This window comes from Sphingomonas sandaracina (assembly GCF_036663695.1).
Taxonomy (GTDB): Bacteria; Pseudomonadota; Alphaproteobacteria; order Sphingomonadales; family Sphingomonadaceae; genus Sphingomonas.
Genome location: NZ_JAXOJK010000004.1, coordinates 1 through 115,343, shown reverse-complemented (window position 1 = coordinate 115,343; position 115,343 = coordinate 1). Strand labels below are relative to the sequence as shown.

Here is a 115,343-nt window from a genome sequence, read left to right as displayed (position 1 = left end):
GCGGGCAACGTCGTGCTGTCGAACGCACCCGGCTCGGCCGTGTTGGAAGCACCGGCGTTCTCGGCGTTCCTGCCGCAGCTCGCGCGGTCGCTGCTCGGCGAAGAGTTGCTGCTGCCTAACATCGCGACGTGGTGGTGCGGGCAAACCGGAGCGCAGGCCGAAGTCGAAGCGAATTTCGACCGGCTGCTGATCGGCCCGGCGTTCCATGCGCGCCCGCTCGGCATGACCGGCGGCCCGACCGCAGGGGCAGACATCACCGGCAAGGCGCGCGCGACGCTTCTCGCCGACATGGCGCACAGGCCGCAGGATTATGTCGGGCAGGAGATCGTCCGCCTCTCGACCATGCCAGTCGTCGTCGGCGATGCGCTCGTGCCCCGCCCCTTCACCCTGCGCGTCTTCGCGGCGCGTGATGGCAACGGGGAATGGACCGTACTGCCCGGCGGGTTCGCGCGGATCGGCGAACATCCCGACGCGCGCGCCGCGGTGATGGGCGAAGGCATCTGGTCCGCCGACGTCTGCGTCTATGGCGCCGAGCCGGTCGCGCCGGTCTCGCTGCTGACCGCGCCGGATTCGCTCCACGTCCGCCGCAATCCGGGGACGTTGCCGAGCCGGGTGGCGGACAATTTCTACTGGCTGGGGCGGTATCTGGAGCGTGGCGAAGCATTGCTCGGCGCGATCCGAGTGATGCTGGGCAATTCGATCGACGTCGATGGCGGTGCGGTGCTGTCGCCGACGACGGTCGGCAAGCTGGTCGGGCTGATCGTCGGTGCGGGCAGCGCACCGCATCCGCCGTCGCTGCGTCGCGCCGACCTGACCGCGCTCGCGCGCACCGCGATGGAAGACGAACGCTGGCAGTCGATCCTGACGCTCAACCGCCATGCGCGCGAGATCGGCGAAGGCTCGCGCGATCGGTTGTCGGCGGACATGGTGCGGTTGCTCGAAGCGCCCTTCCCCACGCATCGTGGCATGCTGGAACGCGCCGGCTCGCTGCAACGGCGCTATGCCGCGATCGCCGGGCTCTCGGCGGAGCATATGGTGCGGACGTCGGCGTGGCGGTTCCACGATCTCGGGCGGCGGATCGAGCGGGCGATGGCGATGGCGCGCGCGATCCGGCTGTTCGGGATGCCGGGCGCGTCGTCGGACGACCTGTCGGTGCTGCTCGATCTGTCCGACAGCCAGATCAGCTATCGCCAGCGCTATCCGACCGGGATCGCGCGCGTGCCGGTAATGGACCTGGTGGCGCTCGACCCGGGCAATCCGCGGTCGCTGGCTTTCTCGGCCGAGCGCATCGCTGCGCGGCTGGCGGAACTGCCGGTGCTCAGCGACGACGAGATGGCGGAGCCGCAACAGGCGGAGGCGACGGCGCTGAACGCGATCGTGATGACCGCAAATGCCGCCGCCCTGAACGCCGAGACGCTCGGGGATATCGAACGCCGTCTGGGCGCAGTGTCGGACGCGCTCGCCCACCGTTACTTCCTGCAAGGTGCCGAGCCGTTGCGGACAAGCGGGCTGACCTTGGCGTGAGGGTAGGTGTGACCGTGCACAACCGGCTCCCTCTCCCCTACGGGGAGAGGGTCGGGGTGACGGGCTGTTCCGGGCGCCGCACTGCTTGGCTACCCCTCACCCCAGCCCTCTCCCCGGAGGGGAGCGGGAGCAGATCATGATCTACGACATTCGCCACGTCACGACGTTCGATTACGGCGCGAGCGTGAAGTTCGCGCGGTGCAACCTCCGCCTGAAACCGATCGACTGGCCCGGCCAGCGGCTCGACACCTATGCGCTGTCGGTCCATCCGGCGGGACGCACCAGCCCGGCGCGCGCGGAGGCGGGGCTCGCCAACGTCACGCGGCTGGTGGTCGACAGCCCGGTGCGGCATCTGACGATCGAGAGCCGATCGCGCATGACCGTCGATCGGTTGGTGCCGGTGCCCGACGCCAGCGATCCCACACTAAGCGAGATCGCAGCGCTGGCGCGGGCCAGCACCGATCTCTCCGCGGCGAGCCCGGCGAACTATATCTACCCCTCCCCCCTGATCCCGCTCGACCGGACGATCGCGGACTATTGCGCGCTCGATCTCGATCCGTCGCGCGGCGCGCTGGAGGCCGGGATCGCGCTCGCGCGGCGGATCCAGGAAGAGTTCGTGTTCGATGCCGACGCGACCCTGGTCGATACGCCGCCGCACGAGGCGTTCCTGCAACGCAAAGGCGTGTGCCAGGATTTCGCGCAGATCATGATCACGGGGCTACGGGCGGCGGGTCTGCCGGCGGCCTATGCGTCGGGGTATATCCGGACGATCCCACCAGAGGGTCAGCCTCGGCTGGTGGGCGCGGACGCGACGCACGCCTGGGTGCTGCTGTGGTGCGGACCGGTGCGCGGCTGGGTCGGGGTTGATCCGACCAACGGGATCTGGATGGCGAGCGATCACATCGTGATGGCGGTCGGGCGGGATTACGCGGAGATCGCGCCGGTGGACGGCGTGGTCCTCGGGTCGGGCGCGCAGAACATGGACGTCAGCGTCGATGTCGCGCCGTTGGATGAGGCAATACAGGCCTGAACCTCCTGACCCTGTTCTCCCGCGAAAGCGGGAGTCCAGGAGCCACGAACGCCATCCTTTGTTACCCTGGGCTCCCGCTTTCGCGGGAGAACACAGTGGTGCTGGAAGGCGTTAGTCTCACTTCTCGTCGTGCGGGTTCGGATACGCACCGCCGCCGCTCTCACCACTCTTGTCCTTCGCCGGCGCATCGTTGACGCCGTCCGTCTCCTTCGCGCCGTCATCCTTCGGCACGCCCTGCATCGGTTGCTTGTCGGTCATGGTCGTTCCTCTCACGCAACCAAACACCCCGCGTGCAATTGCGTTGCGCGCGCGCTCGCCCCACATAGGCGCGCAAGTAAGAATGGGGACGTAAGTGGCCGATCCGTACAAGACTCTGGGTGTAGCGCGCGACGCGACCGAAGCCGACATCAAGAAGGCGTACCGCAAGCTCGCAAAAGAGCTTCACCCCGATCGCAACAAGGACAATCCGAAGGCATCGGAGCGATTCAGCACGGTTACCAACGCGTACGACCTGCTGAACGACAAGGACAAGCGCGCGCGCTTCGACCGCGGCGAGATCGACGGCGACGGCAACCCGGCGTCGCCGTTCGGCTTCGGCGGCGGCGGTGGCGGGCGGCCCCAGCCCGGCGGCGGCTTCCGCAGCGAAGGCTATGAGAGCGGCGCCGGCGGGGCCGACATGAGCGACATCTTCGAAGGGCTGTTCGGTGGCGCGCAGCGTGGCGGCGGCGGCGGGTTCTCCGGCGGCTTTGGTCGGCGCCCGCAGCCCAAGGGCGAGAATGCCGCGTATCGCCTGCAGGTCCCGTTCGTCGAGGCGGCGACGCTGGAGCCGCAGCGCGTGACGCTCGCAGATGGCAAGACGCTCGATCTCAAGCTGCCCGCGGGCGTCGAGACGGGCACGCAGATGAAGCTCGCCGGCAAGGGCGAACAGGGTCCGGGCGGCGCAGGCGATGCGATCCTGACGATCGAGATCCAGCCGCACAAATTCTTCACGCGCGATGGCGACGATGTCCGCCTCGACCTACCGATCACGCTGGCCGAGGCTGTCCTGGGTGGTTCGATCAAGGCGCCAACGGTCGACAAGCCGGTGATGCTGACGATTCCCAAGGGCACCACGTCGGGCAAGACGCTGCGTCTGAAGGGCAAGGGATTCCACAAGAAGGGCGGCACCCGCGGCGATCAGTTGGTGACACTGATGATCGACATTCCCGCGAATGACGCTGCCCTGACGGCGTTCGTCGAAAGCTGGGACGGGCGCGAGACGGGGAACCCGCGGGGGTCCATGGGCGTCTGGACGCGTTGTGAACGATAATACTCTTACTCCCGAGGCGCGTGCCCACGATCATGGTGCCACGCGCGCCCGTCTCACACGTGGCATGGCGAAGGTCAGGCCGGGCAGCTACGCATTCGAAGTGACCAAGCGCGCGGCGGTCGGCGTCTTCCACGACGGCTTCATCCACGCGGGGAACCTCGCCTACCTCGCTTTGATGACGGTGTTTCCGTTCTTCATCGTCGCCGCCGCGATCCTGTCGATCTTCGGACAGAGCGTCGAGACGCTGCGCGCGGTCGAGTCGTTCCTCAATGTGCTCCCGCCCAATGTCGGCGACCTGTTGCGCAAGCCGATCGCCGACGTGCTCGCCGCGCGGACGGGGTCGCTGCTGTGGCTCGGGGCACTCGTCGGACTGTGGACGGTCGGCAGTTTCGTCGAGACGATCCGCGATATCTTCCACCGCGCCTACGGGATCAAGGCGACCGCGCCGTTTTGGAAATCGCGGCTGGGGTCGTCCGCGGTGATCATCTTGTCGGTGGTGATCGCGCTGCTCTCGTTCCTGGTGCAGGGCATCCTGACCGCGGCCGAACAGTTCATCTACCGCCTCGTGCCCTTCGCGCAGAACGCGGCGGGCTGGGTCGGCCTGTCGCGACTGATCCCCGGCGTGCTGATGTTCGGCGCGCTGTACCTGCTATTCTACTCGGTCACGCCGTCGCGCTATCGCTATTCGAAGTGTCGGAAATGGCCGGGTGCGCTGTTCACCACCGCCTGGTGGGTCAGCGCGACCGCGTTGCTGCCGCTAATCCTCTCGCGGCTCGGCGGCTACGACCTTACGTATGGCAGCCTCGCCGGTGTCGTCATCATGCTGTTGTTTTTCTATGTCATCGGGCTCGGGCTGGTATTCGGCGCGCATCTGAACGCGGCGCTGGCGGAACCACCCGAAACCACGCTAGAGCAGCCTGCTACGGATATGCAGGAATAGGCGGGGACGGCGTGAACGGTTTGATGGCGGGCAAGCGTGGGCTGATCATGGGCTTGGCGAACGACAAGTCGCTAGCCTGGGGGATCGCCAAGAAGCTGTCCGAAGCGGGCGCGGAACTGGCGTTCAGCTACCAGGGCGAGACCATGGAGAAGCGCGTCCGCCCGCTCGCCGAGCAACTGGGCGTCGCACGACTGTTCGACTGCGACGTTGCCGACATGGGCGCACTCGATGCGACCTTTGCCAAGCTGGCCGAAGAATGGCCGACGATCGACTTCGTCGTTCACGCGATCGGTTTTTCGGACAAGAACGAGCTGCGCGGGCGGTTCGTCGACACCAGCCTCGACAATTTCCTGATGACGATGAACATCTCGGTCTATTCGTTCGTCGCGGTGGCGCAGCGCGCGGCGAAGATGATGACCGAGGGCGGCGCGATGCTGACGCTCAGCTATTACGGCGCCGAGAAGGTCATCCCGCATTACAACGTGATGGGCGTCGCCAAGGCCGCGCTCGAAAGCAGCGTACAGTATCTCGCGGTCGATCTGGGCCGCGACAACATCCGCGTCAACGCGATCTCGGCAGGGCCGATCAAGACGCTGGCGGCCAGCGGCATCGGTGATTTCCGCCTGATCCTGAAGTGGAACGAGCTGAACTCCCCGATGAAGCGTAACGTGACGATCGACGACGTCGGCGGCGCGGGGCTGTACCTGTTGAGCGACTTGGCTTCGGGCGTGACCGGCGAGACGCACCACGTCGACGCAGGCTACAACGTGATCGGCATGAAGGCCGAAGACGCCCCCGATATCGCGCTGGCATAAACCCCTCTCCCCCTCCGGGGAGAGGGAGGGGCCCATGCAAAGCATGGGAGGGTGAGGGCAAGGTGAGGCAACACGACGGCACAGATGCGCTGGACCGAGCCCGAGGGCTACGGCGCAACGCGACTGAAGCGGAGGACCGGTTATGGTACCAACTCCGCAGCCGGCGCCTCAAAAATTTCAAATTTCGCCGCCAAGTCTGGATCGGTCCCTTCATCGCCGACTTCCTGTGCATGGACGCCATGCTGGTCGTCGAGGTAGACGGCAGCCAACACATCGATGAAGCCGCGTACGACAATAGTCGGACCGTTTTTCTCGCGACCAAGGGATATCGTGTGATCCGTGTCTGGAATAACGACGTGATGCAGCGGATGGACGGGGTGCTTGCCGCGATCCTCGATGGACTGACTCGCGTGCCCTCACCCTCCCATGCTTCGCACGGGCCCCTCCCTCTCCCCGTTGGGGAGAGGGGCAAGTGAGCTTCAACACGTTCGGGCGGATGTTCCGCTTCACCACTTGGGGCGAGTCGCATGGGCCAGCGCTTGGCGCGATAGTCGACGGGTGCCCTCCCGGCATCCCGCTGACCGAAGCCGACATCCAGCCCTGGCTCGACAAGCGTCGTCCCGGCACGTCGCGCTTCACCACGCAGCGCCGCGAGCCCGACACGGTGCGCATCCTCTCGGGCGTGTTCGGGGGGCGCACGACCGGCACACCGATCAGCCTGATGATCGAGAATGTCGACCAGCGCTCGAAGGACTATTCCGACGTCGCCAAAGCCTATCGCCCCGGTCACGCCGACTATGCCTATGACGCGAAATACGGTTTCCGCGATTACCGCGGCGGCGGACGATCGTCGGCGCGCGAGACCGCCGCGCGCGTCGCGGCAGGTGCCGTCGCGCGGCTTGTCATACCGCAGGTTCGCGTCCGCGCCTGGGTCGAGGCGATCGGCGGCGATGCGATCGACCGTGCGAACTTCGACGATGCGCAGGTCGACCAGAACCCGTTCTTCTGCCCCGATGCCGAAGCCGCGCTCCGCTGGGAAGCGCTCGTCGATGAGGCGCGGAAGTCGGGCTCGTCGCTGGGCGCGGTGATCGCGTGCGAGGCGACCGGCGTCCCTGCAGGCTGGGGCGCGCCGCTCTACGCCAAGCTTGATTCCGAACTCGCCTCCGCCTGCATGAGCATCAACGCGGTGAAGGGTATCGAAATCGGCGACGGGTTCGCCGCCGCCGCGCTGTCGGGCGAGGCGAATGCCGATCCGATGCGCCCCGGCGTCGACGGTCCGGAATTCCTCGCCAACCACGCCGGCGGCATTGCCGGCGGAATCGCCACCGGCCAGCCGATCACCTTGCGCGTCGCGTTCAAGCCGACCAGTTCGATCCTAACCCCGGTCGAGACGATCAGCCCGACCGGCGAAGCCGCGACGATCGCCACCAAGGGCCGCCACGATCCCTGTGTCGGCATTCGCGGCGTTCCGGTGGTCGAGGCGATGGTGGCACTGGTCCTGGCGGATCAGGCGCTGCTGCACCGCGGCCAGTGCGGCTGAAGACGGAACCTATACAGGATTGAGACGCTTGCTCTTCAATAACTTAGGAGAGCACCATGCGTATTTTGACTTCGATAGCAGCCGCCGCCCTGATCATTCCGGGCATGGCGATGGCCCAGACCGGCACCAGCGGCTCGATGGGTGGCACCACGGGCGGCACGATGAGCGGCGGCACCATGGGTGGGTCGACCTCGGGTAGCATGAATGGCGGTATGTCGACCGGCACGATGAGCCAGGCGAACCCGTCCACGACCACCCGCTCCACCTCCACGACGCGAACGCAGCGCGGTACCAAGGCACGCAGCCGTACGCGCGGCACGACGTCGGGTAGCACGAGCGGCTCGACCGATACCACGGGCAGCACCACGTCCGGTACGACCGGTGGCACGATGGGTACCGACACGACGGGCGGCACGACCGGTACCACGACGGGTACGATGGGCGGAACCACTGGCACCACGACCGGAACCATGGGTGGCACGACCACTGGCGGTACGATGGGCGGGACCACGGGTGGTACGACTACCGGTGGGACGATGGGCACGACCACGGGTGGTACGACTACCGGTGGGACGATGGGCACGACCACGGGTGGAACGACCGGCACGACCACGCCGCGCTGATCCTGCCTAAAGATGAAAAGCCGGGCGAGTGATCGCCCGGCTTTTTCGTGTCCGCCTCAGTCCGAAAACGGATCGCGCACAAGGATCGTGTCGGCACGCTGCGGGCTGGTCGATACCAGCGTCACCGGACAGCGGATAAGCTCCTCGATACGGCGGATATACTTGATCGCCTGCGCTGGCAGGTCGGCCCAGCTGCGGGCGCCGGCGGTCGTCTCCTGCCAACCTTCCATCGTCTCGTAGATCGGCTCGACCAGCGCCTGGTCCGCTGCATGCGCCGGGAAATAATCCAGCGTCTCGCCGCGCAGTTTGTAGCCGGTGCAGATCGACACGGTCTCGAACCCGTCGAGCACGTCGATCTTGGTCAGCGCGATCCCGGTGATGCCACCAACCGCCGCCGCCTGGCGCACCAGCACCGCGTCGAACCAGCCGCAGCGCCGCTTGCGCCCTGTGACGGTACCGAACTCATGCCCGCGCACGCCGAGCCGCTCGCCGGTCTCGTTCTCCAGCTCGGTCGGAAACGGTCCCGAACCGACGCGCGTCGTGTACGCCTTGGCGATCCCGAGTACGAAACCGACCGCCGACGGCCCGAGGCCCGACCCACCGGCGGCGGCGCCCGCGATCGTGTTCGACGAGGTGACGAACGGATACGTGCCGTGGTCGACGTCGAGCAGCACACCCTGCGCGCCCTCGAACAGGATTCGCTTGCCGGCCGAGCGCGCGGCGTTGAGATCGCGCCATACAGGCTTGGCGAACGGCAGCACGAAGCCGGCGATCTCGCGCAATTCGGCAATCAGGCGGGCGCGGTCGATCGGCGGCTCGCCGAACCCAGCGCGGAGTGCATCGTGATGCGCAGTGAGGCGATCGAGCTGCGGCCCGAGGTCGTCGAGATGCGCGAGATCGCAGACTCGTATCGCGCGGCGGCCGACTTTGTCCTCATACGCAGGCCCGATGCCCCGACGCGTGGTGCCGATCTTGCCGGCGCCGCTGGCATCCTCGCGCAGACCGTCGAGATCGCGGTGGAACGGCAGGATCAGCGCGCAGGTGTCGGCGATCCGCAGCGTCTCCGGCGTTGCGACAACGCCCTGTGCGCCGAGCCGCGCGATCTCGTCCTTCAACGCCCAGGGATCGAGCACCACGCCGTTGCCGATGAACGACGGCGTCCCGCGCACGATACCTGACGGCAGCAGCGACAATTTATAGACGTTCTCGCCGACGACCAAAGTGTGGCCGGCATTGTGGCCGCCCTGGAACCGCACGACCATGTCGGCGCGCTCGGCGAGCCAGTCGACGATCTTGCCCTTGCCTTCGTCGCCCCATTGCGCGCCGATGACTGCTACGTTGGCCAAACTCTATCTCCTGAGGATTACGCGCAGCGCCTACAGCGCGCGGGGCTCGCCCGCTACCCAAAGATGGGTGCAGACCTGTGCTTCGGGGGTGTCGCCGGCCTCTAGTGCCGCAACGGTCACCCAGCCTTGCGCGCGCATCGTGGCGCCTTCGCTGGCGGGGGTGCCGTGCGGAAGGAACAGGCGGCGGCGGTCGACGGTGGCGACGCGCTCGACCAGAGCGTCGGCGAACAGCGAGAAACCGGTTGCGGCCTCCTCGGCGCCGTTCTCGTGAACGACGGTGTAGGTGCCGCCACGACCCACTTCGCGCGCACTGCCATCGGCGAACAGCGAGAAGCCGAGCCAGGTCTGGTATTCAAAGCCGTGCCGCTCGGTCGGATCGAGCGTGAGCGCCACGCGGCCGTCGAGCGCTTCGGCGATCCGTGCGAGGCCGTCGAGGCGGGAGGCTAGTGCGCCAGTGGTATCGAAGGCGCGGAGTCGGTCCATCGCTTGCTCAAACGGACCTGCGGCTTCGATCAACGGGAGGTAGGCGGGCGCGAGCGCGGCGACGGCACCGGCGTCCTTGGCGTCGAGCCGATCGCGCAAGGTTGCGACCAGATCATCCGCGACCGGAAACGGTCCGGCAGCCAGCGTCGGCACCAGATCGGGCAGCGTGAAGTCGATCGACGCGCCGGTAACGTCGGCGGCGGCGATCATGTCGACGGCGACCGCAACGAGTTCCTGCGCGGCGGCAACAGAGTCGAGCCCGATCAGCTCGCACCCGATCTGCCGCGTCTCACGCGCGGGCGCGAGCTGCGAGGCGCGTAGCTTGAGCACCGAACCAGCATAGCTCAGCCGGACCGGACGCGGGTGGTGGCCCATCCGCGTGGCGGCAATTCGCGCGACCTGAGCGGTTATGTCGGGGCGGATCGCCAGCGTCCGCTGCGACACCGGATCGACGAAGCGCACCGCGTCGTGAAGCCCGCCCGCCTTAAGCCGCATTTCCAGGCCATCGGCGAATTCGGCGAGCGGTGGATCGACGCGTTCGTACCCGTGGAGACGCGCTGCTTCGAGCACGCGAGCTTCCAGCGCCGCTGCCGAATCGGCGAACGGGGGGAGGCGATCTCGGAAACCTTCGGGGAGGAGTGCGGTCACTGCTCCCTCTCCCCTGCGGGGAGAGGGCCGGGGTGAGGGGCTGCCACGAGCGCTGCCGATATGACCTGCCAGACCCCGTCCATCTCGGACATGATGTCGGCGTTGCTGAACCGTATCACGCGATATCCCTGTCGTTGCAGCCAATCCGTTCGGCTTTCGTCGCGCGCTTGGTCACTATGCGTATCGCCGTCAACCTCGATGACGAGTTTCGCGTCGCGCGCGGCGAAGTCGGCGATGTAGGGGCCGATGACGAACTGGCGGGTGAATTTGGTGTTGGCGATCTGCCGGTCGCGAAGGTGGCGCCACAACTTGGCCTCCGCAGGGGTCGGCTCCCGCCGCATCCGCTTCGCGCGATCGAGGAGTAGGTCGTCGACCTTCACTGCTCCCTCTCCCCCTTCCGGGGAGAGGGTCGGGGTGAGGGGCGCCGCGAGCGATGCCCTTCCCAACTACCCCTCACCCAACCCTCTCCCCGGAGGGGAGAGGGCTTAAGCAAGAAGCGTAGCAGGGTTAGAAGTTGAGGCCCATTGCGGTCTTTACGCCGGGGAGTGCGCGGACCTTGGTGAGCAGGTCGGGCGTCACGGCTTCGTCAACCGACAGCAGCAACACGGCCTCGCCGCCAGCCGAACGACGACCAAGATGGAACGTCCCGATATTCACCCCAGCCTCGCCCAGCGCAGTCCCAAGACGACCAATGAACCCCGGCGCATCCTCGTTGACGACATACAGCATCGGCCCCGCGAGATCGGCCTCGATCTTGATCCCGAGCAGTTCGACCAACCGCGGTGCCGAATCCCCGAACAACGTGCCGGCCACCGAGCGCTCGCCATCCTTGGTCTTCACCGAAACGCGCAGCAACGTGTGGTAATCCGCCTCACGCTCGGTGCGGACTTCGCGGACCTCGAGGCCACGCTCGCGCGCCAGCACGGGAGCGTTGACCATATTCACGGTCGCCGTCTGCGTCTGGAGATACCCCGCCAGCACCGCACTCACGATGGGCTTCGCGTTCAGATCGGCCGCCGCGCCTTCGGTATGCACCGAAATCCGCGACACCGCGCCGGTCGTCAGCTGCCCGACCAGCGACCCGAGCTTCTCCGCCAGCGCCATGTAAGGTTTCAGCTTCGGCGCTTCCTCAGCCGATAGCGACGGCATGTTGAGCGCATTCGTAACGCCGCCCGACATCAGGAAATCGGCCATCTGCTCGGCGACCTGGATTGCGACGTTGACCTGCGCCTCGGTGGTCGACGCGCCGAGATGCGGCGTGCTGACGAAGTTCGGCGTGTTGAACAGCGGCGACGCCTTGGCAGGCTCCTCGACGAACACGTCGAGCGCGGCGCCGCCGACCTGGCCTGAATCGAGCGCCGCCTTCAGCGCGACCTCGTCGATCAGGCCGCCGCGTGCGCAGTTGATGATGCGAACCCCCTTCTTGGTCTTGGCGAGCGCCTCGGCCGAGAGGATGTTGCGCGTCTGGTCGGTGAGCGGCGTGTGCAGCGTGATGAAATCGGCGCGCGCGAGCAGTTCGTCGAGCGTGACCTTCTCGACGCCGATCTCGATCGCGCGCTCGGGCGTGAGGAACGGATCGAACGCCACGACCTTCATCTTCAGGCCGCGCGCACGGTCGGCGACGATCGAGCCGATATTGCCCGCCCCGATCAGGCCGAGCGTCTTCGACGTCAGCTCGACGCCCATGAAGCGGTTCTTCTCCCACTTGCCGGCCTGGGTCGAGGCGTCGGCCTCTGGCAGCTGGCGGGCGAGCGCGAACATCAGCGCGATCGCGTGCTCGGCGGTGGTGATCGAGTTGCCGAACGGCGTGTTCATCACGACCACGCCCTTGGCCGAGGCGGCGGGGATATCGACGTTGTCGACGCCGATCCCGGCGCGGCCGACGACCTTAAGGTTGGTGGCGTGCTCGAGGATTTCCTTGGTCACCTTGGTCGAGCTGCGGATCGCGAGGCCGTCATACTCGCCGATGATCGCGATCAGCTCGGCAGGCGTCTTGCCGGTGATCTCGTCGACCTCGACGCCGCGCTCGCGGAAGATCTGCGCGGCGCGGGGATCCATTTTGTCGGAGATAAGGACTTTTGGCATGGGATTGCTCCTGAAAATTTCGGTGAATTGGGGTGCCGCCTTCCGTTCCGATCCTGACCCCCATTCCGTCATCCCGGCGGAAGCCGGGACCCACGGTTGCGGTCCGCATCATGAGCGGGCGCTCCGTGTCCATGGGTCCCGGCGTGCGCCGGGATGACGGAATGGGGGGTGTTGGAGGGACGATTTAAGAGGCGTGGTAGCTAGTTAGGCCGCCTTAGCGGTCGCGTAGGCCCAGTCGAGCCAAGGGCCGAGCGCTTCGATATCCGCGGTGTCGACGGTCGCGCCACACCATATCCGCAAGCCCGGAGGCGCATCGCGGTAGCCGGCGACGTCAAAGGCCGCGCCCGCCTTCTCGAGCGCCGAGGCCATCGCCTTGATCACCGCCTCGTCCGCGCCCTCGACCGTGAGACACACGCTGGTCTTCGACCGCGTCGCCGGATCGGCCGCGAGATGCCCGAGCCAATCGCGCTCCGCCACGATCTTGTCCAACGCAGCCGCATTCGCATCCGACCGCTTGATCAGGCCGTCCTCGCCAAGCGACCTCGCCCATTCGAGGCTGAAGATCGCATCCTCGACGGCCAGCATCGACGGCGTGTTGATCGTCTCGCCCTTGAACACGCCCTCGGCGAGCTTGCCCTTCGAGACGAGGCGGAACACCTTCGGCAGCGGCCACGCCGGCGTATAGCTCTCAAGCCGCTCGACCGCACGCGGCCCGAGGATCAGCACGCCGTGCGCGCCTTCCCCGCCGAGCACCTTCTGCCACGAGAAGGTCGCGACATCGATCTTGGTCCAGTCGATATCGTAAGCGAAAACGCCCGACGTCGCATCGGCGAACGAGAGACCTTCCCGGTCGTCCGAAATCCAGTCCGCATTCGGCACGCGCACGCCGCTGGTGGTGCCGTTCCAGGTGAACAGCACGTCGTTCGACCAGTCGACCGCGTCCAGGTCGGGCAGCTGGCCGTAATCGGCGCGTACGACGGTCGGATCGATCTTGAGCTGCTTCACGGCATCCGTGACCCAGCCCTCGCCGAAGCTTTCCCACGCGAGCGCGGTGACGGGCTTCGCGCCCAGCATCGTCCACATCGCCATCTCGTACGCGCCGGTGTCGGAGCCGGGGACTATGCCGATGCGGTGCGTATCGGGGAGCTTCAGCAGTTCGCGCATCAGGTCGATGCTGTACTGGAGACGCGTCTTGCCGATCTTCGAGCGATGCGAGCGACCGAGCGAGGCGGTGGCAAGCTTGTCCGCGGACCAGCCCGGAGGCTTCGCGCAGGGACCGGAGCTGAAAAAGGGACGTGCCGGCTTGGTAGCGGGCAGCGCAGGCGCATTTGTAGCGGGTGCGTAGGTCGTATCAGTCATGTATCTCTCCTCACAGAGAGCACGCGCGGCGTTGGGACCGCGTGGCCCGTCGCCGGCCCTAGCGGCGTTCGCGGAGGTGTCAAGCCGTTGGACCAAGCGCATGTGGCGACGGGACTCGCCCTACCGTGCGCCAAACTCACTCCGTCACCCCGGGCTTGTTCCGGGGTCCACGGTGCCACATCACCTACGAGTGCGGGAAAAGGTCACACGTGGATGCCGGAACAAGGCTCTCCTGAGCTCGGCCGAAGGGCCCGGCATGACGGAGTGGGTGGGGGTCTTTTTCCTGGCCCTGACTCTTGCCGCCTGTGGGCGCGCCGATCGGCCGAGCGCCCCGCAGCAGACCCGCCCCAACATCTCCGTCCCGAGCAACCGCGAGACCGCGCAGTGCCTCGCCGACCTGCGCGCACTCCACGTCTCGTTCCAGGTACTCCCCGACCGCGAGACCGGGCCGGGGTGCGGCCTCAACGGCACCGTTAAACTCGTCGATATCGGCGTCCCCGTCGCCAACCTCACCGCGGTACGCTGCGGCGCGGCGCGGGCGCTCATCGGCTGGACGCGCAACGCGGTCGCACCGGCCGCGTACCAGATGCTCGGCAGCGAACTCGCGCGAGTCGACAGCATGGGGAGCTACGCGTGTCGCAACGTCGTCGGCTCCGCGCGCAACGTCAGCCGCCGCTCGGGCCACGCGATCGCCAACGCGATCGACATTGGCGGGTTCGTGCTGAAGGACGGGCGGCGGATCACGGTGCTGGGCGACTGGAACTCGCCCGACCCGCAGGTCCGCCAATTCCTCCAGACGATCCGCGCATCGGCCTGCAGGCGGTTCGGCACGGTGCTCAGCCCCGATTACAACGCCGCGCACCGCAACCACCTTCACCTCGAGGACGATCACGCTGGGTTCTGCCGCTGACCCCCACCCGTCATCCTGGGCTCGACCCAGGATCCAGAGCCAAAAGCGTCGCGGGCCGTAACCCTGGATCCCAGCTTTCGCTGGGATGACGAATGGTTGGAATGACGGCTGCCCGGATGAGGGGACTTTGGGCGGCTCGGTCTAGCCCTGCCGCCGCGTTTCCTCTAATTGCGCCTGAATGACCGATACACGAGTACCATCGCGCGTTTTCGCGAACGCCAGCCAAGACGCTGAAACCGCCCGCGAAATCGTTTCCACCCCGCAAACCCAGCATCCGCATTACCGGCTCGCCTTCCAGGACATGGATTTCCTGTTGCGCGAAGACCTGCGGCCGGTGCGCTTCCAGCTCGAATTGCTGAAGACCGAACTCGTCCTCGACGAGGCGAAGATCGGCTCGACGTTCGTGTTCTACGGCTCCGCCCGCATTCCCGAACCGTCGAAGGCGCAGGCGCTGCTGGCGCTGGCGACCGACGAGAAGTCCAAGAAGATCGCCGAGCGGCTGGTCGAGAAGTCCAAATATTACGACGTCGCGCGCGAACTCGCGGCCAAGGTCAGCGTGCTGCCGCGCGACGAGCGTGGCTGGCGGCAGTTCGTGGTGTGCTCGGGCGGCGGTCCGTCGATCATGGAAGCCGCCAACCGCGGCGCGGACGACGTCGGCGCCGAGTCGATCGGCCTGAACATCGTCCTGCCGCACGAGCAGGCACCCAATCCCTACGTTACCCCGTCGCTATCGGTGCAGTTCCACTATTTCGCGCTCCGGAAAATGCACTTCCTGCTGCATGCGCGTGCGCTCGCGGCGTTTCCGGGCGGCTTCGGGACGTTCGACGAACTCTTCGAGCTGTTGACGCTGATCCAGACGGGCAAGATCCAGCCGATCCCGGTGCTGCTGTTCGGGCGCGCGTTCTGGGAGCGGGTCGTGAATTTCGACGCGCTGGTCGAGGAAGGCGTCGTCAGCGAGAAGGATCTCGGGATCTTCCGCTACGTCGAGACGGCCGACGAGGCCTGGGACGCGGTGCAGTCGTTCTATCGTGAACGCGCCGAGGAGGACGCCGCCGAGAGCTGAGCCGGCCCGGTAGGGAGCGGCGTCCCACCTGCTCCCTCTCCCCCTTCCGGGGAGAGGGCTGGGGTGAGGGGCTGTTCCAGGCGGCGCACTGCTTGGCAGCCCCTCACCCCGACCCTCTCCCCGCAGGGGAGAGGGAGTAGCAAGATTACTTTTCCGAACGAGCGCCCTTGCGCGCCGCTTCCGGATCGACCGACGGCGCACCCGAAGCAGGCGTACCGGTGTTGGCGATGTCCGCCGTATCGGCCCCGTTGGTCGCCGCAGCCTCGGCCGCATCCGCCGTCGCCGGCTGGTCCTTTGCCGCCGCCGGTGCCGCACCCGCGGCAGGTGCCGCCGGCAGCGGCACGTTCGAACCCTGCTGGTTGAGATATAGGATCACGTTCGCGCGATCCTGCGCATTGCCCAGCCCGGCGAACGTCATCTTGGTGCCCGGCGCGAATTTGCGCGGCGACGTCAGCCACGCGTTCATCTTGTCGAAGTCCCAGGTTCCGCCGACGCCGGCCAGCGCCGCGGAAAACGCGAACCCGCCCTTGCCCTTGGCGATCGCCTCGCCGACGGTGCCGTACAGGTTGGGGCCGATACCGTTCGCACCACCCTGGTTGATGGTGTGGCAGGCGGCGCACTTCTTGAACACTTCGGCGCCCTTGGCGGCGTCGGCGGTCGGCAGCAGCGATGCGATCGGAACCTCGGCGGCGCCGCCCTCCGCGCCCTCGGCGGCGACACCCTCGATCGCATAGCCCATCTTCTCGGGACGCTCGCCGTGGAAGATCATCCCACCGACGATCGACAGCCCGAGTGCCGCACCACAGCCTGCGAGCACCCAGCCGGCGATCGTATTGGTCCGATTGTCCATCTTGTGCATCCGCCCTGTTCTGTTTGGGATAGCCATAGAAAACGCAGGCGCGCACCGCAAGCCGCGCTGGAATGGCACGCGGCTGTCTAATCGGCTTGAACAGACAGGCAGCGCGCTTTAGGCGCTAGGCGCATGGAAAACTTCGCCGCCCCCGCCCGCCCCATCGTCGCGCGGATGACAGATGCCGCCGCCGCAGAGCCGGCACGCGCGGTTGCGTTCCAGGGTGCGCCCGGCGCCAACAGCCATGTCGCCGCGGTGGAGGCATTCCCCGACGGCCTGCCGCTGCCCTGTTTCGATTTCTCCGACGCGATCGACGCGGTGAAGGACGGCCGCGCCGACTGCGCGATCATCCCGATCGAGAATTCGCTGCACGGCCGCGTCGCCGACATCCACTTCCTGCTCCCCGAATCGGGGCTGGTCATCACCGGCGAACACTTCCTGCCGATCCGCCACGCGCTGATGGGGGTTGGCCCCAGAACCGACGGACACGACGGCATACGCCAGGCGATGAGCCATCCGCAGGCGCTCGGCCAATGCCGCCACTGGCTGAAGGCGCACGGGATCGAGCCGGTGAGCTACCCCGATACTGCGGGCGCAGCGGCGGTCGTGGCCGAACTCGGCAACCCGTCGATCGCCGCGCTCGCACCACCCGCCGCGGCCAGCCTGTACGGGCTGGAACTGCTCGCGACGGACATCGCCGATGCGGATCACAACACGACGCGGTTCGTGGTGCTGGCACGCGGCGGTAAGCCCCCCGCGGCGCAGGAGTCGGCCGGCGGCGCGTGGATGACGACGCTGATCTTCGAAGTCAGAAACGTGCCCGCCGCGCTCTACAAGGCGGTCGGCGGGTTCGCGACCAACGGGGTGAACATCACCAAGCTGGAAAGCTATCAGCGCAACGGGAGTTTCTCGGCGACGGAATTCTATGCGGACGTGGTCGGCAAGCCCGGCGATGCGAACCTCGACCATGCGCTGGAGGAACTGGGGTTCCATTCGAAATGGTTGCGGGTGCTAGGGACGTATCGGCAGGCAAGGTCGCGGGGCTGACCGTCTGCTTTCGCCCCTCCCTGGAAGGGAGGGGTTGGGGGTGGGTCGGGTTCCGCATGGCCGAACCGTTGGGGCTCAAGCTGGCCTACCCACCCCCAGCCCCTCCCTTTCAGGGAGGGGGGAAGATTAGTTCGCCGCAGGCAACCGCAGCCGCACGAGCAACCCACCGAGGTCCTCGCTCTCCTCCAGCGCGACCGTCCCCTCATAAATCTCTGCCACATCACGCACGATCGCCAACCCAAGCCCAGTCCCCGGCTTCCCCGTATCCAGCCGCACGCCGCGATCGAAGATGCGCACCCGCTCCTCCGCCGGAATGCCGACACCGTCGTCCTCGACCAGGAACTCGACGAACCCCGACTGCGCACCGACCGTCACGAACACGCTGCCGCCACCGTATTTCGCCGCGTTCTCGATCAGATTGCCGAGCATCTCGTCCAGATCCTGCCGTTCGACATGGACCTGCAACCCACGCGGCCCGGTCACGTCGATCCGCACATGGCGGTACAAACGCCCAACCGCACGCTCGACCGATTCGAGGCTCGGCCAAACATCCGCACGACTATGCGCAGACCCACGCCGCCCGACCGCCCGCGCCCGCGCGAGATGATGGTCGACCTGCCGCCGCATCGTCCGCGCCTCGCGGATCACCGTGTCGGCCAGGTCGTCGGACTGCGCGGTGGCGGCGTTCATGATCACCGTAAGCGGCGTCTTGAGCGCATGCGCCAGGTTGCCGGCATGCCGCCGCGCTTCCTCCGCCTGGCGCTCGTTATGCTCGATCAGCGCGTTCAGTTCCTCGACCATCGGCGCGACCTCGACCGGCATCGCGCTCGACACGCGGTTCGACTGCCCCGCCCGCATCCGGGCGATCTCCTCGCGCACGCGGCGCAGCGGCCACAGCCCGTAGAACGTCTGGAGTGCCGCCATCACGATCAGCCCCAGGGCGAGCAACGCAAAGCTGCGCACCAGCGTGCGCCGGAGCGTCGTGATCTGCGCATCCAGCCCATCGCGGCTTTGCGCCACCTGGAATCGCCAATGCACCTTGGATCCGGGGATCACCGCGTCGCGCTCGACGACCCGCAGCTTTTCGTCGGGAAACTGCGCACTGTCGTAGAAATGCGCGTTGCGGTCGTCATGCGGTCCGCCGAACGCGAGCCGTCGATCCCATAACGAACGCGACGGGAAATCCTCGCGCCCCTTGCCCGACACCTGCCAGTACAGCCCCGAATAAGGCTCGACGAAGCGCTGGTCCGCCGCGGCCTCGCGCGAGAAGATCACCTCGCCGTCAGGGCCGATCTCGGACGAATTGAGCAACGATCGCAGCACATATTCGAGCTGGTCGTCGAAATTGCGCGTCACCGCCGCCGACAGCACCCGGTCGAGCGCGAACCCGCCGCCGCTGAGCAGCACGCCGATCCACACCGCCGCGATCAGGATCATGCGTCGCGACAGCGATCCCTTGACCGCAGCGGGCACGCGGATCGGCCCGTCCGCTATCGGCGTTTCTATGACCGGCGCGCTGTCCATGACCGAACCGTCAGGCGTCCGGATCTTCAAGGCTGTAGCCGAGGCCGCGGATCGTCGTGATCACGTCCTGGCCCAGCTTCTTGCGGATGCGCGTCACGAACACTTCGATCGTGTTCGAGTCGCGATCGAAATCCTGGTCGTAGATGTGCTCGATCAACTCGGTGCGGCTGACGACCTTGCCCTTGTGATGCAACAGGTAGCTCAGCAGCTTGTATTCCTGCGCGGTCAGCTTCACCGGCTCGCCGGCGCGCGTCACCTTGCCGCTGCGCGTGTCGAGGCGGATATCGCCCGCGGTCAGCTCGGACGAGGCGTTGCCCGACGCACGGCGGATCAGCGCACGCAGGCGAGCGATCAGCTCCTCGCTCTGGAACGGCTTGGCGACGTAATCGTCCGCACCCGCATCGAGGCCGGCGACCTTGTCCGACCAGCTGTCGCGCGCGGTCAGCACCAGGACGGGCATCGTCTTGCCCTCTTTCCGCCAGCGATCGAGCACCGTCAGCCCGTCGATCTCCGGCAAGCCGAGATCGAGCACGACCGCGTCGTAATTCTCGGTCGAGCCGAGGAAATGCCCCTCCTCGCCATCGACCGCGAGATCGATCGCATAGCCGGCCCCTTCCAGGGTGTTCTTCAATTGCTGGCCGAGATTCGGCTCGTCCTCGACGATCAGAACGCGCATGATACTCCTCTCGATTGGGGTTTTCAGCGACCCGTGCGGCCGACGATCTGGCCATTGCGGCCATCGACGTCGACCCAGATGACGGTTCCATCGCGCAGGAATTTCAACGTGTAAATGGCGCTGCCCGAATCATAGTCCGAGCCGAGATACTGTGCGCCCCGCATCGTCGGGATGACGCGCGACTCGATCTCGCGCAACGACGGCGCACCCGTCCTGCGCGCCTGCAACGCCGACATCTGGTCGCTGCGGCGTTGATCCGCGCCCACCAGCATGGGTGCGGCACCCATCAGGAACGGCGCAGCGGCCAGGGTTGCAAGGAAAAGCAGCATCTTCATGGCGGTGGCATAGCCCTCCCGCATTGAACAGCCTGTGAATGATCGCAACAGGCCGCCGACAGCACGAAGTCGGCGCGGTGTAACTTGCCTGCATCACTTCGCACCCCTACGTGGCGCGAACATGGCAGCACCAATCTTAGCATTCGAAGGCCTCGGGCTCGTCCAGGGCTCGGGATGGCTCTTTCGCAATCTCGACATCCATATCGGACCACGCGACCGGCTCGCGCTGATCGGCCGCAACGGCGCGGGCAAGACGACCTTGCTCAAGCTGCTCGGCGGCAGCGTCGTCGCGGACGAGGGTCGCCGGACGATCGTCCCGGGCACCCGCGTCGTGATCCTGGAACAGGAGCCCGACCTGCGCGGCTTCGCGACCTTGCGCGATTACGTGATGGCCGGCGACGATGCGCCGGTGAATTACGAGGCGGATTCGATCGCCGACCAGCTCGGCATCGACCTGTCGCGTGAGGCGGCATCGGCGTCGGGCGGCGAGCGGCGCCGCGCGGCGATCGTCCGCGCACTGTCGCAGGACCCCGACGTGTTGCTGCTCGACGAGCCGACCAACCATCTCGACATCGGCGCGATCGAATGGATCGAGGACTGGCTCAAGCGCTTCCGCGGCGCGTTCGTCGTCATCAGCCATGACCGTACGTTCCTGACGCGCCTGACCAAGCAGACGCTGTGGCTCGATCGCGGTGCGATCCGACGGGCGGAGATCGGCTTCGGCGGGTTCGAGGCGTGGACCGAGCAGGTCTATGCCGAGGAACAGCGCCAGGCCGAGAAGCTCGATGCACGGCTGAAGCTGGAGGAGCATTGGCTGCTCCGTGGTGTCACCGGGCGGCGCAAGCGCAACCAGGGCCGCTTGACCAAGCTGCACGAGATGCGCGCCGAACGCGCGTCGATGATCGGGCCGCAGGGGTCGGCGAACCTGACCACCAGCAGCGACGACACCAAGTCGAAGGTCGTGATCGACGCCAAGAACGTCACCAAGGTGTACGGCGACCGCACGATCATCGGCGACTTGACGTTGAGGGTGACTCGCGGCGACCGCATCGGCATCGTCGGCCGCAACGGCGCGGGTAAGTCAACGCTGTTGAAGCTGCTGACCGGCGAGATCCAGCCCGATAGCGGCTCGATCAAGCTGGCACAGACGCTGGACGCCGTGGTGATCGACCAGCAGCGCAGCCTGATGGCACCCGAGAAGACGGTTCGTGAAGTCGTCGTCGACGGAGGCGAATGGATCGACGTGCTCGGCGTTCGCAAGCACATCCACGGCTATCTGAAGGACTTCCTGTTCGATCCGAACATGGTCGACGCGAAGATCGGCTCGCTGTCGGGTGGCGAACGGTCACGGCTGTTGCTGGCGCGTGAATTCGCCAAACCGTCCAACCTGTTGGTGTTGGACGAGCCGACCAACGATCTCGATCTCGAGACGCTCGACCTGTTGCAGGAGGTGATCGGCGATTACGACGGCACCGTGCTGATCGTCAGCCACGATCGCGACTTCCTCGACCGCACCGTGACGATCACGCTAGGGCTCGACGGCTCGGGTACGGTCGACGTCGTCGCCGGCGGGTACGAGGATTGGGAAAAGCGTCGCGTCTCGACGACCACCGGCAAGCGCGCCTCGAAGAAGGTCGCGGCCACCGCTCCCGTCGCCGCGGCTCCCCGTGCGAAGCTGACCTACAAGGACCAGCGCGATTACGAGTTGCTGCCCAGGCGGATCGAGGAACTCGACAAGCAGATGGCGGCCGATGCGGTGAAGCTCGCCAAGCCCGACCTGTACATGCGCGACAATGCGACGTTCGCAAAGCTGACCAAGGCAATCGAAGCCGCGCGGGCGGAGAAGGAAGCGGCCGAATTACGCTGGCTAGAACTGGCTGAGATGGTCGAGGGCGGCAGCTAGGGCGCGACGGGCAGCTCGCCCTCGCCCGGCCGGATCTAGACACTCCGGCCGGCCCTGCCGGCGAGGTCCACGACGAACTGCCACGCGACGCGACCGGATCGGCTGCCGCGACGCGTGGCCCAACCGATCGCCTCGGCGGGATCGAACGCCAGACCATAGGTCGCGGCGTAGCTGGCGACGATCGACAGATATCCGTCCTGGTCGAGCGCATGGAACCCTAGGCTCAGCCCAAAGCGGTCCGACAACGCGAGATGATCGTCCGCCGAGTCGCGCGGATTGATCGCGCTTTCCTGTTCGGCGATGTCGCGGGGTGCCAGATGCCGCCGGTTCGCGGTGACGAGCAGGCGGACGTTATGCGGCCGCGGTTCGCTTCCCCCTTCGAGCATCGAGCGCAGCGCACGCGCCTCGGCGGGCACGTCGAATCCGAGATCGTCGACGAACACCGCAAACGCCCGATCCACCGCGGCAAGCGTGGCGAACAACATTGGCAGGCCGGTCAGGTCGGAGACTTCGACGAGCGCAAGATCGCCCGCTTCCGCCTGGATCGCGGCAACCGCGCTCTTGACCAGCGCCGACTTGCCGGTGCCGCGCGCACCCCATAGCAGGACGTCCTGCGCGGCATATCCGCTGGCAAGGCGTCGCAGATTGGCGAGCAAGGCCGCCTTCTGGCGATCGATCCCGATCAGTCTCTCGATCGGCAGCGGCGCAAAGCCGCGCACCGGCACCAGGGCGCCACCGCGCCACACATAGGCAGGATGCGCCCGCGGATCGGCAGTGGGCGGCGGCGGTGGCGACAGCCGTTCCAACGCGGCGGCGATACGGTCCAACGGGTCGATCATGCGCCGCTATTGGCCGGGCGAACCGCAGGAGACAAGTATTGAGCCGCGCGAGTAGTCAGCCAAGCTGGTATTCAGCCGAGCTGGTATTCAGCCGAGCTGGCGAAGATGGTCGGCGATCGCCGCATCGGCGGGCGCCAGTTGCGTCGCCTTGACCAGCAACTGCCGGGCACCGACCAGATCCCCGTCCGCCGCCAGCGCTACACCGTACGCATCGGCGGCCGTCGCGCGCATCGGCGACAGCGCATAGGCAGCGCGAGCATAGCGAACCGCGACCGCACCGTCGTCCCTGCCCGCATAGGCCAGCGCAAGGTCGGCGAGGACGCCGCCATCGCGGTTGCCGACGCGAGCCCGGACGTTCTCAAGCGTGTCGATCGCCCGGTCCCATTCGCCCGACGCCACCTGGAGATGACCGAGCATCCGCGCGCCTGTCAGGCTCTGCGGATTCTGCGACAGGTACAGGACGAGCGTCGCCGCCGAGTCCTGCGCCCGGCCCACACGGGCAAGCGCATCGACCAGGCGCACCATCGTGGGCTCGTCGAACGACAGATCCGCGGCCTGGGCGTACGGCCCGACCGCGTCGCCATAGCGTCCTGCCGCTGCAAACGTGTCCCCGAGCGCGACCTGCGCCGCCGGCGAACCGGGCATCGCCCCGACGAGCGCCCGCGCACGAGCGATGGCGCCCGGATAGTCACCGGCGGCGATCTGGGCGCGGATAGGACCGATGACGTCATTGGCATTGCCGTCGGCGAAGGCAGCGATCGGCGATAGCGGCCCCGCCCCCGCTGCACGATCGAGGAACGCCGCCGCCCCCGGCCGGTCGCCGACCGCCTCCAGTGCACCCGCGACGAGGGTGAGTGTGTAGCTATCGGCATCGGTACGCGAACCGACCGGTCGCAGCACGTCCAACGCGCCACGGGCATTCCCCGAGCGGAGCAGCGCGGCACCAAGCAGCTGACGCGCGACACTGTTGACGGGCTGAAGCCGGACGAGTTTGCGCCAATATCCGGCCGCTTGCCCGAACCGGCCCTGCGAAAATGCGAGGTTCCCGGCCAGCATCAGCGTGCCCGGCAACGCGTCGATCGCGCCACCCGTCTTCCGCAACAGTGTCTCGGCAAGCTGTATCCGGCCGGCGCGTGCGGCGAGCACCGCCTGGAGATACAGTGCCGTCGGGCTACCGGGGCGAGCGAGCAGCGCGCGCCTGGTGGCGGCGAGCATGTCGGCGTTGCGCCCCGCATCGCCCAGCGTCGCGGCATATTCGTTCAGCGCCGGCGGATAATAGGCATCGCGCCGTAACGCCGCCTCGAACCAGGGAAGCGCCGCCACGAGACCGTAGCGGCTGCGAACGACTTCGCCCTGCAAGGTTAGCGCGTCCGGCCGGCGCGGATCCAGCGACACCGCCCGCGCCGCCGCGATCGTCGCACCGCCGACATCGCCACCCGCCAGCGTCAGGCGACCGAGATCGGTCCAGCCCGCAGCATCGCGCGGCGTAACGGTGAGCAGCGCCCGGAGGATCGCCACCGCCCCATTGACGTTCCCCTGCGCCGCCAGTGCCCGTGCCCGGACCCGCGCCGCATAACCGGCGTAGCGCGGTTGCGCGGCGGCCGCTTCGGCGATGGCGCCGCTGGTATCGCCACGCAAGAGACGCGCATGGGCCGACAGCTGATGCAGCCGGCTCGCCGGGAACCCCGCCGCGATCGCCGCTGCGAGTTCGGTTTCGGCGGCGATCCCGTCGTCCAACTCTAGGAACGCCCGCGCCAGAACCGCGTGCGCGATCCCCAACGTCCGGTCCGCAGCGATCGCCCGTTGTGCATTAGTCCGCGCGGCGCTGTAGTTGCCGGCGTCAAGCGTCTTCAGGCTGTCGGCAAGCAACCGAGCGGCGCTTGGCTGCGTCGATCGCATCGCCACCGCGACGGCGACCAGGACTACGAAGAGACACAGCAGGCAGATCGCCACCACGCGGGCCCGATTGCCCGCAAACGCCTTGGCCGGCCAAAGCCGACGTTTGCGCCGACGCCGACGCAGCAGCGGGTAGATCGCCTCAGCCATGCAGGTCGTAGCTTTTCAGCAGATCGTACAGCGTCGGCCGACTGATCCCCAGCAACCGCGATGCGCTCGAGATATTGCCATCGGCGCGCGCGAGCGCCTGACGGATCGACTTGCGGTCGGCCAGTTCCCGCGCGGTACGCAGATTGAGCGCGGCCACGTCGTCGCCCTTGCCGTCGAGATCGAGGTCGGCCGCGGTCACCAGTTTGCCGTCGGCCATGATGACCGCGCGCTTGATCCGGTTTTCGAGTTCGCGGACATTGCCGGGCCAGCCCCAGGCGTCGATCGCAGCACGCGCGTCGGGAGCGAGGCCGGTGACGACGGGGTTCATCGTCTTGGCATAGCGCGTGGCGAAATGCCGCGCGAGCAACACCGCATCGCCGGTCCGTTCAGCCAATGGCGGTATCCGCACGACGATCTCGGCAAGGCGGTAGTACAGGTCCTCGCGAAACCGCCCCGCGGCGACCATCGCGTCGACGTTCTGGTGCGTCGCGCAAACGATGCGGGTGTCCACCGGGATCGCCTTGCGCCCGCCGACCCGCTCGATCACGCGCTCCTGCAGGAACCGCAGCAGCTTCACCTGGAGCGCGAGCGGCACATCGCCGATCTCGTCGAGGAACAGCGTGCCGCCGGCGGCCTGTTCGATCTTGCCTTCGGTGGTCTTTATGGCGCCGGTGAATGCACCCTTTTCGTGACCGAACAATTCGCTTTCGAGCAGCGTCTCGGGAATCGCCGCGCAGTTGATCGCGACGAAATTACCCCGCGACCGCGGCGACGCATTGTGCAGCCCGCGGGCAAGCAGTTCCTTGCCGGTACCGCTCGCGCCGAGCAGCATCACCGAGACGTTGGCGGGTGCGACACGCTCCAGCGTCCGGGTGACGACCGCCATCTCAGGCGATGCGGTGATCAGGCCGCCAAAGCCGCCGGGACCGATCCGCGCGGCAAGCCGACGGTTTTCGGCTTCCAGCGCATGGACATGAAACGCGCGGCTGACGATCAGGCCCAGCGCGTCGATATCGATCGGCTTCGCATAGAAATCCCAGGCGCCGTCGGCGATCGCCTGCAGCGCACTTTCACGCGCGCCATGCCCCGACGCGACGATGACCTTGGTATCGGGCTTCATTGCCAGGATGTCGCGCAGCGTCGCAAAGCCTTCGGAAACGCCATCGGGGTCGGGCGGCAGGCCCAGGTCGAGCGTTACGACCGCGGGCTCATATGCGCGGATCGCATCGAGCGCCTGCGCACGATCGCTGGCGACGACGATCTCATATCCCTCGTACGCCCAGCGAAGCTGACGTTGCAGGCCGGCGTCGTCCTCGACGATCAACAGCACGGGCAAGGGCGTGGTCCCCCGCGAAGTCGGCTCGTCGCTCATGCCGCTGCCTCAAGCCTGTCGGCGATACGAAGCAGGATGCGGAACCGGGTCCCCTCGCCTTCGCGGCTGGTGACCTCAAGCGTGCCGCCCATCGCATTGACGAGTTGGCGCGCCTCGAACGCGCCGATCCCGAAACCGGTCGGCTTGGACGAGACGAACGGGCGAAAAAGGTGCTCGCGAACGAAGCCGGGTGCCATGCCACAGCCTTGATCGACTACGTCGATCGCGATGTGGTCGCCGATGGCTTCGACCGACAGCAGGATGGTATCCTCCGAGCCACTAGCCTCGATCGCATTCTGGACGAGGTGGCCAAGCACCTGTTCGAGCCGTGCCGCATGACCGCGTGCGAACGCCGACGACGTTTGCGCCGCGATCGGATGTTGGGCGCGTCGGCTCGCAACGACTCGATCGACGATCGACCCGACGTCGATCGGCCGGAGCGGCTCGTTACGGCCCGGGCCATGCTGCGAGAGGCGTGCGAGCAGCGCGTTCATGCGATCGGACGAGTCCTTGAGCGTGGCGACCATATCGACCCGGAACGCGGGATTGTCGGCATGGCGCTCGGCGTTGCGCGCGACCAGCGTCAACTGGCTGACGAGGTTCTTGATATCGTGGAGAATGAAGGCGAAACGGCGGTTGAACTCGTCGAACCGCGCCGCGTCCGCCAGCGCCGCATGCGCGCGATCCTCGGCAAGATAGCTCGCCGCCTGCCGCCCGGCGACCCGCAACAGATCGAAATCTTCCCAGTCGAGCGCCCGGTCGACGGGAGGACGCGCGAGAATGATCGCGCCGATCAGCGCATCGCCGTGGAGCAGCGGCACGATCGCCCAGGCCTCCGGACATGCGCGGAGCCAGTCGGGGACACTCGCCGTTTCGTCCATGGAACAGGTACCCGCGCGCACGCCGTCCAGTTCAACGATCCGCGCGGTGCCGGCGAGATACCGCGCCAGCGCATTATCCGGCGGCCCCTCGGCGACGGCGGTCCAGTTCCATCCCGCGCCCATGACGAGCGTACCGGCGTCGGGAACGAGAAGCAGGCCGCCGGGCGAGTCGGTCAGGTCGGCGATCGATTTCACGACGCGTGTCTCGAGCAAATCCGCTCCGGCGCCGGGTCTTCCCAGCGTATCGGTGAAGCGTTGCCATTCCGCGCGATAATCGTAGCGGTGTCGAAAGAGATGCTTGGCGACCTTTACCTTGGCCCAGGCCCGCAGCCACGGCGTCGAGAGCAAGGCCAACAGCGCGGCGGTCGCGCCGAAGACGATCGCGGTCTGTACGATCCGTATCGAGCCGCCGGCATAGCTCGCGGCCAGACTGGTCGCCATCGCCGTGGCACCCGCGTACAGGACGAGCGCGATCGCGAACAACGCCCTGACAGCGATCGGTCGCGACACGGCGAGCGTCCAGTCGCCGCTCCGATGCACCGCGATCGCCAGAAGCACCGCCACGCCTGCCATCGCTGCACCGCGCAGGATCACGAGGCCGATCGACCAGTCGCCCTGAACATAGCGCGCGCCGAACAACAGCAGATCGACGCTCCACATCGATGCGAGCGCGAGCACCACGAGCCGGACGCCGCCGCGCGAGATCGGCGCGGCCTGATACAAATGATGCACCAGCACCAGCGCGCTGACCGCCGCCATCATTCGGAATACGAGCCGCGCCGACTCCAGCGCGGCCAGGGCATCGACCTCGACCGGCGCCAATTGAACCACGGCGAGCATCGCGCTGGCGCTGGCGATGATGATCACCACGCAGTAGACCGCGCCGAGCGATACGCTGCCGGCGCGATCGTGCCGGACCAGCGTCATCATGAAAAACAGCCAGGCGACGTTGCGGACGCTTTCGGCGATCCGCGTGGCGACATCGCCCGCATCGATCCCGGCCACTGCCAAGGCCCAAAGGCTCGTCGCGAACAACGCAACGACGAACGCGCGATGCGCCCAGCGCCCCAGCCCCCAACTCGCGCCCTGCCCGCCGCGCAGTTGCGCAAGGCCAAGCGTACCGAACAGCAGCGCCGTCAGCGCGTGCGCCCACAGGATCAAGGTACCGCTCACGACCTGCTCATCCGGTGCTCATCGCGCACCGGCTGGCCACAATACCACCCGCAGCGTCTGCAGCAGGATCAGCATGTCGAGGAACGGCGAATAGTTCTTCGCGTAATACAGGTCGTATTCGAGCTTGTGCCGGGCATCCTCGATCGACGCCCCATACGGGTAGTTGATCTGTGCCCAGCCGGTGATGCCGGGCTTCACCATGTGGCGCTCGGCGTAGAAGGGCAGATGCTCTTCGAGTTGCTCTACGAACTGCGGACGTTCGGGACGCGGACCGACGAAGCTCATCTCGCCTTTCAACACGGTCCAGGTTTGCGGCAATTCGTCGATCCGTACCTTGCGGATGAATCGGCCGATCCGTGTGATGCGGGGATCGTCCTCCGCGGCCCAGACCGCCGTACCGGGAATCTCGGCATCCTGCCGCATCGACCGCAGCTTCAGAATGTCGAAACCCTCGTTGTAAAGCCCGATACGGCGCTGGCGGTAAAATGCAGGGCCCTTCGACTCCAGCTTGATCGCCGCCGCAGTCAGCAGGATCACGGGTAGCGTCAGGACGAGCAACAACCCGCTCGCGAAAATATCGAACGCGCGCTTGAAGACGCTCGACAGCATCCGGCTCGAGGCGAATCCGTCGGAGAAGATCAGCCAGGACGGATTGACACTTTTCAGGTCGATCCGTCCCGTCTCGCGCTCGAGAAAGGTCGAGATCTCGCTGACCTGGACGCCGGTCGTGCGGACTCGCAGCAGGTCCTTCATCGGCAGCGCGTTGCGGCGCTCGTCGAGCGCCAGCACGACCTCGCTTGCGTTGCGGTCGACGATATGCGCCGACAGATTGGGAATTTCCGCGCGCGGCATGGCATCGTCGACCACCTGGTTCGGCTCGCCCATCGCCACGAAACCCGCCACCACAAAGTTGATACCGGGCTGTTCGGACAGCTCGAGTATCCGGGCGGCACGGGCCCCCGCGCCCAGCACGACAATCCGGCGCTTGAACGTATCGCCGCCCAGGATCTTGCCGAGCAGCGCCCGGACCGTGACGAGCAACACCGACGCGATGACCGACGAATATAAGAGGTTCGACCGCCAGAATGTCAGCGCGGGGACGAGGAAGAAGACCAGCGACAGCACGATCACGCCAAGCGCCAGCGCCACCGCGAGCCGCGCGGCGGCGAACCGCAGCGACAGGAACGACGCCACCCCGTACGCACCGACCGCCACCAGCGACACCTGAAGCGCGATCGCGAACGTCAGCAACTGCGCGATGCGCGTCTGGATCGGCGCGACCGCCATGCCGATCTGATGCGCGCGAACGACCCAGCCGATTTCCGCGGACGCGATCAGCAGCGCCAGATCGACCAGTCCGAGCAGGAGCACGGCATGCGGCACATAGTGTTTGAAGAGCCGTATCATCCCACGCTATCCCGACGCATCATCCGTACGTGCAACCGCACCTGCCCTTGCGTTTCGCAGTTAAATACCAAAAAACTCTGAAGAGCGTGCACGCAATTGATCGAATAGACGATTGGCAGGGGCGGACCCGTCGTTATAGCTCGGCGAAATCTGGAGGACTCATGACCGTACGTAAGATCGTTCCCGTTATCCTGTCCGGCGGTTCGGGAACGCGCCTCTGGCCGATGTCGCGTCCCGAAATGCCCAAGCAGATGCTGGCACTGACGGCGGACGAGACCATGCTGCAACTGACCGCAGGGCGGGCGCTGGGCGAGCGGTTCGCCGCGCCGATCGTCGTCGCCAATGCGCGCCACGCCGATCTGGTCGAGCAGCAACTCGCCGAAGCCGGTGCGACGCCGCAGGCGCTGATCCTCGAACCCGCCGGCCGCAACACCGCGCCGGCGATCGCGCTGGCCGCGCTCGCGGCGAAGGCCGCCTCGGCGGGTGGCGGTAGCGACGCGCTGCTGGTGATGCCGTCCGATCACGTCATCGGCGACGTCGCCGCCTTCCATGCCGCGATCGAGGCGGCGATGCCGCTCGTGTCACAGGGTTGGCTCGTCACCTTCGGGATCGCGCCCGATGCGCCCGAGACCGGCTATGGCTGGATCCAGATCGGCGAGGAACTCCAGCCCGGCATCAACCGCGTCGCGCGCTTCGTTGAGAAGCCGCCGCTCGACAAGGCGCAGTCGATGCTGGCGAGCGGCGATCACGCCTGGAACGGCGGGATCTTCCTGTTTCTCGCCGATGCCTATCTCGAGGCGCTGGCCCAGTTCCATCCGGGCATCCTGGTCGCGACGCGCGAAGCGATGGACACGGCCCGGACCGAGGGCACGCGGATCTATCCCGATGCGGCTGCCTTTGCCGCGTCGCCCGACGATTCGATCGATTATGCGGTCATGGAAAAGGCCGACCGCGTTGCGGTCGTACCGGTCGCGATGGGCTGGAACGACGTCGGCAGCTGGGACGCGCTGCATGCGATCAGCAACCTCGACGCCAGCGGCAACGCGCATCGCAGCGACAAGGACGGCCATGTTCTGGCGATCGATACGCAGAACTGCTTCGTGCGCAGCGACGGCATCCGCGTATCGCTGGTCGGCGTCGAGGACCTTATCGTGGTCGCCAGCGGTAACGACGTCCTGATCATGCCGCGCGGCCGCAGTCAGGAGGTCAAGAAACTGATCGAGGCGATGAAGGCCAAGGCCTGAGCGGATCGGGTCCGGGGTGGGACATGTGTCCCGCCCACGGTTATCGAACGACAGCTCAATGACGTTTGCGGGGTTTCGGTACCTTGGACAGCAGCGTCAGCAACGTCGGCAGATCTTCGGTGATCATCGTATCCGTCGGTGTCTGCCAAGAGGTTCGCAAGGCTTCGCCGATCTCGTGCAATCGCACGTCGCTCGACGGCTTGGATGATCTTTCTCGCACGGCTAATCTCGATACGCACACGGGTGACCCGCGGTCGTCATGGGGTGGATCAACCACACCGCCGGTCTCCCTGGTTGAACCGCCAGCGCCAGCTGTGGTTCCCGTGATTGCGACGATACCCGACTGGCAAAGCCGTGGCATGTACGCCTAGGATGCGGAGCATATCACGGGGAGAGTTCGTCATGGATCGTCGCCAGTTTCTCGCATCGGGGGGAGTCGCAGCACTTGCGACCACCTTGCTTCCCTCGGCTGCCTTTTCGCAACCTGTCCGCGACACCGCGCTAAACGCGGAGTTCGAACGGATATTCCAGCAAAGCGTCGCCCGCTCGCCCGAGCTCGCAACGTCGCTAGGCCTCGACAAGGGACCGTTGGCATCGCTCAAAAGCCAGCTGTCGCCGCGGACCCCCGACAAGCGCGCGCGCGACGTGGCGGAGACCAAGGCGTCGATCGCGAGCCTCGCGCGCTATGACGGCACCGGTCTGTCGCCGACCGCCAAACTGAACCTCGAAGTGGTGCGCTATTCGCTCGAAACGCAGATCGCCGCGCCTGAAAAATTCGGCATGGACAGCCCGATCCGTCCCTATCGGATCTTCCAGCAAGGCGGGGCCTATTTCCAGGTGCCCGACTTCCTCAACACAGCGCACACGATCACTGCGTCGCCCGACGCCGAGGCGTATCTGGCGCGGCTCGACCAGTTCGGCACGGTGCTCGACCAGGAAAGCGCGATGCAGCAGGCGGAGGCTGCGCGTGGCCTGCTCGCGCCCGGCTGGTCGCTCGACCTCACGCTCGGCCAGATGCGGAAGCTGCGGGGCCAGCCGGCGGCGACGTCGAGCATCGTCCAGTCGCTCGTCAAGCGCGCCGCCGCCAAGGGCATTGCCGGCGATTGGCAAGCGCGTGCGGCGAAGATCGTCGACGAGAAGGTCTATCCCGCACTCGACCGCCAGATCGCGCTGATCGAGCGACTGAAGCCGACCACCAAGCCCGGCGACGGCATCTGGCGCGTACCGAACGGCGACGCGATCTATGCGATGGCGCTGAACCAGGCGACCACCACGACCATGAGCCCGGACGAGGTCCACCGCATCGGCCTGTCACAGGTCGCCGAGATCACCGCGCAGCTCGACACGATCCTGAAGTCGCAGGGCTACATGACCGGCACCGTCGGCGAACGGCTCGCCAAGCTGAACGTCATGCCCGACCAGCTCTACGCAAACACCGCAGAAGGCCGCACCGAGCTGATCGCCGGGCTGAACGACAGCGTGAAGGCGATGTACGCCAAGCTGCCCCAGGCCTTCTCCAAGGTGCCGACGCAGCCGCTCGAAATCCGCGCGGTGCCGGTCGAGATCCAGGACGGCGCCTCGAACGGCTATTACAACCGCGCCTCGCTCGACGGCAGCCGCCCGGCGATCTACTTCGTCAATCTGAAAGACGTCGGCGACTGGCCAAAATACACGCTGCCGTCGCTTACCTATCACGAGGGCGTACCCGGGCATCACCTCCAGATCAGCCTGGCACAGGAATCGAAAGACATTCCGACCTTGCGTAAGATCGGGTTCTTCTCCGCCTATTCAGAAGGCTGGGCGCTGTATGCCGAGCAGCTTGCCGACGAGTTGGGCGCCTATGCCTCGCCACTGGAGCGCGCCGGGTATCTCCAGTCGTTCCTGTTTCGCGCGACGCGACTGGTGGTCGATACCGGCATCCACGCGAAACGCTGGAGCCGCGAGAAGGCGACTGCCTATATGGTCGCGACGACCGGTTTCGCGCGGCCGCGGACGCTGCGCGAGGTCGAACGCTATTGCACGCAGGCCGGACAGGCGTGCAGCTACAAGGTCGGCCACATGGCCTGGACGCGCGCGCGCGTGAAGGCAAAGGCGGCGCTGGGTGACCGGTTCGACCTGAAGCAGTTCCACGACATCCTGCTCGAGGGCGCGATGCCGCTGACCATCCTCGAACGCCGCGTCGACGAACGCATCGCGGCGATTCGCGGGCGGACGTAATCCGCGTGAAGGCGGCGATCATCGGTCTGGCAGCGATGCTGTCGGGGGCTGGCGCTCCCGAAAATGCCCCGCAGTCATCCGCATCGGATGCCCTCCTCAAGGCCGAACTGATCGACGCGCATGCGCCCTACCCGCAGGCGCACGCGTCGACGATCGTGCAACTCGGCGACGGAAGCCTGATGGCCGCCTGGTTCGGCGGATCGGGCGAAGGCAATGCCGATGTCCGCATCTGGACCTCGCGCAACGCCGGCGGCGTGGGCGACGGTTGGACTGCGCCCAAGCCGGTTGCGAACGGAATCGGCCCGGATGGTCGCCGCTTTCCCACCTGGAACCCCGTCCTGTTCCAGCCCGCTCCTGGCGACCTGCGCCTATTCTACAAGGTCGGGCCGAACCCGCGCGACTGGTGGGGCATGATGATCCGCTCGGCCGACAACGGCCGCAGTTGGAGCAAGCCGGAGCGCCTGCCCGACGGCGTTCTGGGGCCGATCAAGAACAAGCCCGTCGTCCTGCGCGACGGCAGCTGGCTCGCGCCGTCCAGTCGCGAGGAGGGCTCGGCCAAGTCCAATCGCTGGTCGCTCCACATGGAATTGAGCACCGATCGCGGCGCGCATTGGACGGTCGAGCCGCCGATCCCCTCGCCGATGCATATCGAGGCTATCCAGCCCAGCGTGCTGTCCTATCCCGATGGCCGGCTCGAACTCATCGCCCGCACGCGCCAGGGTGCGCTGGCGATGAGCTGGTCGAAGGATACCGGTCGCACCTGGTCGCCGCTGGCCGCGATCGATCTGCCCAACCCGAACGCCGGCACCGATGCGGTGACGCTGCGCGATGGGCGCCAGTTGATCGTGTACAATCACAGCGGTCATTGGCCCGACCGTCCCGGCGACGGACCGCGCTGGCCACTCAACCTCGCTGTGTCGGACGACGGCGTACGCTGGCATCAGGTGCTGACGCTTGAGAGCAAGCCGCTCCCCGACGGCTATGCCTATCCCGCCGTGATCCAGACGCGCGACGGCCTGGTCCGCATCACCTACACCTATGACCGCAAACGCATAAAATACGTGGTGGTCGACCCACGCCGGCTCCGCTGACCCCGACCGAAAGCGGTGTCCAGAACGTCTCGAGGTTCAGCTCTGGGCTAACCATCGTACGGCACCATGCCCTTGTTCTCCCGCGAAGGCGGGAGCCCAGTCTGGATCCCCGCTCTCGCGGGGAAACAAGGCTTGCTGCGGGCGGATCGACATTCAGCATTTTAGCCCACTGCTTTGGGCGCGCGTCCCAACATGGGCTCCGTCACCCCGGACTGGTTCCGGGGTCCACCGTTCCGCGAACCAAACTGTCTCGATTGTGCGGCACCGTGGATGCCGGAACGAGCCCGGCATGACGGAGGAGAAGAGCTGATCTGGCGCCTAAAACCGAATGGCGATTCCCCAACGGGATAACCGCCGAACCCGTTTAGCGGCCCTTGGCGTCGAGCGTCTGCGAGGCCACGCGGACCATCGCGGTCTGGACGATATCCGCGGCCGAGGTGGCGAGCATCACCTTGTAGTCGCCGCCCGCGATCTTCCACCCGCCGCTGGCAACGTCGAACGTCGCGAGCAGGCGCGGGTCGATCGTCACAGACACCGCCTGGCTCTTGCCGGGGGCGAGGTCGACCTTGCGGAATGCGCCGAGCCGCTTGGGGGCTTCCCAGCCGGCGCCCGACACATAGACCTGCGCGACCGCCTTCCCTTGCACCGCGCCGGTGTTCTGGACGGTGAAGTCCGCCTCGATGCCCTTGCCGGCAGGCGCCGCGGTCAGGCCGGTCATTGCGAAGTTCGTGTAGGACAGGCCGTAGCCGAACGGGAACAGCGGTTTGGCGCCGGTCTTGTCGAACCACTTATAACCGACCGCGGCGCCCTCGATGTCGTAATTGCCCATCGGATGCGAATCGCGGTCGAGCTTGGGATCACCCTCGAGCTTGGGCCGCGGGGTCTGCGCGAGCGACGCGGGGAAGGTCGCGGGGAGATGCCCCGACGGATTGACCTCGCCGGTCAGCACGCGCACAATCGCCTCGCCGCCTGCGGTGCCGGGGTACCACGCCTCCAGCACCGCGCCGACCTTGCCGAGCCACGGCATCACCACCGGCCCGCCGGTTTCGAGCACCACGACGGTCTTCGCGTTCGCGCGCGCGACCGCGTCGATCAACGCGTTCTGCTTGTCGGGCAAGTTCAGGTCGGGGACGTCGAACGACTCGCCCGTCCACTGCTCGCCGAACACGACGACCACGTCCGCCTTGCGCGCCGCCGCGGCAGCCGCCTTGACGTCCTTGCCGTCGAGATAGGTCACGCTCGCCCCAGTCCGCGCCTGCAACGCCTTCATGGGTGAGGACGCGTGATAGGTCTTGGGGCCGGGGAAGCCGCTCGGAAATTCGTCGGGCACGATCAGGCCGTTGGTCGGCGCGTTGTGCGAATAGACCTGGCTCGAACCGCCACCCGACAGCACGCCGACATCGGCATGCGCGCCTATCAGCAGGATGGACTTCGCGGTCTTGACGAGCGGCAGCAGCCCGGCGGTGTTTTTGAGGAGGACGATGCCCTCTTCCGCATCGGCACGCGTCACCGCGGCATGCGCGGCGTAGTCGATCTTCGTCGCCTGGTCGCCGTTCACGACGGTGTCGAATGCACCGACCGAGACCATTCCCCACAGCACGCGTCGCGCCATGTCGGTCGCGCGCGCCTCGGTTACGTGGCCGTTGTTGACTGCCTCGCGCAGGGCATCCGCAAAGTAGGCCGAGCGATCGAACGCCCAGCCCGATTGCTGGTCGAGCCCGGCATTGGCGGCCTCGCTGGTCGAATGCGTCGCGCCCCAGTCGGACATGACATAGCCCTTGAAGCCCCAGTCGCGCTTCAAGACTTTGTTGAGCAGCCAGTCGTTCTCGCACGCATAATGGCCGTTCACGCGGTTGTACGCGCACATCACCGAGCCGGGCTTGCCGACCTCGTTGGCGATCTCGAACGCGAGCAGGTCGGACTGGCGCGCAGCCTGTTCGCCAATCCTGTGATCGATGTTGTTCCGGTTCGTCTCCTGTCCGTTGAAGGCGTAATGCTTCATCGTCGAGACGACGTGCTGCGACTGGATCCCCTTGATCTCGTGGCCGGTGATGATACCCGCCAGCAACGGATCCTCGCCGCCATATTCGAAATTGCGCCCGTTGCGCGGCTCGCGCGTCAGGTTCATGCCGCCCGCCAGTTGCACGTTGAAGCCCGACAGGAACGCCTCCCTGCCGATCATCGCGCCACCGGCCTGCGCCAGTTCGGGGTTCCAGGTCGCCGCGGTCGCGATTCCCGACGGCAACGAGGTGCGCAGGCGCGGCGTCGGCCCGCGCTGGCTGGCGACGCCGACGCCGGCATCGGTCTGCCACTGGTTGGGGATGCCGAGCCGCGGGATGCCGGGCACGATCCCCGCGGACGCGGGCAGGCCGTCCTTCGGATAGACCCAGTTCTTGACCGGCGTCTTGAGCCAGTCTGCATTGGTCGCGAAATAGCCGAAGGTGAGCTGGAGCTTCTCGTCGAGCGTCATTTCCTTGAGGAGCAGGTCGACGCGCGCATCCGCGCTGAGTTTGGTGTTCATCCACGGCCGCGTCTTGGGGGCCGCGGTCTTCGCCGCCGCCGCGCCAGGCGCGTTGTTGGTCGTCTGCGCGGTCGCCGGCGCGGCAATCGCGAGCACCGATCCCGCAAGCAATCGGACGAACAGGGCGCGGGAACGGGATGCGGTCATGGGCTCACTTTCACGATGGTCTTGTGCGGCCCGTGTGTGACGCGTCTGTCACGTTGCTGCAACCGGTCGTCGCATCAGGAGGCTCCGAAACCGCCGCCGCCGGGCGTCTCGATCACGAACACGTCGCCCGGCCGCATGTCGACGCGCGCGGTCGAGCCGAGGCGCTCCACGCTGCCATCCGCCCGCTCGACGGTCGCCGAGCCCAGCCCACCGCTGTCGCCGCCCGCCATCCCGAACGGCGCCACGCGACGGCGGTTGGCGAGGATGCAGGCGGTCATCTCTTCGAGGAACCGCACGCGCCGTGTCGCCCCGTTGCCGCCTTGGTGTGCACCTGCCCCGCCCGAGCCGCGGCGGATCGAGAATTCCTCCAGCAGTACCGGGAAGCGCGTCTCGAAGATCTCGGGGTCGGTCAGCCGGCTGTTGGTCATGTGCGTCTGGATCACCGACGCGCCGTCGAAGCCGGGACCCGCACCTGCTCCCCCCGCGATCGTCTCGTAATATTGGTGCACGGCGTTGCCGAAGGTGAAGTTGTTCATCGTCCCCTGGCTCGCGGCCATCGCGCCGAGCGCGCCGAACAGCGCGTCGGTGACGACCTGGCTCGTCTCGACGTTGCCGGCGACGACCGCGGCCGGATAGCGCGGGTTGAGCATCGAGCCTTCGGGCACGCGGATCGTCACGCCGCGCAAGCAGCCGTCGTTGAGCGGAACCGCCTCGTCGATCAGCGCTCGGACGACGTAGAGCACAGCCGCGCGGACGATCGAGACGGGGGCGTTGAAGTTGGTCGGACGTTGCTCGCTGGTACCGGCAAAGTCGACCTCCATCGTCGCGGTCGCGCGGTCGACGCGGACCGCCACGCGCACGACCGCGCCGTCGTCCATCTCGTAGGCGAACGCGCCGTCGTCGAGCGTCGCGATCAGGCGGCGGACGGCGGCGTCGGCATTGGCCTGGACGTGCTCCATGTATGCCGCGACGACGTCGGTGCCGTACTCGTCGGCCAGTCGCGTGAGGCCGGTTGCACCGCGCGTGCAGGCCGCCAACTGCGCGGCGAGATCGGCGATGTTCTGGTCGATGTTGCGGGCGGGATAGGGGCCGCCCGCGAACACTGCGCGCAGTTCGGTTTCGAGGAAGCGACCTTCGTCGACCACCAGCACGTTGTCGAGCAGCACGCCTTCTTCCTCGACCGAGCGGCTTTCGGGCGGCATCGATCCTGGGGTGATCCCGCCGACGTCTGCGTGATGGCCACGCGCTGCGACGAAGAACGCGGGCGCATCGCCGTCATCCGCGAAAACCGGCATGATGACGGTGATGTCGGGGAGGTGCGTGCCGCCGCGATACGGCGCGTTGAGCGCGTAGGCATCGCCGCGGCGGATACCGCGGCCGTCTGCGCCGCCGCCGCGTGCGTTGATGATCGTGCGGATGCTTTCGCCCATCGAGCCGAGGTGCACCGGAATGTGCGGTGCGTTCGCGACGAGGTTGCCATGCGCATCGAACAGCGCGCAGCTGAAGTCGAGGCGTTCGCGGATGTTGACCGATGCGGCGGAGCGCTGGAGCGCGGCTCCCATCTCCTCGGCAATGCTCATGAACAGGCCGGCAAAGATCGCCAACCGTACCGGATCGGACTCGGTGCCGATGCTGGCGCCGATGCGGGGTGCGATCCGGTCTAGGATCAGGTTGCCGATCGGATCGACGCGCGCGCGCCAGCCGGGCTCGACGATGGTGGTCGAGACGCTGTCGAGGATCAGCGCGGGGCCATCGATGGCGTGTCCGGCGGGGAGGCCTTCGCGCGCCAGGACGGGCGTGTCGTGCCATGCGCCTGCCATGTAGACCGGGGCGACGGACAGGGGCGCGGCTGGCTCTTCGGGGAAGGCGACGAGTGCGGCGTTGATCGGCGGGCTCTCGGCGATCGCCTCGGCGACGATCCGGTCGGCGATCAGCGGCGCTTCGCTGGCGAAACCGAACTGCGCGATGCGTGCCGCGTCGAACGCGGCGATCATCGCGGCCGGGTCGTGCAAATCGAGTTCGATGGTGTGGTCGGTCTGGCCTCGGCGCAGATGCACGCGGCGTTCGATCCGAACGTCGTCCGCCGTGACACCCTGCGCTACCAGTGCTTCGCGCGCAGCCTCCGCTAGCCCGTCCAACGCTTTGACGATCTCAGCGTAATTCGCGAACGTTGCGCCCGAGGTCGCCTCCCGAAGGACCCGGCGATCGGCCAGCCCCATGCCGTACGCCGACAGCACGCCGGCCAGCGGGTGGATCATCACGCGGTCCATCGCCAACGCATCCGCGACGAGGCACGCATGCTGCCCCCCGGCTCCACCAAAGCAGGCGAGCGTGTAGCGCGTCACGTCATGCCCGCGCGCGACGGATATCGTCCGGATCGCATTCGCCATGTTCGCCACCGCCACCGCCACGAACCCTTCCGCCGCGACCTGCGGATCGAGCGGCAATTCCGCGAACCGCGCCGCCACCGCCTCGGCATCGAGCGGCTGGTCGCCCGCCGGTCCGAACAGCGCCGGGAAGAATTCGGGGCGAACCTTGCCGAGCATCACGTTGCAGTCGGTCACGGTCAGCGGCCCACCGCGGCGGTAGCACGCCGGCCCCGGCACCGCGCCTGCGCTCTCGGGGCCGACGATCAGCCGCTCGCCATCGAACCGACAGATCGAACCGCCGCCCGCCGCGACGGTGTGGATCCGCAGCATCGGCGCGCGGATACGGGCGCCGGCGATCAGCGTCTCGGTGTCGCGTTCGTACGTGCCGGCGTAGTGCGACACGTCGGTCGAGGTGCCGCCCATGTCGAAGCCGATGATGTGTTCGAACCCGGCCTCGCGCGCGGTTGCGGCCATGCCGACGATGCCGCCCGCCGGCCCCGACAGGATCGCGTCCTTGCCGCGAAAGCCTGCGCCATCGACCAGTCCGCCCGACGACTGCATGAACAGCGCGCCCTGCCCCAGCGCGTCGCTCAGGCCCGCGACATAGCGATCGACGACCGGCGACAGATACGCGTCGACGACGGTCGTATCACCGCGCCCGATCAGCTTGATCAGCGGCGCGACGCGGTGGCTGACCGAGATTTGGGTGAAGCCGATCTCGGCGGCGATTGCCGCCAGCGCCTCCTCGTGCGCGGTGAAGCGATAGCCGTGCACAAGAACAATTGCGACCGCGCGCAGACCGCTATCGAATGCCGCCTGCAATCCTGCGCGCGCCGCGTCGACTTCGAGCCGCCGTAGCACATCGCCGTCCGCCCCGACCCGCTCGTCGATCTCCACCACCTGCGCGAACAAGGGCGGCGGACGGTTCACGTCGCGCGCAAAAATGTCGGACCGTTCCTGGTGGCCGATCAGCAGCGCATCGCCGAACCCGCGGGTGATCGCGAGACACGTCGGCTCGCCCTTGCGCTCGAGCAGCGCGTTGGTCGCGACCGTCGTGCCGATGCGCAGTTCGAGCGGCACATCCGCGCCATCCGTCAGTCGCCGGATCGCCTCGACCGCGGCGTCACCGTAGCGCTCGGGATCTTCCGACAGCAGCTTGGCGGTGACGATCCGCCCATCCGGTTGCCGCGCGACGACGTCAGTGAACGTGCCGCCGCGATCGATCCAGAACTGCCATGTGGTCATTGGTTACTCAGCCCAGAAATTGCGTCATCCGCGCCGCCGCCCCGGTCCACGCGACCCCGCGATCGTCGAGCCATGCATCGTCGTAATAGGTGCAGCCATAGCGGTCGCCGCCATCGCACAACAAGGTGACGATGCTCCCCGTCTCACCCACCGCCGCCATCTCTTCGATTAGCTGCGCGCAGGCCCAGAGGTTGGTCCCGGTAGAGCCGCCGACGCGCCGGCCGAGCCGGTCGGACAGCGCGCGCATCGCACCGATGCTGTCGGCATCCTCGACCGCGATCATACGGTCGATGACGCTCGGCACGAAGCTGGGCTCGACCCGCGGGCGGCCAATGCCTTCTATCCGCGACGCGCACCCTTCGGGTAACGCGACCACCGAGCGGTCCTCGAAATGGCGGTGAAACACCGAGTGCACCGGGTCCGCGACGCACAATTTGGTGTCGTGGCGGCAATAGCGGATGAACCGCCCGATCGTCGCCGACGTGCCGCCGGTCCCCGCGCCGCAGACGATCCAGGACGGGCACGGATGCTCCTCCTCGGCCATCTGCGCGAAGATGCTCTCGGCGATGTTGTTGTTGCCGCGCCAGTCGGTCGCGCGCTCGGCATAGGTGAACTGGTCGAGATAATGCCCGCCGGTCTCGGCTGCCAAACGGTGCGAGACGGCGTAGACGGTGCGCGGATCGTCGACCATGTGGATCTCGCCGCCGTGGAAGCGGATCGCGTCGAGCTTTGGCTTGGCGGTCGTCGCAGGGACCACGGCGATGAAGCGAAGCCCCAGCATTTTCGCGAAATACGCCTCCGATACCGCGGTCGACCCCGACGAGGATTCGATCACCGTCGTCTCGGGACCGATCCATTCGTTGCACAGCGCATACAGGAACAGCGACCGCGCGAGCCGGTGCTTGAGGCTGCCGGTCGGGTGCGAACTCTCGTCCTTCAGATACAGCACGATACCGGGGTACCGCGGCAGGTCGACGCGGATCAGATGCGTGTCGGCGGACCGGTTATAGTCCGCCTCGATCCGCCGCACCGCCTCCGACAACCAGCGCCGGTCGACACGTCTCGTCACCCTTGCAGCCCGTGACGGACCAGCATCGCGGTCGGCTCGGGATCACGCCCGCGGAACGCGCGGAAGCTTTCAGCCGCCGGTCGGGTAGCGCCGCGCGCGAGCACTTCCTCGCGGAACCGGTCGCCGGTCTTGCGATCGACCAGCCCCGCCTCCGCGAACGCCTCGAAGCCATCCGCCGCGAGCAATTCGGCATAGAGATAGCTGTAATAGCCCGACGCATAGCCGCCCGCAAAAATGTGACTGAACGCATGTGGGAAGCGGTGCCATGCGGGCGGACGGATCACCGCCACCTCGTCGCGCACCGCCTCGATCACCTCGATCGGATCGCTGCCCATCGTGCCGAGATGCAGCAACAGGTCGAACAGCGCGAACTCGACCTGACGCAGGATGAACATCCCCGCCTGGAAATGCCGCGCCTTCACCATCCGCTCGAACAGGTCGGCGGGCAGCGTCTCACCGGTCTTGTAGTGGCCCGACATGCCGGTCAGCACGTCCTTGTCCCAGGCGAAATCCTCCATCAGCTGGCTCGGCAGTTCGATCGCGTCCCATTCGAAACCATTGGTGCCGGCGATGCTCGGCCGGTTCACCTTGGTGAAGAGCAGGTGGATGCAATGCCCGGTCTCGTGTAGCAGCGTCGTCACGTCGTTGTGGCTCAGCAGCGACGGCGTCTCGCCACCATCCGGCGCAAAATTGCAGACGAGATACGCGACCGGCACCGTGACGGTATTGCCGTCATGCAACCGCGGCCGCGCCTGCGCCATCCATGCGCCGCCCCGCTTGCCGGCGCGCGCGTGGAGATCGAGATACAGCCCGGCGAACACCGTCCCGCTCTCGTCCACCACGTCGAAGAACCGCGCGTCGTCGTGATACAGCGACACATCGTCACGCTCGACCAACTTGATGCCGAACAGCCGCTGCATCAGCGTCTGCCAGCCCTCCATCACCCGCTCGACCGGGAAATACGCCTTCACCACCTGCGCATCGACCGCATAGCGATCCTGCCGCAACCGGTTCGACACGAAGCCCGCATCCCAGGGCTCGAAATCGGCGATCCCGAGCTGTTCGGCCGCAAACGTCTTCAGTTCGGCCAAATCACGCTCCGCCGCCGGCTTCGCGCGCCGCGCCAGATCGCGCAGGAACGCGATCACTTCGGCGCCGTTGGGGGCCATCTTGGTCTCCAGCGACCACGCGACCGGATCGGTGAAGCCGAGCAGCTTGGCGCCCTCATGCCGCAGCTCGAGGATACGCGCGATCCGGGCGCTGTTGTCGAACTCGCCTGCGTTCGGCCCCTGGTCCGACGCGCGCGTCGCGAATGCGCGGTACATGCGCGCGCGTAGCTCACGGTTCTCGGCGAAGGTCAGCACCGCGTTGACGCTCGGCTGTTGCAGGGTGACCAGCCAGCCGGCCTGCCCCTTCGCCTTGGCGGCATCCGCGAACATCGCCTTGTCCGCGTCCGAAATGCCCGCGAGATCTGCCTCGTCCGTCACCAGTTCCGACCACGCATCAGTCGCATCCAGCACCGCGCTGCCGAACTCGTTCGACAACCCCGACAGTTCGACCGAAATCTCGCTGAACCGGTCGCGCGCCTCTGGCTCAAGCGCCACACCCGACAGCGTGAAGTCGCGGATCGCCTGCTCGACGGCGACCCGGTCCTCGGTCCGCAAGTCGGCGAACTCCGGCGAAACGCTCAGCGCCACGAACACCTCGTACAAATCGCGGTTCTGCCCGACCTTCATATCGTTCTCGACGAGCCGCTTCTGCCCCTCCGAATACGCCGCGCGCAGTTCGGGCGTGTCCGCCACGCCGTGCAGGTGCGACACCGCCGACCAGATCGCGCCGATCTCGGTATTCGCCCGCTCGTACGGCAGCCACGCGCCCGCGAAATCGGTAGGCCGCGCGGTCGTCAGCGCCTCGACCATCGCCTCATGCCGAGCGATCGCCTCGTCCAGCGCAGGCGCGATCTGGTCGGGCGCCAACTCGGCGAAACGGGGCAACGACAGCGTATCGAGAAACGGGTTCGTCGGAGCAGTCATGGGAAATCCTTCAGCATTCGACGACGTTGACGGCCAGGCCACCAAGCGACGTCTCCTTATATTGCGAGCGCATGTCCTCACCGGTCTGGCGCATCGTCTCGATCACCGCATCGAGGCTGACGATATGGCGACCGTCCCCCCGCAGCGCCAGATACGCCGCGTTGATCGCCTTGATCGCACCCATCGTGTTACGCTCGATGCATGGAATCTGGACCAGCCCGCCGATCGGGTCGCAGGTCAGGCCGAGGTTGTGCTCCATGCCGATCTCGGCCGCATTTTCGATCTGCGCGTTGGTCCCGCCGAGCGCCGCGACCAGCGCGCCCGCCGCCATCGAGCACGCAACGCCGACCTCGCCCTGGCACCCCATCTCCGCCGCCGAGATCGACGCGCGCTTCTTGTAGAGGAAGCCGATCGCCGCCGCGGTCAGCAGGAAATCGTGCGCGCCCTTCGCCGTCGGGTCCTTCGTGAACGTCTCGTAGAAGCGCAGGACCGCCGGCAACACGCCCGCCGCGCCATTGGTCGGCGCAGTGACGACGCGACCGCCCGCCGCATTTTCCTCGTTCACCGCCAGCGCATACAGGCTCACCCATTCGAACACCGCGGAAGGATCCGCCGCGGTATCGCGCGCCTGCAACCCCTCGAACAACGCCTTCGCCCGACGCGGCACCTTCAACCCGCCCGGCAAAATGCCACCCTGCCGACACCCGCGATCGATCGATGCGAACATGGCACCACGGACGGCATCGAGGAACGCATCGGTCTCGCTCTCCGGCCGCCAGGCGATCTCGTTCTCGCGGACGATCTCGGCGATCGTCATCCCCGTCGCGTCGCCGGTCGCAAGCAGTTCCGCCCCCGACGAGAACGGCCTTGGCAAAAGGATGTTCGCCTTGACGGGCCCAGACCCCGCCTCGACGATCGCGCCGCCACCGATCGAGAAATAGGTCCGCTCGACGCTGCGCCCGTCACCGAACGAGGCGGTGAAGGTCACCGCGTTGGGATGCCCCGGCAGGAAGGTCTTCGAATGAAACAGGAGGTGCTGGCTCTCCTCGAACCCGATCTCCACCCGTTCGGCGAGCATCAGCCGCCCGCTCGATCGGATCGCCGCCAGCCGCACTGGGATCAGGTCCGGATCAATCATCTCGGGCTGCGCGCCACTCAAGCCGAGCATAACCGCGCTATCGGTCGCATGCCCCCGCCCGGTCAGAGCGAGCGAACCGTACAGATCGACGCGCACCGCAACCGGCTGCTCGTCCGCCACCAGATCCGCGAACAGCCACGCCGCGCGCATCGGCCCGACGGTATGCGAGCTCGAAGGCCCAATACCGATCGTGAACAGGTCGAGGATGCTGATCGCCTGGTGGCAATCGGGCCGCGCGCGCGTGCGCTCGTCGGGGCGGTCGAAGGTCAGCGGATCCATGCCTTGCGCCATGCACCGCCGACGCGACGATGTCAGCCAGATTTCAGCCACTGGCGGAGCACCGCGGTGACCTCGCCGGGACGTTCGAGCGGGGAAAGGTGGCCGCAACCGCGCAGCAGGTGGAAGTGCGCCCCCGGAATCCGCAACGAAAGCGCAAGCGCGTCGTCTGGGGTGCAGATCCGGTCGCGATCGCCGACCGCGACCAGCGTGGGCACGTGGATTGCGGCGATCGCCTCGCTGATATCGGGGCGGGCGAGCAGCGCGCGTTGCTGGCGCTCGAACACGACCGGGCCGACGCGGTCAGCCATCGCCTGCGCGGGACCGCTGACATTTGCGGACAGATGCGGGTCGGCGTGCGGCGCGGTCGCGAGCAGGCCCTGCCCCGCGACGGTGCGCGGGCGAACGTCCATCGATCCGCGCGTGCCGAATAGCGCGATCCGCTCGACCCGGTCGGGGGCTTGCCGCACCATCTCCATCGCGACGTAGCCGCCGAGGCTGACGCCGGCGACCGCGAACCGTGGCGGTGCGCTGGCAAGCACCCGCGCCGCCATCGCCGACAGCGTATCGTCCTGCGACAGGTCGCCGAACTCGACCTGCGCGATGCCGGCGAGGTCGACGATCTGGCGAGCCCAGAGCTGCCCGTCGCAGCCCATCGCTGGAAGCAGCATCAACAGTGTACGCGGTCGAACCATGCGAAATCTCCGGTAGCGGCGGGTTGCGGGGATGCCCACGTCAGGCGACGAACGGAAAGGCGAGTGCGATCATGCCCACCAGCGTCATCACGACGCAGACGGCGATCGCGGGGACGAGCGTGAAGCGCTGGTGATCGGCGAGGTCGATGCCGACCAGGCTGACCAGCAAATAGGTTGAGGGCACCAGCGGGCTGAGCAGATGGACCGGCTGGCCCATTAGTGAGGCGCGGGCGATCGCCTCGGGCGCGACGCCGTAATGCGCGCCGGCTTCTGCTAGGATCGGCAGCATCCCGAAATAGAACGCGTCGTTGGAGATGAAGAAGGTGAAGGGCATGCTCAGCAACGCGGTGATCGGTGCCATGTAAGGTCCGAGCGCGGGCGGGATCACGCCGACCACCGCCTTGCTCATCGCCTCGACCATGCCGGTGCCGCCAAGGATTCCGGTGAAGATGCCCGCCGCGAAGATCAGCGACACCACCGCCAGCACGTTGCCGGCATGTGCCGAGATCCGCTCCTTCTGGTCGGCGACGCCCGGGTAATTGACGATCATCGCGATCGCGAACGCCAGCATCATCAGCACCGACAACGGGAGTATGCCCCATACCAGCAACGTCAGCAGCGTGATGACGAGGGCGGCGTTGAACCAGATCAGCTTGGGGCGACGTGCCTCGGGATATTGCGAAACGGCCATGCCGGTGAACTCGGTATCGGCGGTGATCCCGGCTTCACCCATCCGGACGCGCTCCTTGCGGCCGAAATACACGGCGAGACCGATAAGGAAGGCGAGACCCGCGATCATGCCGGGGATCAGCGGCAGGAACAACGTCGCCGGATCGATCTTCAGCGCGCTCGCCGCGCGAGCCGTCGGCCCGCCCCACGGCGTCAGGTTCATGATGCCGCTCGTCGTCATCAACAGGCAGACGAGGTACAACCGGTTCATGTTGAAGCGCTTGTAGAGCGGCAGCAGCGCGGCGATCGTGATGATGTACGTGGTCGACCCGTCGCCATCGAGGCTGACGAGCGCGCACAGCACGACCGTCCCGATCAGGATCCGCATCGGATCGCCGTGGACCAACCGGATCAGCCGCCCGACCAGCGGATCGAACAGGCCGGTGTCGGTCATGGTCGAGAAGAACAGGATCGCGAACAGCAGCATGACGCCGGTCGGCGCAAGGTTCTTGATGCCGTCGATCATCATCGGGCCGAGACCCGCGGCGTCGCCCGCGAACACGCCGAAGATCGACGGAATCACGATGAGCGCGACGAGCGGCGTCATCTTCTTGGTCATGATCAACGTCATGAACGTGGCGACCATCAGGAAGCCGAGCAGGGCAAGGGTCATCGCATCGTCCTAGGAAAGGGCGTGAATAGGGGGATGGGGGCAGACGTCGCCGCAATTACCGTCGCGGCGGCCGCCCCACGGGCGGCCGCAAGCACCCCGTCATCCTGACGAAAGTCAGGATCCAGGGTTACGGAGCGTGGCCCTTCGTGGCTCTGGATCCTGACTTTCGTCAGCATGACGGAGGAGTGGGGCCGGGCCATCGTGGCAGATCGCATGCCAGCCAGCATCAGAAAGTAACCCCGACGCGGGCGCTGAGCGTCTGGCCGCTGTCGTTGCCGACATAGTCGCCGGCGCGGTTGTCGGTGTTCCACTGGATCGCGTTCACCTGGAAGCGGGTGAAGGAGTTCAAATACCAGTTGACCCCGAGCGTCGCCGCCCAGCCGTCGCCGCCGGTCAGCAGATTGTCGAAATCGAGGCTTTCGTAGCGCGCGGTGAGTTCGATCGCGCCGACCCCGCCGTCGAACGTCGGCTTCAGCACCTTGGGCTGGCCGAAGCTGCCGAGGCGCGGATTGTACGGCGGCAGATCGCCGGTCAGGAACAGCCCAGCCGAGACGCTCCAGGCCTTGCTGACGAAATCGGGACGGCCGCCGTCGAGACGCGCGTTGCGGCGGCCCGCTTCACCCATCACCCACAACGGCCCGCGATACCCGCCGAGCTCGACCCCGTAGCCGGTCGTACCCGTACCGCCGATCAGCGGCCCGGTCGATACGCGGAGCGCCCCGTTGAAGCGGCCGCCGATCACCGTGTTGCGGGTCAGCGTGCCGGCGACCGACGACAGCGATTCGTCGAAGCCCCAAACGCCAAGATGGAGCACGCCGGTATCGGACTTGATCGGGTTCCAGTGCGCGCGGCCCAGCACCGTGCGGCTGTCGCCAACGTTCTGCGTGCCGTCGATCCGGTCGCCGGTGACCGTGACCGAGGCGTGGCCGGTCTTCCAGAAGATGCGCGGCATCACGCCGATGCCGTAGAAGCCACGCTGTGGGATGATCGCGGTCGAGACCGTGCTGCGCTCGAGGAACGGCGTTGAATCCGATCCCGTGGAGCCCTCGAAGCTGCGGTCGTTGAACAGATGGCCGGCGCGGACATCGTAATCGAGGCCCGGCTTGATCTTGTTGCGCCAGCCGACGAACGCGGTGACGACGTCGACCTCGTTCTCCGAAAAGTCGCTTTCGAACTGGTAGAAGAAATGCGTGCCGACGCCGCCCTCGAGGCCGAGACGTAACGCGCGCATGCCGGTCGTCGTGATGTTGCGGCCGTCGTATTTCGAGCCGAAGCTGGAACTGACGTCGGTCAGGATGCGACCGCGCGGTTTGAACGTGTAGACGCCGTCCGCCGAGTGGAAGACGGGCAGCCCGGCACCCCATTCGGTGGTCACGCCCGAGGGATTGTCGCGCGCGGCGATCGCCTGCGTCACGTCGCGGTCGGCAGGGCCTGGGGGCGCGAGCTGCGGTGCGAACGGCACGGTCCGACGCGGTTCGTTGTTCTGCGCGACGGCCTGCGGTGCAGTCGCAGGCGCTACCGGAGCGGGCGCCTGCGCAACGGCGGCGACATTCTCCAACCGGTCGAGCCGCGATTTCAGCGCCGCAATCTCGGCGGCCTGCGCGCGAACCAGCGCGGCAAGGTCGGCGTCGGTCGGGGTCTGCGCGAGTGCCGGGGTTGCTGCAATCAAGGCGAGTGCGGCGCACCCGGTACGGAAGAGGGTCATTGGGCTTTGGCTCCGGTGGCGAGAAGTGCGGTCCAGTCGCGCAGGAAACGCTGGCGCTTGACGCGGTCGAGGTTGACGAGGAGTTGCGGGCCGACGCGGATCGGCCGCGCCTGGCTTGACGGAAGGCGACGCGCGGCCACGTCGGTGCGGACCGGCCAAAGGCTGCGCTTAGCGAGCAGCGACTGGCCCTCGCGCGACAGCAGGAAATCGAGGAACAGCTTCGCCGCCGCCGGATGCGCGGCCTCGCGCGCGATGAACGCGATCCGCGACGTGACGATCGTATAGTCCTGGAGGAACGCGACGCCGATCCGCGGGTCGGTCCGCGCGCGTTCCAGCGCGTACGAGCCGATGACGTTGTACGCGATCGCCTGCCGCCCCTCGGCGACGCCGCGTAGCATCGGCTCGGTGGTTTGCGACAGCACGGGCTTCGTCGCCGCGATCGCCTCCAGCAACGACCGCGTATCGCGCGTGATCGCCAGGTCCTCGGTCAGATACAGATAGCCGACATTGGACCGCGCCGGGTCGAACGTCGTGACGCGTCCGGTCAGCATGCGTGCGTTCCGCCGCAGCCACGTCTCTAACGCGGCATGCGTGCGCGGCACCTGCGCAGGCGGCACGAGACGCTTGTTATAGACGATCCCGATCGGCTCCGCGGTGACGCCGAAGCCCATGTTCTTCCACACAGACACCGGCGGCAGCGCGGGCTTTTCCGGGCTCGCATAGCCTTGCGCGAAGCCGTCGTTGATCAGCTTAACCTGCAGATCCATCGCCGACGACCAGACGATGTCGGCGGACAATTTTCTGGCGCGCGTCTCGGTGACGAAGCGACGGTACATCTCAGTCGAGCCGAGATCGGCGTATAGAACGGTGATGCCGGGATAGCGCTTCCGGAACGCGGCGACGACCGGCAGCAATTCGGCGCGATCGGCATTGCCGTAGATCCGCACCTGCCGCTCGGCACGCGCGTCGGAAATCAGCTGGTCGTAGGATCGCGGATAGTTCGCCGGACGCTGCGCCACGACAGCGGTCGCGGCGAACGTCGTGGTCAGCAATGCGATCTTCAGAAAAATTCGTGCCATCGTCACTCTCCTCGCCTTCCGTCTCTGTGTTCGGATAGACTGCAGCGGTGGACTACGAAGCGAACCTGTCACCAACCTTTCACGCCGATCATGCGAAGGACGAGCCGTTGTGCGCATCCTGCTGATCGAGGACGACGCGGCATTGGCGCGCAGCATTGCGGCGTTGCTGCGCGCGGGCGGCAACGCGGTCGATCACGTCGCGACCGGCGAGGAGGCGTTGTCGGTGGTTGCCGGCGAACCCTATGCGCTCGTCATCCTCGACGTCGGGCTGCCGGGTATCGACGGCTTTTCGGTACTCGAAACCTTGCGCCGGCGCGGCGAGCGGGTACCCGTGCTGATGCTGACCGCGCGCGATGCGCTCGACGACCGGGTGCGCGGGCTCGATCTGGGGGCCGACGATTATCTGCGCAAACCGTTCGAGCCCGAGGAACTGGAGGCGCGTGTCCGAGCGCTGGGGCGGCGGCGAGGCGGCGATCCGCTACCGGTGCTCGTCGTCGGTACGCTTACGATCAATCGCTCGACCGGAGATGCGGACATCGCCGGTCGGGCGCTCGACCTGCGTCGGCGCGAGCGCGCCGTGCTCGAGACGCTCGCCACTCGAGCCGGCCGCGTGGTGCCCCGCGCGCTGCTGATCGGCGAGGTGTTCGGGTTCGACGAGCCGGTCGGCGACAATGCGATCGAGGTCCACGTCACCCGCCTGAGGACCAAGCTCGCGCCCGATGGCCCCGGTATCCGCACCGTCCGCGGGGTCGGCTACATGCTCGATGCCGGCTGAGACGCGGACTCCTGCGCTACGCACCCGCCTGCTGGTCGCGGTGCTCGGGCCGTTGCTGGCGGCGGCGATCCTGATCGGCGTGGTCGGTGCGACGCTGATCGCCGACGTCGTCCGTCGCACCAACGACCGCGTGCTCGGCGGTGCGCTCGGCGCGATCGCCGAGACGGTGCAGGTCGAACGCGGCGAGGTGACGCTCGATCTGCCGTCCGCAGCGTTCGGGATGCTGGAGAATACCGAACGCGACAACGTCTATTACCGCGTCGCCGTGGGGCCAGACCTGCTCACCGGTTATGCGGACTTGCCAGCCCCCGATCCCGCCACGCTCGACATCGACGTCCCGCGCTATCGCTTCGCGCGCTACCGCGGCCAGCAAATCCGCATCGCCGAAGTCCGCCGCTCGCTCCCCCGGATCGACCAGCCCGTGATCGTCCAGATCGCCGAAACGCTCGACAACCGCGGCGCGCTCACCCGCCGGCTGATGCTCGCGCTGCTGATCGGCGAATGCGTCCTCGTCGGTGCCGCCGCGCTGTTGCTGCGCCCGGCGCTAGGTTGGAGTCTCCGCCCGCTCGCCCGCCTCCGGGGCGCGATCGAGGCACGCGACGAGCGGGCGCGCCCCGATTTCTCCCCGCTCGACACGGGCCCCCTTCCCCGCGAGCTTCGCCCGCTCGCCGGCGCATTCGACCGCTTGCTGGCGCAGCTCGACGCCGCGACCGTCGGCGTCCGCCGCTTTACCGCCGACGCCTCGCACCAGATGCGCACGCCGCTGTCGGTGCTGAAAGTCCAGGTCGCGCTCGCTAGGCGCGGCTCCGACGCCGAACGCCGCGAAGCGCTTAACGAGATCGCCGATGCGGTCACGCGACTCGAGCGCCTGGTAACGCAGCTTCTCGCGCTGGCCCGCGCCGAGGAGGCGGGCGTGTCCGCGCCACTCGAGGCGGTCGACCTGCACGAGGTCGCCGCCGCGGTCATCACCCGCCGGATCAACCAGGCGATCGAGGCCGGCGTCGACCTGACGCTCGATACCGAAGGCGACGCGCGTCACGTCGTGTCGGGTCACCGCACGCTGATCTTCGAGATCCTGTCGAACCTGATCGACAACGGAATCCGCTACAACGCGGTCGGCGGCACGGTATCGGTCAAGTTGGTGACGTCAGCCTCCGACACTGCGGTGGTTGTCGCGGACGACGGCCCCGGTATCCCGCCCGCCTCCCGCGACACGGTGTTCGGCCGGTTCGTCCGCCTCGGCGGTATCGCGAGTCCGGAGGGAAGCGGGCTCGGCCTAGCGATCGTCCGATCGGCCGCGGCCCGGTTGAACGCGACGATCGGCTTCGGCGACGCGGAGCGCGGCACCACACTCATCCTGCGGTTCCCCCGCGTGCCGTCAGAGTGACACGCCGTACAGCGCGTGGTGCGCGAGGATGAACAGCGTGCGCCCGTCACTACCGCCGATCACCAGCTGGAGCGGCCGTTCGGGAACGTCGATCCTGCGCAGCAACGTGCCGGCCGGATCGTAGACGAACACCTGCCCGTTCGCGACGTAGAGATTGCCCGCCGCATCGCGCGCGACGCTCTCGCCGCCACGATCGGCGGCGACCTTGAGATCGGTGACGCGACCCTGATCGCCGACGAGGCCCGAATAGGTGCGGCCTTCCGACGCGTTGGTCAGCACGACCCGCTCGCCGCGCTTCGCCGCGACGAACCCGTTCGCATCGAGCGTGTCCGACCAGCGCCACCCCTGATGATCGTCCGACCCCTGGTTCCACACGCGGAAAGCAGGCAGCGACAGCGACCCGTCGGGCGAGACATATTCCTGCGGCTTGGCCTCGCCCATCTTCTTCGTGAAGAAATCCGTCATGGTCGGGAATTGATAGGTCGTCGGATCGATCCGGTCGGCAAACTCGCCGTTCGCCCAGACGTTGACGGGCAGCACGGTCATCGTGCCGGCCGCGGCGCTAACCGGCGTCGGCGCGATCACCTTAACCTCCGCCGGCTTGGCGGGATCGATGCTATAGACGGTGCCGTCGCGCCCGGCCGAGGACAGCACGAGCAGGTCGCCGGAGCGATCGACCGCCAGATTGACCGCGTCGAGCGGTGCTTCCGCGACGATCGACAGGCCCTCGCTCTTCGACCAGCCGTGGATTCGCTGGAACTGGCGATCGATGAAGTACAATTTGCCCTTCACATCGACCGCGCCGCCGGCGATCGAATAGAATCCGTCGGCGAGCTTCTCGACGCCCGGCGATACCGGCACCGCCGATGCCGTCGCGGCGGCAGTCGGCGCAGGCGGAACGTCGAGCTTGGCGAATTCGAGTTCGCGGACCTCCTGCTGGCGGGTCATGTCCTTGATGCTGTTTTCGAACGGAAATTTGCTCGCGCGCAGATACGTGCCGCAGCCCTTCGCATCGCAGCTCGCAAACCCGCTTTCGGCGTTCACATGGACGTTGCGGAAGCGGATATCGCCCGAATTGTAGAGCTTCACCGCCGCGTCCATCGGCTTGATCGAGCGCGTGACGCGATAGCCGTGATAATTGGCGAACACGATGTTGCGCGAGTTGCGGATCTCGGTCGAGATCGCGTTGACGCCGTCGCGCACCTCCTGCTCGGTCTGCGGCGCGAGGAACTCCCAGTTCTCGACATGATCGAGGACGATTTCCGCACGGTAGTGATGCTCAGCCGACAGTTCGTAGACATGGCCCGGCGTCTTGGTGTTCGACACATAGAACCCGGCAGACGCGAGCGTGCTCGGCGACCACAATGCCGCAAAGGTGCCGCCGCCGCCATCGGTGACCCAGATGCTCGGATACTGGCCGTCGAAGCGCGCCCGCGGATCGCCGAAGCCGATCGGACTGCCCTTGGTCAGCACTGTCCCGCCGCCGCCCTGGATCTTCACGTCGTTGACCATCGACGCTTCGCCCGCCTTCCAGAGCAGCGCGGTGGCACGCGGGTTCACGCCGCCGGTCCACAAACCCAGACCCGAGACGATCGCATTGCCGCCCTTCGCGCTCTGTAGCAGCGCCTTCGGACCGCCGACGCCCATGTAGGCGGGCGTCTCGTCGGGCAAGTACAGATGCGTTAGGCTTGGATGGAGTGCGATCAGCACGCTGTCGGGCCGCAGCCTGATCGTATCGGTGACGCGGTAGCGACCGACCGGGAGATACACCACGCGGTGCGTGTCGATTGCGCGCTGCAACGCCGCGGTGTCGTCGGTCGTGTCGTCGCCCTTGACGCCCAGATCGTGGACGTTCGCCCAGTCGCGCACCGGCGGCAGTGCGGCGATCGCCGGCTTGCGCCGCGCCGGCAGGCGGGCGAGCGGTGCCACGACGATGTCGGTCGCATAGGCACCGATCGTGCCAAGTCCGGCCAGCTTCAGCCCGTAGGAGAAATCGCTGACCCGGTAGCGCGGTCCCGCCCCGGCCACGGTCTTGCCGCTGTCGCGAAACCGCGCGAAGGTCGGCGTGTTCACGGCGACCGCATTGTCGAACCCGATCTGCGTGAAGACGCTGGTTTCGTTCGACACGACGACGCCGGCCTTCGCGACGTTCTCGAAGCGGACGTCCTTGCCGTACAGCGAATCCGAATAGCCGCGGTCAATCTCGATCCCGACCGGCGTGTCGCGGATCACGACGTTGACCAGAGTCAGGTCGACCTCGTGCTCGCGGATCGCGGCATCGCGCTGGCCCTGGAAGTCGGAGTCGATCAACGTGAACTGCCAGGCGGGCGATGTCTTCTCCGACAGGATGCCGTATCGGCCGCCGAAGAACTTCAGATCCTCGAACTCGTTGCCCGCCTGATAGACGCCGGCGAGGCCCGAGCCGATGTGAAAATCGACGTGCCGCAGATACCCATGCTGCGCGACGCGGAACCGCACCGCGACCGCGCCGGCATTGCCCGCGCCGATCCGGAAATCGACGTTCGACAATGCGGAATAGAAGGTGCTAGAGGTCGCATCGAAGATCGCGGGATCGAACGGTACGCTGGTGCGGGGCGGGACCGGCGCCTTGCCGACGCGGTACTGGTCCTCGCCGGTGAACGCGATCATCGCCGCGACGCCCGATCCGAAGCCCGCGCTGTTGTCGCCGAGCACGATCTCCGGCCGGGTCGGACCGACGCCGAATATCCGGACGGCGGAGCGCACGAAGATCGTGCGACTGATCCGGTAGCGCCCCGACGGCAGGAACACGACCCCGCCATGCCCGCCTGCCGCAGCCGCATCGATAGCCTGCTGAATAGCGACGCTGTCATCGGCGCGACCATCGCCGACCGCCTTGACGGTGATCGCGCGCGGATCGGCGGGCGCGGTAAGATAGACCGAGGTCGTCTTTGCCGAGGCCGGCGTCGAAAGCAGTAGCACCGCGGCGCCAAGCAGCCATCTCGCGTCCATCGTCCGTCTCCCGTGAATGTGGTAGCCCCGTCCTATCGCCCGCAACGCTATCGTTCAGGCGCGACGAAGGTCGTATTCGATCAGCCGGGAACGATCAGGCCGCCTGCAAGACCAGGCTGTGCGCGACGATCGCGACCTGAGTCCGGTTGCGGACGTTCAGCTTGCGCATCAGCGCGGTCATGTGTGCCTTCACGGTCGCCTCGGCGATGCCGAGGTCGTACGCGATCTGTTTGTTGAGTAATCCGGAATGGACGCCGTGCAGCACTTTGATCTGCGTCGGCGTGAGCTGTGCCGCGATCGGGCCGGCTGGCACGATCGAGGCGCGCGTCTGACGGGTTTGCGCGACGGTCTGGGTGGTCCCCTGCATGGTCATCCTCCTCCTGTTTCGGCCCGTGGGTGCGATCCATTTACTGGATTCGGTTGGACAGGTTTGCTGTATGCGCCCCAGATTTATGCCCAATCAAGCCTTTTCTGTTGGCAGTGCGCAAAAACCTGTCCTACAGCTAGGACAATATCGGCAGGCGAGAAACGTCGCCGGATCGAACGGGGAGCGATGATGAAGGCGCAAGCACCGGACCGACAGGCATCGTGTCGCGACCCCGCCCCGATCGGTGCGGCCCGATGATCGGCGCCGATCTGAGGCTGGTGATCGCCGCGCTGTCCGGCATCCTGCTTGCCGTGCTGATGATCGTCAAAGGACGCCTTCACCCGTTTATCGGCCTGTTGTGCGGCGCGTTCACGGTAGGCTTGCTGGCCGGACTTCCCCTCCCCGACGTTGCCAAGGCGGTGCAGAAGGGCGTCGGCGACATCATCGGCGGCACCGGGCTGGTCGTCGCACTCGGCCTGTCGCTGGGCGCGATGCTGCACCTGTCCGGCGCGGCCGCATCACTAGCGAAAGGCGCGCTGCAACTGACGGGCGTGCGCGCCGCGCCCTGGGCGACGCTAGGGATCGCGATCGTCGTCGGCCTGCCGTTGTTCTTCGAAACCGGCCTCGTCCTGCTGCTGCCGATCGTCGTCGCCGCCGCGGAGGAGATGTCCGGCAAGGACGGTGCCGACCGCGATGCCGCCAAGCTGCGGCTGATCATGCCCGCGCTCGCCGGCCTGGGCGTAGTGCATGCCCTGGTCCCGCCACATCCAGGGCCATTGCTCGCGGTCGAGGCGCTCGGCGCCAATCTCGGCCGGACAATGCTGTACGGCATCCTGATCGCGATCCCGACCGCGGTGATCGCCGGCCCGCTGCTGGCGAAGTTCACGACGCGGGGTGTGCGGCTCGTGTCGCCGGTTCTGCGAGACACCGGTCTTGCGATCGCGCCGCCGCCGCGGATGCTGTCGCTGCTGATCGTCCTGCTCCCCGTCCTGATGATCGCGACCGGTGAACTCGGCCAGATGATACCGTCGCTGAAGGGCGCAGCCGGGCTGGTCGCCGCGAGCAATCCGGTTGTCGCGTTGCTGCTGACCAACCTGATCGCACTGCCCCTGCTGTTCGGCCGGCGCCTGCGCGAGGTCGCGATCCAGGATGCGGTGTGGCACGAGACGATGGGCGCGGCGGGCGCGATCCTGCTCGCGATCGGCGCGGGCGGCGCGTTGAAGCAGGTGCTGGTGACGGCCGGCCTGTCCGACCTGCTCGCACGGACCGTCCTGATGTACGCGATCTCGCCGCTGCTACTGGGCTGGCTGGTCGCCGTCGCGATCCGGCTCGCGGCAGGCTCGGCGACGGTCGCGACGATCACCGCAGTCGGCATCATGCCGGGCGTGGTCGCGAGTTCGGGCGTGTCGCCGGAACTGGTCGTACTGGCGATCGGCGCCGGCTCGGTGTTCTTCAGCCACGTCAACGACCCGGGCTTCTGGTTGGTGAAGAGCTATGTCGGCACCAGCACCGCCGATACGTTCCGGACCTGGTCGTTGCTCGAAACCGCGATCTCGGTGGTCGGTCTCGTCCTCGTGATGGCACTCAGCTATGTCGTGTGACCGTCCGCGACCGACGCTCGGAACGGTTTCGGACCGACGATCGTGACCGAGGAACGGCTGGCCGATCGCGCCTATACGGCGATCGTTCGGATCATCACCGACGACGACCTCGCGATCGGCGACCGGCTGCCGTCGGAATCGCATCTCGCGGCGACGTTCGGCATGTCGCGGACGATCGTGCGCGAGGCGCTGGCACGGCTGGCGTCCGACGGCATCACCCAGGCGCGCCGCGGCGCGGGCTCCTACGTCAAGCGGCGGCCGTCCGAGCGGCTGGGCTCGCACATGCCGATGGATGCGCTCGCGACGACGCTCGGCACCTACGAGGTGCGGTTCGTGCTGGAGGCGGAGGCGGCACGGCTGGCGGCGATGCGGCGATCGCATCACCAGCTCGACGCGATTGAGCGCGCGCTGGAGGCGTTGCGGAGCGCGCTGCTGTCGAACGCGTCGGCGCATGACGAGGACTGGCAGCTCCACCGCGCGATCGCCGAGGCAACCGGCAATGCGGCGTTCCTGCCGGTGTTCGATCACCTTCAGGACGAAGTGATGCGGATCCTGCGCGCGGGCGTCGACATCTCCCGGTCGCGACCCCCGGAAGTGATCGGCGCGATGATGGAAGAACATGATGCGATCGTCGAGGCGATCCGCGCGCAGGACGCCGATGGTGCTGCCTTGGCGATGCGCTGGCATCTGTCGCAGGGCCGCAAGCGACTGATGCCGTGACCAGTTCCCCTTTTGGGAACTTATCGCGACGGAAACTGCGTCTCCAGCCAGGCCAGCGCCTCCCGGCTCAACGTCTCGGGGGTATGTGCGGCGTCCAGCGTGATCGCGCGCTCACAGGCGGACGGTCGCTCGAGCGTGGCCAACTGGCTGTCGAGCAGCGTAGCCGGCATGTAATGGCCGGTGCGGGTGGCAAGACGGCGGGCGATCTCCTCTGGTGCCGTGTCGAGCAACACGAAGGCGAGCGGCACCGCGGAAGCCTGCGACAATCGCTCGCGGTAACTGCGCTTGAGCGCGGAACAGGCCGAAACCGCGATTCCGTCCCGTGCGGTCTCATTTTGGGCAGCCACCCCAAGCGCAGCGCCGAGCCGGTCGAGCCACGGCCAACGATCGGCATCGTCGAGCGGATGTCCGGATTGCATCTTGGCAACGTTCGCCGCGGAATGGAAATCGTCGCCTTCGAGCAACGGGCTGTGCAGGTGCCGTGCGAGCAGCGCCGCGAGCGTCGACTTGCCGCTGCCGCTGACGCCCATGACGACGATTCCGTACGGGCTTCTGGGGTTCACGCGATCAGCCACCGGCGGTCGATTTCCTCTGCAACGACCAAGTGGCCGCGTGTCGATACGCCGCTATCGATCAGATGTTCCGGATTGGCCATTACGACCTTTGTCGCAATCGTCGTCGCCAACGCGGCGGACTATCGCTTCCCGTACAGCGGGAACCGGCCCTCATCGAAGGACGCACAGTCATGACCGCCAGATTCACGACCGGTTTCGCAGCGATACTGCTGGTCGGAACGTCCGCCCCGGCCCTCGCCTCGACCTCGGTATTCGCCACCGCGCCCGTCGATCCGCGCGCGATCACCGTGTCCGCACGCGGCGACGGTATCACCGACGACAGCATGGCGATCCAGCGTGCGATCGATGCGGCCGCCGCCGCGTCGAAGAACACCGGCGCGGGCGGCATCGTCTTCCTCCCCGCCGGTCGCTACCGGATCACGCGCACGCTCTACATGCGGCCGGGCGTCCGGATGTTCGGGGTCGGCAGGACCCGCCCGGTAATCTTGCTCGCGCCTTCGACTCCCGGCTTCCAGCGCGGCGTCGGCAGCATGGTCTTCTTCACCGGCACCCCCGCCGCGACTGCGGGAGCACCACCGCCGCCCCCCGTACCCGTGCCGCCGCCGACCAGCGTGCCCTTCGACCCGGCGATCGCGGATGCCAATTCGGGCACCTTCTACACCGCGCTGTCGAACGTCGATTTCGAGATCGGCGAGGGCAATCCCGCGGCGACCGCAGTCCGCTTCCACGCGGCGCAGCATGCCTATCTCAGCCATATCGACTTTCGCCTGGGATCGGCGCTGGCGGGAATCTACCAGGTCGGCAACCTCGGCCAGGACCTGAAGTTCTTCGGCGGCCGCTACGGGATCCTGACCGAGAAGACCTCGCCGGCGTGGCAGTTCACGTTGCTCGATTCGGTCTTCGAGGGTCAGCGCGACGCGGCGATCCGCGAGCACGAGGCCGGGCTGACGCTGGTCAACACCGTGATCCGCAACGTGCCGGTCGGGATCGAGATCGATCGCGGCTATGGCGACTGGCTGTGGGGCAAGGACGTCCGGTTCGAAAACGTCGCCAAGGCCGGCATCGTCATCAGCAACGAGGGCAATGCCTATACGCAGATCGGCTTCGACAACGCAGTCGGGCAGAATACGCCGACCTTCGCGCGCTTCCGCGACAGCGGCCGGGCGGTCGCCGGCCCCGCAGCACGCTACCGCGTCCGCGCCTTCACCTACGGCCTGACCCTTCCCGCGCTCGGCACCACGGGCAGCTTCGCGACGCGGATGGATGCGACGCCGCTGTCCAAGCTCGACCGTCCGCGCGACGCCGCGATCCGCCCGCTGCCGCCTGTATCGGCCTGGGCCAACGTCCGCGATCTCGGTGTACGCGGCGACGATGCGACCGACGACTCCGCCGCGATTCAGCGGGCGATCGACGGCCACCGCGTGCTGTATTTCCCCGCCGGGTTCTACCGAGTCACCGACACGCTGAAGCTGCGCGCGGACAGCGTCCTGATCGGCCTCCACCCGAGCCTGACGCAGATCGTCCTCGCCGAGAACAGCCCGGCGTATCGTGGTGTCGGTAGCCCGCGCGCGCTGATCGAAAGCGCGAAGGGCGGCGCCGCGATCGTCTCGGGGCTCGGGCTGTTCACCGGCGGTAGCAACCCGCGCGCGACCGCGCTGCTGTGGCGCGCGGGCGAGCATTCGCTGGTCGACGACGTGAAGTTCCAGGGCGGCCACGGTACCTTTGCCGCCGATGGCAGCCGCTTCGATCCCTACAACGCGACGCACACCGCCGACATCGATCCGGCCAAGCGCTGGGACGGGCAATATGCGAGCCTGTGGGTGACGGACGGCGGCGGCGGGACGTTCAACGGACTATGGACGCCCAACACCTACGCCGCGTCCGGGCTCCACGTGTCGAACACCAGCACGCCGGGGTATGTCTACCAGATGTCGGCGGAGCATCACCGCCGCGCGGAAATCGTCCTGGACGGCGTGCGCAACTGGCAGTTCCTCGCGCCGCAGACCGAAGAGGAAGCCGGTGAGAGCCGGGCGACCGTCGCGCTAGAAGTCCGCAATTCGCGCGATATCCTGTTCGCCAATCTCCACGCCTACCGGGTGACGCGGTCGCTGGAGGCGGCACGCGCGGCGGTGACGCTGTACGGCTCGACCGACATCCGGTTCCGCAACGTCCACGTCAACGCCGAAAGCGGCTTTTCGACCTGCGACGCAAACGGCTGCGGCACGTATCTGCGCGCCAGCAAATATCCGTACGAAAATGCCATTCTCGACCGAACGCGCGGCACCGAAATGCGCGAGCGCGAGTTCGCGGTCCTGGACGTCACCGACACGCCGAATCCTTCCCCTGCCACCCCCGCTACCGACGCCCCCCCCGCCCCCGCCTCGCTCGCGCCGGTGAAGCAGGTTGCGGACGGCTTCTACTCGCTCGGCGGCGGCGCGGTGGACGCCGCGGGAAAACTGTATTTCGTCGACCGTCAGTTCCAGCGGATTCACGGCTGGTCGGAGAAGGACGGGCTGTCGATCGTCGCCGATGCGCCGCTCGATCCCGTCAACCTGGCGGTCGACCGGTCGGGCACGCTGATGGTGCTGTCGTCCGCAGGGCCGGCAGGCACGGTCTATGCGATCAAGCCGGACGCACCGCAGGACGCCCGGGTCATCGCGCCGACGCCGGGCGCCGCGCGTACCGGTAACGCGGTCGCCCTGCCCGGCAGCATCTGGAACAACGGCGAATTTCGCGACCAATATGATGCAGCGACCGACCATTTCACGACTCTGGCCGAAATGTTCGCGCGCGACTCCGCGGTCGCCAAGCCGATGGAATATGTCTCGCCCGACGGCAGCCTGGTACTCCCGGCATACCGCGTGTGGCAGCAGGGCCCGGCGAACCATCTCGGCTGGCGCTTCTCCGACACCCTCGACACGTACGGTTTTGTAAAGGGCCGCGTCGGCGAACGCGTCCACATCGTCAACGGATCCGAGGATACGACATATAGCGGGATGCTGGGCCGCGGCGGTGCGATCACCGACCTGAAGCGGTTCGCATCGCGCGGCGGCGAGAGCGTGGCGACCGGCCCGGACGGGCGCGTCTACGTCGCCAACGGCCAAGTGTTCGTCTACGCGGGCGATGGTCGCGAACTGGGTCGCATCGACATCCCCGAACGGCCGCTGCAGCTCCTGTTCGGCGGCGTCGACGGACGGACGCTGTTCATCCTCACGCACCACGCGCTCTACACCGCCCGCCCCTGATCCGGGTTCGGGCGGAGTGCGACGATGGTCGTAGATGCCCCGCGGATAGGCATGCGGTAGAACAAGGCGACGGATCGAGATCCGCCCGAGCCGAAACACGGCCGGTGCGATGCGCAAGAAAAGGGGATGGATGATGGAATTGGTCACGCACGACCGCCGCTCCGGCAAAGGCCTGTTCGGTAACGCCGCCAGCATGGCGGTTCTTGCAACCGCGCTGCTGTGTGCGCCGGCGATCGCGCAGGTCGCGCCGCCTGCTTCGAGCGCGACCGATACTCCCGCCGCTACGCCTCAATCGCCGCCCCAGTCACTGGCGCCGTCGCTGCCGGCCGATGCCGCGGATTCCGATCGGTCAGCCGCACCGGCGGGCGACATCGTCGTCACCGGCACCCGCATCACCTCCAGCGGGTTCAATGCCCCTACCCCGACCACGGTGATCGGCGAGGAACAGATCCTCAAGAACGCGCAACCGAACATCTTCACCACGGTCGCGCAGCTGCCGTCGCTTCAGGGCTCGACCGGGGCCACCACGGGCACGTTCAGCACGTCGAGCGGATCGCAGGGCCTGAGTTCGTTCTCGCTCCGCGGGCTCGGCACGATCCGCACGCTGACGCTGCTCGACGGCCAGCGCGTGGTCGGCGCGAACGTCACCGGCGTGCCGGACATCAGCCAGTTCCCGCAATTGCTGATCAAGCGCGTCGACATCGTCACCGGCGGTGCCTCCGCGTCCTACGGATCGGACGCGGTCGGCGGCGTCATCAACTTCATCACCGATACGCGCTTCACCGGGTTCAAGGGCAATATCCAGACCGGCGTCACCACCTATGGCGACGACGGCCAGGTGCTGGTCCAGGCCGCGGTCGGCAAGAGCTTCGCGGACGACAAGCTCCACGTCATCCTCAGCGGCGAATATTCGAATGAAGAGGGCGTCGGCCCCGGCAATTTCGGCGAGGACCTCGCCGGCAGCCGCGACTGGTACCGCGCCACCACGCTGGTCGACACCGGCATCCGTAACAACGGCTCGCCGCAGTTCCTCTACCGCGATCACGGCCAGGCGTATCAATACACCAAATACGGATTGATCAGCGCCGGCCCTCTGCAGGGCACCGCGTTCGACGCCAACGGCCAGCCCTTCCAGTTCAATTATGGCTCGAACGGCGTCCCCGCAAAGAACGCGGCCGGCAACGTCAACGGCTGTTATGTCGGGTTCTGCGTCGGCGGTGACCAGTCGGGGCATGTCGGATCGGGCACGTCGCTGCAATCCGGGCTGCAACGCCTCAACGGCTACACGCGGATCGGCTACGACTTCGCACCCGACAACGAGGTCTATTTCACCGCCAACATCGCGCAGGTGAAATCCGACAACCAGCCCAACCCCGGCGCATCGAAGACCGGGCTGACCATCCAGTGCGCCAACCCGTATCTGCCCGCTTCGATCGCCGCCGCGTGCGGCGCCAACGGCATCACCAATTTCCAATACGGCCTGAGCAACGCGATCCTGCCGAACATCCAGGTCAACACCGACCGGCGGCAGTACCGCTTCGTCGGCGGGGTGAAGGGCAAGGCGAAGATCCTGGGGACACAATGGACCTATGATGCCTCGTACGAGCATGGCATCAACACCACCGACATCCGCGTCGACAACATGAGCCTTACCGGACGCTACAACCAAGCGATCAACGCGGTCCGCCTGAACGGCGAGATCGTCTGCGCCAACGCGGCCGCGCGCGCCAGCGGATGCCAGCCGATCAACATCTTCGGCGGTGCGACGCCCTCGGCCGCGGCACTGGCCTACATCGTTCCGGCGACAGGGCCGTTCCAGCACACCAAGCAGACTCAGGACGCCGCCGCCGTCAGCATCTCGGGCGAGCCGCTGACGCTGTGGGCAGGTCCGCTCGCGATCGCGGCGGGTGCCGAATACCGCCGCGAATTCTACCGCGTAAATGCCGATCCCTATGGCGCGGGCGTGTCCGACATCAGCCCGAACTCGACTTTGTACCCAGCCGATCCGTCGCTGCTACCCGCCGGCAACAACTGGTATGCGGGCAATTACAAGAACGGCTCGGGCAAGTACAACGTGGTCGAGGGTTTCCTCGAGCTGAACCTGCCGATCCTCAATTCGGATACGCTGGGCCGTGCGAACGTGAACGCGGCCGGACGCGCGACGCGTTATTCGACGTCGGGCAACGTGTATGCATGGAAGGTCGGCGGCACCTGGGAAACCCCGCTTGACGGCTTCCGCCTGCGCGGCGTCACGTCGCGCGACGTTCGCGCACCGAACCTGTCGGAACTGTTCGCCGCGCCGACGACCACGACCGTGCCGAACTTCACCGACCCGTTCCGCAATACGCAGGTTCTGATCATCCAGAACACGATCGGCAATTCGGCGCTACGCCCGGAAATCGCGCGCAGCACAGAGGCCGGCATCGTGCTCGCGCGGCCGAAATGGGCGCCAGGGCTCAGCCTGTCATTCGACTATTACACGATCAAGCTGAACGACGTCGTCTCCAGCCTGACCGCGGCGCAGATCGTCAACCTGTGTTTCCAGGGCAATACGGAAACCTGCGACAGCTTCAATCTGCAGAACACGGCAGGGCCCAATTTCGTCAACGTCCAGTCGTTCAATCTCGCATCGATCAAGACCAACGGCTTCGATATCGAGGCCAGTTATCAGTGGCGCCGGCCGCTCGGCATGGCGGGCAATCTGACCATGCGTGCGCTCGCCACGCACGTCATCAAGTTCGTCACCGATCCGGGCCTGCCCGGCACCATCCCGGTCGACACTGCCGGTGCGAATTCCGGTGCGACCCCCAACTGGAAATGGCTCGCGACGCAGAGCTACGACACTGACCAGTTCAGCCTCACGCTGCAACAGCGTTGGTTCAGCGACGGGGTGATCGGCAATCAGTATGTCGTCTGCTCGGCGGGCAATTGCCCGACATCGACCGCTAACAATCCGACGATCGACTACAACAAGATGAAGGGCGCGTTCTACTTCGATGTCGGGGGCGCGGTGAACGTCACCAAGCAGGTCAGCATGTTCTTCAAGGTCGACAACCTGTTCGACCATGATCCCGAGCCCTCGCCGCAGACCAACACCGGGCTCGACGTGAACCCGGCACTCTACGACACGCTCGGCCGCTTCTACCGCATCGGCGTCCGCGCACGGTTCTGAAGACGGGACTAGGCCGCAGTCGGCGTAATTGGCGCCGACTGCGGCACCGCGTCACGAACGCGCCGTATCCGAGGAAATGCCGAGAAATAGGCTCGAGACCGCACTCGATGTCATCGATCCGACCTTGCCGCGTCATCAAACTGTACCCGCACCACCATAGCGGGTGGGTGGATGACGACGTCCAACCTCACGACGACCGATGCCGGAGCAAGTCGCCTGTGGGCGGGCTGGTCGCGGTTGAGGGCGCAGGTCGAGCGAATGACGCGACGGGCGGATGGCGAGGACCTGCTGCACGATGCCTATGTCAGCATGGCGGGGCTGGCGAACGCACCGCGCAACGACGAGGCGTTCCTGGTCCACGCCGCGGTCAACCGGGGTCGCGATGCGTTCCGGCGGGAGGCGGTGCGCGGGGCGTGCGAACCGGCCGAGGCGATCGACTGGCTGCGCGATCCCGCACCGATCCAGGACGAGGTGATGATCGCCAAGGCGCGATTGGCGCGGGTCCGCGAGGGTATCGACCGGCTGACTCCCCGGACCCGCGAGATTTTTCTGATGCAGCGGCTCGACGGGTATAAATACCGCGAGATTGCCGAGCGGCTGGACATCAGCCAGGGCGCGGTCGAGAAGCACATGGCCAAGGCGATGACCTTCTTGGCCGATTGGACGGAGGGTTGGTGAGTTTCGCGATGCCCGGCCGCCGTTCGCCAGAGAGTTTGAAAACTAACAGAACGGCTGCCGAGTGGATCGCGCGGCTCAATGCCGACGACGCGACGCCGCGCGACGCGGCGGACTTCCGGCGCTGGCTCGCCGCGAACCCCGATCATGCGGAACGGTTCGAGCACGCCACCGATCTGTGGGACATGGTGCCGGGGACTGCGCCGTCGCGGGCGCCGGTGACGCGGCGCCGGGCGATCGCCGGGCTCGTGGCGCTGACCGCGACGACGGCGGCGGGCACGTTTGCGTTCCAGGCGGCCTATGCGGCAACGCCCTACGAGACGGGGATCGGCGAACAGCGGCGGATCGGGTTGCAGGACGGCTCGTCGCTGCTGCTCGATGCGGCGACCCGCGTCCGCGTGATCGCAACGCCCGAGCGGCGGCGGCTCTGGCTCGCGCGCGGTCGGGTCGACCTGACCGTGGCGCCGCTGACGACCCCGTTCACGATCGACGCAGGCGGCGGTGACATGACCGCGGCGGCAGGCCGGTTCGACCTGCGCCGCGACCGCGACGACCGGGTGGCGGTGACCGCGATCGAGGGCAGCGCGGCGGTGACGACGACCGGCGCAGCGCGGCGGCTGACCGGTGGCGAGCGCTTGGCCAATGGCCGGATCGATCGTCCCGACCTTGCCGCGACGCAGGCCTGGACCAGCGGGCGTGCGGCGTTCCATGACGATACGCTGGCGACGGTCGCCGAGGAGGCGAACCGCTACAGCGCGACGCGGCTGGTGATCGCCGACCCGGCGGCGGCCGAATTGCGCGTCAGTGGGATGTACCGGATGGGCGACAATGTCGCGCTGGGCCGGTCGCTCGCGAGCCTACTCGCGTTGCGGGTGCGGACGATGGAGGGCGCGGTCTTGCTCGGCGGATAAATTTCGCCGCAGTTCGCCGCAATTCGCCGTGGGGTGGGGGTGGGGTAGATCGATCCTCGCCCGTCGGGGAGGTGCGGCATCATCGCCGCCTTCCTTGGGGGGATGAACACCGTGATCACCAATCGCCGGCGCCTGCGCCGATCGCTCGTGCTGGGCGCCGCCTTTGCCGCGCTGTCGACCGCCTTTCTCGCCACCGCCGCGACCGCGCAGGCGCGCGTAACCGTGCATCTCGCCGCGCAGCCGCTCGGCAAGGCGCTCGAAGCCCTCGCCCGCCAGAGCGGCACCGACATCCTGTTCACGCCCACCGCTGTCGCCGGCATCACCGCCCCCGCGCTCAACGGCACGATGGCCCCGCAGGCTGCGGTCGAGCGCCTGATTAGCGGCACGCGGCTCACCGTGCGTCGCGAAGCCAATGGCGCGCTGCTCGTCTCGGGTGCGATCATCAGTTCCGCGCCGCAAGCCGCCGTACCCGACGCACCGCAGGATGATGCCGCCGAGATCGTCGTCACCGGCTATGCCAGCAGCCTGACCACCGCGCTCGCGCAGAAGCGCAAGGCGACCAACGTCATCGACGTCGTCAAGGCCGAGGACATCGGCAAGTTCCCCGCGCAGAACATCGCCGAGGCGCTCCAGCGCGTCCCCGGTGTCTCGATCGTCCGCGATCGCGGCGAGGGCGTGTTCGTCCGCATCCGCGGGCTCGGCGCGAATTTCCAGGTGGTGACGCTCAACGATCGCTCGGTCGCGGTGAACGAGAACGTCCGCGACAGCGGCCAGAGCGGCCGCCAGTTCCGCTTCGACACGCTGCCGTCCGAACTCATGTCCGCGGTCGAGGTGATCAAGAGCCCGCGCGCTAGCCTGGACGAAGGCGGCATCGGCGGGACGATCAACCTGCGCACCTTCCGCCCGCTCGACCTGAAGAAGCCGGTACTGTCGCTGTCCGCCACCGCCAGTTCGCCGCGGCTTGCCGATACGGTCGACCCGCGCCTCTCGGGGATGGCGAGCTGGGCGAGCCTGGACGGTAAATTCGGCGCTCTGATCGCGGGCGTGTATGACGAGCGGACCACGCGTCAGGACCGCATCACCGGCGTCGGCTGGGCCGACGGCAAGATCGATACCGACGGCAACGGCTCGCTCGACAGCGACACGATCCTGATCCCCACCGCGATCCGCCCCACGCTCGAACGCGAGAAGCGCGATCGTATCGGTATCAACGGCGCGGTGCAGTGGAAGCCCGACGACCGGTTCGAGCTGAACGTCGACGGGCTGTGGAGCCGGCTGAACGTCGCCTATGACGAGCTGACCTATTCGGCGGCGGACGGATCGGGCCTGCCGCGCGGGATCGTGCCGGGTAGCGCGGTGATCGAGAACGGCGTGCTGACCGGCGCGACGACGACCGCCTCGACCACGCAGATCGGTCGCGAGACGTCCGTGCTGCAATATAAGAACTGGCTGGTCGGCACGAACGCCCGGTGGCAGGCGGACGGCTGGACGATCGCCGCGGATGGCAGCATCGGCCAGGCCTATTCGAACACGCCGGAGCCGATCTATCGCACCCGCCTGCTCGGTACGGTCGGCGCAACGACGTTCGACTTCGCCAAGGCGGGTGACCGGCTGCCCAACGTGACGCTGCTGAACGCAGACCTGTCGAACCCGGCGCTGCTGCCGGGGCGGCGGATCGAATACCGCGTCAACGACTCCAAGGACCGCGAGCGCGCCGCCAAGCTCGACATCACGCGCGACCTAAGCGGCGTCTTCAGCGCGCTGCATGCGGGTGCGAAATATCAGAAGCGGACGCGCGCCTATAATCGCCGCGATATCAACTTCACGAGCGGCATCGCGGGCAAGTATTTCGACGCGAGCTATTTCGTGCCGTTCCCGGTCGACGACTTCTTGGGTGGTGCCAAGGGCGACCTGCCCACGACCTGGGCGATACCCGATCCCGCCAAGTTCCTCGCCGCCGCCACCGGCAAGGAGGCCTTGCTCGCCGCCCCGCTCGCGCGCGGCGATCTGCGCAACAGCTATGCGATCGGCGAGGAGATCCTCGCGGGCTACGGTATGGCCGACTTCGCGTTCCCGATCGGCGGCATCGCCGTGCGCGGTGACATCGGCGTGCGCTATGCCCGGACGCGCCAGACCTCGTCGGGCTATGCCGACGACGGCAAGGTCGCGTTGCCGGTCAGCTACGAGAAGACCTACGACAATTTCCTCCCCTCGCTCAATCTGGTCGCCGAGTTCACCCCCAAATTGCAGGCGCGCTTCGCCGCCTCCAAGGTGATCACCCGGCCGTCGCTCGCCGATCTGGCGCCGCGCCTGACGATCAATTCGAGCCCGACCGTCCTCACCGCGGTCGGCGGCAATCCCGAATTGAAGCCGTTCGAGGCGTGGCAATATGACGGCACGGTCGAATGGTATTTCGCACCCGGCAGCGCCTTGGTCGGCGGCGTATTCTACAAGGACATCACGACCTTCGTGTTCCAGCAGACGCGCGACTTCGTCCTCGACGGGCAGACCTATCGCCTGACCGCGCCTAAGAACGGCGGCGACGCCTATGTCGCGGGCGTGGAGATCGCCTATCAGCAGCTCTTCAAGATGCTGCCAGCGCCGTTCGATGGGCTGGGTGCGCAGGCGAACTACACGCACACCACCAGCGGCGGCACCTATGCGCTGGCGACCGGCGGCACGTTCCGCGACGCGCTGGTCGACGTCGCCAAGGACAGCTTCAACCTGACCGCCTTCTACGAGAAGAACCGCGTGGGTGCCCGCGCAAGCTACAGCTGGCGCGGCAAGGTGCTGCGCGACGTCGGCGGGGCGGGGCTTGCCGCCAACAACGACAGCGCGTTCGGCAGCCTCGATTTCGACATGTCGTACAAGGTCACGCCGAACGTCACCTTCGTCGTGCAGGGGATGAACGTCGCCGGCGGCGTCCAGTGGCAGTATGTCCGCGACAACCAGTTCGCGGGCTACACCGATTACGGGCGGACGTTCACGGCGGGCGTCAGGGCTAAGTTCTGATGCGGGTCGCACCGCTCGCAGCCGGCTTCGCTTTGGTCGTCTCGACCATCGCGGGGCCGGTTGCCGCGCAGACCCCGCCACCTCAAGCGCAAGACAAGCTCGAACGCGTGGTCATCGTCATGCGGCATGGCGTTCGCAGCGCGATGTCGAGCCCCGAAGACCTCGGCCGCTACAGCCGCCGCGCATGGCCGCGGTTCGCGGTGCCGCCGGGCTATCTGACCGCCAACGGCGCGACACTCGTGACGATGCTCGGCGGCTGGTATCGCGCGCATTACCGACGGCTGGGGCTGCTCGGCGCAAACGACTGCGCGGTGTATTACTGGGCGAACCATACGCAGCGGACCGAGGCAACCGCGACCGCCCTCGCCGCCGGCCTGACGCCGGGATGCAGCGCGACGATCCACCAGTCCGCCGCGGCCCCCGATCCGCTGTTCGAGGCACCGCAGACACCGCTCGCCCCGCTAGATCCGCAACGGATGCTGGCGGCGCTATCGGCCCGCGTAGACGGCAACCTTGCCGCATGGGACGCGCGGCAGGGGCCCGATCGCGACCGGTTCGAGGCGCTGTTGCTGCAATGTCGCCGCATCCCCTGCTCGTCGATCGAGCGAACGAAAGTGCAGCGCCGACTCGGCGACACGCCTGTCGCGATGCGGATCGACGCCAGCGGCAAGCCCGACCTGACGTCCCCCAGCCTGCAGGTCGCCGGGATCGCCGAGAGCCTTGTGATGGCCTATACCGACGGGCTCGCCTTCCCCGGATGGAGCGGGATCGACGCGGCGACGATCGGCAAGGCGCTCGTCGTGCACGGTGCCGGCATCGACCTGCGCACCCGCACCCCAGAGGTCGGACGCCAGACCAGCAGCTATCTTGCGATGCGGTTGCTCGCCACGCTCCAGCGCGGGGCCGGCACGACCGCGCTTGCCGACCCAATCGGTGACGCGGAGAAGATCGTCGTCCTCAGCGGCCACGACGGCACGGTGACGATGCTCGCGGGGCTGATGGGACTAAACTGGAAACTGCGCGACTATGGCGCGGGCGAAGCCGCACCCGGTGGTGGGCTGGTATTCGAGGTCTGGCGTCTCGCCACGACCGGTCAGTCGATCGTCCGTGTTCGCTATGTGGCACAAGGGCTGGACCAGATGCGCTACCACGTTCCCCTGACGGCGGACGCACCGCCCGAAAGCGTCGCCATCCCAGTTCCCGGCTGCGGCGACGCCTGTCCGCTATCCGCGTTCGCTGCGGACTTCGTGCACAGAGTAACGGCGGTCACGCCGCGCTGACAGAGCGCCGATCAGTCGGCTCATCTTCGTTTTAAACAAGGTAAGGCGGACGCGACTACATCAGGATCAATGTCGGCGACTGGATCGATACGCCGGGTCGACGATTGTCTTTCCATGAGCACCGGGTCCACACATACGCCATCATCCGCTCTCGAACACGACGAGATCGAACTGAAACTAGAAATTGATCCTGAGAGCATGGATCGGTTCGCCGCAACCGAGATGCTTTCGGGGCTTACCCCCAAGATCATCCATCAGGTATCGACCTATTTCGACACGCCCGATCAGGATCTCCGCGCGGCAGGGCTGTCACTGCGCGTCCGGACCGCTGGCGGACGACATGTCCAGACGATCAAGGCCGGCGGCGGCGCGGCGGCCGGTCTGTTTGCCCGACCGGAATGGGAACATGACGTAGCCGGCCTCGAGCCGGACATACGGCTCGGTTCGCCGATCTATGCGCTGGTCGGGCATGAAACGCTCGCGAAGATCAAGCCGGCGTTCACCGTCACGATCACGCGCAGGCAATGGGTGATCGAACATGATGGCGGGACGGTCGAGCTCGTCGCCGATACGGGGTCCATCACCGCGATCGACCGCGTAACACCGATCTCTGAACTCGAACTGGAGTTGAAAGGCGGCTCTCCGACCGCGATCTTCGCGCTGGCCAACACGCTGGGTGAAGCGATACCGCTTCGGCTCGGCGTCCTTACCAAAGCAGAACGGGGATATCGCCTGATCGGCCCGGCAACGCTGGACGCGGTCAATGCCGAGCGCCTGGAACTGGCGGCGGACACAACTACGGCAGAGGCTTTCGCGCAGATTGCCGGAACTTGTTTGCGGCACTTCCGTCTGAACGAGACCATCCTTCGACGCGGTCCCGACCCCGAGGCTTTGCATCAGACCCGGGTCGCCTTACGACGACTGCGGTCGGCGCTGTCGATCTTCAAACAAGTCGTTGCCGATGACCGCTTTCCACATCTCGCGAGCGAACTCAAATGGCTGGCCGGTTCGCTCGGTCCTGCGCGCGATCTGGATGTCCTTCGCGCGCGCCTCGGAAGCGCAGTGAATGAAAAGCTCATAGCGGCGCACGCGGACGCCTATACGGCCGCATTGGATGCCCTGGATTCGCAGCGTACACGCGATCTGATGATCGCGCTGGTAGAATGGACCGCTCTGGGTACGTGGAGGGTACAACCCGCAGATCCGGAAACGGTAAACGCGCCCGTCGCGCTTTTTGCCGATGCGGTAATCGGCGCATTGCGCCGCCGGATGAAGCGACGCGGCCATGATCTCGACCATCTCGACGATGAAGCCCGTCATCGGATCCGGATCATCGCCAAGAAACTGCGCTACGCCACGGGCTTCTTCCAAAGCTTGTACACGCGAAAACCGGACCGTCGACGGTTCAAGACCTTCACGCGGCACCTCGAAGCATTGCAGGATCATCTTGGCATATTGAACGATCTGGCGACTGCGCCCGCCTTGATGGAGCGGTTTGGTCTGGATCAGGAAGCGTCGCTGCCTTCCGCCGAGCGCCAGCAGATATTGTCGGATGCTACCGAAGCCTATGAACGGCTGATCGCTGCCAAGCGGTTCTGGTAATGCGCTGGATACGCGGTCGTCGCCGGGTGACCCCCTGATAGGCCGCGACGAAAAGTGCCAAACTGATCGTGGACATCAACAATCGTGCCGCCTGTCATTCCGACGCCATCAAACCCGACTAGGCGAAACATCCGTAGTAGAGAGTATCTCAGATGCTTAGCGCCTGTTCGCTCGTTCCCGATCAGTTGGTCGATTGCATGTCGACCGGTCGGTCTCCGACCGCAGCGGACCTCGACGACGTCGCGGCCCGCATGTGGCGCGAGGGTGCGCGCACTCGCTCCGCGTTTTCCTGGGGCGAACTGTCCCCCACGGCGGCGGACCGCATCCTCGCGATGCGATCCGCAGCCCTTGCGCTGGAGGGCAGCGATCCACGCTGAACCGTGATCCTGCGACGCTGCAGCAAAACACTCCGTAAAGCGTCAGCCCATAGCGTCAGGCGACGTGGAGTTGCGCGAAGAAGCGCGACAGGGCGGCATCGATCGATGACGCGCCATCCTCCACCAACCGTGAATCCGTACGAACCTTCGCAGCCATACCGGCGGTATTTTTTGTCGCGGTAGATACATCCACGACTAGGCGCCCGATCAGGTCCAGATCCGACGCAGTACCATCGACGTTGCGACTGATGACCTGACCGCTCTGCGCTTGTTCGCCGATGCTCGACGCCAGATCGTCCGTGCCACGCGCCATATCCTCCACCATCGCCCGAATGTTCAACAGGCCGGCATAGGATGTCTCGGTGCCGCGTTGCATGCCGGCGATCTGCTCGGCGATCGCACTCGTGGCTTCTGCGGTCTGTGTCGCCAACGACTTCACTTCGTCGGCAACGACTGCGAACCCATTGCCGACTTCGCCGACGCGGGCCGCCTCGATCGCGGCGTTCAACGCGAGCAGTTTGGTGCGGGCGGCGATGCTGGTGATCAGCCCGACGATCGCGCCGATCGCGCGCGCGTCATCCTGGACGTTCGTCATATCCTGCGCGAGGCGTGCCGCACAGTCCGCCGCCTTCGCGCTCAGATCGGCAGACTGCCGCGTACTCTGGCTCGATTGGCCGATCGCCCCCATGAACTGGGTCGTGGCGGCCGCGATATCCGTCGCACCGTCGATCGCGCGCCGCACCGCCACGCCGACACTGCCCAGTTCTCCGGTCGCGCCGATCGAATGGTCCTCCAGATCCCCGGACGTCGTCGACAATTGGCTGGCCGCACCGCGAAGCCCGGCAAGGACATCCGCTATCTCGCCCTCCAGCGTGGTCGCCGCCTGACTGACGATGCGGTCTCGTTCGGCCTCGGCAGTCTGGGTCGTGCGCCGGGCAGCGTCGATCTGTCGCTCGCGCTGCACCTCGGCCAACCGTTGCCGGCTATTCTCGGCCTCCAGGCGCCCGCGCTCGACGACTGAATCTCGGAAGACTTCGATCGCCCGCGACATCCGGCCAATCTCGTCACGCCGATCGCCGTGCGGTGTGCGGCCTTCCGCGTTCCCGCCAGCGATGACCGCCATCGTCCGCTCGATATCCAGCAACGGGTGGACGATGGTCCGCTGGACGATCAGCACCGTGCCATATGCCGCCAGCGAGAACAGGATGATGCTGGCCGCGATGCTGATCGCGACCTCCTGCAGCTCGAGATCGTGTGCGGTGCGGAACAGGCGCTCGACCTTGGCTTCCTGACGGGCGATCAGCGTATCGGCGATTCGCGAGGCCTCTCGCTCGTTTGGACGAACGTCGCCGCGAAAGATTGCCCAGGCTCGGCTCTGGCTACCCTTGGTGGCGGCATCGGCGACGATCGCCAACCGGCTGAGGACGACGATCTGGCTGCGTATGTAGGAGCTTCGCGCAGTCAACCTGGCGCCTGGGTTCCGCACCAGCCGGGCAAGCTGCGTGCGCATCTGAACCGACCGTTCCGAGAACTTGCCGTGGATGATCGCGAGTTCGCGGGGATCGCGTTCGAGCAACAGGTTCAGCGCATCGCGCTGGAGCGAGCGGCTGAGCGAGCGCGCCTCGATCAGGTGGATCCGCACGATCTGGCCGGCGTTCGCCGCGTCGCGCGCCGTCTGGACGCGGTTTCGGGTACCAAGGCCGATCAGGCCCAGCAGGCACACCAGCCCCAACATGATGGCGACCGGGACCATCAGTCGTGCCACCATGCTCTGGGACCACAGCCTTAACGTTCGATTTGTCATAATCAGGCGCTACGGCGCGCATCTTAATCCTGTGTGACACTTCCAACCGATGTGACGCCATTCGCGCGGTCGTGACGTTGCGCACGGCGTACGGTGTGCGCTAGCCCGACCGCATGGACGAAAAGGAACCTGTCGGGCGGGACGTCATTGGGCAGGACGCGATCGTCGATGCCGCCATCGACACCATCGTTCGCAACGGCTTGGCCGGATTGACGCTGCGGCCCCTCGCATCGAGTCTTGGGGTCAGCGTCGGCGCGATCTCGGCGCGGATGGGGACCAAGGACCAGCTGATCGACCGCGTAGTCGACCTGGCCGCGCGGCGGGATCAGCATTTCTTCGACCGCTGGATCGATTTTGCCGCGCGTGTCGGCCCGGTCGACAGCGCCGCGCGGGCCGCTGTCGCCGACCTCGCCTTCCGCGACTGGATGACGGCAGGGCGGCGACAGGCGATCTTCCTGATCGAGCTCGTCCATCATCACGCGCTGCTGCAGGCGTCCTCGCGTGCGCTGGATCAATGGCTGACGAGCGCCGGTGCCTTCTGGTCGACATTGATGTTCGGCACCACCGCTCTCGCCGATCTAGCACTCGGCTATGTCCTCGACGAGGCAGGGTTCGCCCTGGGGGCAGGCGACGATCCCGTTTATGCAGTATTGCGCGTGCTGTGCCTGCAACGCTTTGTCGACGGGCTTTTGGCGCGCGGCGACGCGGGCGGTACGGACATCGAGCGGCTGATCGCACTGCTCGAACCCGACGCCCTCCCCAGCCCCAGCCCCAGCCCCAGCCCCAGCCCCGATGATCCGAAACGCCAGCGCATCGCCGACAGCGTCGCCCGGATCATCGTGTCACAAGGCATGAACGCCGCAACGCACCGCGCGGTCGCGCTGGTGGCGGGCGTTCCGGCGTCGACCGTCGTCTATCATTTCGGCGGCCGTGCCGCGTTGGTCGTGGCGGGCCTGCATGCCGTGATCGCACGCTTCCACGGCATGCGCGACCGGACGCGTGCGGAGGGCACCATGCCGGTGGACGATGCGGATACGCGCGACTTGGTCAAGGCGACGTCGATGATCGCACTCGCCAGCGCACGAGAGCCGAGCCTGCGACCCTATGCGATCGACATGCGACGGCGGCGCGGCGAGAATATCCGCGCCGCCGATCTCGCATCGTTCGGGTTCGGGCCGGGGAATGCGGACGGGTTCGACCGCGCGACCGCCCAGGTGCTCTCGATCGCGCTGTTCGGGATGCGGATGACAGCGATGGCCCGCATGCTGCCGGAACGCGCCTGTTACCGCGGCGCATTTGCGGCGCTTGACGCTTGGAACGCCGGCCGGGTTACCTGAACGCGGGGCGTAAGCGGCGCTGTCATCGAACGGGAACATCTGCGGTCTAAGCGACGATCGTGGAATGCGGCCCATCCGACCGGAGCGCGCCGTCGGGCATCCAGATGCTGGCACTGTCGCTGCCCAGCTGGGTCTTCGCCGGCTACGATCTCGCAAGACGCAGCTTCCTAGCGGCCTATCTGTCCTACGATCTGGGTTTGCCGATCGCGATCGTCGGTTGGCTCGTGATCCTTGCCGGTCTCGCCGCGATACCCGCCGAGATGATCGCCGGCGCGCTGTGCGATCGCGGGTCGGCACGCGTGGGGCCCCGCGTGCTTTGGATGCTGTGCGGCACCGGTTTGCTGACGCTTGGCGGCGTTACGATGCTCTACCTCGACCGGACGAGCAGCCTGTCGCTTATCGCGCTCGCCCTGGTTGCGCTCGTGGTCGGCTGGGCGCTGTGCAACGTGACGCATGGCGCGTGGGCGCTGGAGGCTACGCGAGACGGCGCGGGCCGCGCGCGCGTGTTCGGCCTGCGGTCGCTTGCCGGCATTCTCGGGGCGGTGGCGTTCTCGCTGATCGGCGCACTGCACATCGGTCATGCGTCCCCCTTCGCCGCGATCCTGCTGCTGGTGTCGATCGCTGCGCCACTGGCCCATGCCGGACTGATCGCGCTGGTTCCTGACCGCGCCGTGCCCACTATGGCGCCGCGCCGCGGTGCGCTGCTGGAGCCGGTGCGCCTGTTGTTCGCCAATCGCGGCAACCGCCGGCTTGCGAAGCTGTTCGCGCTGAACGGCGCGCATACCGCGATTACCAGCACCGCCTATCTCTACCTCGTCGGCAACGCGCTTGCGCTGCCAGGATGGGGCCCGACAGGTCTTCTGGTTCAGTCGGTCTGCGCGGCGATCGGCATCGGCGTGGCGATCGCCTGGGGATCGCACGTGCCGCCGGCGCGGACGTTGCAGGCCGTATTCTGGGTCAATCTCCTTCTCGCCGTTGCGCTGATCGCGCTTCCCCCCGACCGCCCGATAGCGCTGATGCTATGGACGGCGATCTTCGGGCTGGTGTCCGCAATCGACTTCATGGCGTTGCGGCTCTTGCTGGGCGAGCAGCTCGACCTCGCGGCCCGCAGCGAGGACGCAAACGCCCACGCGGCAGCGCATTATGCCGGCTTCCACCTGCCCTTCAATCTGTGCGGCGCCGTGGCGACTGGCCTGTTGTTCGCCAGCTATCGGCTACTCGGGTTCGACCCGGCAACGTTGCACGGTGCTGAACATCCGTATCTCGCCGCGCAGCTGATGCCGGCCTTGTGTGCCATGCTACTAATGGCGACGTCGATCCGGATGGTCAGCAGCCCCTGTGAAAGCGCCCCGGTTCAACCTTACCTAGACCCCGCCCTGGTCGAACTAAAACTAGCGCAAGCTGAACATCTGTAATTTTCCTGTCACGGAGCGCTCCTAGGGCATCGCAAGACACGCCGACGGATCGACGGCAATTGGGGAACTACAGTGACTATCTCGAAACTCGGACGTTTCCTTTCGGGAACGGCTCTGCTCCTGTCCGGCATGGTCGCTGAACAAGCGTACGCGCAGACCTCACCGCAGACGAACGCAACGCCCGCCGCCAAGGCCGACGCTAGCACGGATGCCGATGGGCTTAGCGACATCGTCGTCACCGCGCAGCGTCGTCTCGAAAAGGCGCAGTCGGTGCCGATCTCGATCACGTCCGTCAGCGGCGAGCAGTTCCAGAAGAGCGGCTATATCGGCCTGACCGACCTCCAATATGTCGTCCCCGGCGTGCAGTATAACCCCACGCAAGGCGCCGCCTTCCAGATCCGCGGCGTCGGCAGTTCGTCGTTCGACCTGTCCAACGCCAAGTCGGTCAACGTCGTCGTCGACGACGTCGTGATGGACAACCAGCGCGACAACGGGCTGATCGGCCTGGTCGACGTCGCGCGGGTCGACGTGCTGATGGGGCCGCAGGGTACGCTGTTCGGCAAGAACTCGACCTCGGGCGTGATCTCGCTGACCACCAACAACCCTGTGATCGGCCAGACGTCTGGCACTTTTTACGGCAGCTATGGCGAGCGCAACGACCGCATCATCAACGGCACCGTAAACGTGCCGATCAGCGACACCGCCGCACTCCGCGTCTCGGCATTCGAGCAAGGACAGGACGGCGCCGGCCGCTACGTCACGATCAACCGCAACCTCAACCGTGTCGACGAATACGGCGTGCGCGCAAAGCTGCTGTACAGGCCGCTCGACAATCTCGAATTCGTGCTCGCGGGCGAATATACCCGGCATTACGACACCTCGGTCCGCACCCCCGTCGGCGGTCCCGCCGGGTCGGTCTTCGCGCCGTCGGCAACGATCACCGCGCAGATGGCCGCGCTCGGCGTGGTGGCGAGCGAGAAGAACACCGATTCCCTCGACAGCTATCTCGGCTCGATCGGCATGACCAACAAGGGCGGCTCGCTGCACGTCAACTACGACCTGGGCGATCTCACGCTGACCTCGATCACCGCGTACCGCGAGACGGTGTACGACAACGACACGCCTGCAGACCTGCTGCCGGCGAACGTCAACGCCTATTTGCCGTTCAACATGGGCCGGCTGAATTCGAACAAGTTCAGCGAGGAGGTCCACATCGCCTCGCCGACCGGTCGCACCGTCGAGTATCTGGTCGGCGGCTTCTACAACAAGCTGAACGCCACGCAGACCCAGCTGCAATGGGGTCCGCTCGGCGCACCGGTGTACGACGCGAACGGCGTCGGAACGCCCACCCTCTCCGCGAACACCGGCGCGAACGATCCAGTAACCGGCGCGCTGCTCGGCAACACGGTGCGCTTCAAGTCGTATAACGAGACGGCGGCGGCGTTTGGCCAGGTCAAGTTCACCGCCACCCCGCAGCTCAGCCTGACGCTGGGCGGCCGCTACAATTACGACTGGAACGGCCAGTCGATCGGCTATTTCAACACCGATCCGCTGCCGATCACCGGCTATTCGCCGATCTTCACCGCGCCCAGCGCAGCGCCGACGGCGGATTTCCGCGACGGTTCGAAAAATGGCGGCAAGTTCACCTACCGGATCGCGCCGCAGTTCGCGATCAACCCGGACGTGATGCTGTATGCGACCTATTCCACCGGCTACAAGCCGGGCGGCATCGCCTTTGTCGGCAACAAGTACAACCCGTACAACTCGGAGACGGTGAAGAGCTGGGAAGCGGGCATCAAGTCCGAATTCCTCAACCGACGCGTTCGACTGAACTTCGATCTCTACTCGTCGAAATACACCGATTTCCAAGCGACGATCCTGACCCCGGTCACGACCGGCATCGGCGGCTTTATCCTCGCCTCCGCGATCGGCAACGCGCCCGGCCTGCGGTCGCGCGGTTTCGAGGCCTCGCTGGCGGTCAAGCCGACGCGCGATTTCTCGATCGGCGGGGCGGTGACGTTCAACGACTCCAAGTTCACCGACTATGTCGCCAGCCCGACCGCCAACTATACCGGCACGCGCCTGACCAACGCGCCGCGCTGGGCGTTCACGATTAACGGCGACTATGGCACCGAAATCTCGTGGGACCTGAAGGTGAAGGCGCATATCGACTATGCGTATCGCAGCAGCACGCAGACCGTCACCGGCGCGCTGCTGGGCGACTGGCTGGCAGCCCCGGTCAAGAACGCCGACGGCACGTCGACGCCGAACGCAAGCTACTCGTTCATCCCCGCCTACGGCCTGGTCAACACGCGCCTGAGCGTCGCCAAGCTCAACGACTCGGTCGAGGTCGGCGTCTACGCCCGCAACCTGTTCAACACCTACTTCTCCACCGGCTACCAGATCTACGGGACGCTGGGGCTGCTGCACTACAGCACGCCGGTCGCGTACCGGACGCTCGGTGGTTACGTGAAGTTCGGATTCTGACGATGGCGTTCATGAAGACAGTCGCCATCGGCCTTGCCGCGACCTGCGCGCTGACCGGTGGCCTCTCCGCGCTCGCCGCTGCCAAGGACAGCACCCCCGAACTGCGGCTCAACCAGATCCAGGTGGTCGGCACGCACAATAGCTATTCGCAAGGCATCGACCCGCGGCTGATGGCGATGGCCGAGCAGATCGTCGGGCCCAAACTGCTCGCGCGCGTGAAAAACCTGACCGGCGTGGCAAAGGCCGCCGCGCTCGAATATCATCCCAACCCCGGCACCCTGAGCCAGGGCCTGAACTATCGCTACACGACGCTCGCCGACCAGCTCGATGCAGGGATGCGCAGCCTCGAGATCGACATCAACAACGATCCCGAGGGCGGCCGCTACAACCATCCTGCCGGCGAGGCCGCGCTCAAGGCCAGGGGGATAACCGACGCGCTGCCCCGCGACACGACCGACATGGACAAGCCGGGCCTCAAGGTCTTCCATATCGCCGATTTCGACGTACGATCGAGCTGCAACCTGTTCCGCACCTGCCTCGGCCAATTGCGTAGCTGGTCCGATGCGCACCCGAACCACGAACCGATCTTCATCCTGGTCGAGGCGAAGAGCGATCCGCTGCCGATCTTCCCCGGCTCGACCAAACTGCTCCCGTTCGACAGCAAGGCGTTCGCGGAAATGGACCAGTCGATCTACGACGTGATCGGCCGCGACCATCTGGTGACGCCCGACCAGGTCCGCGGTACCTATCCGACGCTCGAGGCCGGCGTGCGCGCGCACCACTGGCCGACGCTCGCCGCATCGCGCGGCAAGTTCGTGTTCCTGCTGCTCACCGCGCTCGATCCGATCGCGTTGGCGGCCTATCATCAGGGCCATCCCAATCTCGAAGGCCGCGCCGCCTTCCTGCGCGCCAACCCCGGCGACAGCTATGCCGCGTTCCTGCTGATGGACAATGCGACGATGCGCGCCAAGGAAATTCCCGCGCTGGTCAAGCAGGGCTACCTAGTCCGCGCCCGCGCCGACATCGAGACTTACGAAGCGCGGATCAACGATCCGGCACGCGCGAACCAAGCGTTCCACAGCGGCACGCAGATCGTGTCGACCGACTTCTACAAGCCGGGCAACGGTTACGGCACGCCCTATGTAGTGCGCTTGCCCGGCGGGGGGCCCGCGCGTTGCAATCCGGTCAACACGCGTGCCGGTTGTACGCTGCCGCGCTAACCCTGGACGTTCTCGGCTCTGACGCTTGGCCGCGGCTTCGTCCGCCGCGGTCGTTTGAACCAGAAGCTCCACACGCTCAAAGTTCCGAGCATACCGAGGGCGAGACCTGACAAGGTCATCACCAAGCGGTAGCCGAGGCCACCGATCTTGGCCGCGTGCAACGGATACAGGATGTTGTACGCCGCCACGACGTTCGACAACGATGCTGCATCGCGTGCACCGACCAGCCGGCCGTCATCGGCCGCGAACCACATGGTCGTCCGCCCGTTCGGTAGCCATTCCTGCGGCCGCTTCATGCGGATCGTGACGAGCCCGCTCCCCTTGCGGGGCAGCGACACGCTTCGCAATTCGGCATCGGGAAAGCGCGTGCGTGCCGCGACGATCATGCCGCGCCAGTCGAGATGATCGGCGAGCGCGCCCCCGGGACCCTTGGGTGGCTTCAATGCCGCATCGATCGCTGCCGGAGCGCCGGGTCCGAGGAACACCGCACTGATCGGCCGGAACACCAGCGTCGCGCCGGTGAGCAGCGACAGAACCAGCAACGGCGCCGCGACGATGCCGAGATCGCGGTGATGCCGCACGATCGCCGGACGGCTGAGCCGCTCGGGCAGCAGCCGGAACGCAAACGTACGGCGGGTCCGCCACCAGAGGATCGTTCCCGTGATCACGAACAGCAGCCCGGCGATGCCGGCTAGGCCGATGATCGTCTCGCCGGTATCGCCGGCGAACGCATGATGATGCAGGTCGAACAGCCAGAGTTCCGGCCGCGCCCATTGCGACTGCCACTGGCTGACGATCGTGCCCGCCTGATCGGTATAGGCCCCTGCCCCCTTGCCGAAGTCGAGCCGGTCGAGGCCCAGGTTCGCATTTGCAAACGTGATGCTCTGCGGGCGGATCGCGGGGTTCGCCATCAATCGCTCCGTGGTGTCGGCGAGCAAGCGCGTGTTCTGGATCTGCGCGTCGCCCGCGTGGGGCAGCATGATCCACGCATCGCGGTGAACGAGGATCGCGCCGGTCAGTCCGAGGATGGCAAGGACCAGCCCGAGAAAACCGCCAGCCCAACGATGCAGCGTGTCGAGAAGTGTCATGCCGGAGCGGCGATTCTTGAACCGGCCATCCTAAAACCTAACGTCCCAGCCGAGCGTGATATTGCGACCGCGCCCGGCGAAGAAATGCGCGTTGTCGGTCGGCCGCACCGTGTCGCTGTAATAATCGATGTAGAAGCGATCGAAGATGTTCTGCGCGCTCAGCGTCAGGGCGCCGACCGGCAATGCGTACCGAACGGATGCGTCAGTGATGGTGTACCCGCCAAAGTCGTTTGCGGCGGGCAGTCCGGCATATTTGCGCGCAAGGTAGAGTTGCTGCTGCACCCGTGCGGACACCTTCCCGCGAACATAGCTGGCCGCTAGGTTCAGACGATCGGGCGAAATATTCGCGCCGTCGAGATCGATGTCGACGGTGCCGTCGTCGTTCGAGTCCGTGCGCCCGACCAGATGCGCGAACCCTGTCGACAGTGTCAGCCCCGGAACCGGCATTCGCGCCTCCAGATTGACCTCGACCCCCTGGATTTCGACGCGCTGGCGTTGCGCCTCATAGGCGCCACCGGTGAACACCAGCACCTGGCCGCGCGTACTGGTGGACCAGAAATAGGTCGCGCTCGCGTTCATCGGTCCGCGCTTTACCTCCATGCCGAGTTCGCGGTTGTTCGACACGATGGGGGCGATGTCGACATAGCTGTCCAGATCGACCCCGTCGCGGTTGATCGCGCGCGAGATGCGGCCGACGTCGGGTACGGTGAAACCCTGCGCATAGCTGCCATAGGCGCGGATGCCGGGGACCGGCTCGACGATGACGCCGCCGTTGAACAGCGCCTTGCCGAAACTTGGGCTGCCGCCTGCGACCGCGTGGCTGCCGTACGAAGCGAGCGTCGTATAGTCGTCGATGACGATCCTGACGTTCTCGTAGCGCGCACCGCCCGCGATGCGCACGACCTTGTCGAACAGCGCAAGGTTGACTTGCCCGAACGGCGCTAGGCTGCGGAAGTCGGCGGGTGGCACCCATACGCGGTCGGTAGCGATCAACCGCTGCTCGGTGCGGTCGTACAGTGCGTCGAAGCCGAGTGTCGCGGTCAGCGCCTCGAAGCCGGGAATGCCACGCTCGTAACTGAACTTGCCGCCATATTTGCGCGAGCGGTTCTGCGACTGGTCGAACAGCTGGCCGATCGGTGCGAGCCGCACGTCCTGGAACGTCGCGATCGGCGCGACCTCGCCGCCGAACGTGTCCCGCGACCGGTTGAAGAACACCTGCGTGACGAGGTTGCCGCCCCATAGGTCGGGATCGGTCAGCGACAGCGCGATGCTCTCTGTCCGGTTCGCAGCGGGGTCGCCCGGCGGCGTGCCGCGCACCGACGTGGTCGGTCGGTTGATGCGGAAGTCGCCGTTGCTGGCGATATAGTTGCCACCACCGTTCAGCTCGAACCGGTTGGCGATCAGGTCGATCCGAGCGGTGTCGGTCAGCGCATAGCCGGCGCGCGCGAACACCGACCAACTGCGCGAATCCTGCGTTTCGCCCTGCGTCAGGTCGGTGCCGACGCGGTTGCCGTGCCCGTCGTAGAACGCGCCGCGCTTGTCGTAGGCCGCGCCCGCCATCACGTCGAAGCGCCCCGACTTCCACGCGAGCAGCCCGGCGACCTTGCCGCCCTTGCCGTCGCCATTGAAGCCGGTGTCGGTGGCCCCCTGCACCAGCGCGCGGCCCGACAGCCCCTCGGTGCGCGGCGGTTGCACGGTCACCTGGTTGACGATCCCGCCGGTGCCGCCGATCCCCTGCAACGCGTTCGAGCCGTAGATCAGCTCGACCCGGTCGATGAAGAACGGATCGATCGTGAAGCCGTCGCGCGATCCGTCACGCAGCGGCGTCGACTGCGGAATGCCGTTGATCGCATACAGCGGCGAGCGCCCGCGCAACGTCTCGCCAGCGCCCGACAGCTTCTGCCGCGTCGGCGAGAAGGACGGCGTCAGGTTCGAGACCGCATCGACCACAGACCCACCGATCGCGACCTGCTGATCGAGCGCCGCACGGTCGATCACATCGATCGTCAGCGGCAGCGCGTTGGGCGGCAGGATACTGCGGGTCGCGCTGACGACGATATCCGCGGGCATGTCCGAACGTCGATCATCCGCATCGTCATCGCTGACCGGCGTGCGCAGGGCCTGAGGCCAAGCCGGTGCGGCCGTGCCGATGATCGGCAAGGCGAGGATGACGAGAATTCCAAATCGCATGATGTCCCCCGAGTGCGGGGTGCCCCTACGTCAAGCCCTTCGCTAATGCAACTCGTTCGCATATTATGGCGAGCGTTACAGTCCCGCCGCGATCGCGTAGGCGGCTTCGCTCACCGTGCGACGGATCAGTGTCGGTTGCGGAACATCCGCGAGCACGAGCGGCGCGTTTGCGCCGCGCGTGACCAGGGCGGCCTTCCATCCGAACGACTGCGCGCCGATCGTGTCCCATGTATGCGCCGCGATCAGCCACGTGGCTTCTGCGGCGGATCCCATCGTGTCTTGGACCAGTCGGTACGTTGCCGGGCTGGGTTTGAACTTTCGAACTGTGTCGACCGTGAACCGCCTGTCGAACATCGATCCAAGGTCCGCCTTGTTGAGCGCATCCGGGCCGTCGCTCGCCGGCGAGTTGGTGAGCGTCACGAGCGAAAACCCCGCGTCCTTCAGTACGCCGAGCCCTTCGGCGACATCGGCATGCACCGGCATATCGGCCATGAGGGTGCCTAGTTCGCGGACGTGCTCGTCTGTGATCGCGACGCCGTGTATCTCGCCGATCATATGCAAGACGGCGCCGCCCAGCGTTCCGAACGGCACATAAGGCCCGGCCAGCGACAGCGCCTGGGAATAGAGGATCACCTGCGCGAACCACTCCCGCATCCGTCCAGGAACCGCGAAGATGCGCATGAACAGCGGCTCGAGACTATCGATATCGAGCAGGGTCTCATTGACGTCGAATACTATCAATGGGCGCTTGGTCATGCGGCGGCCTTCCGGAGTTTTGGGATAGCTGGAAGCGTCCTGCCCCATAGCCGGCCGTCCCCGGGCGTCAATGCAGGCGCCAGGGCCGGACGTGCGTTCCGCTTATCCCGGATCGGTTGGAGGCGGGTCAGCCTAAAATGCGGCGATAGAATGCCAGCGTCAGTGCCATCGCCTGCAGGAATAGCGCGGGGTCGTACCGCGGGCCTTCGTCGCGAAGAAACGCATGCTGAGCGTTCATTTCATGCCATTCGTAGGACACGCTCACCTCCTCCAACCGCGCGCGGATCACCGCCCGACCGGCATAGGGAACATGCGGATCCTGCCGCCCCCAGACCAGCATGAGTTCGGCCTTCAGGTCGGCCATGCGCGCCAGACTGTCATCCGAGCGCCCCTCGCCCAGCGTTCCCGAATGGATATCGGTCGGATAGAAACAGGCGGACGCGGACACGCGCGGATCGAGCGCTGCGCGATAGGCGAGATGGCCGCCAAGGCATACCCCGAACGTTCCAAGCCGACCGTTGCACGCCGGATGGGCCAGGAGAGCGGTCAGGGCAGCCTCCCCGTCGGCGTCGAACGCGGCGACGGGCTTGGTGATCTTCAGCGCATTGCCACGATCCGTTCCCGCTTGATCGTAGGTCAGGACCGTCCCCGCCGGCTCGTATTCGTGATAGACCTCGGGCACCGCCACGACATAGCCGTTACCGGCGATCATCGCTGCCAGCCGGCGGATCGGCGCGGTCACCTGATAGATTTCGGAGAACAGGAGCACGCCCGGGAAGCGCCCCTCGATTGCGGGTCGGAACAGGTGCATCCGCATTTGGCCGCTACCGCTCACCGCGACATCCTGGGTCTCGTCGCTGCGCACGATCATCCAACTCATCCTCTGACTGACAGTCTCGGCGTGTCCTTAGCCCAGATCTCGCGTATCAAGACAGCCGCTGAATTTTCCTGCTAACTTCGGTTAACCCTCCCATTTCCGAGCCAAATCTGCGGAACGATCCGGAGACGCTCCTGTTGAGGTTCCGAAGACAAACAGGGTGAAGTTGCCATGACGATTAGGCTCCGTGTCGCAACACTTGCCCAAACGTCCGCGCGCATCATTCTTTGATGCTGAAGGCACCGTCACCCGCGCGAACGAGCCTCCATCTCAGGACAGGATGAACCGACATGACGGACGATACCGTTCATACCGACGACGCGCCACCGACGACCTGGAAAAAGGGCGATGCCCTGGCGGCGTCGGCGATTCCCGACGAAAAGGGCAGTTCAATCGTGGCGCGGGCCGTGACGATCAATCGGCCGGTCGGCGAAGTCTTCGCCTATTTCCGCGACTTTACCAACCTGCCGACCTTCATGGAGAATGTCGAACGGATCGACATCCTCGACGCCACGCGGTCGCACTGGGTCGTGAAGGCGCCAGCTGGCAAGACTGTCGAATGGGACGCCGTCGTCACCGAAGAGACGCAGGACACTGTGATTGCGTGGTCGTCGGAGCCCGGCGCCGATGTCGCCAACAGTGGCCGCGTCGAGTTCCGCGACGCCGGCGCGCGCGGCACCGTCGTCACGGCGACGATCGCCTATGATCCGCCCGCCGGAATCGTCGGCAAGTTGGTTGCCAAGATGTTCCAGCGCGAACCGGCGATTCAGGCACGCCGCGACCTGCGCCGTTTCAAGCAGCTCATGGAAACCGGCGAGATCGCGACCGCGGCGATGAACCGCAAGCAACGTGAAGAGGAGATGGCCTGATGCGCGCAATTCTCATCGAGGAGCGACGCTGATGCGCGCTCTTGCATGGCACGGTAAGCACGACGTCCGCGTCGATACCGTCGACGACCCCGAAATTGTCAATCCGCGCGACTGTATTATCAAGGTAACCGCGACTGCGATCTGCGGCTCCGATCTGCATCTGTACGATGGCTATATCCCGACGATGCAGGCCGGCGACATCCTCGGCCACGAATTCATGGGCGAAGTCGTCGAGGTCGGTGCCAAGTCGACGCTGAAGAAGGGCCAGAAGGTCGTCGTCCCATTCACGATCGCGTGCGGCAGCTGCTATCACTGCGGCAAGCACCAATACTCGGCGTGTGACAACGGTCTGCCCGCCGACAATCAGGACATCGCCCAAGAGCTGTACGGCCAGCCGATGGCCGGTCTGTTCGGCTATAGCCACATGACCGGCGGGTATGCAGGTGGTCAGGCGGAATATGTCCGCGTGCCGTTCAGCGACGTTGGTCCGATCGTCATTCCCGACGGGGTCGAGGACGAGAAGGTGCTATTCCTCTCGGACATCCTGCCGACCGGCTGGATGGCGGCGGAGAATGCGCAGATCGAGCCCGGCGATACCGTCGCAGTCTGGGGCTGCGGCCCGGTCGGGTTGTTCGCGGTGCAGTCGGCGTTCCTGATGGGCGCCGAGCGAGTCATCGCGATCGACCATTTCCCACATCGCCTCGACCTCGCCAAGAAGTTCGGCGCCGAGACGATCAATTACGAGGAAAGCGCGGTCTATGAGGCGCTGATGGTGATGACCGGAGGGATCGGTCCCGATGCGGTAATCGACAGCGTCGGGCTGGAGGCTCACGGTTTCTTTGTCGACAACGTGATCGACCAGATCAAGGCCTCGACCTTCCTCGGCACCGATCGCGCGCATTCGATCCGCCAGGCGATCATTGCCTGCCGCAAGGGCGGTCGCGTGTCGATGCCCGCGGTGTATGGCGGGTTCATCGACAAGTTCCCGCTCGGCGCGTTGATGGAAAAGGGGCTGACGCTCAAGACCGGCCAGACGCACGTCCAGCATTACATGCCCGCGCTGCTCAACGCGATCATGGAGGGCAAGATCGACACGACCTTCCTGATCTCGCACCGGATGGACCTGGAGGACGCGCCCATGGGCTATGACATGTTCAAGAACAACCAGAACGAAGTGACCAAGGTCGTGCTCAAGCCCGGCTTCAATTGAGAGGATTGGACGATATGGCCGGTAAATTCGCGATCATCACCGGGGCCTCGACGGGCATCGGTTTCGAACTCGCCACGCTCGCGGCGAAGGACGGCTACGACATCCTCGTCGTCGCCAACGAAGCACTGATCCAGTCCGCTGCCGCCGACTTCAAGCAGTTCGGCACCGACGTGACGGCGGTCGAGGCGGATCTGTCGACGATCGAGGGCGTCGATGCGCTTCTCGCCGCGACCGCCGGGCGGAAGGTGGACATCTTGTGTGCCAATGCCGGCCACGGTCTCGGCCATGGCTTTCTCGACCAGAAAGTCGACGACTGGCGCAACGTGATCGACACCAACATCACGGGCACGCTGTACCTTCTTCAGAAGGTGATGCCGGCGATGGTCGCGCGTAACGATGGCAAGGTGCTCGTGACCGGGTCGGTCGCAGGCTACATCCCCGGCGCTTTCCAGGCGGTATACAACGGCTCGAAGGCGTTCATTGACAGCTTCACCGAGGCGCTGCGTAACGAGATCAAGGATGCGGATGGCGTCACGCTGACCACGCTGATGCCCGGCCCGGTCGATACCGAATTCTTCGATCGCGCCGACATGAACGACACCGACGTCGGCACGGATCCGAACAAGAGCGATCCGGCCGATGTCGCCAAGGACGGCTGGGACGCGCTGATGGGTGGCAAGGCATCGATTTTCTCCGGTTGGAAGACCAAGGTTCAGGGGGTGCTTGCCAACGTCATCCCCGGATCGGTGCTCGCCGAACAGCATCGCAAGATGGCCGAGCCGGGCAGCGCCAAGGACTGATCCGCACGTCGACACGCGTGCTGCGGGTCAGATGCAGGCCTGGCCCCAATGGGGCCAGGCCTGCATCACTTTCACACCGGACCAACGGCGTTCCGGGATCGCGCGATACCGGGGGGGGGGACACATGGCGATACCATTGACGGCTCGGAAATCGGTCGTCGTCATCAGCGACTGGATCGAGGGCGCATTCCCGGAGAAAAGCCGTCAGCAATCTGCGCCGTTACCGTCGCACGCGGTAGATCCGGCGTGCCTGCCGTGGACCGGCGATCTCGCGCGCGCGGACGTGACGGGCGGGTATCTGGAGCGCCTGCCGCTTGCCCTAGTCGCCGCTGGCGCCGTCGATCAGGCCGAGATCTGGCATTACTGGCGCGGTGACGATCAGCCACCGTTCCGGCGGGACAATGCGGTTCTCGCGCGGCGCGCATTTCGAATCGACGACGAGTATGTGCCGTTTGTCTCGTCGCAAATGAATGCGTTCGTGCGGACGTTCGGCGCGCCGCATATTCTCGTCATACTGGGACTCGGCGTCGCCCCCGAACTGCTCGACCTGTGTGCGGACAGCATCATCATCTACAATTCGATCGACGCGCCCGCGTTGCGCGTTCCCCCGGACGTCAGCGAACGGTTCGATCTCGTCCTGACGGGCGCACAATGGCAGTCCGACGAGGTCGAGGCCCGCCACCCCGGCATGCCGACCGCGATCCTGCCGATCGGTCCAGAGTTCGCCGCGACCGACCAGTTCCGCCCGCTCGACACGCCCAAGGATGTCGACCTGATCTACGTTGCCGCCGCGCAACCGTACAAGCGCCACGACATCCTGTTCGGTGCGCTCGCGCAACTGCCGCGCGATGTGCGTGCGCTCTGCGTCTTCGGGTACGGCGAGGATGGCGACGCGCTGCGCAACCGTGCCCGCGACCAAAATCTCTCGATAGAATTCGTCGGGCCGCCCGGCGTGCCGATCGACGAGGTCAACCGGCTGATGAACCGCGCGAAGTTCGGCGTGGTGTGTGGCATCAACGACGGCGCGCCCGCGATCCTCACCGAATACATGCTGGCCGGTTTGCCCGTGCTCGCGAATGCCGACCTGCGCTGCGGACTGCAATTCATCCTGCCCGAGACGGGGATCACGGCTTCAACAGATGGGTTTGCCGACGCGATCATGACGCTGCGCTATACTTGGAGCGATTTCAGGCCGCGAAACACCGTCCTTGCACGATGGACATGGCCGCACAGCGTTGCCCGGCTTACCCAGATTATCGGGCAAATTCATGATTTAAAGCAATGACAATTGCATAGCGGCCTTCGGCGAGTCGGCATAGGTTTGCACCCTCACGCGGATGACCGCGGATTCGCGGATTGGAAGAGCGTGCACGGCATCGGACCTACCCCCAGCCTTTACACTATCGACGATGCCGGGCCGCCGCCGCTGATCTGCTTCTCACACCTCCGCTGGGATTTCGTCACCCAGCGTCCGCAGCACCTGATGAAGCGGTTCGCGCAAGCCCAGAGCGTGTTCGTCTGGGAAGAACACATCCCCTGCGATCATCCGCTGCCCTTCCTCGAACACCACCCGTTTCCCGCCGATAACGTGATAGCGTTGCGTCCTCGCCTCCCGCATTGGTGGAACGCCGAGCAGGTCGAGGCGGGCTTGCGGCAACTCCTCGACATGCTGGTCGCGACGAGCATTCGCGCCAAGCCTTTGCTCTGGTTCTACACCCCGATGATGCTCCCGTTCGCCGAGCATCTCGACGCCGCCGCGGTCGTCTACGACTGCATGGACGAGCTGTCCGCCTTCCGCTTTGCCGACCCCGCCTTGCTCGACCGCGAAGCGCGACTGCTCGCGCGCGCCGACCTCGTCTTCACCGGCGGCTACAGCCTCTACGAAGCCAAGCGCGGCCGTCACTGCGACGTCCACGCCTTCCCCTCGGCGGTCGACGTCGCGCATTTCGCCCAAGCCCGCGCCGGCAACAGCGAACCCGAAGACCAGCGTCAAATCCCCGGCCCGAAGCTCGGCTTCTTCGGCGTCATCGACGAGCGCATCGACTTAGCGTTGCTCAACGCGGTCGCTGCTGACCGACCCGACTGGTCGTTCGTGATGATCGGCCCGGTCGTGAAGATCGACCCCGCGCACCTGCCACGCCGCGCGAACATCCACTGGCTCGGCGGCCGCAGTTACAATGAACTCCCTGCCTATCTCTCCGGCTGGGACGTCGCGCTGATGCCGTTCGCGATCAACGCCGCGACACGCTTCATCAGCCCGACCAAGACACCGGAATATCTCGCCGGCGGCTTGCCCGTCGTCTCGACACCGATCGTCGACGTGATCCGACATTACGGTGACGCAACAGCCGTCTCGATCGCCGCCGACGCACCCGCGTTCGTCACCGCCTGCGAAGCCGCGCTTGCCCTCCCCCGCGATGGCGCCTGGCGCGACGAAGCCGACCGCCTGCTCGCCACGCAATCCTGGGACCGCACGCAAACCGCCATGGCCACCGAGATCGACCGCGTCCTCCACGCGAAACGCACCTTCCGCGCCGCCCCGAAGCGCGAACGCTACGACACGCTGATCGTCGGCGCGGGGTTCGCCGGCGCGGTCCTAGCCGAGCGGCTCGCAGCGGACAGCGGCCAGCGCGTCCTTGTCGTCGACCGCCGCCCGCACATCGGCGGCAACGCCTATGACGAGCATGACGCGGCGGGCGTGCTGGTCCACCGCTACGGCCCGCACATCTTCCACACCAATTCCGCCGACGTGTTCGACTATCTGTCGCGCTTCACCGACTGGCGCCGGTACGAACACCGCGTGCTTGCCAGCGTCGACGACAAGCTCGTGCCGATGCCGATCAACCGCACCACATTGAACGCACTCTACGGCCTGTCACTCGATGACGATGCGGAAGCCGCCGCCTTTCTCGCCAGCCGCGCGGAATCGGTCGAGGACATCCGCACGTCCGAGGACGTCGTCGTCGCCGCGGTCGGGCGCGATCTCTACGAGACGTTCTTCCGAGGCTATACGCGGAAGCAATGGGGCCTCGACCCGTCCGAGCTCGACCGCGCCGTCACCGCGCGCGTACCGACCCGCACCTCGACCGACGACCGCTATTTTACCGACAAATTCCAGGCGATGCCTGCCAACGGCTACACCCGGATGTTCGAGGCGATGCTCGACCACCCCGGCATCACGCTCGATCTCGGCGTGGAATACCGCGACGTGATCGACCGCGTTGACGTCGACCACATCGTCTTCACCGGCCCGATCGACGAGTATTTCGACTTCCGCTTCGGCAAGCTCCCCTATCGCAGCCTCCAGTTCCGCCACGAGACGCACGACGTCGCGCAGTTCCAGCCGGTCGCGGTCGTCAACTATCCCGACGAAGCCGTGCCGCAGACGCGCATCACCGAGTACAAGCATTTGACCGGACAGCTCCACGCGAAGACCAGCATCAGCTACGAATTCCCCAGCGCGGAAGGCGACCCGTATTACCCGATCCCCCGCCCCGAGAACCAGGCGCTGTTCAAACGCTACGAGGCGCTAGCGGATGCCGAGGAAGGCGTGACCTTCGTCGGCCGGCTGGCGACGTATCGCTACTACAATATGGACCAGGTCGTGGGGCAAGCACTCGCCACCTATCGCCGTATGGTCGCGAAGTCCGCCGTCCTTGACCCCCCCGTGATGGCCGCCGAATGACCCGTATCTGCCTGCTGACCGACAGCCTTGCCCCGTCCGGCGTCGGCGCACACATGATGACGCTCGCCGAAGGACTGGGCGGAGACGAGATCGTCGTCGCCGCGCGGCCCGGCACCGGTTTACTAGAACACGCCGCCGCCAAGGGTTATGCGGTAAAAGCGCTCGATGACGATGCCAACCTTGCTCGCTGGCTAGACCGCGCCGCGCCCGACATCGTCCACGTCCACGCCGGTATCGGCTGGGAAGGCCACGCCGCCGTCCGCGCTGCGCACGCGGCGGGCGTGCCCGTGGTCCGCACCGAGCACCTCCCCTATCTCCTCACCGACCCCGCCCAACGCGACGAACACCGCGACACCTCAGCCGCGCTCGCACGCCTGATCTGCGTCTCGGACGCAGTCGGCGACAGCCACCGCGCAGCCGGCGTCGATCCAGCACTCGTCGCGACGATCCACAACGGAGTCGGCGCACACAGCCCCTCGCGCTCGCGCGACGTCATCCGCGACGAATGGGGCGTCGGCAATGCCCCCGTCCTCCTGATGGTCGCGCGCTTCGCCGAGCAAAAAGGCCACGCGCTCCTGCTCGACGCGCTGCCCGCGATCCGCGCCGCGCATCCAGACGTGATCGTGCTGCTCGCCGGCGAAGGGCCCCTCCTCACCCAGACTGCACGAGCGATCGCAGCGAAAGGCCTGGCCGGCACAGTCCGCATGCTCGGCACCCGCAGCGATGTCGCCGACCTGATGACACTCGCCGACCTGCTCGTCCTGCCCTCCGCATTCGAAGGCCTACCGCTGGTCGCGCTCGAGGCGATGGCCGCGGGTCTCCCCGTCGTCGCCACCGTCGCACCCGGCAACGCCGAAGCGATCGAGGACGGCGTCACCGGTCGCCTGACCGCCGCGGACCCGCCCAGTTTCGCCGATGCCGTCGTCACGCTGCTAGCCGACCGCGACAGCCTGAAAGCAATGGCCAGCGCCGCGATCGAGCGCCAGCAGGACCTATTCTCGGCCGATCGTATGATCGCCGACACGCGCGCGGTCTACGCCGCCGTGGAAGACCAAAACACAAAGGGAGACGGCGTGGAGCGGACACGGATCGGGTTCATCGGCGCGGGCGGTATCGCCAACCGCCATTTCGGCGTGCTGGAGCAGTTCGACGACGTCGCGATCGTCGCGGTCGCCGACGTCGACATGGCGCGCGCCACCGAAGCCGCCGCCCGCTTCGGCGCGCGTGCGTTCGACGATGCGTCCGCGATGCTGGCGGCCGTCGAGCTCGACGCGCTCTACATTTGCGTGCCGCCGTTCGCGCACGGCGAACCCGAACGCCTAGCGATCGAGCACACGCTGCCGTTCTTCGTCGAGAAGCCCGTCGCGCTCGACCTCGGCACCGCGGAGGACGTCGCCGCCGCCGTCGACCGGCTCGGCCTCGTCACCGCGGTCGGCTATCACTGGCGCTATCTCGATACCGTGGACGAGGTGAAGGCGCTGCTCTCCGCCACCCCCGCCCGCCTCCTGTCGGGCTATTGGCTTGACTCCACCCCACCGCCGCGCTGGTGGTGGAAGAAGGACGCATCGGGCGGACAGATGCTCGAACAGACGACGCATCTCGTCGATCTCGCACGCTATCTCGTCGGCGACGTCGTCCGCGTCTACGGCCAGTCGGGCCACATCGACCGCGCCGCCTTCCCCGGCCTCGACGTCGCCACCACCAGCACCGCGATGCTCACCTTCGCCAGCGGCGCGATCGCCAACTTCGCATCGACCTGCCTGCTCAACTGGAACCACCGCGTCGGCCTCCATTTGTTCGGCGAAGGCCTCGCGATCGAACTCACCGACCGCGACGTCATGATCGACATCGGCCGCGGTCGTCCGGTCCGCGGCACCGGCAGCGATCCGGTCGTGCTGGAGGATCGCGACTTCATCGATGCGGTCCGTGGGGGCGAGAACCGCATCCGCTGCCCCTACCCCGCCGCGCTCGAAACGCTCCGCCTCGCGCTGGCGATCGAACGCTCCGCCGTCGAAGGTCGCGCGATCGACGTTCGCGAGCGGGAGGTGATCCATGTCTGAGTGGCGCCACGTCCGCTCGCTCGGCGTCGAACGTCCCGGTCAGGCCTATTTCTTCGGCTATGACGAAGCACCCCCAGGCGACGGCCAGGTCCGGCTCGACTTGCTCTACACCGGGTTTTCCGCCGGGACCGAGCTCACCTTCGTCAAGAACAGCAACCCGTATCTCCACTCGCGCTGGGACGCAGGCCGCGGCGTCTTCGTCCCCGGCGAGCCGAGCGCGCACTATCCGGTGCCGTTCCTCGGCTACATGGAATGCGCGCGCGTCAGCGACAGCCGGGTCGACGATTTCGCCAACGGCGACGTCGTCGGCACGGTGTTCGGGCACAAGACCGGCCACACCGCGGACCCGTTCAACGACCTGCTGACCAAGCTCCCAGCCGAGCTCGATCCGATCCTCGGCATCTATATCGGCCAGATGGGTCCGATCGCCGCCAACGGCATTCTCCACGCGGACGCCGAACTACTGGGACCCAACGTCGTCAACCTCGGCGACGGCATCCGCGGCCGCCCCGCGCTGGTGATCGGCGCAGGCATCGTCGGCATGCTGACCGCCTTGTTCGCACAAGCTGCCGGCGCAAGCGAGGTCGTGATCGCCGACCCCTCCCCCTTCCGTCGCCTGCGCGCCGAATGCCTCGGCATTACCGCGATGACCGAGGACCAGGCCTGGGCGTACGCCAAGGCGCGCTGGCTCCACGGCGGCGACGATCGCGGTGCGGACGTCGTGTTCCAGACTCGCGCCGACGCCGCCAGCCTCCACGCCGCGATGCGCGCGCTGAGGCCGCAGGGCACCGTGATCGACCTCGCCTTCTACCAGGGCGGCGCGGACAGGCTGCGGCTCGGCGAGGAATTCCACCACAACGGCCTCAACCTACGCTGCGCGCAGATCAACCGCGTTCCCCGCGGGCTCGGCTTCCAATGGGACCGCCGCCGCCTCGCCAACGAGACGGTGAAGCTCCTCCTCGCCCGCGGCTCCGAAATCCGCGCGCAGCTCATCACGCACGTCGTGCCCTACGACGACGCCCCCAAGTTCATCGCGAAGCTGGTCGGCGAGCGGCCCGAATTCCTCCAGATCGTGTTCAAGGTCGGCGATTGAGTACCGTACTCACTGTCGACGCCCGCCCGATCCGCATCCTGTTCGTCTTCGCCTGGCTCGTGGTCGGCGGCGAGGAAACGGAGGTGCGCCTGCTCGCCCAGGCGCTGGACCCGACGCGCTACCGGATCGAGGTCGTCGCCTGCTTCCGAAAAGACGGCATGCCCGAACAGACGCACGCGCAGTTGGAAGTGATCGGCGTCCCCGTCGACCGCACGCCCTACGCACTCGGCTTCGACGAGACCGTCGCCTACCTCGCGAGCAAGCTGCCCGCGTACGACGTGGTCGTCTCGTGCCAGAACGTCGCGGACATCTATCCCGCGCTCGAACGCATGCACCTCCGCCCGCCATTGATCGAGCATGGCGGCCTCGTCTCCGAAGCGCTCGCCGGCCCCAAGCATTTCACCACGCGCTATGTCGGCGTCTGCGCCTCGATCCGCGACGCCGCCGCGAGCCGCATGCCCGGCCGCGAACAGCACGCGATCGAGATCCCATCGATGGTCGACACGCGCGCCTTCGACCCCGTGCGCCGCGCCCCCATCCGTGCGACGCTAGGGATCGCCGAAGACGTACCGTTGATCGGCTGGCTAGGCCGGCTCGACCCGAAGAAACGCGTCGAGGACTTCATCGAAGCCGCCGCGCTCGTCCACGCCCGCCACCTCCGGGCGCGTTTCGTCATCATCGGCGGACCGGACGCCTTCATCCCCGAATACGCCGCCGCACTCCGCAACCGCGCGCACGCGCTCGGCCTCGACACCGCACTGACCTTCCTCGGCGACCGCGACGACGTGCCCGACCTACTCGCCGCACTCGACATCTTCGTCTGGCTATCCCGCGGCGAAGGCATGCCGCACGTCATCGCCGAAGCCGGCGCCGCACGCCTCCCCGTCATCGCAACGCGCGACAACGGCTCCGAACAACAGATCGTCGACGGAGCCAGCGGCCTGTTCGTGCCCCACGAAGACCCGCCCTCAGTTGCCGCTGAGATCACGAAACTCATCGAAGACCCAACGCTCCGGACCCGCCTCGGCACGGCCCTCCGCGCCAAGGTCGACAGCGAATATGCCGTCGCCGCCGTCGTCCCCCGCTGGAAAACCCTGTTCGCCGAAGTCCTGTCCGACCGGCCGCCCCTACCCCACCCAACCGGACTCTTCCGCAGCGTCCTGCAAGGCGGCTTCGAATCCTCCACCCACCGCCGCGCGCACGACCGCAAGCGCGTCGACGTCATCGCCGCCAGCCATCACGACACCCTCGCCGCGCACGATTACAGCGAACTCGCCAAGCTCGGCATCCTGACCGTTCGCGACGGCCTGCGCTGGCATCTGATCGAACGCGAACCCGGCATCTACGACTGGTCCAGCCTCGATCGCCAGCTGGAAGCCGCCAAGGCGATCGGCACCGAAGTCATCTGGGACCTGCTCCATTACGGCTGGCCCGACGACATCGATATCTGGACGCCCGCCTTCGTCACGCGCTTCGCCGCCTTCGCCGCCGCCGCCGCGCGCCACATCGGCCCGGCCGCGCCCGGCGAGACCCGCTTCTACGCCCCCGTCAACGAGATCTCGTTCTTCGCCTGGGGCGGCGGCGACGCAGCCTATCTCAACCCGTTCGCGCGCGGCCGGGGCTACGAACTCAAAGTCCAACTCGCCCGCGCCTCGATCGCCGCGATGGAGGCGATCCTCGCGGTCGACCCCGCCGCAAGGTTCGTCCACGCCGACCCGGTCATCAACGTCATCACCGACCCCGCCCGCCCGAACGACGCCCCCGCCGCCGAAGGCCACCGCCTCGCACAATACCAGGCGTGGGACATGATCGCGGGCAAAGCCTGGCCCCAGATCGGCGGACGCGCGCCATTGCTGGATATCGTCGGCGTCAATTTCTACCACAACAACCAGTGGATCCACGGCGGCCCGCCATTGTCGTACGACCACCCCCTCAGCCGCCCGCTCCACGCGATCCTCGCCGACGCCTATGCGCGCTATGGCCGCCCGATCTTCATCGCCGAAACCGGCATCGAAGGCAGCGCCCGCCCTGCGTGGCTGCGCATGATCCTGCGCGAGGTGAAGATCGCCCAGTCGCTCGGCGTCCCAATCGAAGGCGTATGCCTCTACCCCATCCTCGATCACCCCGGCTGGGACGACGATCGGTACTGCCCCAATGGTTTGATTGTCGGCTCCCCAGATACCGCGCAGCGCGTACCTTATCGTCCTCTCGAGGAGGTTATCCGGCAGGCGAACTAGGCGAGCCCTGCCGTGTTCGTCGACAACGCCCCCACTGCCCAATCGAACGTCAGCGGCGCCTCGCGGAACGCAAATCGATCGAGGTGACTCGCTACCACGCGGCGCATCCGGTCGACGTCCTCGCCCGCCGGCACCGTCAAGGCGACATCGAGCGCGTCGGTATCCGCGTGCATCTCCACGATCGCGCCGTTCGGAAACGTGATGCGCCCTTCTTCCTCCGAGAAGATCACCTCCATCTTGTGGCTCCAATGCTTGGCGAGCTGCTGAAGATATCTGCTCGCGGAGCGCGTCGGCACGCGGGCGACCGAAATGGTGGACGACGCGCTCACTTGAGCCGCTCGATCTTCTGTGCCGCCTCGTCGAGCAGCCCCGCGACCGCGTGCAGCGTATCCTCGTCGACATCCTCGCGCATCAGCCGCGTCTGCAGCACCTGCCGCAGATTGCCCATCGCGCGGCGGATCGGCGCACCATCGGTCCGTTCGGACTCGGCGCCCACTGCCGCCAGCCGGGCGAACAACGCCCCGAGTATCTCCGCATTGTCCTTAAGGATTTGGCGTCCCTCGTCGGTCACCGCGAAGCGCTTCTTGGCGCCCTCAGATTTCTGCTCTTCGATCAGCCCCATGTCGTCGAGCGTGCTGAGCGTGGGATAGATCACGCCCGGGCTCGGCGCATAGCTGCCGCCTGCGAGCCCTTCGATCTCGCGGATCAGGTCGTAGCCGTGACGCGGTGCATCCCCAATCAGCTTCAACAGGACCAGCTTCATCTCGCCGCCGTCGAACACCCGGCGACCGCGGCCCCTTGGCCCCCCGCCGCCCTTCCAATGCCCATGGTCGTCGCCATGCTCGCGGCGACCGTGTCCGCCATGGCGGGGACCACCGCCCCATGCTCCAAATCCTGTACCGTCACGCATTCGAATGTTTCCAATATAATGTTTTTCGATAGTCTGCGATATATCTTAGAATATCCGAAGTTCAAGGAACGCGCTGAAATTTATTCCGTCGGCCCGTGGTTCGAACGGTGCAGCCGCTAGCGTGGCGAGGGTTAAATGTCGGCTGGCGGCCTATTATGTGCGCTGTGTCGGCCGCATACCGCAGCAAACGCGGTTGCTCCGAGCACCCCTACCGGCCGATGCGATGACGCCCCCCTCGATCCGTGGAATACGCGAGCAGATGTCCGACACGCTTTTCAGCGCTAAAGCCCCGCGACCCCTGGCGGAAATCCTGCGCCCACGCCGGTTTTCGGACATCATCGGCCAGGAGCACCTCGTCGGACCCAAGGGCGCCCTCGCCCGGATGATCGCGGCCAAACGGCTGTCGTCGTTCATTCTGTGGGGCCCGCCTGGAGTCGGCAAGACGACGATCGCGCGGCTGATGGCGGACGAGGTCGGCTATAATTTCATCCAGCTGTCCGCCGTGTCGACCGGCATCGCCGACCTGCGCAAGGCGCTTGCCGAGGCCACCCGGCTGCGGGAGTCGGCGTCGAAACCGACCGTGGCGTTCGTCGACGAGCTTCATCGGTTTTCGCGACCGGTTCAGGATGCGCTGCTCCCCGCCGTCGAGGACGGGACGATCGTGCTGATCGGCGCGACGACCGAGAATCCCAGTTTCAGCCTGGTCTCGGCGCTGTTGTCGCGCGCGAAGGTCTATACGCTCAGCCGCCTGACCGCCGCCGACCTGCAACGCGTGATCGAGCGCGCCGAGGCGCACTTCGGACGCCCCCTCCCGTTGACGAGTGAAGCCCGCGACGCGCTGGTGGCGATGGCGGACGGCGACGCGCGCTACCTGCTCGGCATGTGCGAGGATATCGTCGCCACCGATCACGCCGCGGCGCTCGATACCGTTGCGCTGGCGACGTTGGTGCAGCAACGCGCCCCGCTCTACGACAAGGGGCAGGAGGAGCATTTCAACCTGCTCAGCTGCTTCCACAAGAGCTTGCGCGGCAGCGATCCCGATGCCGCCTTGTACTGGGCGGCGCGGATGATCGCCGGCGGCGAGGATCCCTCTGTCGTGTTCCGCCGGCTGTGCTGCGCGGCGTCGGAGGATATCGGCATGGCCGATCCGCAGGCGCTGGTGCAGGTGATGACAGCGTGGCAGGCGTTCGAGCGCGTCGGCCTGCCCGAGGCGCGGCTGTTCCTTGCGCAGGCGATCAATTACGTTGCGACCGCGCCCAAATCGAACGCTTCCTACCGCGCCTTCGACAAGGCCAGCGCGCTGGCGAAATCGACCGGGTCGATCGCGCCGCCCAAGCGTATCCTGAACGCGCCGACCAAGCTGATGAAGGAACTCGGCTATCACGACGGGTATCAATATGATCACGACCATCCCGATGCGTTCGCCGGACAAAGCTTCTTCCCCGACGAACTGGGCGGACACGATCATCCGGTGTTCTACGAACCCAACGAGCGCGGCTTCGAACGCGACGTGAAGAAGCGCCTCGAATTCTGGCGCCGTCGCCGCCAGCAGCCGCCCGAGGCGAAGGGCTGACACGGGTCGCAATCGGGCCTGCCCGACGTCCGATCTCGGCTGCGATGCGTTGGGAACACTCGTTGCTCAATTATCAAGCCGTGAGATCAGTATGCCCATCATCGACACCGCCCGAGACTATGCAGACCGGGACGCCGCCATCGTCATCAACAGCTACACGACCGTTCTACGGCGGCCCAGAGTCCCGCACGAGGTGTTCGCCACCTACTGGCGCGACGTACACGGACCGCTGTGCTCGCGCATTCCGGGGCTCGGCTGGTACGTCCAGACCCATCTGAATCGCGAGCAGGACGCGCATCTCTGGCCGACGATCGATGGCATCGCGCCGTTCGACGATTACGTGCTGGATGGCGGCGTCGAGATCGGCTTCGCCTCTGCTGAAGACCAGTCGACCTTCAACGATGCCTGCGCGATCCTGTTCGCCGACGAACAGAATATGTTCGCGGCAACCGTCGCCTATGCGCTGCCGCAGGGTTCGCGGACGCTGGTCGACCGCGTGCCGGACCCCATCCCGAACGGCGATGACGGCCTGGACCATCTCCATGTACATTTTGGTGCGCGCGACGCCGATGCTCGGGGCTTCGACGAGTTCATGACACGGTTCGCCGAGACGCTGGCCGCCGATCCCGCGGTGCTGAAAGTCCGCCTGCACCTGCCCGATCGCTACGACAATGCGAAGCCCGCCCCGCCGGCGCCGAACGTCGATCACGCTGTGCCGCCCGAACGCCGGTCGGTCGCCATTCTGGAGATCGTCTTCGCGACGCCGATGACCCGCCGTGACTTCTACGCGTCCGACACCTTCCAGCGCACCCTGGAGGACCAACAGGCTCATATCGGCCATGTCACGGCATTCGCCGTCAGCGGCGTCTATACCTATGTCCGCGATGGTCAGTTGACGGTCGCGGGACTGCGCGGCAGCCGCCCCGCGCAGCTTATCGAGCGGCTCGGCGCCGCCAACCAGGTTGCCGACGACGCGCGCCACCTGCTCTTCACCGGGCGCCTCGACGACTAGGCGCGGCCCGCGGCGCCCTTGACCGCCCGGCGGCTGGCCAGCGTGCTACCAGGCAACGCTGGCCTGGCAAGACCGTCGATCCGATAGTTCACCATCACGCCGATATGATCCGACAGCATCGTATTGCCCGGACCGCGACCGAACGGCGCACTCAGTGCGAGCGGCCGGATGTCGGCGCCGTTCGAAGGACGATATAGCAGGAAATCCTTTGCGCGACCGGTCGAGAAGGCGATGTCGGCCGGCTGGGTCACTAGGCACGTCCGCGACTCCCGGCACTTCAGCGATCCGCCGGTCAGCGCCACCGGTCCTCCGAACATGTGCTGAGCAAAATAGGTCCGCCGTTCCATATCGCGACCGACGTTGAAGTCGCCCGCCACCAGCATCGTCCCGCCGGGCCGCGCCACCGACCGGATGAACCCGCTGAGTGCGTCGATCTGCCGCCGATACGCGTACAGCGCGCGCGGCTCGGATACGCCGGTCGCGCCGTTGGAATTGAGATGCGTGTCGATGACCGCAACGGGGCTGGCGATGCCCGGAACGGCGATCAGCGCCGCCATGGCGCCCTTGTTCGCGAGGCAGTCGTACCCCGCACAAACCGGGTAGCTGATCCGGCGTACCGCCAGGATCGGATAATCGGAAAAGATCGCGAGTCCGCTACCGACATGCTTGCCGACCCGCTCGCCGCGCAACATGCTTCCGTCCGCGACGAACTTACGATCCTGCGCCGTTTCGGGCGCTGCGATCGCCTCGGCCGGCGCGCCGAACGCGACGTAGCGATAGCCCGCCTCCGCGCCGATCGCCTTGGCATCGGGCACGAACGACTCCTGCAATGCGACGATACCAGGTTGCCGACCAGCGGCACGCATCGCGCGAAGCTGCGCGGCGATCGCCGTCAACGCGCTCGATCGATCGTCCGCGACCGGCCACGGCACGCCGTGGACGTTGTAGGTCATGACCGACACGCTGGCGCCCGGCAGCGTCGCCTGGGCAGGTGCGACGCTGCCGGCCAACGCTGCGATACCGACCACCAAACTGGCCATACGTCCCGACATCGTGCGATCTCCTGCTGTTCGCCTCGTCGACGAGACGCCGCCGTCACAGCCTATCCGCATGTCCCGAAACGGATTTCGCTAGAATTTTGGGGCTGCGACCTGACCGAGGCCACAATCCTCGTCGTGCTGATCCAGCCCTTGCACCCGCCCGGACGCCGCGCCACGTGAACCGTGATGCAGCGCCCGCTTACCTACCCATGAAGACCGGCGTCGACGGCGCGTCGCGGTTCACTCGGTTCACGGCGATCGACTGGTCCGGCGCGCGCGGTCATCGCCACAAGGGGATCGCGGTCGCGACGTGCCAAGCGGGCGATGCGACCCCCGTGCTGGTGTCGCCGCCGCATGGACCGGCCTGGTCGCGTGCGGACGTCCTGGCATGGCTGCTCGACCAGCGCGACTCGGCGATGCTGATCGGGCTCGATCTCTCGTTTGCATTCCCGTTCGTCGATCACGCCGGATATTTTCCGGGCTGGCAGGAAAGCCCCGCCGATGCGCGTGCGTTGTGGGGTCTGGTCGAAAGCCTGTCTTCGGACGATCCGCATCTTGCGGTCGATGCCTTTCTGCGCGATCCTCAGGCGCGCCGCCACTTCCGCCAGCATCGCGACTGTGGCGACCTGTTCGCGGCGGGTGCCGGCCGGATGCGGGTGTGCGAGTTGGGCCAGCGCGCGATGGGGTTCGCACCGACGAGTTGCTTCAATCTCGTCGGCGCGGCGCAGGTCGGCAAATCGAGCCTGACCGGGATGCGCGTGTTGCACCACCTCGGCGGCCGGATACCCGTGTGGCCGTTCGATCCCCTGCCGGACCATGGTGCTGCGATCGTCGAAATCTATACCACGATCGCCGCACGCGCCGCCGGCATCCGCAAGGGCCTGAGCAAGATGCGCGACGCCGCAGCACTCGACGCTGCGCTGGCGGGTCTGGGCAGCGATCCGCATACGCCGCTTCCGCGCTACGATGATCACGCCGCCGATGCGATCCTGACAGCGGCATGGTTGCGCGCGAACGCCAATCGTGTCGATCTCTGGGCGCCGACCGCCATGACAGCCACGATCGCACGCACCGAGGGCTGGACCTTCGGCGTTTCTTGAAGCATTGGGTCCGAAGGCAGCGGGAAACCCTGCCCGATGCGTCTATGGGCCGGTTTAGCTCAGTTGGTAGAGCGCCAGTTTTGTAAACTGGATGTCGCGGGTTCGATTCCTGCAACCGGCACCATTCCTTACCGCCATCGACGGTCGGAGCCAGTCAGAAGCTTGCTCCCTGAATAATCATCGCAAACAGTGCGGGAAACGCGCGGCGGGTTACGCGGCTTGCGGCATTCGAGAACGCTGCCGATAAGTTGGAGATCGTTGCCGGAACGCTCGTGCGTCTCGCAACAACACGTCATCCGCGTCCGACATCTGGCGAAGGCACAAAGAGGTCGTTGCCATGGCGCTTCATCCTGGCCAGGCCAGCGCAGTATCTCGGACGGATCCATGCCGAGATACTGTAGATCAACGATGGCGATCGGCCGGGAATTAGGAGCGCCGGCATCCGGCGCTCCTGTTCCGTTACATGCCCGACATACCGCTCATGGTCTTGCCAGACTGCAACTTCATCGCTGCGGCGATATGCTGCTTGATGATCGGCACGGCTGCCTTTGCCGTCGTGCGCAGCGGCGCCTGATCACCACCGGTCGCATAGCTCTGGTGCAGATCGAGTGCGGCCTGATGCGCCGGGATCTGCTGGCCGACATACAACCGGTCGAAATCTGCGGCCGACGCAGTCTGCAACTCGTTGATCGAGGCGGTCGCACCGGCATCCAGCACCGGCGGCGTCGGCGTCAGGCCGGCTTTCGTCGCCGCCTTCATGGTCGCCGCCGTCGTGGTCTGGTGATGCTTGATCAGCATCGTCGCGAACTTCCGGATTGCAGGGGTCTGCGACTTCTGCAGCGCTACCTGGCTCGAATTGATTTCGTACAGGTCGCTCATGCCGGCGGCCATCACATAGGGCATCGCTGCGGTCTTGGCCTCTGCGGGCGGGGGCGGCGGTGGCGTCTGCGCAAACAGTGGCGCGGACGTCATCGTCGCAAGGAACAGCGTCATATATTTGATAGTCATCGCATCTCTCCTGATAAACTTTATGGTCGGGTTACGTCGGGTAGAACTCTATAATCCGGATCAGTCCGCGATGTGGGTTGGCACGGGGGGCGTGAACCCGCCTCCCCGTGCTTTCCCGCGTGCGCTCAGCCGATCTGCTGGTTCTGCGCACCGCTGTCGGGACGTGCCGGGCCCATGATCGGTTCGTCGCCCATCGGCGCATTTTGGAAGACGGTGAATTCACCCTTGCCGTCCATCGACGGCCCCGACGTCCAGCGACCCTCCGGGAAGGTGCCATCGACCGAGGTCGCGTAGAAGTTGTAGTTGTTCTCCTGGTCTTCCATGTCCTGCGGGAAGCTGTTGGGGATCGGCAGGTTCATGGCTTCGGCACCCAGTTCCTCGATCACCGCCAGCCACTGCTGCTGATGCATCGTGTCGCGCGCGATCATGTAGTGGAGCATCTTCTTCATGCCCTCGTCCTGCGTCGCGTTGAACAGGCGAACCGCAAGGACGCGACCGGTGCTCTCGGCGGCGACGTTGCAGTACATGTCCGCAGCGACGTTACCGCTGGCATAGATGTGGCTCATGTTAAACGGCACGCCGTCCGAATCCATCGGCATCGCTGCAAGACCGGCGGACAGCAGGTTCTTGTGGATGATGCCCTCGATGCTCTGGCGCGGGTTCTCGCCGCCCATGACCGCACCGACGATGCTGTCCTTCACGCCTTCTTCCTGAAGATGCGTGGGCGCCTTGTCGAGGTTCAGCGCAACCGCCGTCGCCAGCATCTCGATATGGCCGATTTCCTCGGTCGCCGTGTGGAGCAGCATGTCGCGATATTTCGTGGTTGGCGCACGGTTGCCCCAGGCCTGGAAGAAATACTGCATGCAGACGCGGATTTCGCCTTCGACGCCGCCGATGGCTTGCTGGAGCATACGCGCGAATGCCGGATCCGGGTTCGTTACCTGAACGGGATACTGCAGTCTCTTGTCATGATAATACATGATTTTGCTCCGTTGTGATGGGATATCGCCAGTCAGACGATGCCCCCGAAACGCGCTCCGCTCGGGAAGTTTCCTGTATCTGCCTGCAATTTAATACATGTTAAACTATATTTTTGAGGGTATGGTTTCGTGTGACAAAACGAAGTCTATGGCATCGGTATTTTACATTAACCTACCGCAAAGTGCGGCACCGAATACTATCAGCATCGTTCCAAATTGGCATGAGCTTTGGTTCTGGAACCTGCCGTACTTCACCTGACAGTTCCGAAAGGCATCGCCTCTAGGAAAGTCGTTACCTGACTTATGCCAAGTGCTGCCCGATCGGGAACACTTCGCGAAGCGTTACATAAAGCGCTCTCGGGAAACGAGCACTGACGCTCGGCCTGACCAGAGCAGCCGGCCGATCGTGCCGGCCGGCCATCTAGTCTTAGGCGCCCCGCTCGGTCGAACGCGCTCAGCCGTTCGGAACGAGGCGTGGCGATCGATAGTCCACCATCGACTGCAAGCGCGCCCGGTCGCCGAGCGTGATCGTACCGCCCTGCGCGACGAGCAGTCCTTCGCGCCGCAGCGCCTGAAGCGTGCGGTTGACGTGCACGTTGGTCAGCCCCAGCAGGTCGGCCAGCAACTCCTGCGTCAGCGGCACGTTGAACTGATCGCTCGATCCGGCGCCTGCCAGTTCGAGCCGCCCCTGCGTCTCGAGGTACCAGTCGATCAATCGCTCCTGCGCAGTAAACCGGCCCAACCGAACCGCGTGCGAGACCAGATAATGCATATCCAGCGCGGCGCTGACGGCATAGGCCTCCGCCAGGTCAGTCCCGGGCTCGGCATCGGGCATCGCGCAGGTCACGACGTCGGTCACCGCCACGATCGACGACGACTCGATCGGATCACGGTGCGTGCGATACCCGATCACGTCCCCCGGGATCAGGAAATTGAGGATCTGCCGGCGACCGTCGGCCAGGATGCGCTGCCGGAATGCCCAACCGCTCAGGATTGCCCGCGGCTTGCTGATCAGGCTTCGCTCCGCCTTCATTTCGCGTCGGGCCGGCGACAGAAGGTGATTGCGTTCGGCCATCGCCAACGCCGTCATCATCACCGGCCCCAGCGGCGCTAGCTTGGCAAGCCGCGTTCGCAGAGGAGAGATTTCTGGGTACGAACTAGTCGATATCATGGATATCGCTCCGGTCATGCTTGCCGGGCCATTCCGGCCATCCGGCCGTCGTCGATTGGTCCGGCGACGGCAGCGGGAGCAGGATCGTGCAGTCGAGACCGCCGGGCTTTAACACGAACGACGAGGTCGCACCGAACTGATAGGGCAGCGCGTCCTCGATCAGACCCTGGCCGAAGCCGCGCGGGCGTGGCGCGGTCGCGACCAGCGGCACGCCGGTTTCCTGCCAATGAAAGTGAAGCGCCGACCTCGCCCCCTCTTCGACCAAAGACCATTCGATATGCAGCGCGCCGTCATGGGCAAGCGCACCGAACTTGACCGCGTTCACCGCGAGTTCGTGCAGCGCCAATCCCATCATTTCGCCCCACTTTGCCGACAGTCTCACCGACGGTCCGACGATAGTGCAGTCCGGACCGTCCGTACAATGGACCATGAGCAGTTCGTCGCGGACCATGTCCTCCAGATCGACGCCGCCCGCCGCGATGCCGGCGACATCGGTCTGATAGCGGCCGATCGCATCGAGCCGGTCCTCGAAATGCAGCGCGAACTCGTCCGCGGCGAGCTGGCAACCGAGCATGCGCCGGTAAATCGTTCGGATGACGGCCAGCATGTTGCGCACACGGTGCAGAAGCTCGTATCTCAGCGCGCGCTCTCGAACGTCGGCCGCAGCAAGTGCCTTGCGCAGATGGCGAACCTCCCGACGTAATGCCGCCAGTTGGGCATCATGATCCAGCGCATCCAATGCCTCCGCAGCCCCTATCGGCGGCAGCGCCTGCCCAGGCCCTTGGACATCCCTCGGCGTTCGTTCTTTCACAGGCTATTACTCGTTCATCCACTGCCAAGCGTAAAAGGCGCCGGTGGAACCGATAACGCCGATCGGGGTATGAATGTTCTATTGCTCGTCCGCCGCCTGCAACGGCTGACCTGCATTTCTTCAGCCGACCAGGACGGACAGTTGCACGGACCCGCTCGTTCGGTATGACACAGGTTATAAATGGCCGGATATTGCAATGCATGAGATGCCGTTGGCAGGAGCCCGAATCCTGGTCGTCGAGGACGAATATTACCTCGCCGAGGAAGTCAGTTCCATCCTGGCGCGCATAGGGGCCGAAATTCTCGGGCCTGTGCCGACCGTGGATCAGGCGAACGCGCTGATCGCGGCCAATCCGCGGATCGATGGTGCGGTGTTGGACGTCAACCTGCGCGGCGAACTGGTATTCGATCTGGCCGACGCGTTACACGCGCGCGGCGTGCCCTTCGCGTTTGCGACCGGATATGACGGCGATGCACTGCCGCACCGGTTTGCCGACAGGGTCGTACTCGTCAAACCGGTGCGCCCGGATGCACTGGTCGAGGCGCTGGGGGCGCTGGTCGCCGAGACACGCAGCCGGGAATGATCTGGCGTTCGTTCGGCCCTGACCGACCGATCGATCAGGATATCGCCGCGTTCAGCATATGACGGATGGTCTGCAACATGTGGGACATGTTGATCGGCTTCCCGCAGTTGACGATGTCGGGGTACCGCCCCCGCGTGACCCCGTCCTCATAGCCGCTCGAAAAGATGAAGGGCACGTGCCGCGCAAGCAGCGCGTCGGCGACCGGGAATACGAACTCGCCACCGAGGTTGACGTCGAGAACGGCGGCGTCGATTCTGCTTTCCTGGGCGACACGGCGCAGCGCCCCGTCGACCGATGCTTCGGGACCCAGGATAAACGCGCCTCGGTCCTCGAGTTCGTTCTGAAGGTCGAGCGCGAGCATATATTCGTCTTCGACCAGCAGGATTCGGCACTCGGCCAGTTCGGTCATGACATGGCCTTTGCAGAACTGCAGAACCACGGCATTGACCACCGAACCCTTCGGCCTTCCTTAACGTAGGTTGTCACTAATTCCCTCGATCCGGCTAGCTCCGGTGTGGACGTGATTCCAACCGACCAGAGGTTCGCCTTATCGATCGGGAGCGCGCCGCAAGGGGACGGAGCCGAAGCTGAAGCGTTGGGACGACATGAGCGATCGCAGCACATTTTTCGAACGCCAGCGGGTCTTCGCCGATTTCGGCGATTTCGTGCTCGACCATGATGATCTCGACGAAATCCTCAACGAAGCCTGTCGCTTGATTGCACACGCGCTCGGTACCGATTTCGCCAAGGTCATCGAAATAGATTCTTCGAACCATACCGGGCTCGTTCGTGCCGGCATCGGTTGGCGCCCCGGCATCGTCGGGCACGAGCGCGTCAGCCTGGCCGAAGGCACCTCGGAAGCGTTCGCGATCGCCAAGACTGAACCGGTGATCACCAACGACCTCGCGCGCGAGGAGCGGTTCGTGTTTCCCGCCTTCCTGATGGACCACGGCGTCGTCGCACTCGTGAACGTGCCGATCCTGCTGCCGGGACGAAAACCCTATGGCATCCTGCAGGTCGACGACAGCCAGATGCGCGAGTTCGACGAGGACGATGTCGAGTTCCTCAAGACCTATGCGATGGTGCTGGGCCCGGTCATCGATCGGCTGAAGACCGCGGCTGCGCTCCGGACCACCGACGAACGCCTGCGCCTGATCGTCGAGAACGCGCGCTCCTATGTCATGGTGGTCAGCGACGCCGACGACCTGATTACCGATTGGCTTGGCGGATCGGAAGCCGTGCTGGGCTGGGCGGCATGCGAGGCGATCGGGCAGACGACCGAACTGATCTTCACCCCCGAGGATTGCGCCGCCGGCGTGCCCGAGCGCGAATTGTCCGGCGCACGCGAACGCGGTGCTGTCGCGGACGTACGCTGGCATCTGCGCAAGGACGGTACGCGCGTGTTCCTGGACGGGCAGACGATCGCGCTGCGCGAGCAGGACGGGACCCTGCGCGGCTATCTCAAGATCGCGCAGGATTTCACCGATCGAAAGCATGCCGAGGACCGGCAGAGCTTTCTCCTCGACCTGTCCGACGCGTTGCGCATGCTGACCACCGTGCCGGAAATCGCGGCGCTGGCGGCGGACAGCCTCGGCGAGCAGCTTGGCGTTACCCGCGTCCTCTATGGCGAGGTCTCCGACGGGCGGCTGAACGTCGAGTATGATTATACGCGTGGCGTGCCGTCGATCGTCGGCGAGTATGTCATGGATACGTTCGGCGATGCCATCATGAGTGCCTATCACGCGGGCGCGATCGTGGAAGTCGAGGATATCGAGACCGACACGCGGCTCGACGAGAGCGCACGTGCCGAGATGCGGGGACGCAACGTCGTCGCCTATGCCGACCTCGTGCTGTTTCATGAGGAGAATGCGATCATCCTGATCGCCGCGCAGAATGCTGCACCGCGGATCTGGACCGCTGCCGAGCGCACCATGATCCGCGAGGTAGGCGAGCGCGTTAAAACAGCGATCGGACGCGCGCGTACCGAAAGTGCGTTGCGTGAGAGCGAGCAGCGTCTGCGGCAGTTCGGCGATGCGTCGAGCGACATTCTCTGGGTCCGCGACGCGAAAACGCTGCAATGGGAATATCTCAGCCCCGGATTTTCGGCGGTCTACGGCATGTCGGTCGACGAGGCCCTCGTCGGCGACAACCTTCGGAACTGGACCGACCTCATCGTCGAGGATGATCGGCAGCATGCGCTCGACAGTATCAAGCGCGTTCGGGACGGCGAGCAGGTCACATTCGAAGTCCGCATCCAGCGGCCCGATGGCGGCATGCGCTGGCTGCGCGATACCGACTTTCCGATCTACGGATCGTGCGGACAGGTGGAGCGGATCGGCGGCATCGGCCAGGACGTCACCGAGATCAAGGAGGCGCAGCGGCAGCTCGAGGAAAGCGAGGAGCGACTGCGTAACGCTATCGAGGTCGGGCAACAAGGCCTGTGGGACTGGAACGTCCAGACCGGCGACGTGATCTGGTCGGATCAGCATTACCGCCTCGAAGGCTATGCGGTGGGCGAGGTCGTCCCGAGCTACGATGTCTGGATAAAGCGCATTCATCCCGACGACGTTGCCGCCGCGGAGGCGGCACTGCGTCATTCTGCGGATACGCAGACCGACTTCGACCACGAGTTCCGCAGCGTCCACCGCGACGGCACGGTGCTATGGCTCTATGCGCGCGGGCGTTTCTTCTACGACGATCACGGCAAACCGCTGCGCATGGTCGGTGCGATGATCGACACCACCGAGCGGCGCGAATGGGCCGAGCGGCAGAACGTCCTCGTCGCCGAACTGCAGCACCGCACGCGAAACCTGATCGCCCTCGTCCGCTCGACGGCCGACAAGACGGCCAGATCCAGCACCGACCTTGCCGACTTCCGCATCCGGTTCCGCGACCGTCTGGAGGCGCTGGCACGAGTCCAGGGGCTGCTGTCGCGGCTGACCGACGTCGACAGGGTCACCTTCGACGACCTGATCCGTCCCGAATTGTCGGCGATGAACGACACGCTCGACCGGGTGACGCTCGACGGCCCGCCAAGTATCCGGCTGCGCTCGTCCACCGTGCAGACGCTGGCGATGGCGCTGCACGAACTGGCGACGAATGCGGTCAAATACGGCGCGCTGGGGCAGTCCGCGGCGCACCTTGCGGTCACGTGGTCGCTCGAAGCCGCCGGTGCGGACGGACGGCCATGGCTCCATGTCGATTGGCTGGAGAGCGGCGTGACGATGCCGGCCGACGCGGCGGCATCGCGCGGCACCGGCCAGGGACGCGAACTCATAGAGCGCGCGCTACCATACCAACTTGGCGCCAGGACGTCCTATGTGCTCGGCCCGGACGGCGTGCACTGTACCATTTCCATTCCGGTATCGGGCACCACGGTCTAGCCGTGCCACGGCCGATGCGTGACGAACGTCGGGGGTGGAAACGAAAGCGCGCCGAACTGTGCGGTTGGTCCGACCCGGGCGCGAAACCGTCCCGCTTGTCTGACAGGAGGGCGGCTTTGACGGCGATCAACAGTGTCCGCGGCGCGCCCGTGCATGGCGGTAGGCGACAAGTTGCCCGCGACGACGAACGATCGAGACATACCCGGTAACCCCGATCCGCGGGCGCCATTGGCCACCACCCTGCTCGCGCATATCCGATCGCGCCGAATTGGTCGTTGCCGTCCGGCAGATTCCAGGAAGGGCTGACAGGATAGTAGCCCTTTACCAGCGGGCCGACTCCGACACCGATCATCTTGAGAAAGGCGATTTCCTCGGCCAGACTTGGCGATCAATCGGCGAGCCGCTCGAACACGAAGTCGACGAACACGCGAACGCGAGCGGGCGTTTGAGTGCCCCCGACGAATACGGCGTGAATGAGTTCGACGTCGCCAGGATTGAAGTCCTCCAGGATCGGCACCAGACGTCCGGCTGCGATGTCGTCGACGACACTGAACGCGCCGACGCGCGCCACGCCCACGCCAGCGGCTGCAAGCTGGCCGAGTGTCTCTCCGTTATTCGCCTCGATATTTCCCTTCACCGACAGCACGATATCCTCACCACACCAGCGAAACGGCCAGATCGGCTCGGTACGGCGAAAGTTGAAGTTGAGGCAATTGTGAGCGTGGAGGTCCTCTGGGACGGCCGGCGTACCGTGACGCGCGAGGTAGTCCGGGGCGGCAACGATCACGCGGCCGCTTTCGCCAAGCTTGCGGGCGGTCAGCAGACTGTCGGCAAGCGCGCCGAACCGGATCGCGACGTCCGCCTGTCCGGCGGCGATGTCGACAATGCCGTCGCTCAGCGCGATATCGATCAGGATGTTCGGATAGAGCGCAGAGAACGCGCCGAGTAGTGGAACGATGCAGAGTCGTCCATGCGATAGCGCAGCGCTGATCCGCAACCGGCCGCGCGGCGCCCCCTGGTCGGCAATTTCCCGCTCGGCATCGTCGAGGTCGGCAAGGATACGCCGCGCGGTCTGGAGATAGACTCGCCCCTCCGCTGTCGGCGTCATTGCCCGCGTCGACCGCAACAACAAACGCACGCCCAGGCGCGCCTCGATCCGGTCGATCGACCGCGCAACGGCGGAGGGCGTCAGGCCCAGCGTGCGCCCGGCGGCGGAGAAACTGCCCTCGCGCATGACGGCGGCGAAGATCTCGAGCGAACGTGCGCGATCGCCGCCGATGCCTGCCTTTGCGTCCATATCAAAAGTCCTTCGCGGTATCGCCGCCTTATCCGGCGTGGCGATATCGACCATCTATGCACCGAGACGTCAGTTAGGGAAGCGCGCATGGACTATCGGCAATTGGGATCATCGGGGCTGCGTGTGCCGGCCTTGAGCTTCGGGACAGGAACCTTCGGCGGCACGGGGCCCCTGTTCGGCGCCTGGGGCCAAAGCGACGAGACCGAAGCGCGGCGGCTGATCGACATCTGCCTCGAGGCAGGTGTCACGATGTTCGACACCGCCGACGTCTATTCCGACGGCGCATCCGAGACGGTGCTGGGCGCCGCGATCAAGGGACGGCGCGATGCGGTGCTGATCTCGACCAAGACGGGTTTGCCGATGGGCGACGGGCCGCAGGACTGGGGCGCGTCGCGCGCACGGCTGATCCGGTCGGTCGAGGCGGCGCTGCGCCGGCTCGGCACCGATCATATCGATCTACTTCAGCTTCACGCATTCGACGCATCTACCCCGGCCGAAGAAGTGATGGGTACGCTCGACATGCTGATTGCCGCGGGCAAGGTACGGTATGCCGGGGTCTCGAATTATCCCGGCTGGCAGTTGATGAAGGCGCAAGGGATCGCCGATCGCAACGGCTGGCCGCGTCTCGTTGCGCACCAGGTCTATTATTCGCTCATCGGCCGCGCTTATGAGGCCGATCTGATGCCGCTAGGCGCCGATCAGGGAGTGAGCGCACTGGTATGGAGCCCGCTCGGCTGGGGTCGGTTGACCGGCAAGATCGGACGCAATCGGCCGATCCCCGCGGGCAGCCGGCTGCACGATACTGAGCAGTTCGCGCCGCCGGTCGAGACCGAGCAACTCTACCGCGTGATCGACGCGCTGGAAATCGTCGCGGCCGATACTGGCAAGAGCGTGCCGCAGGTCGCGATCAACTGGCTGCTCTGCCGCCCGACCGTCGCGTCGGTCATCATCGGCGCGCGCAACGAGGCGCAGTTGCGCGACAATCTCGGCGCTGTTGGCTGGGCTTTGTCGCCCGATCAGCTCGCGATGCTCGATGCGGCCAGCGCCGTGCTGCCACCCTATCCCCACACCCCGTATCACCAGCAGGAGGGCTTTGCCCGCCTGAACCCGCCTTTGGTCTAAGGACGCAGATGATGAAATTCAATCCAGGCTTGCTGGCGCTCGCGATCGGCGCGTTCGGCATCGGCGTCACCGAATTCGCACCTATGGGGCTGCTGCCGGTCATCGCCAGCGATCTCGGCGTATCGATCCCGAGCGCCGGGCTGCTCATCAGCGCCTATGCGCTCGGCGTCGTGATCGGCGCTCCGCTGATGACGCTGACGACGGGACGCGTGCCCCGGCGGACTCTGCTGATCCTGCTCGCCGGAATCTTCACCGCGGGCAATGTGTTGGCGGCACTGTCGGACAGTTACGGGATGCTGATGGCGGCCCGAATTCTGACCTCGTTCAACCACGGCGCCTTTTTCGGTGTCGGCTCGGTTGTCGCGGCCAGCCTCGTGCCGGCCGAACGCCGCGCAGGCGCGGTGGCGGCGATGTTCATGGGACTGACGATCGCCAATGTGGTCGGCGTGCCGATCGCGACCTGGGCAGGCGAACATCTCGGCTGGCGCGCGTCCTTCTGGGGCGTCTCCGTACTGGGCGTCGCGACCATGGCCGCACTCAGGCTGACGCTGCCCGCGCTGCCGGCGCCGACCGATAGCAATGCGATGGCGGAGCTTCGCGTCCTCACCCGCGGGCCGGTCCTCGGCGCGCTCGGCCTGACCGTCGTCGGCTCCAGCGCGATGTTCACGGTCTTCACCTACATCACTCCGATCCTTCGCGAGGCGACGCACGCCTCGCTCGGGTTCGTCACCGCGATGTTGGCAATTTATGGCGTCGGACTCACCGTCGGCAACTGGTTGGGAGGGCGCTTTGCCGATCGATCGGTCGATCGGACGCTGATGGTCACGCTGGCTGCGCTCGCGATGATCCTGGTGGCCTTCGCGGTTCTGATGTCGTTCAAGGTGCCGATCGCCATACTGATCTTTATGTGGGGCGTCGCGAGCTTCGCCTTGGTCCCGCCGCTTCAGGTTCGCGTCATGCACGCTGCCGCGGATGCGCCCAACCTCGCCTCGGCAATGAATATCGGCGCATTCAATCTGGGCAATGCGATCGGTGCCGCGCTAGGCGGCGGAGTGATCGCAGCCGGTCTGGGGTATCCGGCCGTGGCACTGGCTGGTGCCGCCGCGTCCACGCTTGGGCTGGTTGCCGTGATCGTCAGCCTTTGCAGGCAATCCCCAAGACATCGCGCTGAGCTGCCTTTGACTGAGATGAGCGTAACGGATGGGGCTAGCTGCGGCTGAACCCGCATTCCCCGTCTGGCTAAGACGACCACAGTCCAATATTCGAGACGGTTTACCGTGCCCTGCTCCCCAACTCCGTTGGGGTGGACGCCCCCTGACGGCATTGATGTGCCATAGTGGAGGTGTTGAAAACACCACTGAGGAGGCGTCCATGGGTGAGGTTAGCACAGTCGGCATCGATCTGGCCAAGTCGGTTTTCCAGGTTCACGGCTCGGATCCGAGCGGTGCTGTCATCTTCCGCAAAAAGCTTCGGCGTGATCAGGTTCTGTCATTCTTTTCGACTTTGCCACGATGCGTGGTGGCAATGGAGGCCTGTGCGAGCGCCCATTACTGGGCTCGCGAGATCGCCGCAGTAGGTCACGACACGCGGCTCATTCCACCGGCCTACGTAAAGCCGTTCGTGAAGCGGCAGAAGA

At 66.2% G+C, this 115,343-nt stretch carries 87 protein-coding genes, 1 tRNA gene and 1 pseudogene (1 of these 89 running past the window's edge); 48 read left to right on the top strand and 41 right to left on the bottom strand.

All coding sequences use genetic code 11. The annotated features are described in order from the left end of the window. Nucleotides 1-1,524, top strand: the 3' portion of a protein-coding gene (locus U1707_RS13450) for a circularly permuted type 2 ATP-grasp protein (protein ID WP_332800593.1). It extends 978 nt beyond the left edge of the window; only the last 1,524 of its 2,502 coding nucleotides appear in the window; its start codon lies beyond the left edge, outside the window; it ends in the stop codon at nucleotides 1,522-1,524. Nucleotides 1,525-1,660: 136 nt separating this feature from the next. Next, nucleotides 1,661-2,554 carry a transglutaminase family protein gene (locus tag U1707_RS13445; protein ID WP_332800592.1) on the top strand — a complete coding sequence of 298 codons (894 nt, stop codon included), beginning with the start codon at nucleotides 1,661-1,663 and terminating at the stop codon, nucleotides 2,552-2,554. A gap of 117 nt (nucleotides 2,555-2,671) precedes the next feature. Here U1707_RS13445 and U1707_RS13440 read toward each other — a convergent pair whose 3' ends face one another. Continuing rightward, nucleotides 2,672-2,812, bottom strand: coding sequence for a hypothetical protein (locus U1707_RS13440; RefSeq protein WP_332800591.1), 141 nt, complete (start codon nucleotides 2,810-2,812; stop codon nucleotides 2,672-2,674). A 94-nt stretch (nucleotides 2,813-2,906) separates the two neighbouring features. On the opposite strand from U1707_RS13440, the gene U1707_RS13435 reads away from it, so the two are divergent. The 6 genes from U1707_RS13435 (at nucleotide 2,907) to U1707_RS13410 (ending at nucleotide 7,781) form a co-directional block, all read left to right on the top strand. Then, nucleotides 2,907-3,863: a DnaJ C-terminal domain-containing protein gene (locus U1707_RS13435; RefSeq protein WP_332800590.1), complete on the top strand. Its 957-nt coding sequence runs from the start codon at nucleotides 2,907-2,909 to the stop codon at nucleotides 3,861-3,863. A 64-nt stretch (nucleotides 3,864-3,927) separates the two neighbouring features. Beyond that, entirely contained in the window at nucleotides 3,928-4,803 is an 876-nt protein-coding gene (locus U1707_RS13430) for a YihY/virulence factor BrkB family protein (protein WP_332800838.1), read from the top strand. Between the two features lie 11 nt (nucleotides 4,804-4,814). Then, nucleotides 4,815-5,618, top strand: a complete 804-nt coding sequence (fabI, locus tag U1707_RS13425) for an enoyl-ACP reductase FabI (protein ID WP_332800589.1) — start codon at nucleotides 4,815-4,817, stop codon at nucleotides 5,616-5,618. 62 nt (nucleotides 5,619-5,680) lie between these two features. After that, a complete protein-coding gene (locus U1707_RS13420; protein WP_332800588.1) occupies nucleotides 5,681-6,094 on the top strand; it encodes an endonuclease domain-containing protein in 414 nt (137 codons plus the stop codon). Beyond that, complete coding sequence (gene aroC, locus U1707_RS13415; protein WP_332800587.1) at nucleotides 6,091-7,158, top strand: chorismate synthase; 1,068 nt, start codon at nucleotides 6,091-6,093, stop codon at nucleotides 7,156-7,158. Before U1707_RS13420 ends, aroC begins: the two co-directional genes overlap by 4 nt. Nucleotides 7,159-7,214: 56 nt before the next feature. Beyond that, complete coding sequence (locus tag U1707_RS13410) at nucleotides 7,215-7,781, top strand: hypothetical protein (protein WP_332800586.1); 567 nt, start codon at nucleotides 7,215-7,217, stop codon at nucleotides 7,779-7,781. Between the two features lie 56 nt (nucleotides 7,782-7,837). Here the strand turns inward: U1707_RS13410 and U1707_RS13405 are convergent, their stop codons facing one another. The 5 genes from U1707_RS13405 to U1707_RS13385 all read right to left on the bottom strand — a co-directional run bounded on the left by U1707_RS13405 (nucleotide 7,838) and on the right by U1707_RS13385 (nucleotide 13,702). Continuing rightward, nucleotides 7,838-9,127, bottom strand: coding sequence for an adenylosuccinate synthase (locus tag U1707_RS13405; protein ID WP_332800585.1), 1,290 nt, complete (start codon nucleotides 9,125-9,127; stop codon nucleotides 7,838-7,840). 30 nt (nucleotides 9,128-9,157) lie between these two features. Continuing rightward, nucleotides 9,158-10,258, bottom strand: coding sequence for an ATP phosphoribosyltransferase regulatory subunit (locus U1707_RS13400; RefSeq protein ID WP_332800584.1), 1,101 nt, complete (start codon nucleotides 10,256-10,258; stop codon nucleotides 9,158-9,160). Then, on the bottom strand, nucleotides 10,255-10,638 hold the full coding sequence (locus U1707_RS13395; RefSeq protein ID WP_332800583.1) for an endonuclease domain-containing protein: 384 nt from the start codon (nucleotides 10,636-10,638) through the stop codon (nucleotides 10,255-10,257). Before U1707_RS13395 ends, U1707_RS13400 begins: the two co-directional genes overlap by 4 nt. Nucleotides 10,639-10,765: 127 nt before the next feature. Beyond that, nucleotides 10,766-12,343, bottom strand: a complete 1,578-nt coding sequence (gene serA, locus U1707_RS13390) for a phosphoglycerate dehydrogenase (protein WP_332800582.1) — start codon at nucleotides 12,341-12,343, stop codon at nucleotides 10,766-10,768. 204 nt (nucleotides 12,344-12,547) lie between these two features. Beyond that, nucleotides 12,548-13,702, bottom strand: coding sequence for a phosphoserine transaminase (locus tag U1707_RS13385; protein ID WP_332800581.1), 1,155 nt, complete (start codon nucleotides 13,700-13,702; stop codon nucleotides 12,548-12,550). Between the two features lie 256 nt (nucleotides 13,703-13,958). Here U1707_RS13385 and U1707_RS13380 point away from each other — a divergent pair, with 256 nt between their 5' ends. Together U1707_RS13380 and U1707_RS13375 are read left to right on the top strand one after the other, a co-directional pair. Beyond that, the gene (locus U1707_RS13380; protein ID WP_332800580.1) at nucleotides 13,959-14,612 is read left to right on the top strand and encodes an extensin family protein; all 654 of its coding nucleotides are present in this window, start codon (nucleotides 13,959-13,961) and stop codon (nucleotides 14,610-14,612) included. A 178-nt stretch (nucleotides 14,613-14,790) separates the two neighbouring features. After that, nucleotides 14,791-15,675 (top strand): LOG family protein, encoded by an 885-nt coding sequence (locus U1707_RS13375; RefSeq protein ID WP_332800579.1) that lies wholly within the window; start codon nucleotides 14,791-14,793, stop codon nucleotides 15,673-15,675. Between the two features lie 145 nt (nucleotides 15,676-15,820). Here the strand turns inward: U1707_RS13375 and U1707_RS13370 are convergent, their stop codons facing one another. After that, complete coding sequence (locus U1707_RS13370) at nucleotides 15,821-16,525, bottom strand: c-type cytochrome (protein ID WP_332800578.1); 705 nt, start codon at nucleotides 16,523-16,525, stop codon at nucleotides 15,821-15,823. 132 nt (nucleotides 16,526-16,657) lie between these two features. Here U1707_RS13370 and U1707_RS13365 point away from each other — a divergent pair, with 132 nt between their 5' ends. Continuing rightward, nucleotides 16,658-17,572 carry a prephenate dehydratase gene (locus U1707_RS13365; protein WP_332800577.1) on the top strand — a complete coding sequence of 305 codons (915 nt, stop codon included), beginning with the start codon at nucleotides 16,658-16,660 and terminating at the stop codon, nucleotides 17,570-17,572. 126 nt (nucleotides 17,573-17,698) lie between these two features. Here U1707_RS13365 and U1707_RS13360 read toward each other — a convergent pair whose 3' ends face one another. The 3 genes from U1707_RS13360 to U1707_RS13350 are packed head-to-tail and all read right to left on the bottom strand — an operon-like array spanning nucleotide 17,699 to nucleotide 20,107. Next, nucleotides 17,699-19,096: a sensor histidine kinase gene (locus tag U1707_RS13360; protein WP_443025708.1), complete on the bottom strand. Its 1,398-nt coding sequence runs from the start codon at nucleotides 19,094-19,096 to the stop codon at nucleotides 17,699-17,701. Between the two features lie 10 nt (nucleotides 19,097-19,106). Beyond that, a complete protein-coding gene (locus U1707_RS13355; protein WP_056061146.1) occupies nucleotides 19,107-19,772 on the bottom strand; it encodes a response regulator transcription factor in 666 nt (221 codons plus the stop codon). A gap of 23 nt (nucleotides 19,773-19,795) precedes the next feature. Beyond that, on the bottom strand, nucleotides 19,796-20,107 hold the full coding sequence (locus U1707_RS13350; RefSeq protein WP_332800576.1) for a hypothetical protein: 312 nt from the start codon (nucleotides 20,105-20,107) through the stop codon (nucleotides 19,796-19,798). 121 nt (nucleotides 20,108-20,228) lie between these two features. Between U1707_RS13350 and U1707_RS13345 the strand changes: the two genes are divergently transcribed. Further along, the gene (locus U1707_RS13345) at nucleotides 20,229-22,010 is read left to right on the top strand and encodes an ABC-F family ATP-binding cassette domain-containing protein (RefSeq protein WP_332800575.1); all 1,782 of its coding nucleotides are present in this window, start codon (nucleotides 20,229-20,231) and stop codon (nucleotides 22,008-22,010) included. Between the two features lie 35 nt (nucleotides 22,011-22,045). Here the strand turns inward: U1707_RS13345 and U1707_RS13340 are convergent, their stop codons facing one another. The 5 genes from U1707_RS13340 to U1707_RS13320 form a co-directional block, all read right to left on the bottom strand. Further along, complete coding sequence (locus U1707_RS13340; RefSeq protein ID WP_332800574.1) at nucleotides 22,046-22,849, bottom strand: ATP-binding protein; 804 nt, start codon at nucleotides 22,847-22,849, stop codon at nucleotides 22,046-22,048. An 87-nt stretch (nucleotides 22,850-22,936) separates the two neighbouring features. Beyond that, nucleotides 22,937-24,895: a tetratricopeptide repeat protein gene (locus tag U1707_RS13335; protein WP_332800573.1), complete on the bottom strand. Its 1,959-nt coding sequence runs from the start codon at nucleotides 24,893-24,895 to the stop codon at nucleotides 22,937-22,939. Then, the gene (gene prsR / locus U1707_RS13330) at nucleotides 24,888-26,267 is read right to left on the bottom strand and encodes a PEP-CTERM-box response regulator transcription factor (protein WP_332800572.1); all 1,380 of its coding nucleotides are present in this window, start codon (nucleotides 26,265-26,267) and stop codon (nucleotides 24,888-24,890) included. The genes U1707_RS13335 and prsR overlap by 8 nt, the downstream gene beginning before the upstream one ends. After that, complete coding sequence (gene prsK, locus U1707_RS13325) at nucleotides 26,264-28,321, bottom strand: XrtA/PEP-CTERM system histidine kinase PrsK (protein WP_332800571.1); 2,058 nt, start codon at nucleotides 28,319-28,321, stop codon at nucleotides 26,264-26,266. Before prsK ends, prsR begins: the two co-directional genes overlap by 4 nt. A gap of 18 nt (nucleotides 28,322-28,339) precedes the next feature. Next, a complete protein-coding gene (locus tag U1707_RS13320; protein WP_332800570.1) occupies nucleotides 28,340-29,728 on the bottom strand; it encodes a TIGR03013 family XrtA/PEP-CTERM system glycosyltransferase in 1,389 nt (462 codons plus the stop codon). A gap of 161 nt (nucleotides 29,729-29,889) precedes the next feature. Here U1707_RS13320 and U1707_RS13315 point away from each other — a divergent pair, with 161 nt between their 5' ends. The 3 genes from U1707_RS13315 to U1707_RS13305 all read left to right on the top strand — a co-directional run bounded on the left by U1707_RS13315 (nucleotide 29,890) and on the right by U1707_RS13305 (nucleotide 34,280). Continuing rightward, nucleotides 29,890-30,972: a mannose-1-phosphate guanylyltransferase/mannose-6-phosphate isomerase gene (locus tag U1707_RS13315; protein WP_332800569.1), complete on the top strand. Its 1,083-nt coding sequence runs from the start codon at nucleotides 29,890-29,892 to the stop codon at nucleotides 30,970-30,972. A 402-nt stretch (nucleotides 30,973-31,374) separates the two neighbouring features. Next, nucleotides 31,375-33,189 carry a DUF885 domain-containing protein gene (locus U1707_RS13310; RefSeq protein WP_332800568.1) on the top strand — a complete coding sequence of 605 codons (1,815 nt, stop codon included), beginning with the start codon at nucleotides 31,375-31,377 and terminating at the stop codon, nucleotides 33,187-33,189. Between the two features lie 5 nt (nucleotides 33,190-33,194). Further along, entirely contained in the window at nucleotides 33,195-34,280 is a 1,086-nt protein-coding gene (locus U1707_RS13305) for a sialidase family protein (RefSeq protein ID WP_332800567.1), read from the top strand. A 364-nt stretch (nucleotides 34,281-34,644) separates the two neighbouring features. On the opposite strand, the gene U1707_RS13300 is transcribed toward U1707_RS13305, so the two are convergent. The 9 genes from U1707_RS13300 to U1707_RS13260 all read right to left on the bottom strand — a co-directional run bounded on the left by U1707_RS13300 (nucleotide 34,645) and on the right by U1707_RS13260 (nucleotide 49,899). After that, on the bottom strand, nucleotides 34,645-36,948 hold the full coding sequence (locus tag U1707_RS13300; RefSeq protein ID WP_332800566.1) for a glycoside hydrolase family 3 C-terminal domain-containing protein: 2,304 nt from the start codon (nucleotides 36,946-36,948) through the stop codon (nucleotides 34,645-34,647). 74 nt (nucleotides 36,949-37,022) lie between these two features. Further along, on the bottom strand, nucleotides 37,023-40,562 hold the full coding sequence (locus U1707_RS13295) for a hydantoinase B/oxoprolinase family protein (RefSeq protein ID WP_332800565.1): 3,540 nt from the start codon (nucleotides 40,560-40,562) through the stop codon (nucleotides 37,023-37,025). A gap of 7 nt (nucleotides 40,563-40,569) precedes the next feature. Continuing rightward, complete coding sequence (locus U1707_RS13290) at nucleotides 40,570-41,631, bottom strand: PLP-dependent cysteine synthase family protein (protein ID WP_332800564.1); 1,062 nt, start codon at nucleotides 41,629-41,631, stop codon at nucleotides 40,570-40,572. Beyond that, the gene (locus tag U1707_RS13285; RefSeq protein ID WP_332800563.1) at nucleotides 41,628-43,664 is read right to left on the bottom strand and encodes a M3 family metallopeptidase; all 2,037 of its coding nucleotides are present in this window, start codon (nucleotides 43,662-43,664) and stop codon (nucleotides 41,628-41,630) included. The genes U1707_RS13290 and U1707_RS13285 overlap by 4 nt, the downstream gene beginning before the upstream one ends. A gap of 10 nt (nucleotides 43,665-43,674) precedes the next feature. Further along, complete coding sequence (locus U1707_RS13280; RefSeq protein ID WP_332800562.1) at nucleotides 43,675-45,081, bottom strand: L-serine ammonia-lyase; 1,407 nt, start codon at nucleotides 45,079-45,081, stop codon at nucleotides 43,675-43,677. Between the two features lie 32 nt (nucleotides 45,082-45,113). Next, a complete protein-coding gene (locus U1707_RS13275) occupies nucleotides 45,114-45,773 on the bottom strand; it encodes an alpha/beta fold hydrolase (RefSeq protein WP_332800561.1) in 660 nt (219 codons plus the stop codon). A 40-nt stretch (nucleotides 45,774-45,813) separates the two neighbouring features. Further along, nucleotides 45,814-47,115, bottom strand: coding sequence for a CitMHS family transporter (locus tag U1707_RS13270; protein ID WP_332800560.1), 1,302 nt, complete (start codon nucleotides 47,113-47,115; stop codon nucleotides 45,814-45,816). 226 nt (nucleotides 47,116-47,341) lie between these two features. Continuing rightward, nucleotides 47,342-48,820, bottom strand: coding sequence for an OprO/OprP family phosphate-selective porin (locus U1707_RS13265; RefSeq protein ID WP_332800559.1), 1,479 nt, complete (start codon nucleotides 48,818-48,820; stop codon nucleotides 47,342-47,344). Beyond that, a complete protein-coding gene (locus U1707_RS13260) occupies nucleotides 48,817-49,899 on the bottom strand; it encodes an ABC transporter substrate-binding protein (protein ID WP_332800558.1) in 1,083 nt (360 codons plus the stop codon). The genes U1707_RS13265 and U1707_RS13260 overlap by 4 nt, the downstream gene beginning before the upstream one ends. 109 nt (nucleotides 49,900-50,008) lie before the next feature. On the opposite strand from U1707_RS13260, the gene U1707_RS13255 reads away from it, so the two are divergent. Together U1707_RS13255 and U1707_RS13250 are read left to right on the top strand one after the other, a co-directional pair. Next, on the top strand, nucleotides 50,009-50,674 hold the full coding sequence (locus U1707_RS13255; RefSeq protein WP_332800557.1) for a response regulator transcription factor: 666 nt from the start codon (nucleotides 50,009-50,011) through the stop codon (nucleotides 50,672-50,674). Next, nucleotides 50,664-52,061, top strand: a complete 1,398-nt coding sequence (locus tag U1707_RS13250; protein WP_332800556.1) for a sensor histidine kinase — start codon at nucleotides 50,664-50,666, stop codon at nucleotides 52,059-52,061. The genes U1707_RS13255 and U1707_RS13250 overlap by 11 nt, the downstream gene beginning before the upstream one ends. On the opposite strand, the gene U1707_RS13245 is transcribed toward U1707_RS13250, so the two are convergent. Together U1707_RS13245 and U1707_RS13240 are read right to left on the bottom strand one after the other, a co-directional pair. After that, a complete protein-coding gene (locus U1707_RS13245) occupies nucleotides 52,053-55,052 on the bottom strand; it encodes a glycosyl hydrolase family 28-related protein (RefSeq protein ID WP_332800555.1) in 3,000 nt (999 codons plus the stop codon). The two genes, U1707_RS13250 and U1707_RS13245, sit on opposite strands and share 9 nt — an antisense overlap. A 94-nt stretch (nucleotides 55,053-55,146) precedes the next feature. Further along, entirely contained in the window at nucleotides 55,147-55,419 is a 273-nt protein-coding gene (locus U1707_RS13240; protein ID WP_332800554.1) for a helix-turn-helix domain-containing protein, read from the bottom strand. 254 nt (nucleotides 55,420-55,673) lie between these two features. Between U1707_RS13240 and U1707_RS13235 the strand changes: the two genes are divergently transcribed. Both U1707_RS13235 and U1707_RS13230 read left to right on the top strand, forming a co-directional pair. Beyond that, nucleotides 55,674-57,020 carry a GntP family permease gene (locus U1707_RS13235; RefSeq protein ID WP_332800836.1) on the top strand — a complete coding sequence of 449 codons (1,347 nt, stop codon included), beginning with the start codon at nucleotides 55,674-55,676 and terminating at the stop codon, nucleotides 57,018-57,020. A gap of 42 nt (nucleotides 57,021-57,062) precedes the next feature. Then, on the top strand, nucleotides 57,063-57,740 hold the full coding sequence (locus U1707_RS13230; protein WP_332800553.1) for a FadR/GntR family transcriptional regulator: 678 nt from the start codon (nucleotides 57,063-57,065) through the stop codon (nucleotides 57,738-57,740). Nucleotides 57,741-57,760: 20 nt separating this feature from the next. Here U1707_RS13230 and U1707_RS13225 read toward each other — a convergent pair whose 3' ends face one another. After that, nucleotides 57,761-58,270: a gluconokinase gene (locus tag U1707_RS13225; protein ID WP_332800835.1), complete on the bottom strand. Its 510-nt coding sequence runs from the start codon at nucleotides 58,268-58,270 to the stop codon at nucleotides 57,761-57,763. Between the two features lie 215 nt (nucleotides 58,271-58,485). Here U1707_RS13225 and U1707_RS13220 point away from each other — a divergent pair, with 215 nt between their 5' ends. From U1707_RS13220 to U1707_RS13185, 8 genes are all read left to right on the top strand, one after another. After that, nucleotides 58,486-61,560 carry a glycosyl hydrolase family 28-related protein gene (locus U1707_RS13220; protein ID WP_332800552.1) on the top strand — a complete coding sequence of 1,025 codons (3,075 nt, stop codon included), beginning with the start codon at nucleotides 58,486-58,488 and terminating at the stop codon, nucleotides 61,558-61,560. A 193-nt stretch (nucleotides 61,561-61,753) separates the two neighbouring features. Beyond that, nucleotides 61,754-64,732 carry a TonB-dependent receptor plug domain-containing protein gene (locus U1707_RS13215; RefSeq protein WP_332800834.1) on the top strand — a complete coding sequence of 993 codons (2,979 nt, stop codon included), beginning with the start codon at nucleotides 61,754-61,756 and terminating at the stop codon, nucleotides 64,730-64,732. 171 nt (nucleotides 64,733-64,903) lie between these two features. Next, on the top strand, nucleotides 64,904-65,410 hold the full coding sequence (locus U1707_RS13210) for an RNA polymerase sigma factor (protein ID WP_332800551.1): 507 nt from the start codon (nucleotides 64,904-64,906) through the stop codon (nucleotides 65,408-65,410). 35 nt (nucleotides 65,411-65,445) lie between these two features. After that, a complete protein-coding gene (locus U1707_RS13205) occupies nucleotides 65,446-66,318 on the top strand; it encodes a FecR family protein (protein ID WP_332800550.1) in 873 nt (290 codons plus the stop codon). Between the two features lie 111 nt (nucleotides 66,319-66,429). Next, nucleotides 66,430-69,330, top strand: a complete 2,901-nt coding sequence (locus tag U1707_RS13200) for a TonB-dependent receptor (protein ID WP_443025699.1) — start codon at nucleotides 66,430-66,432, stop codon at nucleotides 69,328-69,330. Next, the gene (locus U1707_RS13195) at nucleotides 69,330-70,610 is read left to right on the top strand and encodes a histidine-type phosphatase (protein ID WP_332800548.1); all 1,281 of its coding nucleotides are present in this window, start codon (nucleotides 69,330-69,332) and stop codon (nucleotides 70,608-70,610) included. Before U1707_RS13200 ends, U1707_RS13195 begins: the two co-directional genes overlap by 1 nt. A 114-nt stretch (nucleotides 70,611-70,724) precedes the next feature. Continuing rightward, entirely contained in the window at nucleotides 70,725-72,212 is a 1,488-nt protein-coding gene (locus tag U1707_RS13190) for a CYTH and CHAD domain-containing protein (RefSeq protein WP_332800547.1), read from the top strand. A gap of 152 nt (nucleotides 72,213-72,364) precedes the next feature. Continuing rightward, the gene (locus tag U1707_RS13185) at nucleotides 72,365-72,589 is read left to right on the top strand and encodes a hypothetical protein (protein ID WP_332800546.1); all 225 of its coding nucleotides are present in this window, start codon (nucleotides 72,365-72,367) and stop codon (nucleotides 72,587-72,589) included. 55 nt (nucleotides 72,590-72,644) lie between these two features. On the opposite strand, the gene U1707_RS13180 is transcribed toward U1707_RS13185, so the two are convergent. Beyond that, entirely contained in the window at nucleotides 72,645-74,342 is a 1,698-nt protein-coding gene (locus U1707_RS13180; RefSeq protein WP_332800545.1) for a methyl-accepting chemotaxis protein, read from the bottom strand. Between the two features lie 164 nt (nucleotides 74,343-74,506). On the opposite strand from U1707_RS13180, the gene U1707_RS13175 reads away from it, so the two are divergent. From U1707_RS13175 to U1707_RS13160, 4 genes are all read left to right on the top strand, one after another. Beyond that, a complete protein-coding gene (locus tag U1707_RS13175) occupies nucleotides 74,507-75,730 on the top strand; it encodes a TetR/AcrR family transcriptional regulator (RefSeq protein WP_332800544.1) in 1,224 nt (407 codons plus the stop codon). Nucleotides 75,731-75,789: 59 nt separating this feature from the next. Next, nucleotides 75,790-77,145, top strand: a complete 1,356-nt coding sequence (locus U1707_RS13170; protein ID WP_332800543.1) for an MFS transporter — start codon at nucleotides 75,790-75,792, stop codon at nucleotides 77,143-77,145. 72 nt (nucleotides 77,146-77,217) lie between these two features. Further along, entirely contained in the window at nucleotides 77,218-79,632 is a 2,415-nt protein-coding gene (locus U1707_RS13165; RefSeq protein WP_332800542.1) for a TonB-dependent receptor, read from the top strand. Nucleotides 79,633-79,643: 11 nt separating this feature from the next. Further along, a complete protein-coding gene (locus tag U1707_RS13160; RefSeq protein ID WP_332800541.1) occupies nucleotides 79,644-80,852 on the top strand; it encodes a Ca2+-dependent phosphoinositide-specific phospholipase C in 1,209 nt (402 codons plus the stop codon). On the opposite strand, the gene U1707_RS13155 is transcribed toward U1707_RS13160, so the two are convergent. The 4 genes from U1707_RS13155 to U1707_RS13140 all read right to left on the bottom strand — a co-directional run bounded on the left by U1707_RS13155 (nucleotide 80,849) and on the right by U1707_RS13140 (nucleotide 85,757). Then, a complete protein-coding gene (locus U1707_RS13155) occupies nucleotides 80,849-81,940 on the bottom strand; it encodes a PepSY-associated TM helix domain-containing protein (protein WP_332800540.1) in 1,092 nt (363 codons plus the stop codon). The genes U1707_RS13160 and U1707_RS13155 overlap by 4 nt on opposite strands. Nucleotides 81,941-81,970: 30 nt before the next feature. Then, complete coding sequence (locus tag U1707_RS13150; protein ID WP_443025698.1) at nucleotides 81,971-84,130, bottom strand: TonB-dependent receptor; 2,160 nt, start codon at nucleotides 84,128-84,130, stop codon at nucleotides 81,971-81,973. Nucleotides 84,131-84,205: 75 nt separating this feature from the next. Further along, nucleotides 84,206-84,886, bottom strand: a complete 681-nt coding sequence (locus tag U1707_RS13145) for a haloacid dehalogenase type II (protein ID WP_332800539.1) — start codon at nucleotides 84,884-84,886, stop codon at nucleotides 84,206-84,208. Between the two features lie 127 nt (nucleotides 84,887-85,013). After that, nucleotides 85,014-85,757 (bottom strand): dienelactone hydrolase family protein, encoded by a 744-nt coding sequence (locus U1707_RS13140; protein WP_332800538.1) that lies wholly within the window; start codon nucleotides 85,755-85,757, stop codon nucleotides 85,014-85,016. A 296-nt stretch (nucleotides 85,758-86,053) separates the two neighbouring features. On the opposite strand from U1707_RS13140, the gene U1707_RS13135 reads away from it, so the two are divergent. From U1707_RS13135 to U1707_RS13100, 8 genes are all read left to right on the top strand, one after another. After that, nucleotides 86,054-86,632, top strand: coding sequence for an SRPBCC family protein (locus U1707_RS13135; protein WP_332800537.1), 579 nt, complete (start codon nucleotides 86,054-86,056; stop codon nucleotides 86,630-86,632). Between the two features lie 31 nt (nucleotides 86,633-86,663). Further along, nucleotides 86,664-87,842: a zinc-dependent alcohol dehydrogenase gene (locus U1707_RS13130; protein WP_332800536.1), complete on the top strand. Its 1,179-nt coding sequence runs from the start codon at nucleotides 86,664-86,666 to the stop codon at nucleotides 87,840-87,842. Nucleotides 87,843-87,856: 14 nt separating this feature from the next. Continuing rightward, nucleotides 87,857-88,642, top strand: a complete 786-nt coding sequence (locus U1707_RS13125) for an SDR family NAD(P)-dependent oxidoreductase (RefSeq protein WP_332800535.1) — start codon at nucleotides 87,857-87,859, stop codon at nucleotides 88,640-88,642. A 124-nt stretch (nucleotides 88,643-88,766) separates the two neighbouring features. Then, a complete protein-coding gene (locus U1707_RS13120) occupies nucleotides 88,767-89,927 on the top strand; it encodes a glycosyltransferase (RefSeq protein ID WP_332800534.1) in 1,161 nt (386 codons plus the stop codon). A gap of 198 nt (nucleotides 89,928-90,125) precedes the next feature. After that, entirely contained in the window at nucleotides 90,126-92,327 is a 2,202-nt protein-coding gene (gene glf / locus U1707_RS13115; protein ID WP_443025707.1) for a UDP-galactopyranose mutase, read from the top strand. Beyond that, entirely contained in the window at nucleotides 92,324-94,387 is a 2,064-nt protein-coding gene (locus U1707_RS13110; RefSeq protein ID WP_332800532.1) for a glycosyltransferase, read from the top strand. The genes glf and U1707_RS13110 overlap by 4 nt, the downstream gene beginning before the upstream one ends. Beyond that, nucleotides 94,380-95,480 carry a zinc-dependent alcohol dehydrogenase gene (locus U1707_RS13105; RefSeq protein ID WP_332800531.1) on the top strand — a complete coding sequence of 367 codons (1,101 nt, stop codon included), beginning with the start codon at nucleotides 94,380-94,382 and terminating at the stop codon, nucleotides 95,478-95,480. Before U1707_RS13110 ends, U1707_RS13105 begins: the two co-directional genes overlap by 8 nt. Then, entirely contained in the window at nucleotides 95,477-97,717 is a 2,241-nt protein-coding gene (locus U1707_RS13100; RefSeq protein WP_332800530.1) for a glycosyltransferase family 4 protein, read from the top strand. Before U1707_RS13105 ends, U1707_RS13100 begins: the two co-directional genes overlap by 4 nt. Here U1707_RS13100 and U1707_RS13095 read toward each other — a convergent pair. After that, nucleotides 97,714-98,046: a DUF2218 domain-containing protein gene (locus U1707_RS13095; protein WP_332800529.1), complete on the bottom strand. Its 333-nt coding sequence runs from the start codon at nucleotides 98,044-98,046 to the stop codon at nucleotides 97,714-97,716. The two genes, U1707_RS13100 and U1707_RS13095, sit on opposite strands and share 4 nt — an antisense overlap. Beyond that, nucleotides 98,043-98,627 (bottom strand): PadR family transcriptional regulator, encoded by a 585-nt coding sequence (locus tag U1707_RS13090; RefSeq protein WP_332800528.1) that lies wholly within the window; start codon nucleotides 98,625-98,627, stop codon nucleotides 98,043-98,045. The genes U1707_RS13095 and U1707_RS13090 overlap by 4 nt, the downstream gene beginning before the upstream one ends. Nucleotides 98,628-98,886: 259 nt before the next feature. On the opposite strand from U1707_RS13090, the gene U1707_RS13085 reads away from it, so the two are divergent. Together U1707_RS13085 and U1707_RS13080 are read left to right on the top strand one after the other, a co-directional pair. Beyond that, the gene (locus U1707_RS13085) at nucleotides 98,887-100,200 is read left to right on the top strand and encodes a replication-associated recombination protein A (RefSeq protein ID WP_332800527.1); all 1,314 of its coding nucleotides are present in this window, start codon (nucleotides 98,887-98,889) and stop codon (nucleotides 100,198-100,200) included. A gap of 91 nt (nucleotides 100,201-100,291) precedes the next feature. Next, nucleotides 100,292-101,212, top strand: coding sequence for an EthD domain-containing protein (locus U1707_RS13080; protein WP_332800526.1), 921 nt, complete (start codon nucleotides 100,292-100,294; stop codon nucleotides 101,210-101,212). Here U1707_RS13080 and U1707_RS13075 read toward each other — a convergent pair. Continuing rightward, entirely contained in the window at nucleotides 101,209-102,264 is a 1,056-nt protein-coding gene (locus U1707_RS13075; protein ID WP_332800525.1) for an endonuclease/exonuclease/phosphatase family protein, read from the bottom strand. The two genes, U1707_RS13080 and U1707_RS13075, sit on opposite strands and share 4 nt — an antisense overlap. A gap of 197 nt (nucleotides 102,265-102,461) precedes the next feature. Between U1707_RS13075 and U1707_RS13070 the strand changes: the two genes are divergently transcribed. Beyond that, on the top strand, nucleotides 102,462-103,352 hold the full coding sequence (locus U1707_RS13070) for a hypothetical protein (RefSeq protein WP_332800524.1): 891 nt from the start codon (nucleotides 102,462-102,464) through the stop codon (nucleotides 103,350-103,352). A gap of 48 nt (nucleotides 103,353-103,400) precedes the next feature. Next, nucleotides 103,401-103,476: transfer RNA gene (locus U1707_RS13065), tRNA-Thr, on the top strand. Nucleotides 103,477-103,811: 335 nt separating this feature from the next. Here U1707_RS13065 and U1707_RS13060 read toward each other — a convergent pair. The 4 genes from U1707_RS13060 to U1707_RS13045 all read right to left on the bottom strand — a co-directional run bounded on the left by U1707_RS13060 (nucleotide 103,812) and on the right by U1707_RS13045 (nucleotide 107,322). After that, nucleotides 103,812-104,360, bottom strand: coding sequence for a DUF4142 domain-containing protein (locus U1707_RS13060; protein ID WP_332800523.1), 549 nt, complete (start codon nucleotides 104,358-104,360; stop codon nucleotides 103,812-103,814). 125 nt (nucleotides 104,361-104,485) lie between these two features. Further along, a complete protein-coding gene (locus U1707_RS13055; RefSeq protein WP_332800522.1) occupies nucleotides 104,486-105,340 on the bottom strand; it encodes a manganese catalase family protein in 855 nt (284 codons plus the stop codon). A 454-nt stretch (nucleotides 105,341-105,794) separates the two neighbouring features. Then, nucleotides 105,795-106,433 carry a Crp/Fnr family transcriptional regulator gene (locus tag U1707_RS13050; protein WP_332800521.1) on the bottom strand — a complete coding sequence of 213 codons (639 nt, stop codon included), beginning with the start codon at nucleotides 106,431-106,433 and terminating at the stop codon, nucleotides 105,795-105,797. Nucleotides 106,434-106,497: 64 nt separating this feature from the next. Further along, nucleotides 106,498-107,322: an HWE histidine kinase domain-containing protein gene (locus U1707_RS13045; RefSeq protein WP_332800520.1), complete on the bottom strand. Its 825-nt coding sequence runs from the start codon at nucleotides 107,320-107,322 to the stop codon at nucleotides 106,498-106,500. Nucleotides 107,323-107,518: 196 nt separating this feature from the next. On the opposite strand from U1707_RS13045, the gene U1707_RS13040 reads away from it, so the two are divergent. Next, complete coding sequence (locus U1707_RS13040) at nucleotides 107,519-107,905, top strand: response regulator (RefSeq protein WP_332800519.1); 387 nt, start codon at nucleotides 107,519-107,521, stop codon at nucleotides 107,903-107,905. Nucleotides 107,906-107,939: 34 nt separating this feature from the next. Here the strand turns inward: U1707_RS13040 and U1707_RS13035 are convergent, their stop codons facing one another. Continuing rightward, the gene (locus U1707_RS13035; RefSeq protein ID WP_332800518.1) at nucleotides 107,940-108,314 is read right to left on the bottom strand and encodes a response regulator; all 375 of its coding nucleotides are present in this window, start codon (nucleotides 108,312-108,314) and stop codon (nucleotides 107,940-107,942) included. Nucleotides 108,315-108,510: 196 nt separating this feature from the next. On the opposite strand from U1707_RS13035, the gene U1707_RS13030 reads away from it, so the two are divergent. Further along, nucleotides 108,511-111,288, top strand: a complete 2,778-nt coding sequence (locus U1707_RS13030) for a PAS domain S-box protein (RefSeq protein WP_332800517.1) — start codon at nucleotides 108,511-108,513, stop codon at nucleotides 111,286-111,288. Nucleotides 111,289-111,676: 388 nt separating this feature from the next. Here the strand turns inward: U1707_RS13030 and U1707_RS13025 are convergent, their stop codons facing one another. After that, complete coding sequence (locus tag U1707_RS13025; RefSeq protein ID WP_332800516.1) at nucleotides 111,677-112,585, bottom strand: LysR family transcriptional regulator; 909 nt, start codon at nucleotides 112,583-112,585, stop codon at nucleotides 111,677-111,679. 87 nt (nucleotides 112,586-112,672) lie between these two features. On the opposite strand from U1707_RS13025, the gene U1707_RS13020 reads away from it, so the two are divergent. From U1707_RS13020 to U1707_RS13010, 3 genes and pseudogenes are all read left to right on the top strand, one after another. Next, a complete protein-coding gene (locus tag U1707_RS13020; protein WP_332800515.1) occupies nucleotides 112,673-113,707 on the top strand; it encodes an aldo/keto reductase in 1,035 nt (344 codons plus the stop codon). An 11-nt stretch (nucleotides 113,708-113,718) separates the two neighbouring features. Further along, nucleotides 113,719-114,927 carry an MFS transporter gene (locus U1707_RS13015; protein WP_332800514.1) on the top strand — a complete coding sequence of 403 codons (1,209 nt, stop codon included), beginning with the start codon at nucleotides 113,719-113,721 and terminating at the stop codon, nucleotides 114,925-114,927. A gap of 151 nt (nucleotides 114,928-115,078) precedes the next feature. Next, nucleotides 115,079-115,343: pseudogene (locus U1707_RS13010) on the top strand (IS110 family transposase); the annotation flags it as partial.

Coding starts and splice junctions, on each gene's coding strand:
- U1707_RS13110 (WP_332800532.1), top strand. CDS start 92,324: ATGACCCGTATCTGCCTGCTGACCGACAGCCTTGCCCCGTCCGGCGTC.
- U1707_RS13150 (WP_443025698.1), bottom strand. CDS start 84,130: ATGCGATTTGGAATTCTCGTCATCCTCGCCTTGCCGATCATCGGCACG.
- U1707_RS13075 (WP_332800525.1), bottom strand. CDS start 102,264: ATGTCGGGACGTATGGCCAGTTTGGTGGTCGGTATCGCAGCGTTGGCC.
- U1707_RS13245 (WP_332800555.1), bottom strand. CDS start 55,052: ATGGACGCGAGATGGCTGCTTGGCGCCGCGGTGCTACTGCTTTCGACG.
- U1707_RS13050 (WP_332800521.1), bottom strand. CDS start 106,433: ATGATGACGGCGTTGGCGATGGCCGAACGCAATCACCTTCTGTCGCCG.
- U1707_RS13185 (WP_332800546.1), top strand. CDS start 72,365: ATGCTTAGCGCCTGTTCGCTCGTTCCCGATCAGTTGGTCGATTGCATG.
- U1707_RS13060 (WP_332800523.1), bottom strand. CDS start 104,360: ATGACTATCAAATATATGACGCTGTTCCTTGCGACGATGACGTCCGCG.
- U1707_RS13385 (WP_332800581.1), bottom strand. CDS start 13,702: ATGACTGATACGACCTACGCACCCGCTACAAATGCGCCTGCGCTGCCC.
- U1707_RS13135 (WP_332800537.1), top strand. CDS start 86,054: ATGACGGACGATACCGTTCATACCGACGACGCGCCACCGACGACCTGG.
- U1707_RS13440 (WP_332800591.1), bottom strand. CDS start 2,812: ATGACCGACAAGCAACCGATGCAGGGCGTGCCGAAGGATGACGGCGCG.
- U1707_RS13210 (WP_332800551.1), top strand. CDS start 64,904: ATGACGACGTCCAACCTCACGACGACCGATGCCGGAGCAAGTCGCCTG.
- U1707_RS13090 (WP_332800528.1), bottom strand. CDS start 98,627: ATGCGTGACGGTACAGGATTTGGAGCATGGGGCGGTGGTCCCCGCCAT.
- U1707_RS13345 (WP_332800575.1), top strand. CDS start 20,229: ATGGCAGCACCAATCTTAGCATTCGAAGGCCTCGGGCTCGTCCAGGGC.
- U1707_RS13070 (WP_332800524.1), top strand. CDS start 102,462: ATGAAGACCGGCGTCGACGGCGCGTCGCGGTTCACTCGGTTCACGGCG.
- U1707_RS13295 (WP_332800565.1), bottom strand. CDS start 40,562: ATGACCACATGGCAGTTCTGGATCGATCGCGGCGGCACGTTCACTGAC.
- U1707_RS13240 (WP_332800554.1), bottom strand. CDS start 55,419: ATGCAGGGGACCACCCAGACCGTCGCGCAAACCCGTCAGACGCGCGCC.
- U1707_RS13250 (WP_332800556.1), top strand. CDS start 50,664: ATGCCGGCTGAGACGCGGACTCCTGCGCTACGCACCCGCCTGCTGGTC.
- U1707_RS13300 (WP_332800566.1), bottom strand. CDS start 36,948: ATGACCGCATCCCGTTCCCGCGCCCTGTTCGTCCGATTGCTTGCGGGA.
- U1707_RS13085 (WP_332800527.1), top strand. CDS start 98,887: ATGTCCGACACGCTTTTCAGCGCTAAAGCCCCGCGACCCCTGGCGGAA.
- U1707_RS13220 (WP_332800552.1), top strand. CDS start 58,486: ATGACCGCCAGATTCACGACCGGTTTCGCAGCGATACTGCTGGTCGGA.
- U1707_RS13430 (WP_332800838.1), top strand. CDS start 3,928: ATGGCGAAGGTCAGGCCGGGCAGCTACGCATTCGAAGTGACCAAGCGC.
- U1707_RS13025 (WP_332800516.1), bottom strand. CDS start 112,585: ATGGACGCAAAGGCAGGCATCGGCGGCGATCGCGCACGTTCGCTCGAG.
- U1707_RS13275 (WP_332800561.1), bottom strand. CDS start 45,773: ATGGTTCGACCGCGTACACTGTTGATGCTGCTTCCAGCGATGGGCTGC.
- U1707_RS13180 (WP_332800545.1), bottom strand. CDS start 74,342: ATGGTCCCGGTCGCCATCATGTTGGGGCTGGTGTGCCTGCTGGGCCTG.
- U1707_RS13055 (WP_332800522.1), bottom strand. CDS start 105,340: ATGTATTATCATGACAAGAGACTGCAGTATCCCGTTCAGGTAACGAAC.
- U1707_RS13225 (WP_332800835.1), bottom strand. CDS start 58,270: ATGGGCGTCAGCGGCAGCGGCAAGTCGACGCTCGCGGCGCTGCTCGCA.
- U1707_RS13335 (WP_332800573.1), bottom strand. CDS start 24,895: ATGGCTGAGGCGATCTACCCGCTGCTGCGTCGGCGTCGGCGCAAACGT.
- U1707_RS13410 (WP_332800586.1), top strand. CDS start 7,215: ATGCGTATTTTGACTTCGATAGCAGCCGCCGCCCTGATCATTCCGGGC.
- U1707_RS13340 (WP_332800574.1), bottom strand. CDS start 22,849: ATGATCGACCCGTTGGACCGTATCGCCGCCGCGTTGGAACGGCTGTCG.
- U1707_RS13030 (WP_332800517.1), top strand. CDS start 108,511: ATGAGCGATCGCAGCACATTTTTCGAACGCCAGCGGGTCTTCGCCGAT.
- U1707_RS13015 (WP_332800514.1), top strand. CDS start 113,719: ATGAAATTCAATCCAGGCTTGCTGGCGCTCGCGATCGGCGCGTTCGGC.
- U1707_RS13155 (WP_332800540.1), bottom strand. CDS start 81,940: ATGACACTTCTCGACACGCTGCATCGTTGGGCTGGCGGTTTTCTCGGG.
- U1707_RS13195 (WP_332800548.1), top strand. CDS start 69,330: ATGCGGGTCGCACCGCTCGCAGCCGGCTTCGCTTTGGTCGTCTCGACC.
- U1707_RS13125 (WP_332800535.1), top strand. CDS start 87,857: ATGGCCGGTAAATTCGCGATCATCACCGGGGCCTCGACGGGCATCGGT.
- serA (WP_332800582.1), bottom strand. CDS start 12,343: ATGCCAAAAGTCCTTATCTCCGACAAAATGGATCCCCGCGCCGCGCAG.
- U1707_RS13260 (WP_332800558.1), bottom strand. CDS start 49,899: ATGGCACGAATTTTTCTGAAGATCGCATTGCTGACCACGACGTTCGCC.
- U1707_RS13365 (WP_332800577.1), top strand. CDS start 16,658: ATGGAAAACTTCGCCGCCCCCGCCCGCCCCATCGTCGCGCGGATGACA.
- U1707_RS13145 (WP_332800539.1), bottom strand. CDS start 84,886: ATGACCAAGCGCCCATTGATAGTATTCGACGTCAATGAGACCCTGCTC.
- U1707_RS13080 (WP_332800526.1), top strand. CDS start 100,292: ATGCCCATCATCGACACCGCCCGAGACTATGCAGACCGGGACGCCGCC.
- glf (WP_443025707.1), top strand. CDS start 90,126: ATGAAGCGGTTCGCGCAAGCCCAGAGCGTGTTCGTCTGGGAAGAACAC.
- U1707_RS13175 (WP_332800544.1), top strand. CDS start 74,507: ATGGACGAAAAGGAACCTGTCGGGCGGGACGTCATTGGGCAGGACGCG.
- U1707_RS13375 (WP_332800579.1), top strand. CDS start 14,791: ATGACCGATACACGAGTACCATCGCGCGTTTTCGCGAACGCCAGCCAA.
- U1707_RS13040 (WP_332800519.1), top strand. CDS start 107,519: ATGCATGAGATGCCGTTGGCAGGAGCCCGAATCCTGGTCGTCGAGGAC.
- U1707_RS13280 (WP_332800562.1), bottom strand. CDS start 45,081: ATGGATCCGCTGACCTTCGACCGCCCCGACGAGCGCACGCGCGCGCGG.
- U1707_RS13315 (WP_332800569.1), top strand. CDS start 29,890: ATGACCGTACGTAAGATCGTTCCCGTTATCCTGTCCGGCGGTTCGGGA.
- U1707_RS13130 (WP_332800536.1), top strand. CDS start 86,664: ATGCGCGCTCTTGCATGGCACGGTAAGCACGACGTCCGCGTCGATACC.
- U1707_RS13020 (WP_332800515.1), top strand. CDS start 112,673: ATGGACTATCGGCAATTGGGATCATCGGGGCTGCGTGTGCCGGCCTTG.
- U1707_RS13160 (WP_332800541.1), top strand. CDS start 79,644: ATGAAGACAGTCGCCATCGGCCTTGCCGCGACCTGCGCGCTGACCGGT.
- U1707_RS13120 (WP_332800534.1), top strand. CDS start 88,767: ATGGCGATACCATTGACGGCTCGGAAATCGGTCGTCGTCATCAGCGAC.
- U1707_RS13320 (WP_332800570.1), bottom strand. CDS start 29,728: ATGATACGGCTCTTCAAACACTATGTGCCGCATGCCGTGCTCCTGCTC.
- U1707_RS13190 (WP_332800547.1), top strand. CDS start 70,725: ATGAGCACCGGGTCCACACATACGCCATCATCCGCTCTCGAACACGAC.
- U1707_RS13270 (WP_332800560.1), bottom strand. CDS start 47,115: ATGACCCTTGCCCTGCTCGGCTTCCTGATGGTCGCCACGTTCATGACG.
- U1707_RS13140 (WP_332800538.1), bottom strand. CDS start 85,757: ATGATCGTGCGCAGCGACGAGACCCAGGATGTCGCGGTGAGCGGTAGC.
- U1707_RS13370 (WP_332800578.1), bottom strand. CDS start 16,525: ATGGACAATCGGACCAATACGATCGCCGGCTGGGTGCTCGCAGGCTGT.
- U1707_RS13105 (WP_332800531.1), top strand. CDS start 94,380: ATGTCTGAGTGGCGCCACGTCCGCTCGCTCGGCGTCGAACGTCCCGGT.
- prsR (WP_332800572.1), bottom strand. CDS start 26,267: ATGAGCGACGAGCCGACTTCGCGGGGGACCACGCCCTTGCCCGTGCTG.
- U1707_RS13380 (WP_332800580.1), top strand. CDS start 13,959: ATGACGGAGTGGGTGGGGGTCTTTTTCCTGGCCCTGACTCTTGCCGCC.
- U1707_RS13035 (WP_332800518.1), bottom strand. CDS start 108,314: ATGACCGAACTGGCCGAGTGCCGAATCCTGCTGGTCGAAGACGAATAT.
- U1707_RS13445 (WP_332800592.1), top strand. CDS start 1,661: ATGATCTACGACATTCGCCACGTCACGACGTTCGATTACGGCGCGAGC.
- U1707_RS13265 (WP_332800559.1), bottom strand. CDS start 48,820: ATGACCCTCTTCCGTACCGGGTGCGCCGCACTCGCCTTGATTGCAGCA.
- U1707_RS13350 (WP_332800576.1), bottom strand. CDS start 20,107: ATGAAGATGCTGCTTTTCCTTGCAACCCTGGCCGCTGCGCCGTTCCTG.
- U1707_RS13310 (WP_332800568.1), top strand. CDS start 31,375: ATGGATCGTCGCCAGTTTCTCGCATCGGGGGGAGTCGCAGCACTTGCG.
- U1707_RS13235 (WP_332800836.1), top strand. CDS start 55,674: ATGATCGGCGCCGATCTGAGGCTGGTGATCGCCGCGCTGTCCGGCATC.
- U1707_RS13360 (WP_443025708.1), bottom strand. CDS start 19,096: ATGGACAGCGCGCCGGTCATAGAAACGCCGATAGCGGACGGGCCGATC.
- U1707_RS13215 (WP_332800834.1), top strand. CDS start 61,754: ATGGCGGTTCTTGCAACCGCGCTGCTGTGTGCGCCGGCGATCGCGCAG.
- U1707_RS13285 (WP_332800563.1), bottom strand. CDS start 43,664: ATGACTGCTCCGACGAACCCGTTTCTCGATACGCTGTCGTTGCCCCGT.
- U1707_RS13355 (WP_056061146.1), bottom strand. CDS start 19,772: ATGCGCGTTCTGATCGTCGAGGACGAGCCGAATCTCGGCCAGCAATTG.